The organism is Paenibacillus sp. GM2FR (genome assembly GCF_002803325.1).
Taxonomy (GTDB): Bacteria; Bacillota; Bacilli; order Paenibacillales; family Paenibacillaceae; genus Paenibacillus_AQ; species Paenibacillus_AQ lautus.
The window spans coordinates 519044-634386 of the sequence record NZ_MKZM01000010.1; the positions used below are offsets into that span (position 1 = coordinate 519044).

100 protein-coding genes, 2 pseudogenes and 1 riboswitch (2 of these 103 running past the window's edge) are annotated in these 115343 nt (G+C 50.5%); of the genes and pseudogenes, 73 read left to right on the plus strand and 29 right to left on the minus strand.

Annotation, left to right across the window (positions count from 1 at the left end; genetic code table 11):
- The 10 genes from PAEVO_RS27355 to PAEVO_RS27400 form a co-directional block, all read left to right on the plus strand.
- Nucleotides 1-2640, plus strand: the 3' portion of a protein-coding gene (locus PAEVO_RS27355) for a choice-of-anchor I family protein (RefSeq protein WP_100540645.1). The gene continues 2475 nt to the left of window position 1, outside the view; the window shows 2640 of its 5115 coding nt (coding positions 2476-5115); its start codon lies off the left edge, out of view; the stop codon is at nt 2638-2640.
- A gap of 163 nt (nt 2641-2803) precedes the next feature.
- Nucleotides 2804-3175, plus strand: a complete 372-nt coding sequence (locus tag PAEVO_RS27360; protein ID WP_100540646.1) for a hypothetical protein — start codon at nt 2804-2806, stop codon at nt 3173-3175.
- Nucleotides 3176-3404: 229 nt separating this feature from the next.
- Nucleotides 3405-3571, plus strand: a riboswitch (FMN riboswitch).
- A gap of 135 nt (nt 3572-3706) precedes the next feature.
- Nucleotides 3707-4687 (plus strand): DMT family transporter, encoded by a 981-nt coding sequence (locus PAEVO_RS27365; protein WP_100540647.1) that lies wholly within the window; start codon nt 3707-3709, stop codon nt 4685-4687.
- A gap of 205 nt (nt 4688-4892) precedes the next feature.
- Nucleotides 4893-5435 (plus strand): sigma-70 family RNA polymerase sigma factor, encoded by a 543-nt coding sequence (locus PAEVO_RS27370; protein WP_100540648.1) that lies wholly within the window; start codon nt 4893-4895, stop codon nt 5433-5435.
- Between the two features lie 17 nt (nt 5436-5452).
- On the plus strand, nt 5453-6499 hold the full coding sequence (locus PAEVO_RS27375; protein ID WP_243390953.1) for a hypothetical protein: 1047 nt from the start codon (nt 5453-5455) through the stop codon (nt 6497-6499).
- A 541-nt stretch (nt 6500-7040) separates the two neighbouring features.
- Nucleotides 7041-8006: an ABC transporter permease gene (locus PAEVO_RS27380; protein WP_100540650.1), complete on the plus strand. Its 966-nt coding sequence runs from the start codon at nt 7041-7043 to the stop codon at nt 8004-8006.
- A gap of 13 nt (nt 8007-8019) precedes the next feature.
- Nucleotides 8020-8892, plus strand: a complete 873-nt coding sequence (locus tag PAEVO_RS27385; protein WP_100540651.1) for a carbohydrate ABC transporter permease — start codon at nt 8020-8022, stop codon at nt 8890-8892.
- A 45-nt stretch (nt 8893-8937) separates the two neighbouring features.
- Nucleotides 8938-10563, plus strand: a complete 1626-nt coding sequence (locus PAEVO_RS27390) for an ABC transporter substrate-binding protein (protein WP_100540652.1) — start codon at nt 8938-8940, stop codon at nt 10561-10563.
- A 106-nt stretch (nt 10564-10669) separates the two neighbouring features.
- A complete protein-coding gene (locus tag PAEVO_RS27395; RefSeq protein WP_100540653.1) occupies nt 10670-11470 on the plus strand; it encodes a Nif3-like dinuclear metal center hexameric protein in 801 nt (266 codons plus the stop codon).
- 120 nt (nt 11471-11590) lie between these two features.
- Nucleotides 11591-12265, plus strand: a complete 675-nt coding sequence (locus tag PAEVO_RS27400; protein WP_100540654.1) for a GntR family transcriptional regulator — start codon at nt 11591-11593, stop codon at nt 12263-12265.
- A gap of 82 nt (nt 12266-12347) precedes the next feature.
- Here PAEVO_RS27400 and PAEVO_RS27405 read toward each other — a convergent pair whose 3' ends face one another.
- Nucleotides 12348-13121 (minus strand): sporulation protein, encoded by a 774-nt coding sequence (locus PAEVO_RS27405; protein ID WP_100540655.1) that lies wholly within the window; start codon nt 13119-13121, stop codon nt 12348-12350.
- Between the two features lie 231 nt (nt 13122-13352).
- Here PAEVO_RS27405 and rlmD point away from each other — a divergent pair, with 231 nt between their 5' ends.
- From rlmD to PAEVO_RS27465, 13 genes are all read left to right on the plus strand, one after another.
- Nucleotides 13353-14951: a 23S rRNA (uracil(1939)-C(5))-methyltransferase RlmD gene (gene rlmD, locus PAEVO_RS27410; protein WP_100540852.1), complete on the plus strand. Its 1599-nt coding sequence runs from the start codon at nt 13353-13355 to the stop codon at nt 14949-14951.
- A 161-nt stretch (nt 14952-15112) separates the two neighbouring features.
- Complete coding sequence (locus PAEVO_RS27415; RefSeq protein WP_100540853.1) at nt 15113-15670, plus strand: DUF4256 domain-containing protein; 558 nt, start codon at nt 15113-15115, stop codon at nt 15668-15670.
- A gap of 602 nt (nt 15671-16272) precedes the next feature.
- The gene (locus PAEVO_RS27420) at nt 16273-16848 is read left to right on the plus strand and encodes a 50S ribosomal protein L25 (RefSeq protein WP_100540656.1); all 576 of its coding nucleotides are present in this window, start codon (nt 16273-16275) and stop codon (nt 16846-16848) included.
- Nucleotides 16849-17053: 205 nt separating this feature from the next.
- Nucleotides 17054-17758, plus strand: coding sequence for a DNA alkylation repair protein (locus tag PAEVO_RS27425; RefSeq protein ID WP_100540657.1), 705 nt, complete (start codon nt 17054-17056; stop codon nt 17756-17758).
- Between the two features lie 13 nt (nt 17759-17771).
- Nucleotides 17772-17894 carry a hypothetical protein gene (locus PAEVO_RS34735; RefSeq protein ID WP_279300484.1) on the plus strand — a complete coding sequence of 41 codons (123 nt, stop codon included), beginning with the start codon at nt 17772-17774 and terminating at the stop codon, nt 17892-17894.
- 269 nt (nt 17895-18163) lie between these two features.
- Nucleotides 18164-19030, plus strand: a complete 867-nt coding sequence (gene erm / locus PAEVO_RS27430) for a 23S ribosomal RNA methyltransferase Erm (protein ID WP_100540658.1) — start codon at nt 18164-18166, stop codon at nt 19028-19030.
- A gap of 129 nt (nt 19031-19159) precedes the next feature.
- Complete coding sequence (locus tag PAEVO_RS27435) at nt 19160-19537, plus strand: MerR family transcriptional regulator (RefSeq protein WP_100540659.1); 378 nt, start codon at nt 19160-19162, stop codon at nt 19535-19537.
- Nucleotides 19534-19860, plus strand: a complete 327-nt coding sequence (locus PAEVO_RS27440; RefSeq protein WP_100540660.1) for a thioredoxin family protein — start codon at nt 19534-19536, stop codon at nt 19858-19860. The genes PAEVO_RS27435 and PAEVO_RS27440 overlap by 4 nt, the downstream gene beginning before the upstream one ends.
- A 135-nt stretch (nt 19861-19995) precedes the next feature.
- Nucleotides 19996-20673 (plus strand): CPBP family intramembrane glutamic endopeptidase, encoded by a 678-nt coding sequence (locus PAEVO_RS27445; protein ID WP_100540661.1) that lies wholly within the window; start codon nt 19996-19998, stop codon nt 20671-20673.
- 68 nt (nt 20674-20741) lie between these two features.
- Nucleotides 20742-21713 (plus strand): phosphotransferase family protein, encoded by a 972-nt coding sequence (locus PAEVO_RS27450; protein ID WP_100540662.1) that lies wholly within the window; start codon nt 20742-20744, stop codon nt 21711-21713.
- A gap of 128 nt (nt 21714-21841) precedes the next feature.
- Nucleotides 21842-22228: a MerR family transcriptional regulator gene (locus PAEVO_RS27455; protein WP_100540663.1), complete on the plus strand. Its 387-nt coding sequence runs from the start codon at nt 21842-21844 to the stop codon at nt 22226-22228.
- Nucleotides 22215-22955, plus strand: coding sequence for an SDR family oxidoreductase (locus PAEVO_RS27460; RefSeq protein WP_100540664.1), 741 nt, complete (start codon nt 22215-22217; stop codon nt 22953-22955). Before PAEVO_RS27455 ends, PAEVO_RS27460 begins: the two co-directional genes overlap by 14 nt.
- Nucleotides 22956-23106: 151 nt before the next feature.
- Nucleotides 23107-25035, plus strand: a complete 1929-nt coding sequence (locus PAEVO_RS27465; RefSeq protein WP_100540665.1) for a PAS domain S-box protein — start codon at nt 23107-23109, stop codon at nt 25033-25035.
- Between the two features lie 179 nt (nt 25036-25214).
- Here the strand turns inward: PAEVO_RS27465 and PAEVO_RS27470 are convergent.
- The 4 genes and pseudogenes from PAEVO_RS27470 to PAEVO_RS27485 all read right to left on the minus strand — a co-directional run bounded on the left by PAEVO_RS27470 (nt 25215) and on the right by PAEVO_RS27485 (nt 32801).
- Nucleotides 25215-26928: pseudogene (locus PAEVO_RS27470) on the minus strand (cellulase family glycosylhydrolase).
- Between the two features lie 352 nt (nt 26929-27280).
- The gene (locus PAEVO_RS27475) at nt 27281-30757 is read right to left on the minus strand and encodes a copper amine oxidase N-terminal domain-containing protein (protein ID WP_100540666.1); all 3477 of its coding nucleotides are present in this window, start codon (nt 30755-30757) and stop codon (nt 27281-27283) included.
- A gap of 175 nt (nt 30758-30932) precedes the next feature.
- Complete coding sequence (locus PAEVO_RS27480; RefSeq protein WP_100540667.1) at nt 30933-31898, minus strand: proline dehydrogenase family protein; 966 nt, start codon at nt 31896-31898, stop codon at nt 30933-30935.
- An 84-nt stretch (nt 31899-31982) separates the two neighbouring features.
- A complete protein-coding gene (locus PAEVO_RS27485) occupies nt 31983-32801 on the minus strand; it encodes an AraC family transcriptional regulator (protein WP_100540854.1) in 819 nt (272 codons plus the stop codon).
- Between the two features lie 127 nt (nt 32802-32928).
- Between PAEVO_RS27485 and PAEVO_RS27490 the strand changes: the two genes are divergently transcribed.
- The 8 genes from PAEVO_RS27490 (at nt 32929) to PAEVO_RS27525 (ending at nt 43824) form a co-directional block, all read left to right on the plus strand.
- Nucleotides 32929-33246 carry an ArsR/SmtB family transcription factor gene (locus PAEVO_RS27490; RefSeq protein ID WP_100540668.1) on the plus strand — a complete coding sequence of 106 codons (318 nt, stop codon included), beginning with the start codon at nt 32929-32931 and terminating at the stop codon, nt 33244-33246.
- A 63-nt stretch (nt 33247-33309) separates the two neighbouring features.
- Nucleotides 33310-33792: an SRPBCC family protein gene (locus PAEVO_RS27495; RefSeq protein ID WP_100540669.1), complete on the plus strand. Its 483-nt coding sequence runs from the start codon at nt 33310-33312 to the stop codon at nt 33790-33792.
- A 129-nt stretch (nt 33793-33921) separates the two neighbouring features.
- Nucleotides 33922-34929, plus strand: a complete 1008-nt coding sequence (locus PAEVO_RS27500; protein WP_100540670.1) for a C45 family autoproteolytic acyltransferase/hydrolase — start codon at nt 33922-33924, stop codon at nt 34927-34929.
- A 2-nt stretch (nt 34930-34931) separates the two neighbouring features.
- Complete coding sequence (locus PAEVO_RS27505; protein WP_243390954.1) at nt 34932-35531, plus strand: hypothetical protein; 600 nt, start codon at nt 34932-34934, stop codon at nt 35529-35531.
- 395 nt (nt 35532-35926) lie between these two features.
- Nucleotides 35927-36628: an ABC transporter ATP-binding protein gene (locus tag PAEVO_RS27510; RefSeq protein ID WP_100540671.1), complete on the plus strand. Its 702-nt coding sequence runs from the start codon at nt 35927-35929 to the stop codon at nt 36626-36628.
- Between the two features lie 13 nt (nt 36629-36641).
- The gene (locus PAEVO_RS27515) at nt 36642-39959 is read left to right on the plus strand and encodes an ABC transporter permease (RefSeq protein ID WP_243390955.1); all 3318 of its coding nucleotides are present in this window, start codon (nt 36642-36644) and stop codon (nt 39957-39959) included.
- A 279-nt stretch (nt 39960-40238) separates the two neighbouring features.
- A complete protein-coding gene (locus PAEVO_RS27520) occupies nt 40239-41981 on the plus strand; it encodes an ABC transporter ATP-binding protein (protein ID WP_100540673.1) in 1743 nt (580 codons plus the stop codon).
- A complete protein-coding gene (locus PAEVO_RS27525) occupies nt 41962-43824 on the plus strand; it encodes an ABC transporter ATP-binding protein (RefSeq protein ID WP_100540674.1) in 1863 nt (620 codons plus the stop codon). The genes PAEVO_RS27520 and PAEVO_RS27525 overlap by 20 nt, the downstream gene beginning before the upstream one ends.
- Before the next feature lie 144 nt (nt 43825-43968).
- Here PAEVO_RS27525 and PAEVO_RS27530 read toward each other — a convergent pair whose 3' ends face one another.
- Nucleotides 43969-45360 (minus strand): MFS transporter, encoded by a 1392-nt coding sequence (locus PAEVO_RS27530; RefSeq protein ID WP_100540675.1) that lies wholly within the window; start codon nt 45358-45360, stop codon nt 43969-43971.
- Between the two features lie 118 nt (nt 45361-45478).
- Between PAEVO_RS27530 and PAEVO_RS27535 the strand changes: the two genes are divergently transcribed.
- From PAEVO_RS27535 to pepT, 10 genes are all read left to right on the plus strand, one after another.
- Nucleotides 45479-46390: a LysR family transcriptional regulator gene (locus PAEVO_RS27535; RefSeq protein WP_100540676.1), complete on the plus strand. Its 912-nt coding sequence runs from the start codon at nt 45479-45481 to the stop codon at nt 46388-46390.
- Nucleotides 46391-46805: 415 nt separating this feature from the next.
- Nucleotides 46806-47582 carry an ABC transporter permease gene (locus PAEVO_RS27540; protein WP_100540677.1) on the plus strand — a complete coding sequence of 259 codons (777 nt, stop codon included), beginning with the start codon at nt 46806-46808 and terminating at the stop codon, nt 47580-47582.
- Nucleotides 47579-48379, plus strand: coding sequence for an ABC transporter permease (locus tag PAEVO_RS27545; RefSeq protein WP_100540678.1), 801 nt, complete (start codon nt 47579-47581; stop codon nt 48377-48379). The genes PAEVO_RS27540 and PAEVO_RS27545 overlap by 4 nt, the downstream gene beginning before the upstream one ends.
- A 15-nt stretch (nt 48380-48394) precedes the next feature.
- Nucleotides 48395-49381 carry an ABC transporter ATP-binding protein gene (locus PAEVO_RS27550; protein ID WP_100540679.1) on the plus strand — a complete coding sequence of 329 codons (987 nt, stop codon included), beginning with the start codon at nt 48395-48397 and terminating at the stop codon, nt 49379-49381.
- Between the two features lie 99 nt (nt 49382-49480).
- Nucleotides 49481-49981: a DUF3995 domain-containing protein gene (locus tag PAEVO_RS27555; RefSeq protein WP_100540680.1), complete on the plus strand. Its 501-nt coding sequence runs from the start codon at nt 49481-49483 to the stop codon at nt 49979-49981.
- A gap of 205 nt (nt 49982-50186) precedes the next feature.
- Nucleotides 50187-52157, plus strand: coding sequence for a tetratricopeptide repeat protein (locus PAEVO_RS27560; RefSeq protein WP_100540681.1), 1971 nt, complete (start codon nt 50187-50189; stop codon nt 52155-52157).
- A 141-nt stretch (nt 52158-52298) separates the two neighbouring features.
- Nucleotides 52299-53048, plus strand: coding sequence for a methionine ABC transporter ATP-binding protein (locus PAEVO_RS27565; protein ID WP_100540682.1), 750 nt, complete (start codon nt 52299-52301; stop codon nt 53046-53048).
- Between the two features lie 4 nt (nt 53049-53052).
- Nucleotides 53053-53751: a methionine ABC transporter permease gene (locus PAEVO_RS27570; protein WP_100540683.1), complete on the plus strand. Its 699-nt coding sequence runs from the start codon at nt 53053-53055 to the stop codon at nt 53749-53751.
- 55 nt (nt 53752-53806) lie between these two features.
- Entirely contained in the window at nt 53807-54643 is an 837-nt protein-coding gene (locus PAEVO_RS27575) for a MetQ/NlpA family ABC transporter substrate-binding protein (protein ID WP_100540684.1), read from the plus strand.
- A 142-nt stretch (nt 54644-54785) separates the two neighbouring features.
- A complete protein-coding gene (gene pepT / locus PAEVO_RS27580) occupies nt 54786-56018 on the plus strand; it encodes a peptidase T (RefSeq protein ID WP_100540685.1) in 1233 nt (410 codons plus the stop codon).
- An 85-nt stretch (nt 56019-56103) separates the two neighbouring features.
- On the opposite strand, the gene PAEVO_RS27585 is transcribed toward pepT, so the two are convergent.
- Complete coding sequence (locus PAEVO_RS27585) at nt 56104-56997, minus strand: helix-turn-helix transcriptional regulator (RefSeq protein WP_100540686.1); 894 nt, start codon at nt 56995-56997, stop codon at nt 56104-56106.
- 194 nt (nt 56998-57191) lie between these two features.
- On the opposite strand from PAEVO_RS27585, the gene melA (PAEVO_RS27590) reads away from it, so the two are divergent.
- Nucleotides 57192-58490: an alpha-glucosidase/alpha-galactosidase gene (gene melA, locus PAEVO_RS27590; RefSeq protein ID WP_100540687.1), complete on the plus strand. Its 1299-nt coding sequence runs from the start codon at nt 57192-57194 to the stop codon at nt 58488-58490.
- A 197-nt stretch (nt 58491-58687) separates the two neighbouring features.
- Nucleotides 58688-59035 (plus strand): hypothetical protein, encoded by a 348-nt coding sequence (locus PAEVO_RS27595; RefSeq protein WP_100540688.1) that lies wholly within the window; start codon nt 58688-58690, stop codon nt 59033-59035.
- Nucleotides 59036-59103: 68 nt separating this feature from the next.
- On the opposite strand, the gene PAEVO_RS27600 is transcribed toward PAEVO_RS27595, so the two are convergent.
- Nucleotides 59104-60411, minus strand: a complete 1308-nt coding sequence (locus PAEVO_RS27600; RefSeq protein ID WP_100540856.1) for a sensor histidine kinase — start codon at nt 60409-60411, stop codon at nt 59104-59106.
- A gap of 195 nt (nt 60412-60606) precedes the next feature.
- Between PAEVO_RS27600 and PAEVO_RS27605 the strand changes: the two genes are divergently transcribed.
- The 12 genes from PAEVO_RS27605 (at nt 60607) to ald (ending at nt 76174) form a co-directional block, all read left to right on the plus strand.
- Complete coding sequence (locus PAEVO_RS27605) at nt 60607-62424, plus strand: ABC transporter substrate-binding protein (protein ID WP_100540689.1); 1818 nt, start codon at nt 60607-60609, stop codon at nt 62422-62424.
- Nucleotides 62425-62528: 104 nt separating this feature from the next.
- Nucleotides 62529-63539, plus strand: a complete 1011-nt coding sequence (locus PAEVO_RS27610; protein WP_100540690.1) for an ABC transporter permease subunit — start codon at nt 62529-62531, stop codon at nt 63537-63539.
- 1 nt (nt 63540) lies between these two features.
- Nucleotides 63541-64377, plus strand: a complete 837-nt coding sequence (locus tag PAEVO_RS27615; protein WP_071223543.1) for an ABC transporter permease — start codon at nt 63541-63543, stop codon at nt 64375-64377.
- 7 nt (nt 64378-64384) lie between these two features.
- Nucleotides 64385-65395: an ABC transporter ATP-binding protein gene (locus PAEVO_RS27620; protein ID WP_100540691.1), complete on the plus strand. Its 1011-nt coding sequence runs from the start codon at nt 64385-64387 to the stop codon at nt 65393-65395.
- A complete protein-coding gene (locus tag PAEVO_RS27625) occupies nt 65382-66182 on the plus strand; it encodes an ABC transporter ATP-binding protein (RefSeq protein WP_100540692.1) in 801 nt (266 codons plus the stop codon). The genes PAEVO_RS27620 and PAEVO_RS27625 overlap by 14 nt, the downstream gene beginning before the upstream one ends.
- Before the next feature lie 386 nt (nt 66183-66568).
- Entirely contained in the window at nt 66569-68974 is a 2406-nt protein-coding gene (locus tag PAEVO_RS27630) for a sensor histidine kinase (protein WP_243390957.1), read from the plus strand.
- 55 nt (nt 68975-69029) lie between these two features.
- Nucleotides 69030-69695 carry a response regulator transcription factor gene (locus tag PAEVO_RS27635; protein WP_100540694.1) on the plus strand — a complete coding sequence of 222 codons (666 nt, stop codon included), beginning with the start codon at nt 69030-69032 and terminating at the stop codon, nt 69693-69695.
- Between the two features lie 216 nt (nt 69696-69911).
- Nucleotides 69912-70034: a hypothetical protein gene (locus tag PAEVO_RS34740; RefSeq protein ID WP_279300485.1), complete on the plus strand. Its 123-nt coding sequence runs from the start codon at nt 69912-69914 to the stop codon at nt 70032-70034.
- 6 nt (nt 70035-70040) lie between these two features.
- Nucleotides 70041-72038 (plus strand): methyl-accepting chemotaxis protein, encoded by a 1998-nt coding sequence (locus tag PAEVO_RS27640; RefSeq protein WP_100540695.1) that lies wholly within the window; start codon nt 70041-70043, stop codon nt 72036-72038.
- A gap of 200 nt (nt 72039-72238) precedes the next feature.
- On the plus strand, nt 72239-73159 hold the full coding sequence (locus tag PAEVO_RS27645) for an AraC family transcriptional regulator (protein ID WP_100540696.1): 921 nt from the start codon (nt 72239-72241) through the stop codon (nt 73157-73159).
- 107 nt (nt 73160-73266) lie between these two features.
- A complete protein-coding gene (melA, locus tag PAEVO_RS27650; protein WP_100540697.1) occupies nt 73267-74781 on the plus strand; it encodes an alpha-glucosidase/alpha-galactosidase in 1515 nt (504 codons plus the stop codon).
- A gap of 274 nt (nt 74782-75055) precedes the next feature.
- Nucleotides 75056-76174: an alanine dehydrogenase gene (ald, locus tag PAEVO_RS27655; protein WP_100540698.1), complete on the plus strand. Its 1119-nt coding sequence runs from the start codon at nt 75056-75058 to the stop codon at nt 76172-76174.
- A 162-nt stretch (nt 76175-76336) separates the two neighbouring features.
- Here ald and PAEVO_RS27660 read toward each other — a convergent pair whose 3' ends face one another.
- Entirely contained in the window at nt 76337-77029 is a 693-nt protein-coding gene (locus PAEVO_RS27660) for a pseudouridine synthase (RefSeq protein WP_100540699.1), read from the minus strand.
- A 105-nt stretch (nt 77030-77134) separates the two neighbouring features.
- Nucleotides 77135-77695: an SLOG family protein gene (locus tag PAEVO_RS27665; RefSeq protein ID WP_100540700.1), complete on the minus strand. Its 561-nt coding sequence runs from the start codon at nt 77693-77695 to the stop codon at nt 77135-77137.
- A gap of 125 nt (nt 77696-77820) precedes the next feature.
- Between PAEVO_RS27665 and PAEVO_RS27670 the strand changes: the two genes are divergently transcribed.
- A complete protein-coding gene (locus PAEVO_RS27670) occupies nt 77821-78699 on the plus strand; it encodes a DUF6612 family protein (RefSeq protein WP_100540701.1) in 879 nt (292 codons plus the stop codon).
- Nucleotides 78700-78934: 235 nt separating this feature from the next.
- Here PAEVO_RS27670 and PAEVO_RS27675 read toward each other — a convergent pair whose 3' ends face one another.
- Together PAEVO_RS27675 and PAEVO_RS27680 are read right to left on the minus strand one after the other, a co-directional pair.
- Nucleotides 78935-79957 carry a DUF4871 domain-containing protein gene (locus tag PAEVO_RS27675; RefSeq protein WP_100540702.1) on the minus strand — a complete coding sequence of 341 codons (1023 nt, stop codon included), beginning with the start codon at nt 79955-79957 and terminating at the stop codon, nt 78935-78937.
- A complete protein-coding gene (locus tag PAEVO_RS27680) occupies nt 79954-80472 on the minus strand; it encodes an RNA polymerase sigma factor (protein ID WP_100540703.1) in 519 nt (172 codons plus the stop codon). The genes PAEVO_RS27675 and PAEVO_RS27680 overlap by 4 nt, the downstream gene beginning before the upstream one ends.
- A gap of 154 nt (nt 80473-80626) precedes the next feature.
- On the opposite strand from PAEVO_RS27680, the gene PAEVO_RS27685 reads away from it, so the two are divergent.
- Both PAEVO_RS27685 and PAEVO_RS27690 read left to right on the plus strand, forming a co-directional pair.
- Complete coding sequence (locus tag PAEVO_RS27685) at nt 80627-81130, plus strand: LURP-one-related family protein (protein WP_100540704.1); 504 nt, start codon at nt 80627-80629, stop codon at nt 81128-81130.
- A 43-nt stretch (nt 81131-81173) separates the two neighbouring features.
- On the plus strand, nt 81174-81689 hold the full coding sequence (locus tag PAEVO_RS27690; protein WP_100540705.1) for a mismatch-specific DNA-glycosylase: 516 nt from the start codon (nt 81174-81176) through the stop codon (nt 81687-81689).
- 218 nt (nt 81690-81907) lie between these two features.
- Here PAEVO_RS27690 and PAEVO_RS27695 read toward each other — a convergent pair whose 3' ends face one another.
- Nucleotides 81908-82762 carry a 1,4-dihydroxy-6-naphtoate synthase gene (locus tag PAEVO_RS27695; RefSeq protein ID WP_100540706.1) on the minus strand — a complete coding sequence of 285 codons (855 nt, stop codon included), beginning with the start codon at nt 82760-82762 and terminating at the stop codon, nt 81908-81910.
- A complete protein-coding gene (locus PAEVO_RS27700; RefSeq protein WP_100540857.1) occupies nt 82759-83469 on the minus strand; it encodes a futalosine hydrolase in 711 nt (236 codons plus the stop codon). The genes PAEVO_RS27695 and PAEVO_RS27700 overlap by 4 nt, the downstream gene beginning before the upstream one ends.
- Before the next feature lie 187 nt (nt 83470-83656).
- Between PAEVO_RS27700 and PAEVO_RS27705 the strand changes: the two genes are divergently transcribed.
- The 4 genes from PAEVO_RS27705 (at nt 83657) to PAEVO_RS27720 (ending at nt 88626) form a co-directional block, all read left to right on the plus strand.
- A complete protein-coding gene (locus PAEVO_RS27705) occupies nt 83657-84256 on the plus strand; it encodes a TetR/AcrR family transcriptional regulator (protein WP_100540707.1) in 600 nt (199 codons plus the stop codon).
- A 227-nt stretch (nt 84257-84483) separates the two neighbouring features.
- On the plus strand, nt 84484-85491 hold the full coding sequence (locus PAEVO_RS27710; protein ID WP_100540708.1) for a substrate-binding domain-containing protein: 1008 nt from the start codon (nt 84484-84486) through the stop codon (nt 85489-85491).
- Nucleotides 85472-87415 (plus strand): cache domain-containing sensor histidine kinase, encoded by a 1944-nt coding sequence (locus tag PAEVO_RS27715; RefSeq protein ID WP_411830458.1) that lies wholly within the window; start codon nt 85472-85474, stop codon nt 87413-87415. Before PAEVO_RS27710 ends, PAEVO_RS27715 begins: the two co-directional genes overlap by 20 nt.
- Entirely contained in the window at nt 87412-88626 is a 1215-nt protein-coding gene (locus PAEVO_RS27720; protein WP_100540709.1) for a response regulator transcription factor, read from the plus strand. The genes PAEVO_RS27715 and PAEVO_RS27720 overlap by 4 nt, the downstream gene beginning before the upstream one ends.
- 35 nt (nt 88627-88661) lie before the next feature.
- Here the strand turns inward: PAEVO_RS27720 and PAEVO_RS34955 are convergent.
- Nucleotides 88662-89084, minus strand: a pseudogene (locus tag PAEVO_RS34955) (transposase); the annotation flags it as partial.
- Between the two features lie 550 nt (nt 89085-89634).
- On the opposite strand from PAEVO_RS34955, the gene chvE reads away from it, so the two are divergent.
- Genes chvE through mmsB form a run of 3 tightly spaced genes read left to right on the plus strand, consistent with a single transcriptional unit; the run spans nt 89635 to nt 93463 of the window.
- Nucleotides 89635-90720: a multiple monosaccharide ABC transporter substrate-binding protein gene (gene chvE, locus PAEVO_RS27730; RefSeq protein WP_100540710.1), complete on the plus strand. Its 1086-nt coding sequence runs from the start codon at nt 89635-89637 to the stop codon at nt 90718-90720.
- A 41-nt stretch (nt 90721-90761) separates the two neighbouring features.
- A complete protein-coding gene (mmsA, locus tag PAEVO_RS27735; RefSeq protein ID WP_100540711.1) occupies nt 90762-92294 on the plus strand; it encodes a multiple monosaccharide ABC transporter ATP-binding protein in 1533 nt (510 codons plus the stop codon).
- Nucleotides 92295-92296: 2 nt separating this feature from the next.
- Complete coding sequence (mmsB, locus tag PAEVO_RS27740; protein ID WP_100540712.1) at nt 92297-93463, plus strand: multiple monosaccharide ABC transporter permease; 1167 nt, start codon at nt 92297-92299, stop codon at nt 93461-93463.
- Nucleotides 93464-93549: 86 nt separating this feature from the next.
- On the opposite strand, the gene PAEVO_RS27745 is transcribed toward mmsB, so the two are convergent.
- The 4 genes from PAEVO_RS27745 to PAEVO_RS27760 all read right to left on the minus strand — a co-directional run bounded on the left by PAEVO_RS27745 (nt 93550) and on the right by PAEVO_RS27760 (nt 96668).
- Complete coding sequence (locus tag PAEVO_RS27745; protein ID WP_100540713.1) at nt 93550-94278, minus strand: Tat pathway signal protein; 729 nt, start codon at nt 94276-94278, stop codon at nt 93550-93552.
- Nucleotides 94275-95153 (minus strand): ATP-binding cassette domain-containing protein, encoded by an 879-nt coding sequence (locus tag PAEVO_RS27750; protein WP_100540714.1) that lies wholly within the window; start codon nt 95151-95153, stop codon nt 94275-94277. The genes PAEVO_RS27745 and PAEVO_RS27750 overlap by 4 nt, the downstream gene beginning before the upstream one ends.
- Complete coding sequence (locus tag PAEVO_RS27755) at nt 95143-95529, minus strand: GntR family transcriptional regulator (protein WP_100540715.1); 387 nt, start codon at nt 95527-95529, stop codon at nt 95143-95145. The genes PAEVO_RS27750 and PAEVO_RS27755 overlap by 11 nt, the downstream gene beginning before the upstream one ends.
- 545 nt (nt 95530-96074) lie before the next feature.
- Nucleotides 96075-96668 carry a M15 family metallopeptidase gene (locus tag PAEVO_RS27760; RefSeq protein ID WP_100540716.1) on the minus strand — a complete coding sequence of 198 codons (594 nt, stop codon included), beginning with the start codon at nt 96666-96668 and terminating at the stop codon, nt 96075-96077.
- A gap of 173 nt (nt 96669-96841) precedes the next feature.
- Here PAEVO_RS27760 and PAEVO_RS27765 point away from each other — a divergent pair, with 173 nt between their 5' ends.
- A complete protein-coding gene (locus PAEVO_RS27765) occupies nt 96842-97369 on the plus strand; it encodes a hypothetical protein (protein ID WP_100540717.1) in 528 nt (175 codons plus the stop codon).
- A 189-nt stretch (nt 97370-97558) separates the two neighbouring features.
- Here the strand turns inward: PAEVO_RS27765 and PAEVO_RS27770 are convergent, their stop codons facing one another.
- The 3 genes from PAEVO_RS27770 to PAEVO_RS27780 form a co-directional block, all read right to left on the minus strand.
- Nucleotides 97559-98740: a MalY/PatB family protein gene (locus PAEVO_RS27770; protein ID WP_100540718.1), complete on the minus strand. Its 1182-nt coding sequence runs from the start codon at nt 98738-98740 to the stop codon at nt 97559-97561.
- A gap of 33 nt (nt 98741-98773) precedes the next feature.
- Nucleotides 98774-99697: an AEC family transporter gene (locus tag PAEVO_RS27775; protein ID WP_100540719.1), complete on the minus strand. Its 924-nt coding sequence runs from the start codon at nt 99695-99697 to the stop codon at nt 98774-98776.
- 237 nt (nt 99698-99934) lie between these two features.
- A complete protein-coding gene (locus PAEVO_RS27780; protein WP_100540720.1) occupies nt 99935-100654 on the minus strand; it encodes a 3-ketoacyl-ACP reductase in 720 nt (239 codons plus the stop codon).
- A gap of 175 nt (nt 100655-100829) precedes the next feature.
- Here PAEVO_RS27780 and PAEVO_RS27785 point away from each other — a divergent pair, with 175 nt between their 5' ends.
- A complete protein-coding gene (locus PAEVO_RS27785) occupies nt 100830-102962 on the plus strand; it encodes a class I SAM-dependent methyltransferase (RefSeq protein ID WP_100540721.1) in 2133 nt (710 codons plus the stop codon).
- Nucleotides 102963-103132: 170 nt separating this feature from the next.
- Here the strand turns inward: PAEVO_RS27785 and PAEVO_RS27790 are convergent, their stop codons facing one another.
- The 4 genes from PAEVO_RS27790 to PAEVO_RS27800 form a co-directional block, all read right to left on the minus strand.
- Nucleotides 103133-103855, minus strand: coding sequence for a peptidylprolyl isomerase (locus PAEVO_RS27790; RefSeq protein ID WP_100540722.1), 723 nt, complete (start codon nt 103853-103855; stop codon nt 103133-103135).
- A 304-nt stretch (nt 103856-104159) separates the two neighbouring features.
- Nucleotides 104160-104552: a hypothetical protein gene (locus PAEVO_RS27795; RefSeq protein WP_100540723.1), complete on the minus strand. Its 393-nt coding sequence runs from the start codon at nt 104550-104552 to the stop codon at nt 104160-104162.
- 94 nt (nt 104553-104646) lie between these two features.
- Nucleotides 104647-104823, minus strand: a complete 177-nt coding sequence (locus PAEVO_RS34005) for a hypothetical protein (RefSeq protein WP_164817244.1) — start codon at nt 104821-104823, stop codon at nt 104647-104649.
- A gap of 282 nt (nt 104824-105105) precedes the next feature.
- The gene (locus PAEVO_RS27800; protein ID WP_100540724.1) at nt 105106-105810 is read right to left on the minus strand and encodes a hypothetical protein; all 705 of its coding nucleotides are present in this window, start codon (nt 105808-105810) and stop codon (nt 105106-105108) included.
- A gap of 343 nt (nt 105811-106153) precedes the next feature.
- Here PAEVO_RS27800 and PAEVO_RS27805 point away from each other — a divergent pair, with 343 nt between their 5' ends.
- The 3 genes from PAEVO_RS27805 (at nt 106154) to PAEVO_RS27815 (ending at nt 111754) form a co-directional block, all read left to right on the plus strand.
- Entirely contained in the window at nt 106154-107605 is a 1452-nt protein-coding gene (locus PAEVO_RS27805) for a SulP family inorganic anion transporter (RefSeq protein ID WP_100540725.1), read from the plus strand.
- Nucleotides 107606-107801: 196 nt separating this feature from the next.
- A complete protein-coding gene (locus PAEVO_RS27810) occupies nt 107802-109715 on the plus strand; it encodes a sensor histidine kinase (protein WP_100540726.1) in 1914 nt (637 codons plus the stop codon).
- A gap of 149 nt (nt 109716-109864) precedes the next feature.
- Nucleotides 109865-111754, plus strand: coding sequence for a sensor histidine kinase (locus PAEVO_RS27815; protein ID WP_207797540.1), 1890 nt, complete (start codon nt 109865-109867; stop codon nt 111752-111754).
- A gap of 92 nt (nt 111755-111846) precedes the next feature.
- Here PAEVO_RS27815 and PAEVO_RS27820 read toward each other — a convergent pair whose 3' ends face one another.
- Both PAEVO_RS27820 and PAEVO_RS27825 read right to left on the minus strand, forming a co-directional pair.
- On the minus strand, nt 111847-112086 hold the full coding sequence (locus PAEVO_RS27820; protein ID WP_098742453.1) for an NHLP leader peptide family RiPP precursor: 240 nt from the start codon (nt 112084-112086) through the stop codon (nt 111847-111849).
- A 72-nt stretch (nt 112087-112158) separates the two neighbouring features.
- A complete protein-coding gene (locus PAEVO_RS27825; protein WP_100540727.1) occupies nt 112159-113112 on the minus strand; it encodes a hypothetical protein in 954 nt (317 codons plus the stop codon).
- A gap of 55 nt (nt 113113-113167) precedes the next feature.
- Between PAEVO_RS27825 and PAEVO_RS34745 the strand changes: the two genes are divergently transcribed.
- The 3 genes from PAEVO_RS34745 to PAEVO_RS34010 all read left to right on the plus strand — a co-directional run bounded on the left by PAEVO_RS34745 (nt 113168) and on the right by PAEVO_RS34010 (nt 114390).
- Nucleotides 113168-113302: a hypothetical protein gene (locus PAEVO_RS34745; protein WP_279300486.1), complete on the plus strand. Its 135-nt coding sequence runs from the start codon at nt 113168-113170 to the stop codon at nt 113300-113302.
- A gap of 46 nt (nt 113303-113348) precedes the next feature.
- Nucleotides 113349-114011: a general stress protein gene (locus PAEVO_RS27830; RefSeq protein WP_100540728.1), complete on the plus strand. Its 663-nt coding sequence runs from the start codon at nt 113349-113351 to the stop codon at nt 114009-114011.
- A 79-nt stretch (nt 114012-114090) separates the two neighbouring features.
- On the plus strand, nt 114091-114390 hold the full coding sequence (locus PAEVO_RS34010) for a hypothetical protein (RefSeq protein ID WP_165789768.1): 300 nt from the start codon (nt 114091-114093) through the stop codon (nt 114388-114390).
- Nucleotides 114391-114633: 243 nt separating this feature from the next.
- Here PAEVO_RS34010 and PAEVO_RS27840 read toward each other — a convergent pair whose 3' ends face one another.
- Nucleotides 114634-115343: the 3' portion of a GNAT family N-acetyltransferase gene (locus PAEVO_RS27840; protein ID WP_100540729.1), read on the minus strand. It continues 400 nt past the right edge of the window; only the last 710 of its 1110 coding nucleotides appear in the window; its start codon lies off the right edge, out of view; it ends in the stop codon at nt 114634-114636.

Consider the following 115343-nt stretch of genomic DNA (forward strand, 5'->3'; position numbering starts at 1 on the left):
ACGCTTGCAAATTTTGTGAGCAAGGCGCAATTCCCGCTTGTCAGCGCGAATGTGGATCTGAGTCAGGATGCTAACATTTCGCACCTGATTCGTAAGCCGGAGTTGATCGATACCGATCAGCCAAAGACGACGGCAAATAACGGGGTTTATCCTTACGTCACGCTTCTGGTGGACGGTCAAAAGGTCGGGGTATTCGGATTAACGACCGAGGATACGGCAGAGACGTCGAGCCCGGGTAAAGATGTGGTATTCCGTGAAGCGGTGACCTCAGCTCGTGCAACCGTAAAGGCGATGGAGCAGGAAGGGCTAAACATCATCATCGGTCTGTCGCATCTTGGGTACGCCAAAGATCAGGCGCTTGCCGAAGCAGTTGAAGGCATCGACTTCATTGTTGGAGGCCATACCCACACAACGCTCAATGCACCGGAAGTGGTGACGGACAATGAACACGGTACACCAACCGTCATCGTGCAAGCGAATGAATGGGGGAAATATCTCGGCCGGGTCGACTTGCAGTTTGACAAGGAAGGCAATGTTCTCGTCGGAGACGGCGAACTCGGCGGCAAGCTGATTCCGGTAGACCATACGGTCGCGGAAGACACGCAGGCTAAAAATATGCTGGCTCCTTATAAAGCGGAATTGGAAGAGCTAATGAAGCAGGTTATCGGTACTGCAGGAGTGGCGCTTGATGGAAAACGCGAGAATGTCCGCTCCACGGAGACAAACCTGGGCAATCTGATTGCGGATGGCATGCTGGCAAAAGCCAAAGAGCTCAAAAACGCCGATATTGCTCTCACCAATGGAGGAGGTATTCGCGCAGCCATTGATGAAGGTGAAATCACGATGGGCGAGCTGCGTACGGTGATGCCTTTTGGAAATACGCTCTTTGTCATGGACGTCACAGGACAGCAGCTGAAAGACGGACTGGAAAACGGAATTAGCGGTGCCAAATTGGCGGATCTGCCAGGAAAATTCCCGCAAATCGCCGGGATGAAATTTAAATGGGATCCAAACGCCCCGGCTGGTGATAAAGTGTTCGATGTACAGATTATGAAGGATGGAAGCTACAAACCTTTGGTATTGACCGAATCGTACCGGATGGCAACAAACAGCTTTGTGGCCAAGGGCGGAGACGGATATAAATCCTTTGCCGAAGCGATTGCCGAAGGGAAATATAACGAGGATCTGGGTTATCCGGATTATGAAATCTTCATGGAATATGTGACCAAGCTGGGCGGAAAGGTTTCGCCGAAGGTGGAGGGAAGAATTACGGAGCAGAAGAAACCGGCGAATCCTGGCGACGGCTCCTCACCGGGATCAGGTTCAGGATCAGGTGGTTCGGGAGGCGGTTCTGTAACACCGCCGGTATCTCAGCCTAACCCTCCTTCCTCGGGCGGAGACACATCATTGCCAAACGTAATGACAGGCAAGGATCTGATGATAGGCGCTGCAAGCGGAGCTGTGGACCACATTACGGTGAAGGAAGAGGCATGGCAGAAGGCAGTTGCCGGATTGTCTGCGAACGGGCAGCAGGAACTGATTATTCGGGCTCCGGAGTTGAACCGTGCCGCCGAGCTATCCCTTTCGGCAGCAGGTCTGAAGCAGGCCATGGAGCGGAATTCGAATGCGACCCTGGTGCTGGAGACTGCAATTGGTGCCTTCCGTCTTCCGATAACGGCTCTACATTTGGATGAGGCTTTGGAGCCGGCGCAGGGCTCCGGCAGCATCCAAGTGAAAATATCCATGACCCCGGTTGGCAGCAGGGTGGTGGATGCTATGACAAGCAAGGCAGCTTCCATGGGTGCCTCGATGGCAGCGAATGGAGCGCTTCAGTTTGGCGTAGCGGTTGGAGCACCAGGCGCAGAGCAAGAACTGAAGGATTTCGGGAAGCGTGTCATCAGCCGTATCCTGCCGCTGCCGGCAGGGAAAGCTCCGAATTCGGTCACTGCTGTAATCTATGACGCAGAAGCGGGAACCTTCCGATTTGTACCGGCTGCCGCGACGACATGGAACGGTAAACCGGCCATCGAAGTGAAGCATGCCGGAAACGCCATTTATGCACTCCTGCAGTACAAGAAAACCTTTACGGATCTGAACGGCCACTGGGCGAAAGCGGAAATTGAATCCATGGCCTCCAAGCTGCTCGTGAACGGAGTCAACGCTAACTCGTATGCACCGGGCAAGGTGATCACACGCGCCGAGTTTACGGCTATGCTGGTCCGCGCAATGGGACTTAGTCCAATCATCGAGAGCGGAGCATTCAAGGATGTCCAGGATGACGCCGCGTATGCCGGCGAGATCGGCGCAGCGTCGCGTTACGGCTTGGTCGAGGGTGGCACCGGCGGTGACTTCTCGCCAAATGCAGGCATGACGCGGGCAGAAATGGCTGTGATGATCACCCGTGCTATGGAGGCGGTAAGTCCGACAGACCTGCCGAATCAGGGTGCAAATGCCGCTACCGGATTCAAGGATCAGGCATCCATCCCTGCCTGGGCGGCTCCCCATGTAGCCGGTCTTACGGAGCAAGGCATCGTGCAGGGCGACAATCATGGTCATTTCGGAGCACTCGATTCGGTTACCCGCGCCCAAGCGGCACTTGTTCTGAAACGTACTTTGGCTGCATTGAAGTTTATGAACTAAGCGAAACAGGAATCCATTAGAAGTAAAAGACCGTCCTTAAGGTTGCTAAAACCTTAAGGGCGTTTTTTATACCAATGTAAATGGCGAGCGATTAAAGCGAAGTGCTCTGGTACCCGATAATATCTGTAAGTGATAGAATAACGATTGAGAAGGATGTGAGTTCATGCGCATTGAGTCTGCATATACATACTGGAGTCCTGTAAAACGGTTGAACGCTGAATCAGCCCAAGGAGGATTTGAACAGCTGCTCCAGAAGAGCACGAAGGAAGAAGAGGGCAAGGGAAAGCTGATAACCGTAAGGGAAGGCGGTTATTTGCGTCAGTATATGGTTCGGCCGGATGGAAGCAAAATGTTATTAAGCGAGACGAAGCAGTACGAGAGTGAATCTGCCGCCAGTTCATCAAACCTATCGTTGTCGTTGCCTCGGGCAGGCGGAGGAATGGGCCGTAACACCAAGGACGCCCTTGATCTGCTCTGCCTTCAAGCTGGGGTGGTCGGTACCCGTTCTAACTACAAGGTATTTGATATAACCTAAAATGAAAATGGCAGAAAAACATACTGGTAACAAATTGATACTTGCTGTATAATTCTCAGTAAGTCTTGGTTGAACGTGAGATTTTTCATTGTATTCCAGTCTAATTTCAATTATTTTGAAAATAGATGTATTTACATGAAAGGATTCATGCTATAATTTCAATACATCAACTAAGCTTATAGGAATTATCGGTCAATCAGAATATTGCATGAGAAAATAAAACATGAATATGGATCTTCGGGGTAAGGTGAAATTCCTAACCGGCGGTGATGGTTCGTTCCGGCGTGAACGAAACTCAGCCCGCGACTCGCTGCATGCTGGCACGAACAAGTATGCAGCGACTGACTTGGTGCAAATCCAAGGCCGACGGTAAAGTCCGGATGGGAGAAGATCAAAGATGAGTTTGCCGTGGATGCGAAATTTTCCATTCGGGCGCAGGCTTATTTGATCAGCCCCCGTAACGTCGACATATGTCGATGACGGGGGCTTTCTGCTAGTAAGACCTCCGTATTCAAGACAGGAGAGGGCAAGATGAGTAATATGAATACTGGAGTCAAGGTGAAACCCTTTGGTTCCGACGCACAGGCAAGTCGACGTTTTAAAGGAGGGTTTTGGCTCGTCGTATTGGGAGCCGCCCTGTGGGGCGTGGACCCGTTATTCCGGGTCATTCTGCTTAAAAATCTGACTTCGGCTCAGATCGTTTTGCTGGAACATATCATCATTTCTCTGATCGCAATCCCTGTATTGTGGAAGAACCGCGAGGAACTAAAAGGCCTTGGCTGGAATCATGTCGGCGCGCTGCTGTTTATATCCTGGGGCGGCTCGGCATTGGCTACCGTATTGTTTACGATGGGGCTGTCGAGCGGCAATCTGAATGCCGTCCTGCTGCTTCAGAAGCTGCAGCCGCTGTTTGCCATCATTCTGGCCAGCTTGCTTCTGAAAGAGAAGCTTCCGCGCCATTTCGGGATTCTGCTCAGCATCGCTTTGGCGGGCACGTATTTACTGACCTTCGGTTTAACCTTGCCGATTGGGCATTGGAACGAGTTTATTCAAGTTGGCAGCCTCTTGTCCTTAGGCGCAGCAGCGCTGTGGGGCGGTTCAACCGTCATGGGGCGCCTGATGGTAGGCAAACTGAAATACGAGACGGTAACCTCACTGCGTTTCGTGCTGGCACTGCCGCTCCTGACCGTCATTACATGGAGCGAGGGGGCAACATGGAATATGCCAGCCTGGAATACCGGGGCATTTGCCTTGGTATCGCTGAACCTGATCGGCCAGGCATTGCTGCCCGGTCTCCTGAGCCTGCTGGTTTATTATAAAGGATTAACCACGACCAAAGCCTCTGTGGCAACACTTGCGGAATTGAGTTTTCCTATGGTTGGCGTGCTCATCAACTGGATTGTATTCCAGCAAATCGTGACAGGTCCTCAGCTTCTGGGATTCCTGCTGATCTGGATCGTGCTGTTTATCATATCCAGACAGCAATCGGAAGCTTCTCCACAATTACAGTAATTTCATTAGTGCTTGCAGAAAAGCCGATCCGAATTGGATCGGTTTTTTTTGTCGTTACAAAGTTATTCCAATGGGCCTGCCTGGCGAAAGGATCATTTTTTCGAAAGATGTGTAGGGTTTTCGAAATTATAGGTGTCTTATATAGTAGCGCCTGATCTATGGCTTGGTTCAACCAGAGGAGACGGTTATTAAGGGGGGAGGATCCATGGAGGATCGAACGTTGCTGGATGGGCTTGCGAAGAAAGATCCGCGATGTTTTGAAGCATTGGTTGACCGCTATTCACGCTACATAGCCGCGGTGGTCGCTAAGGTGGCAGGCGGGCGGTTTAATTCCTACGATGTGGAGGAAATAGCCGGTGATGTCCTCGTTAAGCTGTGGACAGACGGGCACAAAATCATCCTGCGCGGAGATAGTCTTAAGCCTTATCTGGCCATATCCGCGCGTAATCATACCTTGAATGCCTTGCGCAAAAGACAGCGGGTCATTGAATCCGAATTGGAGGATGATGCCGTATTTTGTCCCTCTGCGGAGGCATTGGCTATTCTCCGTCAGGAGAAGGAAACGATAAGCGGCATGGTGCAGGGGATGGGCGAACCGGATCGTGAAATCTTCATCCGCAGGTACTTCTATTTGGAGAAAGTCCGCGATATTGCAAGCAGGCTGAATATGCAGGAGAAAGCCGTCACCGCCCGGATCCGCCGGGCAAGGGACAGACTGCGCATTCATTATGAAACCGAGAGCCCGTAGGATTTTCTATATGGACCGTGTCTATAGAAATGAAGCTTCAAATCGATAGCGAAAGGGGATGGATGCAAGTGAAGCGGCGAATTGTAGATATTATGGCCAATATCGACAATCAGGAGCTGGAGGATCTCCTCCTTACGGAGGAAGAGGAACGCGAGTTGACGCAGAGGATCGATATGGAACGAATCAAGAGCAATGCGATGAGCAAGATTCAAGAGGAGGAACCTAAGGTGTATAAAAACAGGAAAGTAAAAAAATATAAAGCCAGTATCGTTATCGCTGCCGCGATGATCATGATACTTAGCACGACGGCTTTTGCGAGCCAATATATGGATAGCTTGAAGCAGTTCTTCGGTCAATCTGCGTCCATCGCGGAAGATGAACGATCACCTATACAAGGAACGGATACTGTATCCGGGGTGACCATGAATGTTGAAGAAGGAGTTTATGTCGGCAACAGCGGTTATTTGGTGGTCAGCTTTACGAAAGAGGATGGTACGCCATTCCCCGCGGGTGTTTCGATACCCGGACTTGAGTTGAAAATGGAACATGATGTGAGTTATATGGTGGGACAGCAGCTTCTTGACGATAACAAAAAGCTTGTCGGCGTATTTGAGATGGATGCGGCGAATGATCTCGACGGGCTAAAAGCACGGATCACAGCCGATCAAATCACAGCGGCGGACGACACCCAAGCTGTTGAAGGGCCATGGGATGTTCAATTCACCATTTCTCCTGGCAAGCAAAGAGAGCAAAGCCTGAATCTGGCGATTAATGAGAATGAGGAGGCACTATCTCTCAGCACCATTAGTGTTTCTTCCATCGGTGTGGCTATCGAAGGCAAGCGTACCGACGGTGAGCTGGATAAACTACCGGAATATACGCCGGAGGTTAAGGTGATCGCTGCGGACGGATCCGAAATGATGCTTCGTGTTAGTTCGACCAGTACGACAAAGAGCGGGTTTCAGTGGCTGTATAATTTGGACAGCAAGAATAACCTCGTTTTTCTGGGAGATATGGACATCAAAAGCATCAGCATTGACGGCAACGTGACGGAGCTGAAGTAAATATAGAGGTGGCAGGGGGAAACCTCAAGGGGCAGAAGCGAAGACTTCTGCCCTTTATGCATGATGAAATACCTCAGTAGGAAAGGAATCCGAAAGCCGTGAGAGCAGTAGGCCAAAGCCTGAATGCCCTCTCGGCTTTTTTTTGAGGCTTGGGATGGGAATTTTATAAATGAGAGAAAAATGTATTGAAATTGTGGAAAACGTCCATTAAAATAAAACCAACTACCATACTAGTTATACTAGTATGGTGAAATATGACTCTCTACATAGGTGAGAGAAGCAGCTGGATCACTTTGTTAGTCTAACGTTCAAGATACGGGAGTCTATTTTTTAAACGAACATTGTAAGCGCTTAATATTGGAGGGGGGATTAATAAAGGCGGGACATTACCCTGCCGTAACGGTTACAGCCTGCCTATAGCCACAATAAATGAAAGCGATTTCCTGGGTTTATTGAATGAAAGTGGATCATGAAACACGGCCGTATTCCAAGAATGAAGAGGTGTGAGAAGAGGTCGTACGGATTGGAGTGAATAACGTTGATGGAGCCAAAAGTTGCAAATCATTCCTTGCCAGCCGTGAAAGCGGCCAAGAAACCACCCAGACTTAAAACCGTTGCTGTCCTCGTCCGGAAGGATTGGCAGTTGTATTCCCTATTGATATTACCGGTGATGTACCTGCTCATTTTTAAATACGGACCGATGATTGGCAATGTGATTGCTTTCCGGCGATTTATGCCCGGAGGCAGTATCTATGGGGAGAAATGGGTAGGAGTGCATTATTTCAACATGTTTATCCATGACCCTGCGTTCTGGAATGTGTTCAAGAACACCCTGCTGCTCGGTGCGTTATCCCTGCTCTTTACGTTCCCGGTCCCCATCATCTTTGCACTGCTGCTGAATGAGGTGAAGAGCAAGCGATTCAAGAAATTCGTCCAGACGGCTTCTTATCTCCCGCACTTTCTGTCCATCGTTATCGTTGCCGGGATGATCCTGCAATTAACGTCGGTCAATGGCTCCGTTAACTCGCTGCTGGAGCTTTTTAACGGAGAGCGAATCAATTTCATGCAGCGGGCCGAGTGGTTCCGGACGATTTATATCTCTTCGGAAATCTGGCAGGGCATGGGCTGGGGCGCGATTCTGTATCTGGCCGCGTTAACGACGATTGATGAATCCCTGTACGAGGCGGCCAGGATTGACGGGGCCAACCGATGGAAGCAAACGCTGTTTGTCACGATTCCGGGCATCCTCCCGACAATTGTGACGCTGCTGATTCTGAATATGGGAGCGTTCCTGGCGGTAGGGTTCGAGAAAATATTGCTGCTGTACAATCCGGTCATCTATGAGACGGCCGACGTTATCTCGACTTACTTGTACCGGGTCGGTCTTGTATCCAACAACTTCAGTTATGCCACAGCCATCGGACTGTTCGAGTCCGTGATCGGACTTATATTGGTCTTCTCCGTGAATGCGATCTCGCGAAGACTGACGGATCGAAGCTTATGGTAAGGAGGGAGCGTATATGAAGGAGTCAAGATCCTATAAGGTGTTCAAAGTGTGTAATGCCATCATCCTGCTGTTCGTTGTCTTTATCACGCTGTACCCCTTCCTGAACGTAGTCGCTCAATCCTTCAGCAGCGAGTCGTATATCAACTCAGGGAAGGTCAACCTGATTCCCAGGGGCTTTAATATCGATACCTACAAAACCGTGACCAAAGACGCCATGTTCTGGACGAATTACAAAAACACCGTCGTTTACAGCGTGGTCGGCACCGCGATCTCCATGTTCTTAACGACGATTTTTGCTTATGCCTTATCCAAGAAAAGGCTGGTCGGCCGCAAGTTTCTAACGATGTTTGCCGTATTCACGATGTTCTTCAACGGTGGGCTGATCCCGAACTATGTACTCATTAACAGCTTAGGCTTCAGCAACTCGATCTGGGCCATCGTAATCCCGGGAGCCATCAGCATCTACAACATGCTCATCATGAAATCCTTTTTTGAAAATATGCCGGAAGAGCTGGAGGAAGCCGCGGCCATTGACGGCCTGAACACCTACGGCATGCTGTTCCGGATCGTGCTGCCCTTAAGCAAAGCGGTCATCGCGACCATGGTCCTCTTCTATGCCGTCGGGCACTGGAACTCCTGGTTTCCAGCCTTTCTGTACCTGGATCAGAAGGAGCTCTTCCCGGTCACGATCTATTTGCGGAACATGATAGCGGGCGCGACAGGCGTGACTTCCGCCGGTGCCACCTCGGCCGATAATCTGACGCAGATATCCGCCAATATCAAATCGGTGACCATGGTGCTGACCATTTTGCCGATATTGACGATTTACCCGTTCGTGCAGCGTTATTTCGTAACCGGCATCATGCTGGGCTCCGTCAAGCAATAGGATCATCCGATTGGCCATTATTGAAATTTTGGGGGGAATAGGAACATGAAAAAAAGTCCTCGTTCGTTTGCTGGCAAAGCTTTATTGATATCATTGATTGTTGCGGTATTGGCGGCGTGTACCGATAAAACAGGCGGCAAAGAGGCCGAGATTCAGGATAAGGGCGCCATGGAAACTTACGCGGTAGGCGATACGTTCAAGGCAACGGAGCCGTTCGATCTGTCCATCCTCTACAGTGACCAGCCGGCTTATCCTTACAAGCAGGACTGGATGCTTTTTGCTAAACTAAAAGAAATGACAAACGTGACCTTGAAGCCGACGATCGTGCCGATGAGCGATTACAGTCAAAAGCGCAGCCTGCTGATCAGCTCCGGCGATGCGCCGCTGGTCATTCCGAAGACTTACCCCGGGGAAGAATCCGCGTTCGTGGCTTCCGGCGCGATTCTGCCGATTAGCGATTATATTGATCTGATGCCGAATTTCAAGGACAAGATCGAAAAATGGGATATGGAAAGCGAACTGGAGGGACTTCGCCAGGAGGACAAGAAATATTATGTGCTTCCAGGCCTGCATGAAGCGGTATGGCCGGACTATACGCTGATCGTGCGCACGGATATTTTTGAGAAGCATAACATCGCGATTCCGACTACCTGGGATGAGCTGTACACGGCCATGAAGCAGTTGAAGCAGGAGTACCCGGACGTTACGCCGTTCTCCGATCGCTTCAAATTCAACAGTACGCTGAACATCGCGGCTACGGGTTTTGGCACCAAAGGCGGATGGGGCTTCGGCAGCGGGCTTACGTATAAGGAAGATTCGGACGAATTTGTGTATACAGCGGCAACGGATGAATATAAAGACATGCTGGCTTACTTCCATAAGCTGGTGGACGAAGGACTGCTGGACAAAGAGAGCTTTACCCAAGATGACGACCAGGCCGTGCAAAAGTTCGTGACCGGCAAATCCTTCATCATTAACGGCAACTCCCAGACCGTGGTCCAGCACCGCAATGATATGGACAAAACGCTGGGCGAAGGAAAGTATGCGATCAGCAAAATCACGGTTCCCGGCGGCCCGGCCGGCCAGTTGATGTCCGGCAGCCGACTTGAGAACGGGGTCATGATCTCTTCCAAAGTGAAAGAGAGCGAGCACTTTAAAGCTATCCTGCAGTTTATCGACTGGCTCTATTACAGCGACGAGGGACAGGAATTCGCGAAGTGGGGCGTCGAAGGCGTGACGTATACCAAGGAAGGCGGCGTACGCAAGCTGATGGACGACATTAACTACAACGGACTGAATCCGAAGGGTACAAAGGATCTGCGGATCGAGCATGGATTCTCGGGCGGGGTGTTCGCTTACGGCGGTACGACCGAGCTGCTTCAATCCATGTTCAGCGAGGAAGAGCAGCAGTTCCAGAAGAGCATGAGCGAAACAAAAACGGTCGTGAAGCCGGAGCCGCCGATTCCGTATTCGGTTGAAGAACGCGAGCGAGTCACGCTTTTGAGCACGCCGCTGAAGGACTACACGGATCAGAACACGCTGAAGTTCATTCTGGGCGACCGGGATCTCGCAGAGTATGACAAGTTCGTGAAAGAGCTGGATAGCCAGGGCGTGGGACAATACCTGGAGATTGCAAATAAAACGTATAAAAATTATAAAGAGCAACAATAACCAACGGATCGACAGGCTGCCGTTTCTTTATGGAAAGGCAGCCTGTTTGTAGATTCGGACGGTCGCGATGATCCAGCCATGTTGACGACAAGGAGGTTGTTCTAAATTGAGCGTGATCGTTCAAGACGTAATCAACCGATTAACAGAACCAGCGGGACGCCTTGAATCCACGGTGGACAGGATTGTAGCCGGAAGCGCCGATGCCGTCGTTCACGGCATTGCTGTCACGTTCGCCGCTTCACATTCGGTTTTGCAGAGAGCCATACAAGCGGGAGCAAATCTTGTGATCACCCATGAGGGGGTCTTTTACAGCCATCATGAGGATGGGGTGGAAGGAATACAGGCGAGCCCTGTATACCAGGATAAAATAGGCCTGATCGAATCCGGCCATCTGACGATTTACCGGTTTCATGATGGGCCTCACAGGTATGTTCCCGATATGATTACACAGGGATTGGTTCAGGCGCTGGACTGGGAACCATATATCGATAAGTACCTTCCGACAGCGGCTATTGCCACGCTGCCCGGAGAAATGACGGTTCAGGATATTGCAGAAGATATAAAAAGAAAGCTGAATCTTCCGTATCTTCGTTATGTCGGGAATCGAAGCGGAACATGCTCCAAAGTCGGCATTGCCGTCGGCTACCGGGGCGGCGGGTCGCATGCCATTCCCCTCTGCGTGAATGAGCGGCTGGATCTTCTTATCGCCGGCGAAGGCCCGGAATGGGAGACGCCCGAATACATCGGCGATGCAGCGACCCAAGGCCGGAACCCGTCCATGCTCCTGATTGGCCATGCCGCCAGCGAGGAGCCCGGCATGACCTGCACGGCCGAGCTGCTCCGCAAGCTTTTTCCGAGGATTCCCGTACATTATATACCGCCCGTGCCATTGATTCAGGTAATATAGAGTGAGGAATCACTTCAACAGTGATCGGAAGAGCCATCCGCATATGAAGCGGTGATATCAGCCGATGCTTATAACGTAAGCAAAGAGAACATAGAGCATAGGAGAAAGAGGTAACGATATATGTCAACAGAGCAAAAGATTAAAGGCTCTACCAGGGAGTATTCATATCAGCTGCTGAAAGACCGGATATTCCATCTGGAGCTGGAACCGGGTACGAAAATCTCGGAAAAGGAAATTGCGGATGAATTAAACGTCAGCCGAACGCCGGTCCGGGAAGCGTTCATGAAGCTTGCCGAGGAGGAACTGCTCGACATCATTCCGCAAAGCGGGACAATCGTATCCCGTATTAATCTCAGGCATGTTGAGGAAGGCCGATTTATCAGGGAGAAGATCGAGAAGGAAATTGTGGCGCTTGCCTGCGAAATTTTCCCCGAAGAGTTCCGTTTCCGTCTGGAAACCAATATTGCGCTCCAGGACGTATGCGCGGGAAACCATAATTTCTATAAGCTGTTTGAGCTGGATGAGGAGTTCCATCAAATTCTGTTTGAGGGTACGGGCAAAGAACGGACCTGGAAGATGCTGCAGCAATTGAACATTCATTTCAACCGTCTGCGGCTGCTTCGCCTGTCCAAGGATTCAAACTGGGAGCATATCATCTCGCAGCATAAGGAAATGTATCAGCTGATCGTCAATAAACAAGCGGAGCAGGCCATGAAAGTGATGGAGCGTCATCTGCGTCTTGTCGTTGTGGAGCAGGATATTTTACGCGAGAAGTACCCGCATTATTTTATTTGACAAGCGATATCATGTATCTAAAACAATGACCCGCAGGAGAGTCACTTGGGATCAAGCGACCTGCCTTGCGGGCCATTTTTCATTAGATCGATCTGCGGATGACACGGTCAATAATTTGGGCCACATGGGATGGACCTTGCTCCAGATCCTGCTGATCCAGGGTAACCCAGGAGTGTTGTTCATCCATATCAAGGGATCGCTGGAGCCAGCCTGATACCCCTCTGCCTCTGCGGTCGACTTCGACCAGAATCGAAATCCCGTCCTGCTCCGGATAGAGGATCAATTCAAGCTCTTTGATATGGCCGGCATAAGAGGAGCCAGGATAAAATTCGATTTCTTGCACAAAAGGAACGCCCTGGCCTAATCTCGGGTGATATTCGCATGTTGCCATTTTGAAGCTGAAGCCAAGTCCTTCCACGGCGTCAAAGACAACGGATGCGCCTGCATTCGGTTCAACGTCGATAAAATCACGGTCCTTCGGATCGATGGCATTATCGATATCGAGGCCGGTATGGATCCATACCGGCTGCCGCGAAATGGTGAGCGGTGTTTCCAGCGGCAGAGGAAAAGAGAAGGGGATTTCCTGATGATCGCCAGGCTTTAACGTGAGGCGGCTGGAGACATTGATTTTGGCAAGGGTATAGGATTCTATGTACTTCTTGTCGTCGCTTTCCCTGGTATATTCCGTCATCAATTTCAAGTAAATGCGGTCAACCGTCTGTTCTACGTTCCCTCCCTTAATGTGAATGACGCCGCGTACTTCTTCACCCGGATAATAGGAGGATTTTTCGAGATGCGTATCGATCTGGGCAGCTCCAATTCCTACACTGGCTAGCATTTTGTTAAAAAACGACATAAAAGATACCTCCATATGTGAATGTATGATAATGGAATTATACGCTGGAAGATCACCTCTGGTTTCCGAATTGCAAAAATATTTTTTTGCGGTTTTACGCTGCGAAGATATTGACGTCAAGGAAGCAGAGGATCACCGATGACATCGGGAAAAAGAACACGGCTCGTTAGCATTCGCAGGTTCGGCATGGTATATTGGACACGATACCATGAAGGATGGAGAAATCAAGGCATGAGTGAACAACGACGTTCCGGACAAGGAACCAAAAACAACAAATCAACTGCATACGGAAAGAAGCCGGGTGAACGGGCGGCAGCCAGCCAAGCTGGGGCCAAGCCGGCGTTTAAGCGTGAACATAGGAAGAACAGGGATCCATTATCGGCTTCATCGTATTCTAAGTCGAAACCGTCTGATAAATATAAGCGAGAAGTGCATGGGCCAAGGCCAACATCCGGACGTGAGCACGCGGATGAACTGCAAGCCGGCGACATGATTGTCGTTACAATCAAACGGCTTGGGATTAACGGAGAGGGAGTCGGTTATTACCGCCGTAAGGCGGTGTTTATTGACGGAGCGATCACGAATGAAGTGGTCAAAGCCGAGGTAAAAGAGGTTCAGCCTAAATTTATCAAGGCACAGCTTCTGGAAGTGGAGAAGCGTTCGCCTAACCGGATTGAACCCCCTTGCCCGGTATTCGGCATTTGCGGCGGCTGCCAAATTCAGCATATCTCCTATGAGGGACAACTGGAGGCCAAGACGGATATTGTGCGTGAGGCATTCAGCCGGTATGCGGGACGTGATGATGTGAAGTTTAAGCCGATCCTCGGGATGGAGCACCCATGGGATTACCGGAATAAAGCGCAGCTGCAGCTGAAACGGAAGGGCCATGAAGTAATCGCAGGGCTCTATGAAGCGGACAGCCATACGATCGTGGACATTAGCGGCTGCCCGATTCAGCATCCGAAGGTAAATGAAGCCGTGGAGAAGGTCAAATCCGTCCTCGAAGAATTACGGATTCCGCTTCACAAAGAGAATGGAAACAAGGACGGCGTACGGACAATTGTGGTCCGTCACGGCTTTCAATCCGGGGAACTTCAGGTGACGCTGGTCACGGCCGGAAGCAAGCTGCCGAGGCAGGACGATCTCGTTCGCATGCTGCGCCTTACCATTCCGGAGGTGAGCGGGATTTCACTCAATATCAATCCGAAGAAAACCTCGCTCATCTTCGGAGACCGGACGATCTCGCTGTGGGGAGCCGAGAGCATGCAGGAATCGCTGAGCGACCTGCAATTCTCGCTGTCGCCAAGAGCCTTCTTCCAACTGAATCCGCAGCAGACGGTCAAGCTGTACGAGTCGGTCCGGGCGGCAGCCGGATTGACGGGGAAGGAAACCGTCATCGACGCCTACTGCGGAACCGGCACGATCGGGCTGTGGCTCGCTCCTTATGCCCAAGAAGTGCGTGGGATCGAGACGATCCCTGAAGCCGTCGAGGATGCCAAGGCCAATGCGCAGCGAAACGGACGGGCTAACGCAAGCTTTCACGTCGGCCAGGCAGAGGAACTGCTGCCGCGCTGGGTCAAGGAAGGCATGAAGCCGGACGTCATCATTGCCGACCCGCCGCGTACCGGCCTGGACTCGCGCTTCCTGGAGACGGTGCTCCGCACCAAACCGAAGCGGTTTGTGTACGTATCCTGCAACCCTTCGACCTTGGCGAAAGATTGCAAGGTGCTGCTTGACGGCGGTTATGAGCTCGATTGGGTGCAGCCGGTCGACATGTTTCCCCAGACAAGCCATGTGGAGGCGGTAACGTTGTTGGTGAGGAAAGAATAGATGAGATGTGACAGTGTTGCTAAAGCGAAAAGCAGAGTTACACAGAATCATTAGTATTAAATGAAATGCACCCGTAGACGTAAAGTGCTGTGTGTTGATGATAAAGAAGGGAACGTGCGGTGCTGTTCAAGGCTCAGAATTGGTATGAGGGGGAATCTAACTTGGCTAAAGAATTGTCAACAGAACAACGTGAAGGGCTGCTCCATACATTGAAAGCTCGTTTTGAGAAAAATATGAACCGCCATCAAGGTCTGGAATGGGCTGACGTACAAGCAAAGCTTGAAGCAAATCCTGAAAAACTATGGTCACTTCATGAAATGGAGATAACTGGTGGGGAGCCGGATGTTATTGGCCATGGCAACCAGACGGGCGAATACATTTTTTATGATTGTTCAGCTGAGAGTCCAAAAGGCCGCAGAAGTATTTGTTACGACCGTGAAGCGCTGGAATCAAGGAAAGAACATAAACCGAAGAATAGTGCTGTTGAAATGGCAGCCGCCATGGGCATTGAGCTTCTAACGGAAGAACAATACCGGGACCTGCAGAAGTTTGGAAATTTCGATGTGAAAACATCGAGCTGGGTGGTAACACCTGCCAGTATTAGAAACCTCGGCGGGGCAATCTTCTGTGATCGCCGCTACGACACTGTCTTTGTGTACCACAATGGAGCGGAATCATACTATGCTGCGAGGGGATTCCGTGGCTCGCTAAGGGTCTGAATTTTATAGGGGTTTAGATAGTGTACGGAAGGACAAATAGATGAGAAGTTTTGAAGGAAATATCAAAGAGGAGCGGAAAGCTCCTCTTTTTCGTATAAAAACAAAATAACCTACCTGACGGGAGGTTTTCTGTAATATCCTTGTTTAAGCAATTGTAACACGGTTCGATCGAAATTGCCTCCAAGTTACAGATCGCGATGCCAATACCACCTACGTACGAGTATTTGAAGCAATTTACTATTAAGCCTGAACAAGAAGGAGTAGTCTCAGATGCATCGGATGTAAAGTTCAGATGGCATCGAGGGTGCAAGTTTGATGGATAAAGCCAAACTGGTCGATCGAGCAACGGGATAGGTGATCTAGACAACTCGGTCGACAACACCCCTTTTCTATGATATGGTAGCAAGTAATTAGGCATTTCGTTCCCCATGGGACGAGGTGCCTTCTCGCATATATAAAAGCTTTTTACATTAAATGTCTGTCTGGAGGTGATGCAATGGTGCTCCTGATTTCCCCGCTGCGGGGGGAGAAATCCGTAGTTCGTAATGGACGATCGATGGAGAGTGCACCCAAATAACGATAATCTGAGGAGTGTTGTTGAGATGAGAGTAAATTTACGAGTAGAAACGCGCGCTGCCATGAATAAAACCGGACTGAAGCAGCTCCGTCTTTCGGGACGAATTCCGGCAATTGTATTTGGCACAGGGGAAGATAATATGATGATTCAACTGTCCGCCAAAGAGTTCGGCAAATGGGCAAGGAACGGCAAAGGCGGAATCCTTGAGCTTCGTTTTGACGATCGGGAACCGCTTCCGGTTTTGCTGGAGTCCGTTCAGCGTGATCCAATCACTCGTGAATACATTCATATCGACTTTTTACGCATCAATATAAATGAAGTTGTACGCACGAGAGTGAATCTCGATTACATCGGCACCGCCAAGGGAGCCAAACTTGGAGGCGTCGTCCAAATCCAAAGCACGTTCATCGAAATTGAGTCCTTTCCGGACCGTATTCCCGCCACCATTCCCGTCGAAATCAGCGAACTGGAGATCGGGAATTCTTTACATGTTGGGGATCTTAAACTGCCAGAAGGGGTCGTGCCGATCTCTTCGGCAAACGAACTGCTCGTGTCGGTGGTGACACCGAAAGTCCAGTCGGAACAACCAGAGGCTATGTAACTTCTGCTGCCGGCGATTGCCTACCCGATATTCATCGGGACGCGATCGCCGGCTTTTGGCGTATAACCTTGAACAGAATCCGGAACTTTCCATCAAGAGAGACTAGGCTTGGCCGTCATTGTTATTGTACACTCAAGTCATATGAAGTGCGGCCTGCCGATTATCCGGCAGTTATATACTAAGCCAATGAAGGAAGTGTCGAACCATGAATCTAGAATCCGTTATGTCGGAGCTTGAAGTACTCGGCAAGGAACGGCTCAAGAAAATGTACCTGTCCAATGGGGCGCATGAACCGCTCTTTGGCGTGGCGACAGGCGCCATGAAGCCGATGGCCAAGAAAATTAAAATCAATCAGCCTCTGGCTGAGCAGCTTTACGCCACCGGGAACTACGACGCCATGTACTTTGCCGGCATCATTGCAGACCCTAAAGCGATGACGGCAGCGGATTTTGATCGTTGGATGGATGCGGCCTATTTTTATATGCTGTCCGATTATGTGGTTGCCGTAACCTTGGCAGAGGCGGATATTGCGCAGCAGGTTGCCGATCAATGGATCGCAAGCGGCGAGGAGCTTAGAATGTCGGCGGGGTGGAGCTGTTACTGCTGGCTGCTCGGCAGCAGACCGGATCGGGAGTTCCCGGAAAGCAAAATCTCGGCCATGCTCGAACTGGTGGAAAAGACCATTCACGAGTCTCCGGACCGAACGAAATCCGCGATGAATAATTTCATGTACACCGCAGCCGTATCCTATTTACCGCTCCATGATAAGGCGGTTGAGACCGCAAATGCCGTAGGGCCGGTAGAAATGAAACGGGACAAAAAGAGCAAGTTCCTCAACGCTTCCGAAAATATTAGAAAAGAAGTCGAGAGAGGGAAGCTTGGTTTCAAACGTAAGTATGTAAGGTGTTAAACCATTCGTTAGTTTGAATTATCGAGCCCATCCCGACGAAGACGTGGACGAATTGGTTCGATCCGAGCTTGCATCCGAAGAGGATCGGAATGTTTCGATTGGGGCGCTGATAGGGAAGAGAGAAGGCGGTTTTTAACTGCCTTCTTTTAAAGTTCCTTTTTTGGTAAAGAACCCTTTAACGAGAACGCTCCCGTGAACCAGACAGGCGCCCATGTTATACTGTGGTTGTTATTTTATCCGTTTCATTTAAGGGAGGATTGTCTTAACATGTGTTGCATCGCATTCATACGTATTCGTTAATGAGGGTACAGAACATCTAAATCCATCCATTTTCATGTAAAAATGCGAAGGATTATTTGTGCTGTGCCTTTTTCATTACTATACGAATGAATGAGGTGCTTTTTTGTGTTTAAATATAATAAAAATGATCGGGAAAAGTGGAAGAAAGTATCTAACTTTTCCGCTCAGCATCTATTAATCAGCAAAAGGCTGATTCATGATATGATCGATTTGGCCCAGATCCGCTCCACCGATACCGTTCTCGATATCGGAGCGGGGACAGGGGCATTAACCTTTCCGCTCGCAGAGAAAGCGGCACATGTGCTCGCGATTGAGACAGATCCGGGGTTTGTGGATAAACTGTTCAGCAAGATGAGAGATGGAAGCAACATTCGCGTCAAGCAATCTGATTTCCTGGAGGTTCCTCTTCCGAGAAGTCCGTTTGCCGTCGTGGCGAACATTCCGTATTCGATCACCACGCCGATCATGGCGAAGCTGCTGGATCATCCCGGCGTACCGCTGGAGCGAGCCGTGCTGCTTGTGGAAAAGGGTGCAGCCAAACGTTTTACGGCAGCGCCTGTTCAGGATTCGCGTATCTTAAGCTGGAGGATGCATTATGAAATTCGGCTCGTGCGGACCGTATCGCCTCAACATTTTGCGCCGCCTCCGCAAGTGGATTCCGCTATTCTAGCCATCAACCGGAGGAAAAAGCCGCTCATTGCCACGCAGCATCAGCCGAAGTTTACAGCGCTGGCAGCCTACGGATTGCGCGACTCGCGGCTGCCGTTATTCGCGGCTTTATTGGGCGTGTTCACGCCTCCCCAGATTACGAAGCTGGTCCGAGTGCTGGGGGTGGATCGAGAGCTCCCTATCGGCAGGCTGAACGAAGAGCAGTGGGGAACCGTCTTCCATACGATTCTCCAGCATGTGCCGTCGAATCGTTGGCCCAAATTTTCTGCAAGCTCTAAAGGCAAATCCAAGAAAAGAAAATAACACTTGATGGAGATCTCTATCGTTTCCAACACGTTCACTTTTAAAATATTCGCAAAAATCCGCTTGACCCTGACACTAGTGTCAGGGTTTACAATGAAATCGAATCGTTCATCTAGGAGGCGTAAAAGCATGAAAATCGGAGAACTTGCAGCCCGTACCGGCGTCAGCATCCGTTCGCTTCGATACTACGAACAGCAAGGATTGCTTACGCCGGTTCGCAACGAGAACGGATACCGGGAGTATTCGATGCTAGCAGAAGAACAGGTGCGCACCATCCAGTTATATTTGAATCTGGGATTGTCCACCGAGCAGATCGCCGGTTTCCTGCATTGCGTCTTGAAAAATAAAGAGGCGTTTTGCGCGGAGGTGTTCCCGATTTTTCGTCAAAAAATTGCTGAGATTGAGGCACAAATCCACCAGCTGAATCATATCAAAATGAATCTGGAGGAACGCATGCAATCGATTCTGGATGAACGAGAATCGGAAGAAGCGGAGGAATGCAAATGAGTTTACCACGAATAGATGCAGCCAGCTTTCAAAGCGCGATTAAACAGAATGGAGTCACGCTGGTTGAGTTTGGAGCCAAATGGTGCCCGCCGTGCAAGGTGCTGCTTCCCATTCTGGAAGAGCTGAGTCAGGAAGAAGCGGGTCGCCTGGAAGTCTATCAGGTGGATTGTGACGAATCCCCGGAGCTTGCCGCTCAATTCGGTATTATGTCCATGCCGACGGTGATCGTGTTTCATAACGGAGAACCGGCAGACAAATTGATCGGACTTCGGCCTAAGAGTGTGTATCAAGCGGCGCTAGGCCGCTATGTATCACAGAATTGAATATAGATGAATGAGCAAAAACGCCTCTGATGTTTCATGACACAGGGGCGTTTTCTATTGATGTAGAGGGCATTATGCGCCGTATATCGAATTCTTATACAGCAACCGTAATAAGCAGCCGAAGGAGATATTTTCATGAGATCAAGAAGGAAAATCGTTTCTCTTCTGACCATCATCGTACTAAGCTGTCTTGCCATGAGTTTGGTAGACGCGGTGATCCGTCCGGATTATGCCGTCAAATCCGCCATCAAAATCATTCTCTTTCTGACATTGCCGATTGGCTACGCCCTGATCGCCGGCGGGGTACCGTTTCGCAGGCTGTTCACCTTCGAGAAAAAGGGCCTCCTGATGTCCCTTCTTCTGGGATTCGGCGTATTCACTCTCATACTCGGCGGATATTTTTTGTTGAGTCCTTTATTGAATTTCACCAACGTAACAGGGGCTTTGCAGGACAATATGGGAGTGAATGCGGGGAACTTTGTGTTTGTAGCCCTTTACATATCGATTGCGAATTCACTGCTGGAGGAGTTCTTTTTCCGTGGCTTTGCCTTTTTCACGCTGAAGGAGCAGGTCGGACGACGGTTTGCTTATCTATTCAGTGCCGGGGCCTTTGCTGTGTACCATATAGCGATGATGTCCAGCTGGTTCTCCGTAGGACTATTCCTGTTGTTAATCGCGGGTCTGGTTGTCGCGGGACTGCTGTTTAACTGGTTGAATGAGCGCAGCGGCAATATTTATGCGTCCTGGATGGTCCATATGTTTGCTAATCTTGCTATCAACACGATCGGATTTATGCTGTTCGGGATCATCTGATCATAGGATTTGTTTGCGGATAAATATATGCTTGGCAACGCGATGGAATTTTGAAGGAGGCGTTTTAATTGACAACAGAGATCTTTTTCTCAACCAAGCCCATCGGCCATGTAACGGATGAACAGCTTCAAACCATGCTGAACAGGCACCATCTAGGGAACCTCGTTTCTGCTGAGAAAACGTCTAAGGGAGTAGGAAATCAGACGTTGTTCATTCACTCGAGCAAAGGAAGCTATGTATTGAAGGGAAATCCCATTTATGAAGGGCAGTTCGCAGAAGAGAAATTTTATACGGACTCTTTGCAGGAATATACATCACTGCCTTTATCGACCCCATATCTGCTGGATGAATCCGGCGATATTTTCGGCTGGAGCTACGCGATCATGCCCCGTCTTCATGGCGTACATATGAATGATTCACCATTTAGAAAAGGGCTTGGTGCAGCGGATCGAATCGATATTGCCTCTTCAGCAGCCAACATGTTAAATGAAATGCACGGCTGGAAAGTGGAGCAGTATGGCGAGCTCGACCCGAAAACGCAAAGGATTCGCCCGTTTGAGGGATCTTATAAAGCGTGGCTCTACCATCGAATTCGGTTTTGGTTGCAGGATGCCAAACAATATTCCCAGATCACTCCAGCCGATACGGAATGGGTTGAAGGGGTGCTGCGTGACTCGGCGGATGCGTTCGATAAGCTTTGCTCACCCACTTTTGTTATGGGGGATTTCAAGGCAGACAATATGCTGGTAGCGTATGATACGGTTTGTCAGGAGTGGCGAATCAGCGGCATTTTTGATTTTACGACCGGATATTTTGGGGATGGAGTAGCGGATTTGCCCAAGATGGTGATTATGTATTGGGATTTTGAGGAACAGGAAGTAGCTCGGCATTTTATACAGATGTACTTACAGGGCTCTGCAATTAAGGAAGGCTTTGTTGATCGATTTAGGGTGCATATGCTCCATCAGCGTATATTGGATTGGGGATGTGCCAAAGCGATGGGTGCAGTCACTTGGGATCCGCAGCTTGCCTTTTCCTAATGGGCAAAAGATTATGTTTATGCAATGGACTACTTGAAATAATATATGCTTGTGGAATTCCGGATTGACCTTCACATGATGTGATGGTTTACAATGCGGTTAACCGAGTGAAAAAGGAGCTGCTTCGTGTGCATATTAGTGAATTGTCACGTACAACGGGCGTAAGTTTGCGTTCCTTGCGTTATTACGAGGAGAAGGAACTATTGTCTCCGGTTCGTCAGGATAACGGCTATCGTGAATATAGGGAGACGGATATTGAGCGGGTTCGGCTGATCCAGATGTATTTTAGCCTGGGATTGACGGTGAAGGAGATTATGAGTTTTTTCCAATGCGCATTTGATGAGCAGCTCAAAATCGAATGTCTCCCGAATGCGGTTGAGGTGGGTAAGCGGAAGCTGGATGAAATCCAGCTGCAGATCGAGCTGCTGAAACAGGCGGAAATCCATTTGCAGGAGAACATTACGGCATGGGAAGCTATTTTAGACAAGGGGGATCGGGATCATGAACAAGGCTGACGGACAGGCAGTGAAGCGAGTTGCTATCGTGACGGGGGGCAACCGCGGAATTGGAAAAGAGATTGCAAGGCAGCTTGCTGCCAAAGGACTTCAAGTGATCATTACATCCCGGGACGAGGGGAAGGGGGGGTTAGCTGTCCAAGAATTGCTTGCGGACGGGCTCCATGTAAAGTTGCACGTGGCGGATGTCCATGAAATCAACGATGTGGCGCGGATGATGGAGCGAATACAGTCAGACTACGGCCGCCTTGATGTTCTGGTGAACAATGCCGGGATTATTTTGGACCGGGGGGTTTCTGTGCTGGAGGTAGAGGAGTCGGTGGTGCGCGCAACGCTGGAGACGAATTTTTTTGGTGCTTTGCGAATGACGCAGGCGTCGATTCCTCTGATGAAGCTGCATCATTACGGGCGTATCGTAAACATCTCTTCCGGTCTGGGAGCCTTCGAATTGATGCAGGCGGGTTACGGTTTAAAAGAGTCATCCTCGGCTTATCGCATCTCCAAAACGATGCTGAATGCGTTAACCTGCCTCGTTTCACAGGATGCAGCCGGTACCGGCATAAAGGTAAACGCGGTATGCCCGGGCCGGGTTCAGACCGATATGGGCGGGGCGGATGCTCCGTTAACCGTTGCCGAAGGGGCTGATACAGCTGTTTGGCTGGCGACGATGGAGGATGATGGACCGAGCGGGGAGTATTTTCGAGAGCGGCAGCGAATCGCTTGGTGATGTCGGGAAGTTTTCGCCATGCAGGGGATGGCGCTTATTGTTTAATTTACCGATGATGACGCTGCTAATGATTAGCAGTATAAAAATACTCTGAAAAAGCCCCTTTTCGAAGATGCTGATGTATAATAATCGGTATCAGGAGGTGCAGAGTATGAGTGATATCAACATTTTTGGCCATCAGGCTTTGTTTGAACATGTCTACAAAAGTGCTCCAATTGGCATTGCCCTGGTTACGATAGATGGAAATTGGATCAGCGTAAATCCTGCGGCTTGCAAAATGTTTGGCTTCACGGCAGAAGAATTGATGGCACAGCCGGCAACCGATTATATTTATTCTGATTGCATTCACAATAAAGATAAGCTGTTTCAGTCTTTGGACGGGACGTCCTCAACCATTGCGGTGGAAAAACAATTCGTACATAGAGACGGCCATGGCATCTGGGCATCGATGCATGTTTCTCTAGTTCGTGACGAAAAGGATCAAACCCCTTTATTTTTCATTTCGCAAATTGTTGATATTACCAAAAGCAAGGTAGCCGAGCAAAAGCTCCAAGAGAGCATTGAACGCTACACTTCGCTGAAGAAGTATAACCATGATGCGATCATCTCCTTCAATCTGGAGGGAGGGATCATTAACGGGAACCAGATGGCAGAGCAGCTGACTGGTTTTAAGATTCCGGAGTTAATTGGAACCAAGATTTCGAATTTGATCGGTAAAGGTAATCTTGCCCGTATACTCTCTCCTACAGCCGATTTCGTTGCTGTCGAGAAAGCTATAAACGTTATCCATCACAAAGACGGACATACGGTTGAAGTACTCGCTACACTGGCACCCATTGTCATTCATAACAAGAATGTGGGTTTCTACATTATTGCCAAGGACATGACAGAGCAGAAGAGGCTCATCATCGAGAAGGAAGCAGCCGAGAAAACGAATAATGCCAAAAGCGAGTTTCTGGCGATGATGAGCCATGAGATCCGTACGCCGATGAATGGTGTGATCGGGATGACGGACCTGATACTTGAGACAGAGCTTGATGAGGAGCAGCGGGACTATGTACAGATCATTAAGAAAAGTGGGACAACCCTTCTGAACATCATCAATGATATTTTGGATTTTTCAAAAATCGAATCGGGCAGAACGGAGCTGATGGAGGAAACATTTAACTTAAGGACAGCTTTGTCCGAGACATTAAATCTGATTCTTCCGAAGGCGCTGGAGAAAAATATTGAGGTAACCACATCCGTTGCTTCGGACGTTCCGAATCAGGTTTACGGAGATGTGACGAAGCTGAGGCAGATCTTAATGAACCTGCTTAGTAATGCGATTAAATTTACGCCTAATGGAGCCGTCTCCATCTCTGTGCAGTGTGTCGAGAACGAGGGAAACTCGGCCCTTATCCAATTCTCCGTTACGGATACGGGCATAGGCGTGCCGAGTGAGAAGGTTGCGCAGCTATTTGAACCTTTTTATCAAGTGGACCACTATATGACCCGCCAGGTTGAAGGAACGGGGCTGGGGCTGGCGATCTGCAAAAAACTCGTTCAGTTGATGGGCGGAGATATCTGGTATGAGAAGAATCCGAACCAGTCGGGGTCTGTCTTTACGTTTACGGTTGATTTTTCGTTTAAGTCGAATGATGGCAATCAACAGGAGAATGGGGCCGTTCACGAGATTCACTCCTCAGGGAACGATCTGAAAATTTTGATTGCCGAGGATAATGAGGTGAACCAGTTAGTCCTCAAGAAAATGATTGAGAAGCTGGGATACAATTCGACCACCGTCCAGAATGGACTCGAGGCGGTTGAAGCCTTCGAGCGTAATTCGTATGACATCGTGTTCATGGACATTTCGATGCCCTTCATGGATGGAACGGAAGCGGCCCGGCTCATTAAAGAATCGGCATCGTCCGAAAAACAGCCCTATATCGTGGCGGTCACGGCCCATGCGATCAAGGGCGATCGCGAGAAATATTTAGGGATGGGCATGGATGAGTATGTAAGCAAGCCTGTCAGCATGAATGTGATCTCGGACATTATCGATAAGTATCTGGCTGAGCGAGATAGGTCTCAAGCCTAAACAGATGAAAGCTCAGGTGATGTCACTTGAGCTTTTGTTCATTCTAATTATAGGAACCACATCGCATCCAGTTTGCAGCTGCTCATCTGCCGTCGCGTATATGAGGGTTGCAGCCGTAGTGAATGCAAAACGGCCTGCGGGAAGAATCCCGACAGGCCGTTAATGTTATAAAGGGTTTCCTAAGAAGCGCTACCGGTTACACTGCTTCCGCTTTTCGTAAGATTGTAGGTGATAACCTCACCGCTCCAGAAATGGAACTTGAGGATCACTTCCCCGTCTCTGACCTCATTGAAAAAGGTAGGCTTGAGCTTGATTTCACCGGTCGAGTAGGAAGGGGAAAACGTATATTCAAACTCTTTGAAGGAGGTCCAGTCCTGCGGTCCCGCATTGCCTCCCGTCGCGTATACCGCCTCCATCGTGGCTAGCTGATCTCCGTTGAATGTCGTTGGAATACTGAACGAATCGGTTGTACCCTGCGTGTCACGCAGCTCAGGCTTATCATGGAAAATGACCCTGAAATTCCAGTCCGCACCGCGGTTGAATTTGGCCGTCAATACAGCATTCACGCCGAATTGGCCGGATGAAGTCAGTCTGGACAGCAGGCTGGATGTAAACGTGATCGCATTTCCGTTAAGCGTATAATCCTGCCCGGCAACTAGCCGTTGTCCGTTTGTACGGACTTCGGTTAACGTGTTGCCGTTTAAGTTCAAAGAGATGCTTTTATCCTGGACGGCAGCTCCTTTCTTCACAAAAACCAGATCGGTGTCAGCCGTGGAAGAGCGCCCGCTCCAGCCTGCCTTCATGATGTTGTACATCTCCGGGTCGGCCCAGGTAAAAGCGGTTCGCTTAAAGTGCTGACCGTTGTCCCATAACATATGGGTAATGTTCTTCTGTTTCAGATAATAGGTTAGATATTCGAAGAATTTCAGTTTCTCCCCCTGCTCAATGACTCCGGTGCTCTGATCGAAGCCGAGCAATCCGTATTCGCCCAGGATGACGGGAATTCCTTTGGCGATAAAGGTGTTATACACATTGTTAAACGTTTGATCGATATCGTTCCGGGTATCCGTCTCAAAACGGGTATAACCCGCGATGTTCACACTGAACGGCCAAAATCCATAATAGTGGACTGTGGCAATAAGATTGGTGTCATTCAGCTTAGTCATGGTGTTGTACAGCTCATTCATTCTGGTTTGAGTCGGTGATGCTTCCAAGGTAGATAGCACCAACGGTCGAGTTGCGTTACGCGCTCCAGAGCCGCGGACGATCCGATGGAACGACGTATGAAGTTCATCCAGCAACTGAAAGGCTTTGGACTCGTCGGTGGTCCCGCCATCCGAGAAGCGGGGTTCATTAACGCTTTCAAACATCAATTTGTTGGAATGCTTCCGGAAGCGTTGGGCAACTTGAGTCCACACGGCGTTGTACTTGGCAACGACCTCGCTGCGGTTGTTCTCCATATGGCTGATCCACAGCCAGGAATCGTGATGGGCATTGATCATGACGTACAGATCGGCGTCCAGCGCCCAATCGACAACCTCTTCGACCCGGTCCATGTAAGCAGCGTCGATGGTATAGTTCGGCCCGCTTCCGATATGGTTGCTCCAGGTTACCGGAATGCGGATGCTTTTATAACCCTGTGCCGCGATTTGTTCGATCAGGGCTTTGGTGATGCGCGGATTTCCCCATGCTGTTTCGTCAGCCCCAACGGCATCCAGCGAATTGCCAAGGTTCCAGCCGGGCTGCATATCATTGACGTAGGCTTGGGGACCACTGCTAAAAGGTCTTGCATGTTCTTTTTTTTGCTGCGGATGCGGAAGATGGGAATAGCGAGATGACCACAGCAGCGATGAGGGCCAAGAAACATAGGGATCGCTTATTCAGATTTATCATTAGCATCTCCTTTGTCATGAAATTATAAAGTGATGGTTTAACTAGAGTGACTCCGTGTGAGGTATCTATCGGTTGTTGAGGTTCTAGCTGTCATGAGCGGATTTTAAGGGTAGACATTCACCTCCAATCGTTTATTGAAAGCGCTTTCTAATTTATAAATTATCATATTTTTCCATATATAAGTACCCGGATAATTCATCCTAAAATCATGTGAAAATTAGTTATAAGGGTACAGGTAGTTCCAGAATGGGGCTTGATGGAGGAAGGGATAAAAAAAGAGCTGTGCCTCATGGTCAAAATTGACCGGAGGAACAGCTCTTTATGTTAGAGATGATTGATATGTTACCTTCGACTAAGGTTTTTTAATTAAAACAAGTGTTTTGGATGCTTCGGATAAAGGTGTTGCGGATGGAGCACTCGAAGCGATTTTCTTATCTTTGGACAGTACGGACAGGACATATACGGCGTAATCCGTATTGTCTTTAATGTCTTTACCGAAGGCATCTTTAGTAGGGATATCAATCAGGGTCGAGATATCTTTGCCATCGGGTTTTATTGTTGCGTTCTTATCCTCTTTGGCAGCGGCGTCCGCTGCTGCTTTAAGATTGAAGGTCTTGATGTTATCTTTCTCTACAAATAATAGGCGGTAAGCCGTAATGCTGCGCTCATCGATTGCCCTCTTGAAATCGACTTGAAGCTTCCCGCTTGCATCCAGCTTGGCTGCAACGCCCGTTGCTCGGGTCGGGTTCGGGATTTCGAACTCCGAAGAAGAATTGGAGATGTTGTTGTTGGTAGAAACGGTGCCATCAGCTACAGCAAGGATGTAAACTCTATATTTCGTACCAGTTACGATAGCTGCACCGTTGACATCTGCTAAACCTGCGGACAATTTGTGCTCGATTCTGTTAGGAGATGGACCTACCTTCGTATACAAATGTTCTTTGGTGATTTTGTTGGCATCGTCTAATCCAAAACTCTGGTTAGCCGGTACCACCATGATTCGGTATTCTTTAACACTTCCTGATGAAGGATTGAATTTGACAACAATGTCGCTGCTGTTACCGTTGGTGCTTTCAATCCCGGCATACACATCCGAAGGAACCGTTACAGCGGTACCTGTAAGCTTAATCGGCGCAGATGGTGCCGACAGGGCACTGTTTATTGAACCATTGTTGCTTACGGACAATACGAATACTTGATAGTCCACCAAATTACGAATCGGCTGACCTTCGACGTCGTTTATTCCAGATCTCAGAACGTTATCGAAAATGCTGCCGACCGGTACACTATCGTAGTTGCCAGAACGTACACTATTAGCTTGATTTAAATTAAAGTTAGCAGCGTTGCCTTGTTTCACGACCATGATCCGATACTCTCTAATGTTGGTTTCATTGGCAGCCTTGGTAAACGATACTTTCAAGTCGCTTGCGTTATTATTGTCGCCTGCATCAGCAGCCGTAACGCCCTTTACCGCTTCTACCTGGGTCACGCCTTGAATGGTAACGGCATTAGAAACCGATGAAAGAGCATTGCTGTAATTCGAATAGCTGTTGCCTCTAGATAAGACGTACACGCGGTAGCTTGAACCTCTTTGAATGAGATCCCCATCGCTATCCCGGGTTGTGTTGGCCAAATCCCGAGTGATGGCGCCGCCGGTTTTGTTAACCGTGGTGTAATACGCGTTGTTGTAAGCTTGCGACACGTTCAGGCTTTTGTTTGATTTCACGACGAGAATCCGGTAATGATCGATGTAGCTTTCGCCATAAGCGGGACTGAAGGCGACTCTCAGATCGCTTCCGTTTCCGTTGTTGCCGTTCAGTGTCAAAGTTGGCGTAGAAACAGGGTTTACGTTCTGATTGTTGTTCCCAAGCGTAATGGATGCATAATCGGACAATGCACTGTTATTGCCCGAATATCCTACCGATAGGACATATACGCGATAGCTGACGCCATTGCGAATCAGCTGTCCGTCGATATCGCGGCTGCCGGAATTCAGTACTTGCGTCATGTAATTGCTGCTGCTGTTGTTTTTGCTGATTTGCGTATAATAATAGCTGTTTAAGTTGGTTGCTCTGTACAGGTCAAAATAACTATCGGATGATTTTACGACGAATACCTGGTAATGGCTAATATTCGATTGATCGGACGGACGATAGAATGACACCTGCAGGTCACGTCCGTCATTGTAGTTGTTCACGTCGGTAACGGACAGACTGGTAACCGCGCCAACATTGTAGCTGGAACTCAAGATAATGGAGCTCGAAGGAGCAGACAGCACGTTGTTATTGGAGTTGTTGCTGTCCACGGCCATGACGAATACGCGATAGTATACGCCGTTGCGAATCGTTGCTCCATCCACGTCTCTAGCGCCCGATGACAGCGTCAGGTTAGTGATGTTATTGCCGGTTTTGTTGACATGGGTATAGTAATTATAGCTGGAAGCTGTATTGGCTTTGCTTAAGTTGAAGCTGTTATAATTGCTGTCCTTTACGACAAAGACACGATAAGAGTGGATGTTGGATTCGTTGGAAACCTTGTTAAAGCTTACGCGAAGATCGCGGCCATCACCAGCATCACCGATATCCGTCACCTGCGTAATGAAAGGAACCGTTGAATTACCCGTGCTGAGGGTGATGGAAGACGAACCTGAAGACAGGTTGCTTGCAAGCACGCTCTCATTGCTGCTCACAGACTGGACGAACACGGTGTAAGCGACTCCGCTCCGGATGAGCTCGCCTGACGTATCGCGAGCGGAAGAACTCAGCGTCGTGGACAGCGTTGTATTCGTCGTACTGGTTTTGCTCACCGTCGTGTAATTTTGGCTTTGAACAGATTTGGCAGCCGCCAGATTAAACTTGGCAGCATCCTTCGTTTTTACCGCAAACACGCGATAGTTGGTTACATTGCTCTCATTCTGAGCACGCGTGAAGCTGACCTGCAGATCACGGCCATCGCCGTAGTCGCTCACATCGCTCGCTTTCACGTTGGTTGCTCCGTTCACCGAATTGGTGTTGGTCAGCGTCAATGACGGCGAAGCCGAGGAAAGGGCATATGTGCCACCTGTTTTGCTGACTGCCAATACGTAGGCTTTATAAGCCTGGTTATCGCGGATCGGGTCGTTATCAACATCTCTTGAGCCCGACGTGAGGGTCAGCGTCGGATCCGAGCCGGACGGGTACACCGATGTGTAAGCTGCGGAGGACACGCGCTGTGCCTCTGATTGGTTTAACGTCTTGGACTGCTTCACAATCAGCACGCGGTAATGTGAAATTAAAGATTCGGTCGACGATTTGGAGAAGCTGACCTGCAGATCGCGGCCGTCGCCGGCATTGCCGATGTCCCGAAGGGTCACATAATTCACCGGTACGATCCCGGTATTATTTCCGCCGCCGCCTGAATTGTTCGTTGTTTTGACGGTGACCGTTTTTGTTTTGGAATTCCAGCCGATTTTTTGGCCGAGGGCTTCACTTACAAAGCGTACCGGCACCATGGTATTGCCTTTTAAGTTTTTCGCTGGAACATCCAGCGCTACCGTCTTGTTATTGATGGTGGCCGTCTTGGAGTTGATTTTTAGAATGACGGTTGTGCCATCCTTGGTCGCTGTGACGGTTTTCGTTTTTTGATTCCATTTGACCGATGCATCCAAGGCTTCGAAAATGGATCTCATCGGAAGCATGACCCGTCCTTGAATCATGACAGGTGCTTGAGGCGTATACAGCTTGACGCCGTCAATCAAGACGCTGATGTTCACTGCCGCCTGTGCCTGCGATTGGAATGTCATGGGGATTAACAGTATAGCTGCTAGCAAGGCAGTCCATATTCTTTTCACACACTCAACCTCCTGGAATTTAGCTTTGTTATTATTTTCCTCTACAATATGACGCATTGGCATGGAATAAAGTTTCAACTATAACATCGGCAATCCGAAAATATTTTTTAGTACCTGATCATAAATAAGGGAAGAAACAGCGAGTATTCGCCGTCTCTTCCCTAACTGATGTTGATCAATATTGTTTAATTGTGTCGGTGCCGCCTAGGATCGACCGGGTCACTGCATCATATATATTCGGCGGGTACTCGGCGATGCGGTGGCATAAGTAAAGGAACCATTCTTCACCATAAGTTAGATAAATTCGAGTAGGAAAGCCGTCATCTTTTAATTGTCTGGACAGGTCCGGACGTATGCCGTACAGCATTTCAATCTCGACAGCCGATTCGCGATACGTTTCGTTGCTTGTGATATGCCGCAGGATCGTTTCATCATGGGTGGCGACCGATACTTGCCTGCCTGCTTGAATGCATAAATCGACCAGTTGAATATACCTTGAAGTCAGGGCCTCGGAACGGGGAATATAGTCCCCCTCTTGTTCTTGATAGGCGCCTTTTACGATGCGGATCGTGCCGGAGCGGTAGGTAAGAATCCTTTCGAGATCTTCCAGGGTCCGGGGAAGCTGGGCTTGCAGCGTGATGCCGACATTCGTGAATCGGACCGATATTTTTCTGTGAAGTGCAAGGATGGCATCCGTTTTGGCCGATTCCTCCATGCTGATGACCAGCTCCAATCCAGCTTTCTCGGCTTCGCCAGCCAGCCCATGAAGATGCCGATATGCCAAATCCTCGTCTACCGATAATCCGATATGGGAAAGATCGAGCGAAACTCGGGTTCCCGGCCTGCCATTCGAACTGGCCTCAATTAACCGGGAGAACTCCAGGAAGGCCCGTGTACATTCCGTTTCGGTCAAGGTGTTCTCCCCGATATATTCCAGCGAAGTCCGGTAACCTTTTGTATTTAGTAAATCTCGGCATAACAAACCTTGTTCCAGCACGTCACCTGTGACAAAACGCTGAGCTGCACGCAGCAGTATGGGGTACAATTCGGCGGATTGCTGGACATATTGTTTGAGTTGGATATGACGTGCGACAGACTTTAAAGCATCGGCAAAAGCCAGTTCCGATAATGAATCGTTCATGTTTAAAACACCTCGCATAATTTTGATCTTCCGTGATTCTATCAACGTTTAAGCGAGGCGGTCTTGTATAAAATTGCGGTTTGTTTACGATGACGCTGCTTTTGCATACCGAAGAGGCGTTGTGCCAACGCAGCCGGAAAAAGCTCTAGTGAAATGGCTTTGATCGTAAAACCCGGAATCCGAAGCAACGTCGGCGATGGCTTTTCCTTGTAGCAGCTGCTCTTTCGCGTAATTGATGCGCAATAAATTCTGGTAGGCGTGGGGTGCAAGATGATAGGTTTCCGCAAACAAACGGATCAGATGGAATTTGCTGATTCCGGAGATGTCCTGCAGAATATTTAGTGTAATGCGATCTTTGAAATGATCGTCCAAATACTGCTTCACTCGCAGAATAGCCGGGGATGTATGAACGTTGCCACTTGATGCCCAAGCGGCTTCCTCTTGAAGGAGGCCCGTCTCCCTCATTAATGCCATAAGCATGGACTCCACTTCCAGGGGAGTGGCATTTTGCTGAAGCAGTGTCCTGCAGGAACGGATCAGATGCCGGGACCGTTCGTTTTGATATTTCGGATGCAGGATGGGCATATGGGGTTGATGGGAATCATGATCCGAAGGGGTTTGACCAAGCCAACGGGGATGGATAAAAATCATCGTATACTTCCAGTCGGCGGGATTCTCGGGATGGCAAGCGTGAGGGAGCAGCGGCGGAAAATAAACCATTTGCCCCTGTGCAGCCTCGAACCGTTTCCCAGCCGACCATATGCGGGTGGCTCCCTTTTCAATGAGGCCAATGGAAATTTCTTCGTGAAAATGCTTTTTATATGAAAGATTGTCTACAGTATCGCATTGTTTGATTTCGAGAAACGGCAGGTCAGGGTCACGCAAAAAAATAATACCGGTCATTTCCGTCATTCCTTTCCTTCAACCATCCATAGATTCATTATAAGGAAGGCGTTATGTTTGTTCAAAGATCGCGTCTGCCTTTGTATATAACTTTACAGAAATATAACTGTACAGTAATATAATAAACATGTTGAACGATAACCTTTTTGAAGTATTGGCAGAACCGAACCGCAGGACGATATTGGACTACCTGCGCGTGAAAGAATGCACGGTGGGCGAGATGGTGGATCTCATGCAGCTCAGTCAACCAGGCGTGTCCAAACATTTACGCATCTTGAGGGAGGCTGGTCTGGTCTCGCTGCGGAAAGAAGCACAAAGGCATGTGTACAGCCTGAATGCCAAGCCTCTGGAGGAGATCCACGACTGGCTGATGCCCTACCGGCAGTTCTGGACGAACAAGCTGGATCATCTGGAGAGGCTGCTGGATGAGGATGAAACTCCTTAAGCATCGTTTTGTAGTTTGATTTGGAAGATCCATTGAGTAAAACAATTCTAAGGAGTGGGAAAAATGCTGGCTGTTGTACAGCAAGACGAGTTTGGAACGACCGTTCGATTTGAACGCCGTCTGAAGCATTCGGTTGAGAAGGTATGGTCCTATCTGACGGATAACGACAAGCTGACGCAGTGGTTCTCGGAGCTTAAGGTGGAAGATTTGCGCCAAGGCGGGAGAATGACATTTGACATGCAGGACGGAACGTTCGAAGAATTTGAAATTACGGATTATCGAGAGTTATCGGTATTGGAATACACGTGGGGAGAGGACCGGGTGCGTTTTGAGCTGCATCCAGAGGCCGAAGGGTGTCGTCTTGTGCTGATCGAGACGATAACCAACATTACGGATCATACACCGAAGGATATTGCCGGTTGGGACGTATGTCTGGACGTCATTGAAGCACTGCTGGAGGGCAGGACGCTGGAATCGCGCAAGGATGCCTGGTTCGAAAAATACGAGCAATACGTTCAAGTATTTGAACACTTGCCCCGCGCATAACAATCTGCTTCGACCCAGTATGTAAACATGCCGGATCGGAGCTTTTTTATTGGAAGATGGATGAAATGCATCTATAATCGGGTTAGGGATATATTCCCATATGGAAACCGCTTGGGTGGAGGGGTTAAAATGCCGGATTACACGGTACACATCTTGCAGCTTAGGGAAGATAACTATCATAACGGGCTAAAACTGGGTCGCTGTCTGCGAAATCAACCGATATTAAAAGCATTCGAAGCGATCACCAAGTCGGAGATCGACACGGAACAACTGAAGAGCATTTATAATGAGTTTGCCCCGCAGCTGCTATCGGAGCTTGAAGGACTGGCGGAAGGCTTGGAAATGCCGATTCCCAAAGCGGCGGCTCTCCTAGGGGGATACGACGTTCCGAAGATTGCGGCCATGGGCTGTTCGGCGATGATTACCCCTTCGTATTACGTAAGAAATTACGATTTTACGCCTGCGTTTTACGATGGTTATTTTACTATGGCTCAAGCCGATCAAGGCTTAGCGAGCGCAGGCTATAATTTGCAGGCGCTGGGCCGGCACGACGGGGTAAATGAAAAAGGGCTCGCTGCCGGGCTGCATTTTGTTAGCTTTGACGGATACCAGACGGGTCTGTCACCATGGATCAGCGTTCGGATGATATTGGAATCATGTGCTACCGTAGAAGAAGCGTCTTACATGCTGCGCCATATACCCCATGCGGCTTGTTATAACTTTTCAATCGGGGATGCAGGGGGGAACACGGGCGTTGTGGAAGCAAGCCCGGATCAAGTGATCACCCGTGCTGGTGAGGAGGCGGCAATCGCCTGCGTTAACCATTATGAAGCGTTGACGGGTAAAAACAGGCCTTCCATCGAGCATTCCCTTCGGCGTAAACGTTACATCGATAGCCTGGATGCTGAACAGTTAACCCAAACCGAGGCTTTCGGTTTATTTAAGGAGCATAAGTCCCCGTTATTTTTTACGGATTACGACGATTTGTTCGGAACGCTGCATACCTTTTCGTACTCCTTCGAAGAAGGAAGAGTCATGACTTCGCTTGCTCAAGGCAGCGTGCTTGATTTCTCGTTCAGGGATTGGGCCCGGGGCCATGATATCCAGGAAGCGGCGTTGACAGGGCATATCGATTGAGGATGAACGGGGTATTTAAAGCCCGTAAAGCAGGGCTAACGATGGGCGTAGTCGCGTTATTGTTATGTATCATGCTGCCTGGCGCAGGGAAAGTCCATGAGGAAATAACGCTCCATAACGAGATCAATTCCCCTTTTTTGTACCGGATCATCATGTCATTTGGCATGTCCAAAGACGATGTTGACAGCCAATTCGGCAAACCGGACATCGTAAGAAAAGAACAGGATTATACGTATGAAATACGCGAAATGGCGGATGGCAGCAAACTGGTTTCGTTCTTTCATCCCCAAGGAGGTTATCTCCTGGATCAGTGGCGGCTTAGCCGCCTGCCGGAACGGAGCGAGTTTGAAGCATTGGTTCCAGGAGAAACGCATGCTCTTGACGTCAAACGGATTGACCCCTATTTTAAGCTTATGACCGATCAGACTCAAGAAACAGCAACAAGCGAACATCGTCTCCGGGATTCCGGATTAGCCACGATTCAATACAAGAAGTCGAGAGACAGATGGATCGTGGATTCGATCCAGTACATGGACCAGGACCCTTCGGGATTTGTATCCAAGTTGCGTGCGGAGGACCGGGCAGCCTTCTGGACTTCGTAAGCTGCTCGACAATTTGAATAAAACCATCAGTGAAGCGCTTCTTCCCAGATGAAGAAGTGCTTTTTTTGTGCTGCTTGGCTATTTCGAATTTGGAACATTCTGTGACATCGTCATCGCTGGGAATGCAACGTTTTCTTTAGCCGATTTGTTTATGCTACACTTGTTCACAGGACGATTTCGTTGAATGAACGTAAGAAAATAAGGAGTCTAACAACGGAGAATGCACAAATGCATGCGAGACATAGCCTCATGGCTACGACAGATGCCGAAGGGTATCCATATAAGCGGTGAACAGCCCTACGGCTATAGCGCAGGATAAGCCGCTTTGGGGCTACAAAAAGATTACAAACCGATTCAAGCCGAAATTGCAACCATGAGTTGGGAGTGGAGTAAACATGGCTTTTGTGAGCATGAAGGATGAATATAAGCGCTACCGGATGGGAGAGACCACCATTGTAGCCAATGATGGAATCAACCTGGAGATCGAACAAGGCGAGTTTGCGATCATTGTCGGTCCTAGCGGCGCAGGCAAATCCACGGTGCTGAATATATTGGGCGGCATGGATACCGCGGATGAGGGACAAGTGCTGGTGGATGGAACGGATATTGCCAGGTTTAACAGCAAGGAGTTGACCGGCTATCGGCGCAATGACGTCGGCTTTGTGTTTCAATTCTATAATCTGGTTCCCAATCTGACGACAAAAGAGAATGTGGAACTGGCTTCGCAGATTTCTCCCCGGGCTTTGGACGCGGAGCAAGTGTTGCGGGATGTCGGCCTGGGTAATCGTCTGAACAATTTTCCTGCACAGCTCTCCGGCGGGGAACAGCAGCGGGTAGCGATTGCCAGGGCGCTCGCCAAGCAGCCGAAGCTGCTTCTCTGCGATGAACCTACGGGTGCGCTTGATTACCATACGGGGAAACAGGTGCTGAAGCTGCTCCAAGACACCTGCCGCCATACCGGAACGACGGTTATCGTCATTACGCATAATTCTGCCCTGACGCCGATGGCGAATCGGGTCATTGAGATCAACAATGCCAAGGTTCGGAATACGGTTTTGAATCCGAACCCCGTTTCTGTGGACAACATCGAGTGGTAGGGAGATACATATCATGAAGAAAAGAGCGTTGTGGACTGATATTTTCCGGGAAATATCGCGGACAAAAGCGCGGTTTCTGTCCATTTTTGCCATCATTATGCTCGGCGTCGGTTTTTTTGCTGGGATCAAAGCCACAGGTCCTGATATGCTGGATACAGCGGATCATTACTATAGCGACTTAAAGCTGATGGATCTTAAGGTTCAGTCCACCTTGGGTCTCGAACAAAGCGATATAGAAAAGCTGAAGCAGGTTGCCGACGTGGATGTGGTCCAGCCCGGCTACAGCTCGGACGTTTTCCTCGGTGACAGCGGCCGGATCGCGAAGATACTCTCCTATGACCCAGGAAATAATCTGAATCAATATGTGCTCACAGAAGGCCGAATGCCGGAAGCCGCGGGTGAAATCGTCATCGACGCGGGAGACCGCGGAAACGAATTTAAACTGGGGGATCAGATTACCTTCACCAATCCGGACCACGGAGTCAACCTCAAGACAACATTTGATCACCTCACATACACGGTCGTGGGGAGGGCGAAGAGCCCGCTGTTCATCAGCAGCATGAGTCGGGGAACGAGCGGCATCGGCAAAGGGACGGCGGATGTGTTCGCCGTTATACCGGAGAAGGATTTTAAACTATCTGTATATACGGAAGCCTACCTGACCTTCCAAGACACCGCTGGATTAGCTCCTTATACGTCTGAGTATGACGAGAAGATCCAACGGCATAAGGAAGCGTTAGAACTGGCACTGGAGACTATGCCGCAGGAGCGGCTGGCTGAGATTCGTGCCGACGGTCAGAAGAAGCTGGATGAGGCCGTGGACAAGATCGAGGATGCCAAGAAACAGCTGGCCGATGCGGAGCAAGAGTTAATGGAAGCGAAGATCAAGCTGAATGAAGGCGAGCAATCCTACCGCGATGGCGTGAATAAACTTCAAACCGAACTGGCACAGGGACAAGCCAAGCTGGATTCCGCGGCAAAAAAACTTGCGCAAGGCAGAGCGGAGCTGAAGCGGAATCAGCAGCAGTTGGAGCAAGGACGGTCCCAGCTTAAGACGGGTCAAAGTCAACTGGATCAACAGAAGTCGGAGCTTGCGCCAAAGCTGGCACAAGGGGAGCAATTGGCGAAGGCGCTGCAGCAAATCTCCGGTTTAGATCCGGAGAGCATACCGGAAGAGCAGAGGCAAGAGCTGCTCTCGGCAGCTCAGGCGGCAGATCCGAAACTAGGAGCAGCCACTGCGGGTTTCATGGAAGGCGCACTGGACGGCACGGCTCTGCAACAGGCTGCTTCTGCGTTCCAAAGCGGTATAAACGAAGCTTCGCTGCAGCTGGATCACGCTCAGCAGAAGCTGGATGCAAGCCGAGCAGAGCTGAAAGAAGGACGGGCCAAGCTTCGGGAAGCCGAGCGTCAGCTTGTGCAGGGGGAAGCTTCGTTGAAGCAAGGAACAGAAGAGCTTGCAACTGCCATACAGGCAGGGGAAGCCAAGCTCGCGGATGCCAAAGCGGAACTTAGCCAAGGGCGGGAGGAATACCAGGAAGGTCTAAAGAAATTTAATGAAGAAAAAGTAAAGGCTGAGCGGGAGATCGCCGATGGCGAGAAGGAAGTGGCAGAGGGACAGAAGGAGCTGGATCAGCTTGAGCTGCCCAAAGTCTACGTCATGGACCGCAGCGTCAATCCAGGGTATACCGAGTACAGCGATAATGCCGACCGCTTATCTTCCATTGCAACGGCATTCCCGGTATTCTTTTTCCTGATCGCCGCCCTCGTCAGCCTGACAACGATGACCCGGATGGTCGAGGAGCAGCGGCTGCAGATCGGAACCTTGAAAGCCCTCGGATACAGCAACCGGGATGTGATGAAAAAATTCCTGGTCTATTCGACGCTGGCCAGTGTTGCGGCTTCAGCAGCCGGGCTGGCTATCGGTTTCACCTTGTTTCCCGCCATTATCTATGATGCTTACGGCGCTTTATATAATCTACCGGATGTGAGAACCCGCTTTTATCTCAGCTACAGCATCATCTCGATTGTTGTGGCTGTGCTCTGTACGACCATGACGGCTTATGTGGCCACGCGGGTGGAGCTTCGAAGCAATGCTTCGGTGCTGATGCGTCCCAGGGCGCCCAAGAACGGATCGCGCATATGGCTGGAGCGGGTTCCTTGGGTGTGGAACCGGCTCGGCTTTATTGGAAAAGTAACCGCCCGCAATCTGTTCCGCTACAAGCAGCGGATGTTTATGACCGTCTGCGGCGTTGCCGGTTGCACGGCCCTGATTCTGACCGGTTTCGGTCTCAAGGATTCCATCGGGGATATCGCGCCGCTGCAATACGGAAAGATTATGCAGCATCAGGCGACGGTTGTATTTCAAGATGATAACGGCGATAGCGGCATGCTGGAGGATTATAACAAGCGCATTGCGGATACGCCGGAGATTACGGGGATTATGAATGTGACCCAAGAGGCGATGACTGCGGCCGCCCCAGGGGTGAACGCCCAGGATGTAAGTTTGTTCGTGCCCCGATCACCGAAGGAGATCGATTCGTTCATCGTCCTGAAATCCCGTGAGCAGGAGCAGAAGCTGTCACTGACGGATGACGGCGCGATCATTACCGAGAAGCTGGCCAAGCTGTTTGATCTCGAGATTGGCAGCACATTCACCGTTCAGAACAGCGACAATGAACCCTTTGAAATGCGCGTAGCCGGGATAACGGAGAACTACGCCATGCACTACGTCTATATGACGCCGGTATATTACGAAGAGATTTTTGATGCAGCGCCGGAAGTGAACAGCCAATTGCTGGCGTATGACCACAACGGTCACGATCCGGAGTGGGAGGACCGGCTTGGAGAATCGTTAACCGCAAGCGAACGAGTGGCGATGGTCAGCTTCACGAGCGGAGTAAGTGATGCCTTCAGTGATACGATGGACAGCATGAACGTCGTGGTCGTTGTCCTGATTATATCTGCTGCGGCACTTGCGTTTGTCGTGCTGTACAATCTGACGAATATTAACGTATCCGAGCGGATACGGGAGCTGTCAACGATCAAGGTGCTTGGCTTCTATGATAAGGAAGTAACCATGTACATTTATCGCGAAAATATGATTCTGACCGTGCTGGGGATCATAGCGGGCTGTTTGGGAGGCGTGTTCCTGCACCGGTTCGTGCTCCTGACCGCGGAAGTGGATGCGATGATGTTCAGTCCCACCATCCATGGAATCAGTTACGGCTATGCGGCACTGCTGACGCTGCTGTTCTCGGCCATTGTCATGACCTCCATGCATTACAAACTGAAGCGGATTGATATGATTGAAGCGCTGAAATCGGTAGAATAGCTATATGTTTCAACGAGAGAGCCCTATTCGAGAGGAAACGATCCTGAAGAGTAGGCTCTCTTTGTCATTTCCGTTGTACAGCTCCCGATACAGGCCAGAAGCTGCGGTTTGGAATGTGATTTCCCGTGATATTTTTAATCAGCCGGTAAGTTCTAGGAGAAAATATATTATAATAGACATATCCAGCTCTTGTACGAACCAATATTGCTACTACATGAAGATCAGTGGGTAATTGATGTTTAGAACATGAAAAAGGTCTTCAGCCTCGGAGGAATGCATATGGGAATGGTCTTCTCGATTTTGAAAAAGTACCGCGTGGCAGCGATTGCGGCACTGGTCATGATGCTGATTGAGCTCACAGTCGAGCTGATTCAGCCGCTGCTTATCTCTAAAATCATTGACGACGGCATTCAGAAACAGGATTTGTCCGTCGTATGGATGTGGGGCGCCGTTTTAACTGGAAGCGCTATTATTGCCTTTATAGCCGGGATATCCAGCTCTTTTTTTGCGGCGCATACGAGTCAGGGACTCGGCTATGATCTGCGTGATCAGCTGTATGAAAAGGTGCAGTCCTTCTCCTATTCGATATTTAACCGGTTTGCTACCTCATCATTGATTACTAGACTTACGGGTGACGTCACCCAGATTCAGGATACGGTGTTCATGGGCTTGCGGTTTATGACGCGCGTTCCGCTAGTCGTGCTAGGAAGCATTATCATGGCATTGGTAGTGAATGTGAAGCTGGGCTTGCTGCTTGTCCTTACCGTGCCGTTATTGTTTATTTTTATCGCTTGGATTATGAAGCGGGCAGCGGATGCATTCCGCCATGTACAGCAGCGATTGGATGCGGTGAACGGTGTCATTCAGGAGAATTTGACCGGGATCCGGTTGATTCGCGTATTCGTTCGCATGGGTCACGAGATTGAGCGCTTTGGCCGTACCTCGGGCAAGCTGATGAGCACCACCGTCTCGACCTTGCGATTAACGGAGACAACGATGCCGTTTATTCTCCTCATCATGAATGCCGGGATCATGGCGGTCCTGTGGTTTGGCCGCAAAGACATCGCGTCCGGCAGTGCCAGCGTCGGCGAAGTGGTTGCCGTAGTCAATTATTCCCTGCGCTGTATTGGTGCCATGTCCGCCCTGTCCTGGGTTGTCGTTGCCTTCTCCCGGGGACGCGCTTCCGCCCAGCGGACGCAGGAGGTGCTAAAGACCGAAGAGGAGGCAGCAAGCGCGGGCAAGGATAAAAATAAAAAGGTTGACATTCAAGGGGGCGTGAAGTTCGAGCAAGTGAGCTTCAGTTACCCGGGCAGCGACATCGACGTGCTGACGGATATTTCCTTTGAAGCGAGGCCCGGAGAGCGGATCGCGATTATGGGAGCGACAGGTTCCGGCAAATCTTCGTTAGTACAGCTGATTCCACGGCTTTACGAGGAAGAGAAGGGGACAGTACGCATAGACGGAATGGATGCCGGATCGATTGATGAGGTGAATCTGCGCAGCAGCATCGGCTATGTGCCTCAGGAAGTGCTGCTCTTCTCCGGTTCGGTCCGTGAGAACATTGCCTGGGGACGCGAGGATGCTTCCATGGAAGAAATTAAAGAAGCGGCGCGCAGAGCCCAAATCCATGATACCATCGAGCATTTGCCTAACGGCTATGACACGATGCTGGGTCAGCGCGGGGTCAACTTATCCGGCGGACAGAAGCAGCGCTTGTCCATTGCAAGAGCGCTCGTGCGAAAGCCCGCCATCCTCATTCTGGACGACAGCACCAGTGCTCTTGACGTCCGAACGGAGGGCGCTCTGCTGGATGCCCTGAAGGATTTGTCCTGCACGACGTTTTTGATCACGCAGAAGATCAGCTCGACCACTTCGGCCGATTTGATTCTGCTGCTGGACGATGGGCGTTTGATTGGAAAAGGGAACCATGATGCTTTGATGGAAAACTCCGCTCTGTATCGACGCATCTATGAATCCCAGTACGGAGAGGAGGCGCAGCAGCATGCTCAAGGCATTCACTGAACCGTTTCGTCACCCAAGACCGAAGCTCGATCTTGACAAGAACAAGGATGGCGGCGGCCGTGGCGGCAAGCCGAAAGCCAAGGCCAAAAACTGGTCGGGCACCCTCTCCAGAATATGGGCTTATCTCGCCCGCCGCAAAGGGAAGCTCGCACTCGTGCTGCTGATGGTGATGATCAGCTCGGGCCTGGCGCTGCTCGGTCCCTATCTGCTCGGCGTCGGGGTGGACAGATTTCTGGATGATGTAAGAAATCCCGACAGCTCCATCGACTCGGCCTGGCTGTACTTTCTGGTTGGACTGGCCGTCGTCTATGTCCTTCAGGCCGTGACCACCTGGCTGCACAACGTCTGGATGATCGGCATCGCGCAAGAGACCGTGTACCGGATGCGGATGGATCTGTTCACGCATCTGCACCGGCTCCCGATTCCGTTCTACGGCAAGCGCCAGCAGGGCGAAATCATGAGCCGCCTGACGAATGATATCGAGAACGTGAGCTCAACGCTGAACAGCTCGGCTATCCAAATCTTCTCGAGCGTGCTGACTTTAATCGGCACGTTAACCGTCATGTTATGGCTTAGTCCGCTGCTTACGCTGCTGACGTTCCTGGTCGTGCCTCTAATGATGATGGGGATGCGCTGGATTACCCGGCGGACCGGTCCTTTGTTCAAAGAGCGGCAACGCAACCTTGGGGATCTGAACGGTTATATTGAAGAAACGCTGTCGGGGCAGCGGATTATTAAGGCTTTTTCCCAGGAGGAACGGGTGGTCCGCGAATTCGATGAGCGCAATCAACGGATTCGTCTGTCAGGCTTCTGGGCGCAGAGCATATCGGGCTTCATTCCGAAGCTGATGAACGGGCTCAATAATTTGAGCTTTGCGATCGTAGCGGGCATTGGCGGCATTATGGCGATCCAGGGACATATTACGATCGGCGTCATCATTATCTTCGAGAGTTATGCACGACAGTTTACGAGGCCGCTGAACGATCTGGCCAACCAGTGGAATACGCTGCTGTCTGCCATTGCGGGTGCGGAACGCGTATTCGAAGTGCTGGATGAAGAGGTTGAAGCGAAGGATGAAGGAGCCGCCGTCACGCTGAACAGCGTGGAGGGTGCGGTGAAGTTCGACAACGTCTCGTTTTCTTATGAGAAAGACGGGGACACGCTGGAAGGAATCAGCTTTGAAGCGAAACCCGGCGAGATGATTGCGCTGGTCGGTCCGACCGGTGCAGGGAAGACCACCTTAATTCAGCTGCTCTCCCGGTTTTACGATCCGGACAGTGGAAGCATTACCCTCGACGGGCGGGATATTTCTTCGATTCGCAGGGAGAGCCTTCGCTCACAGATGGCTTTCGTGCTGCAGGATTCCTTCCTCTTCCAGGGCACGATCCGTGAGAATATCCGCTTCGGACGGCTGGATGCCACCGATGAGGAAGTGGAAGAAGCCGCAAAATTGGCTAATGCCCACTCGTTCATCGTGCGGATGAAGGACGGTTACGACAAGCTGCTCAAGCCTGACGGCAGCGGCATTAGCCAAGGCCAGAAACAGCTGCTTGCGATCGCGAGGGCGATTCTGGCGAACCCTTCCATGCTGGTGCTGGATGAAGCGACAAGCAGCATCGATACCGTAACGGAAATCAAAATCCAGGAAGGATTGCAGCGGTTGATGAAAGGGCGGACGAGCTTCGTCATTGCCCACCGTCTAAACACGATCCGCTCGGCGGATTGCATCCTTGTGCTGAAGGATGGGCGCCTGCTGGAGCAAGGCTCCCATGATGAACTGCTGAAGCAGGGAGGATTCTATAGCGACTTGTATAACAGCCAGCTGAAACGGGCGGCTATGTAACATAACATGTCATTGGAATTGGATTATGCATTAAAATAGAATCAAAACCACCGGAGAGGCTTGAAGAAGCCGATTGTTACTCCGGTGGTTTTTCTATTGATGTTGTTAACATTAGATTTTGTGTGACAACCTGTTGTTTACACCTCACTTCGAGCCTGTTGTTTGAACCTGCAGCTTACGCTGCCCTGCTCTGCCAAATTGCAGCATGAACAGCAGAAGAACTCCACCTTGTAAGGCACACAGGATGATATAAATGTTGCTGTAGGTGGAGGCTCCCTGGAACAAGTTCAGCGGATTCCAGGAGCTGCCGGTGCCGAGATCGACGGCTTTGCCGTATACCCCTGTCGCGATCGCGCCGGACAGGAAGTTAAGGAGAGAGAATAATCCCATGCCGACGCCGGTTTGCTCTTTGGGCAGCGACAAGGAAATCGTTTTGGAGAGTGAGATTTGCATAAACATTTGCCCAACATTGCCGAAGATCAGAAACAGTGCAATGAAGAATGGCGATATGCCCGCGAAGGTGGACAACAGGGCGAAACAGAGCAGAAGCAGGGTAGAAGCCATATAGAATAGATAACGGGTTCCCTTGGTATCCGCAAGCTTGCCGCCTCTACCGCCAAGCATGGCCGTAACGACGGCTCCCGGCACCATAACAAATCCGATCCATCCCGGAGCTAAACCGTTAATATCCGCCAACAGCTGCGGAGTCAGAAAGGGCAAGGCGTAACCGACACTCACGATGAATATGCCGAGCACAAGTCCGACCGAGTAGCTTTTGTTGCTGAATATACGAGGCTGAACAAAAGGTTCTTTAGCCGATCGAATGCGCAGGAGGAATAATAGGAACAGTATGAAGCTGCCTAAGCCATATATCCAGCCTCCCTGCGTCACCGCAAGGAGCAGCAGCGCGACCGTCCCTGCCAGAAGACCGCCGCCGAGCCAATCGATCCGTCCGCCCTGGCCTTGCTCATTGCCCAAATATTTACGGTACAGAGGCAAGGTGACGAGGATCAACAGCGGGATGCAGAAGAGCCATCTCCAGTGGAACACGCTGACGATCAAAGCCGAGACCACCGGTCCAATGGCGCTTCCGATAGCGAGTCCGGTTGCGGTTATGCCGAGCGCGCGGCCCCGGCTTTCCGCAGGGAAGTAACGGACCGGAATGATCATGGCAGTTGCCGGAATGACGGCAGCCCCCGCAGCCTGGAGGATCCGGCCCAGCAGGACCATCCAGTAGGTTTGTGCCGATAACCCTGTAATGGAACCGACAAAGAAGAGAAGCAAACCGAAAGTGAGCAGATTTTTGAGCTTATAGGTGTCAGCCAATTTTCCATATATGACAGAGCCTATGGCATATATCAGCATGTAGACCGAAGATACCCAACTGACCTGGGCAAAGGAAAGCTGGAATTGCTTGCTGATTTCCGGAAGCACGATATTAAACATCGTTGCGCTCATTGATGAGAGAATCATCGTAAAAGCCAGAATGCGTATTAATTTTTCAGCCGATGGCGGTTGTTGCTGATGTTCGTTCATGATATTTCCCCCTTTCCTTTGGTTACGATTTATTCTACAATCGATAGTTAATAAATAAAAATATATATTATGACATGCATTCATATACTTTAGGTTATCAATAAAGGAGGAAGTTACCGTGGAACTGCTTCAGCTGCATTATTTTCAGACGGTGGCCAGAATGGAGCACATGACCAAAGCTGCAAAGGAGCTTCGAATCGCTCAGCCTGCGCTCAGCAAGACGATTGCCCGGCTGGAGGAAGATTTGGGCGTCCAGCTGTTTGATCGGCAGAATCGGCAAATCAAACTCAATTCATTCGGGAAAGCTTTTTTGAAAAGCGTAGATACGGCATTATCGGCCATTGAGGAAGGCAAGAGAGAGGTGTCGGATCTGGCAGGGATGGAGCGGGGGAGCATTCGCGTTGCAACGACGGCGTTAAGCCGGTTGTCCAAGGCGCTGGGTGCCTTCCGCACACGGTATCCTGATGTGAATTTCCGCATTGTCCAGATTGCGCCCGACTCGATGATGGAGATGGTTCAAATGTTGGAAAACGGTGAGGTCGATCTATGCTTTACCGCAGCGGCATTGGACGAAGACAACATTCAGGAGATCCCGGTTCTCCAGGCCGAGGTGTTCCTGGCGGTGCCTCACGAACATCCATTGGCGGGACGGACCAGCATATCCCTTCAAGAAGTGGCGGGAGAAGCGTTCATCGAATACAAAGCAGGCCATCCTTTTCGAAAAATGAACGAGGAGTTCTGCCGATTGGCGGGAATTAACCGTGACGTCGTCTGTGAAGTGGATGAACCGGCAGCTTTGGGGAGTCTCGTATCGGCCGGACTTGGAGCCGCATTTGTACCCGGGTGCAAAGGGGACGAAAAGCCGCCCTACGCGATGGTGCGCATCGAGAAGCCTTCCTGTTACCGCACCTTTACCGTAGCTTGGCTGGAGCGGCGATATTTGTCCAGGGCCGCGAAGGAATTCCAGTCCTTCCTGATAGAGTATTTCGGCGAGTTTCAGGAGCCGATGAAGCATAGGGACGTGATCTGACAAGTCACGTCTTTTTCCTGTCCGGGCCCATCCCCTTTTACATAAGCCGAGCTTCCCATACATACAGATTTACGATAATCCCTTCACGCAGAAACTGATGACCTACAAGCTGAAGCCGGGATAGGTGCTTTCGAAGAGCCGGTTTCACTGGATTTTGACGCTGAGCAACAAAGTCATGATGATGCCTGAGAATTTCATTTCGCGACAACGAAGTCTTCAAACCCCTAGGCGGTTTGTTTCGAAACCGGAAAGGTGGAGAAGACTTCTTTTTGTATGCCGGCTGGCCGCACGATTTACCTTCCGAAAAAATCCTTGCCTGAAATGGAACGTTCTGGTATGCTATTGTCCTTCTCTCATTTTCGCCTTGTCTGAAGTGGATGGGTCCGCCATCTAAAATGCTTATCGGAGGTGCTTCATGCTTTATTTCACACTGGCTTCCAAAGCCTATGCCCGCAATTTGCAGTACCGCGGCGCCCACATGGTGCACAATATCGCCAGCGCGATGTTCGGCTTCATGTATGCCTGTATCTGGATCGGTCTCGGTGCAGACTACGCGCTCGGAGAATACGGAACGCAGGGAATGGTCGGTTATATCGCCTTTACGCAAGCTGCGCTCTGGGTTTCCAGTTTCGTCACGAATGGCCTCGGCATTCCCCAAGCCGTGCGAACCGGCCATATCTCTCTGGATTTGATGCGTCCCGTTCACTTGTTCAGTCATTTGATGGCCAAGGAATGGGGGCAAATCGCCTACCAATTCGTTTACAAATCGATCCCGATCTACTTGGTGTATTACTTTGCCTTCTCGCTGAATGTACCCGGAAAAGCATCTACCTTCCTCTATGTTGCCATGGCGCTCGCAGGTGCCGCCTATTTATCGATCTGCATCAACTATCTCATCGGCGCATCCGCATTATGGACAACGGAATCGTCTTGGTTGTATTGGGGCAACCACGCGATGATCAATCTTCTTGCCGGCTTCTTTATTCCGATAGAATGGCTGCCGGGTTGGCTTCAGACGATGGCTTGGTGGTCGCCGTATCCTTATCTGCTCTATGTGCCGACCCGAATCTATCTGGGTTTTGATGACATTTCCTATCTATGGGGCACACTCCTATGGTGCGTGCTGCTCACGCTGGCCAGCCTGCTGGCTACAGGCTTCCTAAGACGGAAAGTGGAGGTGCAGGGAGGATGACCACAAGATCCTGGCTATCTCTGTACGCGCTGCTGATCCGAACCAGCATCAAAAGCCGCATGCAGTACAAATTCAATTTCATATTGGCTTCGTTCCTCGCCGCATTGATTCAAATTTCCGAATTTCTGATGGTTGCTATCGTGCTCTACAAGTTTGGGGCCATACAGGGATGGTCCATGCATGAAATCGGGTATTTGTTTGCCGTTATGACCTTATCGAAGACGCTCTACCGGACGTTTGCGGATGAAGTGCATCATCTTGAACACTACTTGGTTAACGGTGAGCTTGATCAGCTGCTGACCCGTCCCATGCCGGTACTGCTGGCACTCATGCCGCAGAAATTCCGGATTATGCTGGGGGAAGTGCTGCAGGGCGGTTTTCTGCTCGGGTGGTCGCTGCATGGCATGATGGCGGCAGGTCAGGTGGGATGGAGCGCGATACCGCAATCGCTGTACATTATCGTCACGGGGGCGGTCATCCTGTTCTCGATCGGCCTCGCGACGGCAACGTTCGGTTTTTGGACGACCCGGATCACCGAGCTTCAAAACATTACGGAGGACGCGGCCCGGACGGCAGCCCAGTACCCGCTCACGCTCTATCCCAAATGGATGTCATCGATCCTGCTGATCGTGGTCCCGGTCGGTTTAGTCAATTACATCCCGTCATTATACATACTGCGGGGCGAGCTCGGAGCCTGGGTGCTGCCTGCATTGGCTGGAGCGGCTCTGTTATGCCTTTTCTTAAGTCTGAAATTCTGGCAATTTGGTTTAACCAAGTATCAAAGTACAGGGAGCTAAAGGAGGAACGCGTCAATGATTGAAGTCCACAACATTCGCAAGGAGTTCAAAACGCCGGTTGTGAAGGAGGGGCGCTTCTCCGGGCTGCGAACCCTGTTTACGCGAGAATACCGGACGAAGGAAGCCGTGAAGGGAATCAGCTTTCAAGTGGGGCAGGGGGAATTTGTCGGTTACATCGGACCGAACGGGGCGGGCAAATCCACCACCATCAAAATGCTGACCGGCATTCTCCACCCGACCTCGGGTCACGTATCGATCGGAGGCATGAATCCGCACAAGGAACGGCGCAGCGTCGTGAACAACCTGGGCGTCGTTTTCGGTCAACGGAGCCAGCTGTGGTGGGATTTGCCGGTGAAGGATTCCTACGATATTTTGGCTAAAATGTACTGTGTGGATCAGGCGGACAAGGAGCGCAGACTCGAACAGTTTGCCGAGTTGCTGGATTTACAGGCGTTCTGGGAAACGCCTGTGCGCAAGCTGTCGCTCGGACAGCGCATGCGCGCCGACCTCGCGGCCGCGATGCTGCATGACCCGGACGTGCTGTTCCTGGATGAGCCGACGATCGGCCTGGACGTGAACGCCAAACGGAACATCCGTCATTTTCTCAAGCTAATCAATGAGCAATTCGGCAAGACCATACTGCTCACGACGCATGACATGGATGATATCGAACAGCTGTGCAACCGCGTGATGGTCATTAACAACGGCGAGCTGTCTTATGATGGAACGGTAAAGTCTTTACGGGACACCATTGGGCTGCCCACCGTAATTACGGTCACTTTCCGCGGTCCTTTTGTCATTCCCGATCAATCTTTACGCGAAGACGGTCTTTCCGTCCCGATCCGGGTGACAAGCGCGCTGGACAACACCGTCACTATAGAGGTGAACCGCCGCGAGATGAACACGCTTGATATTTTTAAAGAGCTGGGCCGCTGGGGCGAGCTGGATGATATCGATATGGAAGATCCCGATTTTGAGGATGTGATTCATAAGGTCTATTGAACACAGTCAAAAGTGAGTTTCGCATATTTAATCTAAACTTAAACTTCAAGTCACCTTAATGCTCTTTTCGTTAAGTATGATGAGCTTGAGGTGAATGATATGAATAATTCAAGAATGAAGAAAGCCGGGTATGCGGCTTGCATTGCCGCCGTTCTGTATGGCCTCCCCCATTACTGGTGGGGACTTGGCATCGGGTTTGCATTCCCGGGGGATTTCCAGGAAGCACCTGATGAATTTTGGACGCATGTGATCGGTTACTGGGGGATGGGTACCCTGGCCTTATTGGCAGCTGTATTCGCGCTTGCGTTCGCCAGGCCGTGGGGGTTACGCTTACCGAAATGGATGTTAACGATTCCAGCTGCAATTGGCTCTGTTTTGTTGTCATTATGGGGATTTATCTACTTCGTTCTGCAGTATTTGTTAGCGGTTGGCCGCGTTCAGTCTGCCCCCATGTATGCCACTCAAGATGCAAGTCCTATGGCGGTGTGGGGATACTTCTGGTACGCACTCTTTCTGATCTGGGGAATTTCACTGGGGATTGCAGCATACGATGCTGGAAAAGTACGTAAGCAGAATAAATCAAATGATTTCACTAAATAACGCATGTAAACTTTTTGATTGGACATTTTTGGTAACCTTGTACAATATAATAGGATACACACCTAAAGAGGAGCCAGCAGGGTTCCTCTTTAATTTGGGTGCAAATGGACATAGAGGAAGTGTAATATAGAGATGAGAGGATGGAGTCCTCTGCTCTAATCATACGAGCCCAAGAATAACATCTACATACAAAGGATGAGCCACCATGAAGTTGATGAAGCGGATCTGGTTCCGTATCGGTAACCATTACAGGAAGAAGCGGGATTTTGCACAAGCCCTTAAATATATGAGAAAAGGCGAAAGTGCCATTACCAGTTTCAATGATAAGCTGCACTATGCGGAACTGCTGCACAACAGCGGCCATTCGGAAGAGGCCGTAGCTTATTTGGGGCGCGTGATCGATACGAGCGGAAGCCATCGCGCTTATGAGCGGCGCGCTCATATTTTGCGTGAGCTGAACCGGGAGCGCGAGGCCATTGAGGATCTGAATGAAGCGATTCGGTTGAATGCCGACAATTATATGAATTGGTATACCCGGGGGATTGCCCACAAAGATTTGAACCAATATGATGAGGCGATCCGGGATTTGAAGGAAAGCATTAAAAGAGAGGACGACAGCACGGTTATTTCGACATACTATGAGCTGGGCATGACCTTTTACGAGAGCGGCAACCCCGCGGAAGCGGCGCATTATTTTCGCCTAAGCATCCGGCGGCCGGAACGCGCCATTCCGATGTATTATTACATGCTGTCCGTATCCCTGGATTTGATGGATCATGTGCAGGAAGCCGTGGGTGTTCTGCAGGAGGGAATCCAGCTGGCCGATCGGTATGAGGCGGAAGCGGATGGCGGATATGCGCTGTTCGCAGGCAGCACCAATTACAGTTATGGGGCATTCCAGACGTTTCAGCGGCAAGTGCGGGAGGCGTATTCCTTTCGGAAAGCCATGGCGGACCTGTACGTGCAGCTTGGGGACATGGGACAGGCCGAGCACTATCTGTCGGAGGCCATTGAGCGGTATCCGGATTCATACGAGCTTTACTTAAAGAGAGCGGAGGTCTTCAACCGGTCCGGTAACAAAAATGCGGCCAAAGCGGATTTGGAGTGGGCGATTGAAACAGCGCCGGACGATTACCGGGCGTATTTCGATTTGGCCCGGATCTATCGCGAGGATGGTTTGGAAGAGCAAGCCTACGAGCTGATTTCGAAATTGTATGCAAGACAGCCGGAATCCCCGCTGGCCTGCTATTGGATGGCCGACTGCTACTACCGGCTGGGGCGTCAGGAGGAGGCGCTGGCGATCAATGACAAGCTGCTTAAGCTTGAAAATGATGATGCCCCCAACTATGTGCAGCGCGCCGATATTTATATGGAGATGAATGATCTGCCGTCTGCGGAGCAGGCTCTGAAGGAAGCGGCTGCGCTCCAGGACGGGACCGAGATCCGCAACAAGCTCAGTTACGTGCTCTATCTTCAAGGGCGCAATGAGGAAGCGCTGCTTGAGCTGCAGGAAGCGGTTAAGCAGGAGGAGTCCTTCTCCGAGCATCCGACATACCTGGCGGCCAGCGGTCATATTTACAAGGAGATGGGCATGTGGGATCTCGCCATCGATGCTTATTCCCAGGCGATTCAGGCGCATCCGTCGAATCCGAGATTTTATGAGTTTCGTGCCGTTTGCTTTGTGGAGACCGGACAGCTTGAACGTGGACTAGCGGACTGCGCTCAAGGTCTCAGCTTGAACCCGGGACAAGGAAGCCTGTACAGCCTGCGAAGCGGAATCTATTATACGATGGCGGATTACGCGCGGGCGAAGGAAGATACGCTGCAAGTGCTGGAGCTTTCGCCGGGACATCCGGGCGCTTATTTCAGACTGGGACAGATTTATTACAAGGATCAGGACGAGGATGCGGCATTGGCTGCTTTTGACGAGGTACTGAAGCTGGTTCCCGAGCATGCCGACAGCTATCTGTACAAAGCCCATATCTATTACGGCCAGTTCGAGCATGAGGATGCCATACAGGCGATCGTGAACTGGAGCTTGCATCTTCAGAAGGAGATGTCCCCGGCGGACAAAATCCAAGCCATCGAAGGTTTGGAGGGCTTTGAGGAAGGTGTGCTGGATAAGGCGGTAGAACGGTTAACGGGCATGTATGGGCATCAGCTTTATTTGTCCTGAGGACTTGCACTTTCTGGCAGCGATGAAGTGGTGTCACATTTTGTTTAAAATTATGGTATGATTCAATAGTTGTTGCAGCATAACATGCTCGCAGGCTGTATAGCCAAGCGGGCTTTCTTCATGTGCAAGGAGGGGATTATGATGATCTCACTGCAAGAGGTCAGTAAAAGCTTTGGCAGCGGCAGTGACCGTTATCAGGCGATAGACGCTGTCTCTCTCGATATTGAGGAGGGAAGCATACACGGCATCATCGGCACGAGCGGAGCCGGGAAATCGACGCTGCTGCGCCTCATGAACGTACTGGAGAGACCGGATTCCGGCCGAGTCGTGGTGAATGGTCAGGAGCTGACTTCACTTGGAGGCAGGGAGCTTCGGGAGGCCAGAAGATCGATTGGCATGATCTTTCAGCTGTTCCAGCTGGTCAGCAACCGGACGGTATGGGGCAATGTGTCCATGCCGCTTGAGCTGGCGAAGGTACCGAAGGCCCAGCGGGCGAATCGTGTCCAGGAGGTTCTGCGATTTGTCGGGCTTGAGGATAAAGCGAAGTCGTATCCGGCTCAGCTAAGCGGCGGGCAGAAGCAGCGGGTAGCGATTGCCAGAGCGTTAGCCAATTCGCCGACCGTCTTGTTGTGCGATGAGCCGACCTCTTCTTTGGATCCGCAGACAACTGCAGATATTCTGGAGGTGCTCCGGCATATCAACCGGACGCTGGGGGTAACCATCGTGATCGTTTCCCACGAGATGGACGTGGTGAACGGCATTTGCGACCATGTGTCCGTGATGGAGAACGGGCGTCTGAACAGAACGTACCGTAATCAGCTAAGCGATGGAGAAGCTTCTCGGGGTTCTGGATCTTCAACGGACGGTGCAGGGAAAGTGGGGGATTTTTGATTCCATGAATGATATCATTCCATATTTGAGCGATTATTTCGCCTATGTCCTGCAGTATCAGAATGAAATATGGCGGGCGATTGGCGAGACATTCATCATGGTGGGCATATCGATTGCTGCCGCTATAATACTGGGTCTTCCGGTCGGAACACTTCTCTTTTTGTGCCGAAAAGGCCAGCAGTATGAGAATCGCTTGTTATTCTCCATTCTGAATGCCTTGGTTAACGTCATACGGTCCTTCCCGTTCCTGCTTCTGGTTGTCATGATGATTCCGGTCACGAGGTGGATCGTCGGCACATCCCTTGGGACGCTGGCAGCTGCCGTACCTTTATCCGTCGTTGCGGTGGCTTACTATTCAAGATTGGTAGAGCAATCCTTGCTGGAGGTGCCGAAGGAAGTGATGGAGGCTGCCGCTTCCATGGGGGCATCCACACTCCAGATGATATACAAATTCCTGTATGTGGAGGCCCGTTCGGGTCTTGTGCTTGGGCTGACAACATCCACGATCAGCTTTATCTCGTACTCCACGGTAATGGGCATCGTGGGTGGCGGCGGCGTTGGGGATTTCGCAATCCGCTATGGGTACCAGCGATTTGAGGGAGAGCTTATGTCATTTACGATCATCATTATGATCATTCTGGTACAGTCCATCCAGTTCGGCGGGAACCTGGCATCCAGGCTGTTGGATAAGAGAAAAGTTTAATTATTCTTCTGAAACGTATTTACACAAATTATATTTTACCGGGAGGTAACCAACGATGAATAAGAAATTAATGCTGCTGATGCTGACCCTCTTGCTGGTGCTGGCAGGCTGCGGACAGCAACCTGCCAAGGACAAAGCTCCGGAGAGCGCTGCATCCGATACCACGAAAGAAGTTACATTAAAAGTCGCAACGCTCATTCCGCCAATGACCGAGGTGCTTGACCTGGTGAAGCCGATGCTGAAGGAAGAAGGCATCAATCTGGATATCCAGATTCTGTCCGATAATGTGCAGCCGAACAATGCGCTGGCCCATAAAGAGGTGGATGCAAACTTCTTCCAGCATGTGCCGTACATGGAAGAATACAATGCGAACAACGGGTCGGAGCTGGTTCCGGTCACGCCGATCTATAATGCCGTTTTTGGGGCTTACTCCAAAAAATATAAAAACATTGAAGAGCTTCCGGATGGTGCGACGATAGCGATTCCTAACGACCCTTCCAACATCGGTCGTTCCCTGGTGATGTTCGAGAAGAACGGTCTGCTCAAGCTGAAGGAAGGGGTCGGCATCCATGCGACGCAGGCCGATATTGTGGAGAATCCGCACCAATACAAGTTCACCGAGGTCGATCTGCTGATGCTGGCCCGTACCCTCGACGACGTCGATATGGTTGCCATGACGCCGGCGTATGCGAAACCGCTGGGACTTACCCCTAAGAAAGATGCCCTGGTAACCGAAGGCAACGACTCCGATTTCACCATTACGCTGGTGGCCCGTAAAGATAATGTGGATTCCGAGCCGATTCAGAAGCTTGCCAAGGCGATGACCAGCCCGGAAGTGAAGAAGTTCTTCGAGGAGAACTATTCCGAGATTGCGCTGCCGGCTTTTGAATAAAGCGCGAATTTTATGGTTCGCATAAACCGTTCTCCGAGGTTTTGGGGGAACGGTTTTTTTTGAGCGCGGCCAAATATGGTATACTCTTGATGGATTTGAGAGGTGCATCTTACATACCCATACGTATTGGAGTTGAGAATTTATGAAAAAAGAAGTAATCGACAGACTCATTACCTATGCACAAGTGGATACGCAGTCAGACGAGAATAGTAATACCTGCCCTTCGACACCGGGACAGCTGACGCTGGGTCAGCTGCTGGTGGACGAGCTGAAGGAAATCGGCATGCAGGACGTAACGATGGATGAGAACGGTTATGTGATGGCTACACTTCCGGCAAACTCGGATAAACCAATCCCGACCATCGGCTTTTTGGCACATATCGATACGGCGACCGATTTTACGGGTGCCGGTGTCAAGCCGCAGATTGTCGAACAATATGACGGACAAGACATCATTTTGAACAGAGCACAGAATGTGGTGCTCTCCCCGCGGGATTTTCCGGAGCTGAACGGCTACAAGGGACATACACTCATTACAACGGACGGCACCACCTTGCTTGGAGCTGATGACAAAGCAGGAATTGCCGAGATTATGACAGCTATGAATTACCTGATCCAGCATCCGGAGCTGAAGCACGGTAAAATCCGGGTTGCTTTTACGCCGGACGAGGAGATCGGAAGAGGACCGCACAAGTTCGACGTGGAGGCCTTTGGGGCTAAATACGCGTATACGATGGACGGGGGGCCGCTGGGAGAGCTGCAGTACGAAAGCTTTAATGCGGCAGCGGCGCTTGTAACTTGCAAAGGCAAGAATGTCCATCCCGGAACGGCCAAAGGCAAAATGGTCAACGCGGCGAAAATCGCCATGGAGCTGAACGGTATGCTTCCTGCGGAAGAAGCGCCTGAACATACCGAAGGTTATGAAGGCTTCTATCATCTTACTTCCATCGAGGGCGATGTGGAGCTGACCGAGCTCCGTTATATTATCCGCGATCATGACCGGGAGCTGTTTGAAGGAAGAAAGGCCAAGCTGGCCTCCATTGTAGAGGAGCTTCAAAACAAATATGGAGCCGAGCGAATCATCCTTCAGATGAAAGATCAATACTACAATATGCGCGAAAAAATCGAGCCGGTCAAGGAAGTGGTCGACATCGCCCAGACAGCAATGGAGAAGCTGGGAATCAACCCGATCATCGAACCGATCCGCGGTGGCACCGACGGTTCTCAACTGTCGTACATGGGCCTGCCGACACCCAATATTTTCACGGGCGGGGAGAACTACCACGGGCGGTATGAGTATGTATCGGCCGACAATATGGTATTGGCCGTTCAAACGATTGTTGAGATCGTGCAGCTGTATGAGGCGCAGGCATAAGTTATATCGTTTCAAAAAGAGCTGCCGGCAGGAGTGCCGGCGGCTTTTTCGTCTGCTCTTGTTTGACCCGCATTAGTACCTAGGCCTATATAGATGATGCTTTAGGAGAGCTTTTCTCCAGGCTGTATTTATATTCGCTTGGGGTCATGCCCGTCCATTTGCGGAACTGCTTGGAGAAATAGAGGGCATCATTGAAACCGACGGAGGAGGCAATTTCATGGATGGAGAAGGACGATTTCATGAGCGATTTGGCCTTTTCGATGCGTACCTTCATGAGGTACTGCATGGGGGAGAGGCCCGTATGCTGTTTGAACATCTTGGATAAGTGCGCCCGGTGATAGCCAAGCGCCTTCGCCATCTGATCGATGGAGAGCTGTTGGTGATACTGGGTCGAGATCCATCTCTCGGTCTGCCTTACGCCCCGCTCGATATCAGGCACGTCATTGGAGTTCGACGGAAGATGGTCGCGGTTTAACATCGCCAGCTTATGGAGCAGCAATCGGAGCCACCCGGATGCCTGAAGATCCTCAAGCCAGGGGTGATCCGATTGGTTAAAGCCGATGCGCAGATGACGATACATCTCGGCCAGGGAGCGTAGCTCGGCTTCATCCGTGCAGCGGATAATCGGTCTAGCGGGTGTGATGCCCATATCAGCCAGCAGCAAGTTGGTCCCCTTCTCCTGTAGAGCTACCCAGTTGTAATGCCAGGGATTCCGGTCGTCCGCTTCATAGCTGAAAAGAACGCCGGGAAGGATCACGAAGGTATCGCCTGCCTGGCAATGATGTACGATGCCGGCACACTCAAATATGCCTTGACCTGTCAAGACGGTGTGAATGAGGCAGTAATCATGGATGATGGGCCCGATTTTGTGGCGCGGTACGGGAGTTCCCTCCCCGCTGAACAGGATGTTCAGGTCGTGACCGCCCGGCGAAGGATTCATACCAATCGTGTAGAGTGTATGGTCCGGCAAAATGGACATGCGTTTGGCCCCCCCTTTAAACGTGTGGGATATCAATTGATGAAGTGGATGCTGTGTTAGGGTTAGCTTACCTAATGAAACAACAAATGTCCATATCACACTTGTTTTGCTCCATATTCAAAAAAGACCGATTATCATATAGTTAGTCTTGTGAAATCGTATTAATTCATGGAGTTTAGGGAGGGAATTTATTGATGTCTAAGATTACATTTATCGGAGCAGGAAGTACCGTGTTTGCCAAGAACGTTCTGGGGGATTGCATGCAGACACCGGCTTTGCAGGGGTTTGAACTTGCTTTGTATGATATTGACCCGATCCGTTTGAAAGACTCGGAGAACATGCTGAATAATATAAAGAAAACCAGCGGCAGCACCTGTGTCGTCAAATCATACAGTGACCGCAAGGAGGCTCTTCGCGGAGCACAATATGTCATTAACGCGATTCAGGTTGGGGGCTACGATCCGTGTACGATCACGGACTTCGAGATTCCGAAGAAGTATGGACTCAGACAGACGATTGCCGACACCGTGGGAATCGGCGGGATTTTCCGTAACCTCCGTACCATCCCGGTCATGCTGGATTTCGCAGCTGATATGCGGGAGGTTTGTCCGAACGCATTGTTCCTGAACTATACGAATCCAATGGCCGTGCTGACCAATGCCATGAACACGCTGGGCGGCGTGCAAACCGTAGGTTTGTGCCACAGCGTCCAAGCATGCATTCCGCATTTGTTCGATAATTTGGGAATGGAAAAGGAAGGCGTGCAGGCCAAAATCGCCGGCATCAACCATATGGCATGGCTGCTTGAGGTAACGAAGGACGGCGTGGACCTCTATCCGGAAATTAAGAAGCGTGCGGCCGAGAAGCAGAAGGAGAAGCATCATGATATGGTCCGTCTCGAGATGATGCTAAACTTCGGTTACTACATCACGGAGTCGTCCGAGCATAACGCCGAATACCATCCGTATTTCATCAAGCGTAACTATCCGGAGCTGATTGAGCGCTTTAACATCCCGCTGGATGAATATCCACGTCGCTGCGTGAACCAAATCGAGGGATGGAAGGCAATGCGCGAGGATCTGGTAAACAACCAGGATCTGACGCACAACCGCTCCCATGAATACGCATCCTACATTTTAGAAGCGATCGAGACCAATGTTCCGTTCAAAATCGGCGGCAACGTGATGAATACGGGACTGATCACGAACCTTCCGAAGGAAGCCTGCGTCGAGGTTCCGTGCCTGGTCGATGCCAGCGGCGTAACGCCGACCTATGTCGGCGATCTGCCACCGCAATGTGCTGCGCTGAACCGCACCAACATTAATACCCAGCTGCTGACGCTGGAAGCGGCGGCAACCGGCAAGAAGGAGCATATCTATCATGCAGCGATGCTCGACCCGCATACAGCTGCCGAGTTGTCCATCGATGACATTAAGAGCCTGTGCGACGATCTGATCGAAGCACATGGTGATTGGCTCCCTAAATACCAATAAGTTAAATAGATGGAATAAACGCAAACTCAAGGTGCGAGTAGATTCTCGCTCCTTGAGTTTTTTGTTCGATTTATTCTATCGTTGGTCGCCATGATATAATAAATAAAAATTCGAGGATTAGCCTTATGTTTTAACGACAAAGGCATGGGATCGGAGTTCCTGGATCCCATATGAAACTAGCCGTAAGGGGGCCCGGAATGAAGCTGAGGTTACTCATCAGTCTGCTGTTGCTGCTGTTCTCGGCAGGATGTACCCGGGATGTGTCCGTGTTTGAATCTACAATTTATACACTTGGAGACGACATGATCAACGTTGATTGTTCCGACGAAGTGAACCGTAACCGGAAGAACCACACGGATGAGGGGTATCACTGTGAGGTGCTAGTTACCGAAGCCACTTCCCTGAAGGAAAGTGGGGGAGAAACTATCAAGCTGGAAGAACTAAAGAACGGCGATCTTATCCGGATCACATTAAAAAAGCCGTTGAATATAAGCAAAAACAACAGAAGTTTTGCAGCAAAAGAAATTGTATTACTGCATCAATAAAAGAGAGACGCTCTGGTAACTACAGAAGCGTCTCTCTTTTTTGTTAACGGATGGCATGCGGAAATCATCTATGGATTTATATTGGCATGCGGGAGTGTGATGAGAAACTCGGTCCCTGATCTTGGCGAACTCCGTACCGATACGCTTCCATTCATGGCACGGATGGCTTGATAGGAGAAGGTGAGTCCAAGCCCGGTGCCGCTCATTTTGGTGGAATAGTAGATCGAACCGAGACGGCTCAATTGCTCAGGGGTCATACCGACCCCGTTATCCTTGATTTCGATGGCCACCTGCTCCGCTTCTTCATAGATGGTGATGTGGACCGTACCTCTGTCGACGTCTTTACTGGCCTCAATCGCATTCTTAATAAAGTTGACCAACAGCTGCTTGAGCTCCGCCGGACTGCCTAAAATGTAGATGGGGAGCTGAGGGTAGTCAGCGCTAAGGGTTACGTTGCTCATATTAGCATATGACGTCATGAGCTCAACGACAGACTTGATCTGGGCGGAGAGCTCGATTCTTTGCTGAAACGGCAAGTGAGGTTTGCTGATCGAGAGGTATTCGGACAAGATTTGCTCGGTCCGGCGAATTTCCTCCATGCTGATCTCCAGAAAACGTTCGGTTTTTTCCTGAGGGAACGTACCGCTCTTAATCAATTGCAGGAATCCAAGCACGGTGGTCAGCGGATTGCGGACCTCATGGGCAAGGGATGCGGCGACATGATTGACGGCTTCGGCTTTCTCATTTTGGATATACCGCAGATAAAGTTCTTTGTCGGATACGGATTTGTTAAACAGGGTCACGAGAAGCCATATCCCGAGCGAGTTATGAACAGGCATAGCTAAAATATTAAATATGATGTAATTCGTGATGTAGTCGGGTTTGGTTATATAGAGTACCAGTAGCGGAAGGAAAGAGAAGCTGATACCGGCTATAAAAATGATCCAAAATTTGTGTTTGCTTCGGTGATACAGGAATGACAGCAGAATAGACAGCGGAAAAGTGAAGATCAATATAATGATGGCGTCGATCATGCCGGCTCCGCCAATGTACAGCCGATAAATTAGAAATTCCACAAGCAGAATTACTCCTGTCGTGAACCCTCCAAATAACATGCCGAAGAACATAATGACATACCGTACGTCAAAAATCACCCCGCTTTGAACACTCGAAGCAAAGGTCATGGACAACAGCATGCACAGCGAACAAATAACAATAATAAAATTACGGGAATAGTTGACTGTCAGTTTTCTGTAATAGATGTTGTATGCGACAAAAGGCATCAACGCAAACAAAAGCTGCAGTAAAACATCTTTAATCACAGGCAGTAGGCCCACCCCTTTAAAGGATATCGAATCGTCCGCTAGATTAACCATGTCCATTCAAGTTCGACGTCAAAAACGAAAAATCCTTGAACGTTGAATAAAAATAACAAAATTTATTCGTACTCAGATTGAAACGAGGAACATATAAATCCATCAAGAAAACGCTTGCAGACAATCGATGCACACATGATCCAGACACTCAGCATTTAAGAGACGAACACATTTCCATGAATGGAGGGTTCACAAGTGAAGCTGAAAACCGTTCTGAGACCCATGTTCATTCTTTTGTTGGTCGCGTCTTTTTTTGCTGCCGGATGCCAGAGTGTAACGCCACCGACAGCATCAGATCCGCCGCCTAAAGAAGAGGTAAAGACACCCGGAGGCAGTGATGAGCCTGCACCGCAGGGCGATGCGAAAGCGACGCCGAGAAATGAAACGCTTTACGTGAACGGTTTGCAATGGGGGGCACCTACGAATTTTAACCTGCTTAGCGGAAACCCGGCGTTTCCGATTAACTACGGAAACTCCAGGGAACTCGTCTATGAAACCTTGTTTATGGTCAATCAGCTGACAGGCGAGTTAGAGCCGCAGCTGGGTACCAAGTATGAATGGACCGACGATCTGACCTTGAAGATCGAATTGAACAAGGATGCCAAATGGAGCGACGGCAAGCCGTTCACTTCCGATGACGTCGTCTATACCTACCAGCTCGGCAAAAAGTATGACATCAACTGGAGCAGCTTCTGGACCTACATCGAGGACGTAACGGCAGATGGACCGCAAACGGTGAACATCAAGCTGAATAAGGACAATCCGAACAAATTGACGGTGCTCGACAGCATCGAGGTTATGCCGATGCTGCCCAAGCATGTATGGGAAGAGGTCGAGAAGAAAGCTAATAACGACCTTGCCACCATTCGTAAAGAAGTCAACGAGGACCCGATCGGAACAGGGCCTTACAAAATGTATTTTTACAATGATCAGAAGATCACGATTGTCCGGGACGATAACTATTGGGGTCAGGCGCTCTTTGGCAAGCTGCCGGCTCCCAAATACATTACCCATGTCATCTATAAAGACAATGCAGCGGGCGACCTGGCATTCAAGAGCGGTCAAGTCGACGTATCGCAGCAGTTTATTCCGCAGGTATGGAAAATGTGGGAGGGCGGGGCTCCGGTTAAAACCTATATCAAAGACGCTCCATACTATGTGCCCGGCTCCATGCCATCGATCTTCTTCAACATGTCGAAGGAAGGACTCAACCATCCGGATGTCAGAAGAGCGATTGCCATGGCGATTGATTACGGCAAAATTTCGGAGCTGGCCATCAGCGGCTACTCGGCACCAATGGAGCCGTCGTTGACGCTGAATACGGAGGCCGAAGCGAAATATGTAGACCAGGCGGCCATCAAACCGCTACAGTGGACAACGGACGTAGATGCGGCCAATGCACTCCTTGATTCGATCGGCGCCGCGAAGGGAAAAGACGGAATTCGCGTCCTGAACGGAACCCGCCTCGGCCCGTTTGAAATCGAATGTCCATACGGCTGGTCGGATTGGAATGCGGCGCTTGAGATTGTCGCTCAGAACGCGAAGGCCATCGGTATTGAGATTCGAACCAAATTCCCGGAAGCGCCCGTATGGACCAATGATTTACAGACCGGCAAGTTCGATATCATCATGAACACGCCTGCCGGCGGGGTCAGCCCGAGCCAGCCGTGGAACCGTGCCATGACCATCATGTACTCCAAGGGCGTTGCGCCGATGGGCGAAATGGCATTCTACAACTGGGGCCGGTATAAGAACGATCAAGCAGATGCCATCATCGAGAAGATTCCTACAATCACGGACGAAGATGAATTGAAAGCGCTCTACACCGAATTGACCCAAATCTGGTTGAAGGAGATTCCATCGATTCCGCTCATGTATCGTCCATGGGTATTCGACACCGTCAATGAGTCGGTATGGAAAGGGTTCCCGACCGAAGGAGACGGCAGCAACATCCCGCCTCAAATTTCGATGGATGGAGCCGGCATCAAGTCGCTGTATCAGATTCATAACTGATGCATATAACTCAATGAACCAAGACCTATATTAGCGGATTTACACCCCTGATATAGGTCTCTTTTCCACCAAATTCGAAGGTGTGATCCATGGGGGTGAGCTGCTTGAGCGTTTACGGAAAATATATCGTCAAGAAGTTCTTCTGGTACTTTCTAACGCTGGTGATTGCGGTCACGCTGAATTTCCTGTTGCCCCGGATGATTGAGGGGAATCCGGTAAGCATGATTGTGTCCGAGATGACGCAGGGGATGACCGACAGCGATACGATCAAACGGGTCTATGAGACGTTTCTCATTGAGTTCGGAATCGACAAGCCTTTATGGGAGCAGTTCTTCATCTATCTGAAAAATTTGGCGACAGGCAACCTGGGCACTTCATTCGGGCTGTATCCGAAACCGGTAACGGAAATTCTGGCCTCGGCGGTTCCCTGGACGATCGGGCTTCAGCTTCCGGCCATTCTGGTTGGCTGGCTGATCGGGAACGTGCTGGGCGCCGTTGCGGCTTACCGCAAAGGCGTGTTTGATAAAGTGATATTCCCGGTGGCCTTGTTCGTGAATTCCATTCCGTTCTTCACCCTGGCCATTATTATGCTGTATGTGTTCGCCCTGTCCCTGAACTGGTTTCCGCTGCACGGGGGCTACGATTATCAAATGGTGCCGTCACTCAGCTTTGAATTTTTCGCTTCCGTACTTAGGCATCACACGCTTCCATTTCTATCGATCGTGCTGGTTACGATTGGCGGCCAAGCCATTGGCATGCGGGAGATGTCCATCTATGAACTGAATTCGGATTATGTGCTGTACAGCAAACTTCTCGGGATACGGGATTCCAAGATCGCGAGGTATGTATTCCGGAATGCGATGCTGCCCCAGATCACGGGCTTGGCATTATCCATCGGTACGATGGTGGGCGGTTCGCTGATCTGTGAGATCGTATTCAGTTATCCGGGAATCGGAACCTGGATGTTCACGGCGATCCGTCAGCTGGATTATCCGTTAATTTCGGGTTGCACTCTCTTGATCGCCCTGGCTGTGCTGCTGGCCAACTTTACGATTGACCTAATCTACGGCTGGATCGATCCAAGAATCAAGGCCGCTCAGATGGAGGATCAATAATATGAATAGTTCCTTTCGCATATTGATCAAATCGCCAAAGTTTATGTTCGGAGCCTGCATGCTGCTGGCTATGATCGGCATGGTGCTGATCTACCCGCTCTTTAACCGCAATGACCCGCTGGAGATGATCGCACTGGCGTACCAGCCGCCGGATTCGAAGCTGCTGCTGGGGTCGGATAACTTCGGCAGGGATTTATTCCTTGAATTGATCTATGGTATCCGGACCTCCTTGCAGGTCGGGCTGATTGCCGGCGTATTTGCTACCGTGATCGGTCTTGTGATCGGTTTAGCCTCAGGGTACATCGGAGGCATGATCGATAATCTGCTGACCGCGATCACCAACATCTTCATCGTGATACCTTCCTTTGTCATCCTGATTCTGATCTCGGTCAGTATCGATTCGCGCAGCTCGTTTGTTACGGCCGTCATTATCGGCATTACCAGCTGGCCCTGGACGGCCAGGGCCGTACGTGCACAGACATCCTCGCTCCGCAACCGGGATCATGTGAATATCGCGAAAATATCCGGGTACAGCACGCCGCGCATTATCATCTCGGAGATTTTGCCGTACATCGCTTCCTACGTTGTCATGGCCTTCGTGCTGCAGACGGCATCGGGCATTCTGTCCGAGGCTTCCATCTCGATGCTGGGGCTGGGACCGTACAACACGATTTCCCTTGGCATTATCATGAACTGGGCACTCGTATTTGAAGCCCCCGTTGCCGGCGCGTGGTGGGCCTTCATCCCGGCGGCGATCTCCATCGCCATCATCACCTTCTCCTTGTACATGATGAACACCGGCATGGATGAAATATTCAATCCGAAGATTAGGAGCTGATGGGGCCTTGAGCACAAATATACTGGAAGTTAACGAATTGAAAACCTATTACCGTACCCGGTTGAAGGAGCATGTATATGCCGTAGACGGCGTGAGTTTCTCACTCGAGAAGGGGAAGACGCTTGGCATTGCCGGTGAATCCGGCTGCGGCAAATCGACCCTTGCGCTCAGCCTGATGGGATTCTATTTTCCACCGCTGCATTTTGGCAGCGGCTCCATTGTCATCAACGGTACGGACATTATGAAGCTTGGCAAGGAACAGCTCCGTTCCCAGGTGTCGGGAAGAGAGATATCGTATATCCCGCAAGCAGCTATGAATGCCCTGAATCCTACGCTCAAAATCATTCATTTTGTCGAGGATATTATGAAGGAGCATCGCCCTGAGCTGAACAAGAAGCAGGTGTGGGATATGGCGGCGGAACGGTTCGAAACCTTGAATTTGTCGACCAAGGTACTGAACTCCTATCCGAACGAGCTGTCAGGCGGCATGAAGCAGCGGACGGTTATCGCAATCTCCACCATTCTGAATCCCAAAGTGCTGATAGCGGACGAACCGACCTCGGCGCTGGACGTAACCTCGCAGAAAGCGGTGATCAAGCTGCTGAAGAGTCTGCTGGATCGGGGCTATATTCAGTCTCTGGTATTCATCACGCACGAGCTGCCGCTGCTTTATCACGTAACGGATGACATCATTGTCATGTATGCAGGGGAGATCGTGGAGCGCGGAACCGCAGAGCAAATGATTTTTGACCCGATACACCCGTATACGAAAAAACTGATGGGTTCCATCATTGTGCCGGAGGAAGGCATGAAAGGACATAAGCTGGCCGCCATCCCGGGAACCCCGCCTAATCTGAAGAACGTGCCGGAGGGGTGCCGGTTCGCGGATCGCTGTTCCTATGTGCAGGACGCCTGCCGGAAGGGAAAGATTACGAGCCAGACCGTGGAGGATCGAATATATCGCTGCATCGTGGAACCGGGTGTGCTTAAGGAGTGGTATGCGAATGAAGAGGAATGATGTCCTGATTCGGGGAGAGCATCTTACAAAGGTATTCGGTTACGGCAAACAGAAGACAACCGCCGTAGAGGATGTTAGCTTTACCTTCCATGAAGGCGAAATCATATCGATTGTCGGCGAGAGCGGAAGCGGCAAAACGACACTGGCCAAAATGATCATGGGCCTGCTGAAGGAGAGCAGCGGTACGATTGAATATATGGGCAAGCCAAGGCAGTTGAAGCGGCACAGAGACCGGAAGCGCTATTGGAAAAACATTCAGGCGATCTTCCAGGACCCGTTCTCTTCGTTCAATCTGTTCTACAAAGTCGAGAAACTGCTGCTCGATTGCATCAAGCTGCAGGGTGATAAACTGACGAAGGAGGAGCAATTCCGCAAAATGAAGGAAGCGTGCTCCTTCGTCAATCTGAAGTTTGAAGAGCTGCACAATAAATACCCGTTCGAACTGTCCGGCGGGCAAATGCAGCGCCTGATGATCGCCCGGATCTTCATGCTTCATCCGAAACTGCTGATTGCGGATGAACCGACCTCCATGGTCGACGCATGCTCAAGGTCTACGATACTGGATATGCTCTTGAAGCTGCGGGATGAGAACAACATGACGATTATTTTCATTACCCATGACGTAGGGCTCGCTTATTATGTAAGCGATACGCTGTATATTATGGAGCAGGGGAAAGTCGTGGAGCGGGGACCGGCGGAAGAGGTTATCTTAAATCCGCAGCATCCTTATACCCAGCAGTTGATTTCAGATGTGCCCAAGATCCACTCCGAGTGGGATTTGGCATGAGCGACGTGAATGGTGGAAATCTCATGATGGAAAAGCCCGAAGCGTAACGCAGCTTCGGACTTTATTTTGTTAAAAAATTCAACTATAGGCGATCTGTCCTCTGAGAAAGTACGTCGATAGACATTTTTGTTATAGCGCGCACAGAATAGAGTCCCTATTCCCTTCGTTTATTTTCGTGAATATGACACTCCGAGTGGTTACGGTAAAATTTCTCTATTCTTGATCTTCGCATTTGTGAAGGATCTGCCGATAAATGATATGGCTGCCATTTGAGTTATCCCGCAGCTCGCATTCGGTATACCGCAAAGCATCAGACGTGACTGCGTGTATGCTTCATAAGGAGACCATCAAACATCATGTGTACTTACATCTTGGGGGCAACGATCTTGGCATTAGTCGCCCTCACCATCATTTTCTGGATTTTCTTGTACAGGAGCGGTTATCAGCGGAAGTTAAGCCATCAGGCCTTGGACATGGCCGAGGACAGATTCCGCCTGCTAGATGATATGCTGCTTACACTTGATGTTGGCATTTGGTCGTACGATTTCGGCATAAGGAGGATCCAAAATACTTCTTTGGCTTTTCATAAAATCACAGGTTATTCACAACGTGATTTCGCGGACGGTCTTCCCTGGGAAACGCTGATCCACCCAGAGGATATGACGCTGTTCCGATCGTTGATAGACAAACTTCGACAAGGCGACGCCGTTCATACCGAATACCGCATCATCCATGCGGAGGGCGAAGTACGCTGGGTTCAGGTGAAGATGATTCCGACGATGAATGAAACCGGTCAAATCGTTCGGACCGATGGCATTGCCATTGACATTACCACCCGCTTTCGCATGGAAGAGGCGCTGTATGATATTACGGAATGCAAGAAGATGGAACAGGCGCTCAAGGAAAGCATGAACCGGTATCGCAGGCTGGTGGAGGTATCTCCTATTGCCATTGCAGTCTGCAAGGACCGCAAGCTCATGTACGTGAATCCCGCCGGACTTCGGATCCTTGGAGCGCCGGGTCCTGAGAACATCCTGGATACAGATCCTTGGGACTGGGTGCTTGATCCCTATGAGGAGTGGGCACGCAGACGGCTCACACGGCTTATTCGAACAGGGGAGGTTGTGCCAGAGGAATTAGCCATAAAACGAGTAGACGGAGAGCGGGTCGATGTCGTGGCAACGGCACTGTATGATGCGGAATCGGACACGATTGAAGTTTTTTTTGAGGATATAACCGCCCGTAAATCAGCGGAACGAGCCCTTATGGAGAGTGATCGAATCAACCGCCATATCCTCGATATCGCTCCGGTCGCGATGTTCCTGCACTCCGATTTTTCTTATATTTATGCGAATCCCGCGGGCTTTTCCTTATTGGGCATTACGGATATCGAACAATTGGCGAGTACTTCGCTCCAGGACATCATTCCCTCGGATCAGGTTGAGTTCGTGATTTCGGAGGTTGAGCATGTGTACGAAAGCGGGAACACCTCGGAGCTCGCCGGGAACAAACTGGTCCGGCTGGATGGAACGATTATTGATATTGAAGCCATTACCACGCCGATCCCATATATAGGACGCAATACAGCACTGACCATTATTCGGGATGTCACAGAGCAGAAGAGGGCGGAACGGGAACGGATTGCGGCCGAAAGGCTTGTCCGGGAGAGCGAGGACCTGTATTTCAGGCTGCAGATGAGTCTGGATCAATTCTCCTCCGATCTTTTCGGGATGGTGAAGATAAGCGAATTGAATGCCCGTATTGTGCGGGAAATCAAAAAGGTGCTGGGGACGGATCGGGTGAGCCTCATACAGATCAACCACCACAGCCTGCATATCAAGATCCAAGGGGGCCATAAAGATCCGCCACAAGGGGTGCTGCATGCGATCCATACATGCGGTCCCGAGCATATTCCATTCTGTAAACTGTTTGAGATGTCTGACGGATATTTTGTCAAGATTGGAGAAATGAACGGGGACAGCAGTATTGTTTGCATTGGCGGAGAGGTGGTTCCTCAGCCTATGATACAGGCCCAAAAAATATGGCTGGAGACCATTACGCGTTATGCAAGTGTTCTGTACGATAACTTCCGCGTCATTGAGGATTTGACGAGGGAACTGGAGAAGCTGGGTTCATCCCAGCAGATCATGCCCCTATGGCTGCTGCGACTGATGCTGCATTTATCCGAGAATGAACGAAAGCGATTGTCCCAGGATCTTCATGATGCCGCGCTCCAGGAACAGATTATATGGTACAGGAAATTAAATCAGATTACATCGGATCATGAGCTGCCAGAGCATCTGCGTCCACAGCTGGAGGAAATCGAGCAGGGGCTTCTGGATGTGATTTATCAGATTCGAATTACGTGCAACGAGCTTCGTCCCCCACTGCTGAAGGAGGAGGGGTTGGAACGTTCGCTCGAGGCATTGTTTGAATTTACCCAGCTGCGCACCAATTATTCGATACAGTTCGACTGTTCGAACTTCGATGATGATATCAGTGACGATCATTTGATTGGACTGTACAGAATTGTCCAGGAGCTGCTGGCCAATGCAACGAAGCATTCGAACGCGACGGAGGTAAAGCTCCGTTTGTCCACCCAGTCGGATGAAGTCAATCTGAGTTATGAAGACAACGGGATTGGAATCGACCCCAGCCAGCAATCGGACCAATTCAACAGCATGGGGATCGGCGGCATGAAGGAACGGGTGAGAAGCATGAACGGCAAAATCCAGTTCGACTCATCGGATAGCGGGGGGTTGGCTGTCTATATATCCATAACGGCAAGGTAAATTCCGCCGGCAGCAAAGCAAGCAAGATATCAGACTGAAGGAGTCATGAGTGACGATGATCGAAATTTTATTGGTGGATGACCATCCCTCGGTGATGGAGGGAACCAAGGTGCTGCTTGAGCAGGAAAAGGATATGTTCGTGAAGCTGGCGAATACGCCGGAGCGGGCGCTGGAGCTGGTGAGCACGCTGCATTTTGACGTGATGCTGATTGATATGCACATGCCGGGCATGAACGGAATTGATTTGGCCAAGCAGATCCTCCGGATTGCTCCGGACGCGGTGATGCTGATTTATACGGGCTTTGAAGTCAGCAATCATTTTAATTTGATTATGGAGGCCGGACTGGCTGGTTTTGTCTCGAAAACGTCGGGCAAAGAGCAGTTGGTAACGGCTGTTCGGTGTGCGCTGCGAGGAGAAGTCGTTCTGCCGTTGACACTCGTGAAGCAGCTTCGTCGTGTGACCGCAAATGGTCCGGAACGGACGGCAGGGGCGCCGGCAGCCCCGTCTATAACCGATAAAGAATATAGTATTCTCAAGGAAATCGCTCGCGGAAAGAGCAACAAAGAGATTGCGGGAACGGTGATCATGAGCCAGCGTTCACTCGAGTACTGCTTAACCAATCTCTTTCAAAAGTTGAATGTAAAGTCACGCATAGAAGCTGCACTGAAGGCAAAGCAAATGGGAATCCTCTCGGATTCGGATTTTGTCCAGATGGGCTGATAGGCTAGCTCTTCTTCCGATTCAGATCATGAAGCATTGCATCCCTTGACATGTTCAAAGGTGATTTCGCTACCATTCGACAACAATCGCAGGGAAGCCCGCAAAATTCTTGCGTGAGCACGCAAGAGAATTTCGGTTACGAAAGGTATGTAAGTGTATATGCTTATGTTACTGGATGGATATAGTCTGTAAGTAGGAAGGATGGTTGCTTGCGGCATGACAAAGGACCTATTTGAATATGGTGTCGATGACCTCTTGTCACTGGAAGAGATTGAGGAAGTGTTGGCGCAGCTCGAAGAAGAGTGGAATGAATTTAACAGCCGGAAGAAGCGAGGGTGACTTATAATGAAACGATGGAAATCTTTGAGAGCTCTGTTTGCAATGAAACTCCAGAGCCGTATGCTGCTTATCATTTTGGGGTCGATCACGATTTTTCTAGCTGTCATGATGGCTTATATCAGTATGACTACAACGGAGGAAGCGCTGGATTCGGCCAAGACGCTTGCGGTGACAACGAGTGAGAAGATCGGCGCGATTGTACAAGCAGAGCTCGACGATGTAATGAACTCCGCGCGTACATTGGCTGTAAGCTTTGTTGGAATGAAAGAGAGCGATACCACGAATCGCGCAGCCGTTACTGAGATACTGAGAAGAAATCTGGAAGACAATCCGTCCTGGAAAGGGATCTGGACGTTGTGGGAGCCGGATGCTTTTGACGGACAGGATAGCGAATATAAAAACAAACTCGGCAGTGACCAATCGGGACGAATGATGTCCTACTGGGCAAGAACGGAGTCCGGCCTGGAACATTCCGTAATCGAGGATTATGAGCACGAAGGGGAAGGCGATTTCTATCTCCTGGCGAAGAACAGCGGCAAAGAAATCATTATGGATCCGTACGTCTTCAAAGTAGGCAACGAAGATGTCATGATGACATCGCTCGTTGTTCCGATTATCGATAACGGAAAGACCGTCGGCGTGGTTGGCGTCGATATTTCCCTGGCACATTTGCAAAGCGTAATGGAGCAATTCCGATTGTTCGATACGGGGTATGCTCATATTTATTCGAATACCGGCGTGATCGTAACGTCGCCGGAGGACGGATTGATGGGGCAGACGCTGGAAAAGGCCTATCCCGGCAAGACGGTTCCTCTCATACTGGATGCGATTCGGGAAGGAGATGTCTATACCGAGGAAGATTCAGAGCTGTACAAGCTGTATACGCCGATCAAGACCGGATTAACCGAAACGCCATGGTCTGCCGCTATCATTATCCCGATGGATGAGATTACGGCGAAGTCGGATGCACTGATCATCTCCATTATCGTTGCCGGTGCAGCCACCCTGGTGGCCATGGCGGCTGTAGTGGTCCTGTTAACGAGATCCATTGTGAAGCCGCTGGGCGTTTCCGTTGCTATCGGCGAGTTCATGTCGAAGGGAGACTTCACGCAGAAGGTTCCTGCGGTTTATCTTCGCAGAGCCGACGAGATCGGCACGTTGTCCAGAGTATTCGCTCAGCTGCTGGAGAGCATGAAGGAAATGATCGGCAAAGTGAACATGAACGCATCATCGGTAGCCGCGGCTTCACAGCAGCTGTCGGCTGGTGCCGAGGAACTGGCCGTTGGAAGCAGCAGTCAGGCTGAATCCGTGCAAACCGTTAGCGAATTGTTCCATGAATGGTCGAATGCCATCAATTCCGTGGCGAGCGATGCCTCGGCTGCATCCGAGCTTGTAAATCAAACCTCCGGCATTGCAGCGGAAGGCAGCGGCATCGTCCAGCAGTCGGTGGAAGGCATGAATCGGGTACGGGAGCAGGTTGCCAAACTCGAAGCTGACTCCCAGCGGATCGGCGAGATCATCGAGGTCATCGACGACATCGCCAAGCAGACCAATCTGCTTGCCCTCAATGCCACGATCGAGGCTGCCCGTGCCGGCGATCAAGGAAGAGGTTTCGCTGTGGTGGCGGATGAAGTGCGTAAGCTAGCCGAACGTAGCGGAGGTGCCACGAAGCAGATCGCCGATATCATCAAGGGCATGCAGAAGAATACGACCGATAGCGTGGAGGCGGTGAATCAAGGCGTCATCCACACGGAAAAAGCCGGTGAAGCCTTTGCCTACATTACAAGCATGGTGAACGAATCGGCGGGCAAGGTGATGGATATTGCAGCCGCCAGCGAGGAGCAGGCAGCCCAGGCTGCCGAGGTGGCAACCGCGATTGAAACGATATCTTCGTCGACGGAGGAAACGGCGGCTACAAGCGAGGAATCGGCTGCAACAGCACAATCGCTTGCCGAGCTTGCCGAAGAATTGAACCATACCGTATCGGCCTTCAAAATCTCGTAGCACCACTGGCATATTGATGATAAGCTTGGCCAAAGGGCCGGGCTTTTTTTATATATAAAGTGACGATTTATGTACACTGTGAGATTTTAATACACCTTTAAATACTCTTAAACGCGGTCTGTCTTCTGTGAATTACGTCGATAGAAGTTTTTGTCCATAAATCATGGTGGACTGCTCGGACGAAGGGAGGAACACGTGTTGTGAATGGCAGCTTGTTTCAGCAGATGTTAGAAGAGGGAGATTATGTCCCCCGCTTTTACGCCTATTACTATAAGCAGTGGATGGATTATGAAATGCCTTACCACCAGCATGATTCAACCGAGATTATGTATATGATTTCAGGGGTATGCCGGATTGACGTGAAGGTAGGCGATACGGAAAAGAGCGTCACGCTCAAAAAAGGGGAGTTTATGGTGCTGGATGCCGATGTCCCGCATCGGTTAATCGTTGAGCAGGCGGTCTCCTGCCGAATGCTGAATGTGGAGTTCGGGTTTATGGAATGTGAAGGGAGGACGCTTTCTCTTAGGCAGATTGCCGGTGAGGAGCAAGAGGTGTCCTTTCTCCTGAATCGGCCGTTTCCCTACTTGGTGCTAGCGGATCAGGAGGAGGTATATCCGGTGCTCAAGAGCCTCGTGCTTGAACTCGATCAGAGAGGGACCGAGGGCAGAATGATGACGCATATGCTGTTTATTCAGTTGCTTGTATGCATTGCCCGTCTGTATGAAGAAAGGGAACGCAGCGAAGTGCAGCAGAGCGAGTTCTATATTAAACGAAGTGTCGATTTCTTGCATCAGAACTATGACCGCAATATTCAGGTGAAGGACGTTGCCGCCGAGGTGAATCTGCATCCCGGTTACTTGCATCGGGTATTTCGCAGAGGAACGGGCAGGACAATCACCGAGTATCTGACCATGATTCGCATGGAAAAGGCCAAAATGCTGCTGGAGCAGACCGATATCCCCATACATGAAATATCGGATTATGTAGGTGTTGGCAGCCGGCAGTATTTCCATATGTTATTCAAGAAGTATACGGGAACCACGCCGGTGGAATATCGGCTGCGGAAGGACCGGAATGCCTGGAAATATGGTGATCCGGATGCCGCAGCAGATAAGAAGTGAGGATTTTTGACTCGGAAGAGTTCAAGAGGTCATGATTTTGATAACGCTTTCTACCGCTCGATTGCTACAATAACTACAATCTAATTTGCAGCTAGGGAGTGGATAGAATGTCATTTAAGGTTGCTTTTATCGGAGCGGGAAGCATCGGCTTTACCCGGGGAATTCTGCGTGACTTGTTGACTGTACCGGAGTTCAGGGATATCGAGGTTGCTTTCACCGACATCAGCCAGCATAACCTGGATATGGTCACGGAATTGTGTCAGCGGGACATTACCGAGAATGGACTGTCGATTGCAATCCAGTCCACCACGGATCGAAGACAAGCCCTGCAGGATGCCAAATATGTCATCTGCACCATTCGCGTGGGCGGACTGGAGGCATTCCGTACGGATGTGGACATTCCGCTGAAATATGGCATCGATCAATGCGTGGGCGACACGCTCTGTGCAGGCGGCATTATGTATGGCCAGCGGGGAATCCCCGAGATGCTGAGCATTTGCCGGGATATTCGCGAGGTGTGCGCACCTGACGTTCTGCTATTGAACTATTCGAATCCGATGGCCATGCTGACATGGGCATGCAATCAGTATGGCGGCGTGCGGACGATTGGTTTATGCCATGGCGTGCAGCATGGGCATCATCAGATCGCCGAGGTGTATGGCTTGAAAAAACAAGAGGTCGATATTGTCTGTGCCGGGATTAATCATCAGACTTGGTATATTCGAGCCTCACATCAAGGCAAGGACTTGACGGCTGGGCTGCTGGAGGCATTTGAACGACATCCGGAGTACAGCAGGACAGAGAAGGTTCGCATCGATATGCTGAGGCGTTTCGGATATTACAGCACCGAATCCAACGGCCATCTAAGCGAATATGTTCCTTGGTACCGTAAACGGCCGGAGGAAATTACGGAGTGGATTGACCTCAGCAGCTGGATCAACGGAGAGACGGGCGGATATTTGCGAGTCTGTACCGAGGGACGCAACTGGTTCGAGACCGATTTCCCGAACTGGATGAAAGATCCGGCTATGGAGTACACGCCGGAGCAACGGGGAGAGGAGCACGGCTCCTACATTATTGAAGGTTTGGAGACCGGCCGGGTATACCGGGGCCATTTTAATGTGGTGAATGAGGGCATTATCTCCAATCTGCCGGATGATGCCATCATTGAGGCGCCGGGTTACGTGGACCGGAACGGCATATCCATGCCGCATGTAGGGAGCTTGCCGTTAGGGCCGGCTGCGGTGTGTAGCGTAAGCATATCCGTTCAACGGCTGGCGGTTGAAGCGGCGGTTCATGGAGATGACAAGCTGCTTCGTCAGGCATTTATGATGGATCCGCTGGTCGGAGCGGTATGTAATCCGAAGGAAATCTGGCAGCTGGTCGATGAAATGCTGGTAGCCGGTGAAGCATGGCTTCCTCAGTATGCGGCTTCGATCGCCGAAGCGAAGGCACGTCTAACAGCGGGCAATCTGATCCCTACCCGTCCGTATGAAGGAGCCGCCAGACTCAAGGTGAAGACGGTGGAGGAGATGCAGCTCGATCGGGAGAAGGCAAACAAAAACGCAGGTGAATCCGACAAAGGGAAGGATCGCGAAAAAGGTAATCCGGTTGCACATTAACGAAGGTATCAACAATAGAAATACTTAGAGTTTCATAAATGCGTATTAAACAAACACTTTGGGCGTGGATGGTATAACGGACAAAAATCCGCTATAATCCCTCTGCCAGAAGTGTTTTTTTCTGGATTCCGTTCATCTTTCACCTGCATATACTACGAATACCTAGATACAAATTCGGACGGACAATCCCTGACCTTAGACAGGTACACAGTTTGGGTAAAAATGGTTACAATTCAATTAGATAGGCAAAGTTCACCATTAAGGAGGCATGGGGATGATTATTGGGGTTCCCAAAGAAATCAAAAATAACGAAAGCCGCGTAGGCATGACGCCGGGTACGGTCGTCAGCTTCAGAAATGCCGGGCACGAAGTTCTCGTACAATCCGGGGCCGGCCTTGGGATCGGTTTTACGGATGAAGCATATAGAGCGGCTGGAGCCAAGGTGGTTGCAACGGCTGCCGAAGCGTGGAATGCCGAGATGGTTGTGAAGGTGAAGGAACCCCTGCAAGAGGAATATGAATACTTTCAAGAGGAAATGATCCTATACACGTATCTGCACCTGGCCCCCGAGCCGGAACTGACCAAAGCGCTTGTTGACCGTAAGGTGAGTGCCGTTGCTTATGAAACGATACAATTGACGGATGGCAGCTTGCCGCTGCTGACACCGATGAGTGAAGTGGCAGGTAGAATGTCCATTCAAATCGGGGCGCATTTCCTGGAAAAAGCGCACGGCGGCAAGGGTGTCCTTCTAAGCGGCGTACCGGGCGTCGCACCGGGTAAGGTTGCCGTTATCGGCGGCGGCATCGTTGGCACCAATGCGGCAAGGATTGCGCTGGGGCTCGGTGCGGACGTCAGCATCCTCGATATTAATCCCGGCCGACTTCGTCAACTGGATGATCTTTTCCAGGGGCGGGTCAAAACGATCATGTCCGATCCGTATCACATTGCGGAAACGGTGAAGGCCGCCGACCTTGTTGTGGGTGCGGTATTGATCCCCGGTGCACGGGCCCCGCGCCTCGTAACGGAAGAGATGGTAAAAGAGATGAGTCCGGGATCGGTCATCGTGGATGTGGCGATTGATCAAGGAGGCTCCATTGAGACGATCGACCGGATCACCACGCATGACAACCCGACCTATGAAAAGCATGGTGTTATCCATTATGCTGTAGCCAACATGCCGGGCGCCGTAGCCAGAACCTCCACCATGGCACTGACCAATGTAACGGCACCCTATGGGTTGAGAATAGCAAGTAAAGGACTACGGACTGCCGCACGTCATGATAAAGCGCTTGCCAAGGGCATTAATGTCATCGACGGCAAGGTAACCTATGAAGCGGTTGCGGCGGCTCATGGTTATGCGTACACCAGCATTGACGATTATTTGCTGGCATAGAGATAACAAGTTTAAAGCATGTAGAGCCATTTTTCAAAAATTTGACATGATACCGGGGGTTATGACGTAAACCTTGGGGGCTTTCGTTGGCCAGTGTGGACAAAGTTGAAAAATGGCTTTTTTATGTTCCTGGATGGCATCTTGCAACGAGGTCATCTTCGCCTAGGTCAACATAAACAGGAGCTTATGCAGTTCCGTTTCCTCCAAATGCCTCCACTCACCCCGTTCCAGTTGATCCAGCGTAATATTCATAATTCGGACGCGCTCCAGCTTCAGCACGCTGTACCCCAAGGCTTTGCACATTCTGCGGATTTGCAGATTAAGGCCCTGTGTCAAAATGATACGAAATACATCTTCGCTTTGCCTGTAAACCGTGCATGGTTTGGTTACTACGTTCAGGATTTCAACACCTTGAGACATCGCTTGAATAAATGCGTCCGTAACGGGTTTGTCCACGGTCACCACATATTCTTTCTCATGATTATGTTCCGAACGCATCATTTTGTTCACAATATCTCCGTCATTCGTAAGCAAAATCAAACCTTCAGAGGCTTTATCCAGCCTCCCAATGGCAAATATGCGCGATGGATAGTTAACAAACTGAATAATGTTTCCCGCCACATGTTCTGCTGCCGTACAGACAATACCGATGGGTTTATTGAGAGCCAGGTAAACCGCCTCGCTATCATTATGAGGAATTTCCTTCCCATCTATCAATACGAGATCGTGCAGTTCAACATCCGCCCCTTTTTCACACACCTTGCCATTGATCGTAATCCGTCCGGCCGCAATCAATCGGTTGGTTTCTCTGCGCGAGCAAAATCCCGTTTCACTTATATATTTGTTAATTCGCATGCTCCACCGCTTCTCATGTGTAATATTGCCACAGGTTCATTTAGTTAGCTCCTCTCTCATTTCCTCCTCTGGCGGATCGAAGCGGTAACCGGGGAGCAAGCGAGCCTAGTAAAAATCCTGCGACATGTTCTCTTCGTCTGCAACAGCCTGTATCTCCTCCGAACCGATGCTGATGAAGCGGTAGCCGTCCGCTGCCTGCTTCTTCAGCGCTCGTTCTTTGATGAACTTGGGGCTGGCTTCGCCGCCGTCTTCGTCATACACGAGCAGAATGCCATCGGTTTTGCGGAGAAGCAAATCGTCTCTGGCCGTAAATTGCCACGGCCCCTGATAAGGGCTCTTGCTGACCGGTGCATAGAAGTCTACCCCTTTCATCACTTCCTGAAAATAAGCCTTTTTATCCTCATTCCATTGCTCCTCGGGATTCTGGTAGGCCGTCAGAATGGAGCATTTCAGGTCGGGGTATTGGGACTTTAGTTCGATAGCCGCTTCAATGGCCCACAGGTCCACGCCATATTGGCCGGGAGTGATGACCCACTGAAGGCCTTCCTCAAGCAGCGGAACCAAGCGGTTGGCAATTGCTTTGCGTATATAAGGTATGCCTTGGTGTTTGTTGTTGTAAATACCGAGCTCGTGGGCCCGATATCCGGTAATCAGAAGATTTTCCAATCGAGCACGCTCCCTGACAAGAATTAGGTCTAGTGTACCTTTTTCGGAAATTTTGATCAATCGATGTTACAAATCGTATAGAATGGGTAAGTAAACCGGAATACATATTTTAGGAGGAAATTCGATTGAAGAAGTGGACAGCAGTATTACTAGGGGCAATTTTGGTTATGAGCATGACAGCATGCGGCAAGGACAACAAAGCAGCGGAGGACGCCGCAACGCCGCCGGCAACGGAACAAGGGACGACTCCTTCGACAGAGACGCCGCCAGCTAAAGAAGAACCGAAGGAGGATGCTCTTCCAACTGCTGACGAGCTTCTTCAGAAATCGGCTGAAGCTTCCCAGAATTTGAAGAGCTTTGCGATGAAAGCCGATGTTAAACAGCATATCGTGGTTGAAGGCGAAGAGAAGCAGGAGCAAGACGTCAATATGTCGCTTGATTCGGAACTTACGCTCGAGCCGGTGGAGATGATGCAGAACGTTGTGATGGATTCTCCGGAAGGCAAGGTCGAGATGAAGCAGTATATAACGGAAGACGGCATTTACATGCTTATGGATGGTCAATGGATGCAGGTTCCGAAGGAATCGGAGCAGGAGATCCGCGACAGCCTGGATATGAGCAGTGCGAGTCCAGAGCAGCAGGTAGAGCAGTTCAAGTCCCTCGCTAAGGACTTCAAAGTAACGGAGGACGGAGACACATACGTCCTGACGGCGGATGTTTCCGGCGACAACCTGAAGGAGCTTGCCAAGTCCATGATGAGCCAAGCGGGCAACGATCCGCAGATGGAAGCCATGATGGATCAAATGGATATCAAGAGCATTCATATTATCTATGGCGTACAGAAGGAGTCTTACCTGCCGGTAACAACCGATTTGGACATGGTAATGGCAATGGATGCCGAAGGTCAGAAGGTATCCTTGGATATGAAAATGAAGAGCGCTTACTCCAAGCATAACGAAATCAGCAAGATTGAAGTGCCGAAGGAAGCTTTGAACGCGGAGTAATGCTGTTTGGCTGATGAAATAAGCGGAATATGAAATGATTGATATTCCTCATGAAGAGGCTGCCTCGGTTCTGTAGATGTTCTACAGACCGAGGCAGCCTTATTTGATGGAATCCATTTCATTTCAACGGTAGGGTCAAGGCAACGGCTTCCTCCGTTGTTTGACTAGGAGGCTTGCCGTGAGGCGTGCTTATGTTAACGGCCAGCGGCTCATGGATCTTTGGGCATCGCCAAATTTATGGTTTAGCAACTTCGACAATGACGCTGCCGAACAATTGACCGTTGATCGAGACCATAATGCGCCACAGTCCAGGCGAAGGAAGTGACATCGTTGTCGGCAATGAGGCATCGGCACCATTATGAGGATAAGGAGTGACGCGAGATTTAAATACATCGATGAGCTTTGACGAATTTTGTTTCACGGCAGTGATGACCAGATCCCCCGTTAATTCCTCTTTGCTTCCCCAAAAGTGCCACATATATTTATTGGGGTGACCTGCGATAAACCCCGGATCAATAAAGCCGAGATGTCCCTTAATGCCGGTCATTTCAGTGGGAGGAAACTGGGAGGACAGCATCGACTCCACCGGGTCTTCAGAAGCAGCCGAAACGAAGCTCGGGCTCGGCTCCCAGCTGCTGTCCGGCACATCAATCACGATATCGCCGTATTTCTCCTGATCCACCATCACGTCGAATCGCCATAACCCGGAGAGCGGCAGGGCAAAGCGGGAAGAGACCCGGGTGAAGTTATCGTAAGCCATATCGGAGGTAATCATCGTCTCGGCAAGCTCTTCAAGGGTAGTTCCCGTATCCCGGTGTACGGCGGTTATGCGGATCGTTTTCCCTTCAAGCGCTTGAATTGGGGTTAACAGATTCCACCAGGCACCGGCCGGAGAGCCCGCGGCAGCATCCCCGCCCGGAAATGCCTGAAGTTTATCCACGCCATCATCCGTATATACGCTCCGGGGAGTCCACTTGGCTGCGTATCCCCAGCCCTGGATGGGGATCATCCGTTGAAGCGCAGGAGACTCACGCCATCCCCATACCGCTACTAGAAGAAGAATCATGAATGCACATGCGCTTATAACACGCAGACGCGTTGGAGACCTCCGTTTGTTTCGGCCCTTCTTTACAGAGCCGTTAGCGGCACTGTTCAATACACGGGATTTCATCTTCTCGGTAAACATCGGCTCATTGAATGGAGAAGAAGCGAGTTCCTGTATCCAATCCGGCGGCTGCGGCTCTTGTTCGGTCTTCACTGGACATCCTCTCCTTTCAACATCTTTTCCATTCGGGCGCGAGCCCGGTGCAGTCTGGATTTGATTGTTCCTTCGGATATGCCGAGCAGTTCCGCCATTTCTTTTCGCGGCAGCTGATAATGGGATTCCAGGATAAGCACCTCCCGGTATTTGGGCGGCAGCTCCATCACGTACTTCCAAATCTGCGAGACGGCAGCAGCATCCATAAACTCTGTTTCGGCGGAGGGTTCAGTCTGTTTGGAGGTGATCCAGCCGGTTAGAGACACCCTCGTCATAAAGGGAGATTTGAGATAGTTCAGGGACAGGTTGCGGGTGATGGTGAACAGCCATGTTTTGACAGAGCTCCGGCCCTGAAAATCATTCCAGTGCTTAAATGCTCTCAAGAACACGTCCTGACTGATATCATCAGCCGCATCTTTGCGTTTTGTTAGGAAGAACGCATAGTTCCACACGTCCTGGCCGAAGGACTCCATTAAATCGCTCAGCACCGTGCTTGCTTCATTTACGGCCACCATTTGTTTCAGGTACTCCAATCGCATCACCTCGAATATTAGACAATTGAACAAAGGATCGGTTCCCGGATTCCCCCGAAAATTTGAAACAATTTAACGTGCAAATCGTTGTAATGAATAACAGGTATGCAGGGAATCGAGGAAGGGGAGAAGGCGTATGCATTTATATTTCAAGGATAACTTTTTTAGCTCGGGTATAACAGATATTATGGATAGGGAAGGCAGTGTAATAGGAAGCCTGGATTTGAAGAGCGCTTTCGGCTCCTCGCTGGACGTGTATAACGTTTCGGGAGATCCGGTATGCAGCGGCTCGTTTCGTTTCTTCTCCAACAAGTGGCATATCGCGAGCGGCAGCGGGGAAGAGCTGGGCGTGCTGCGTATGCGAATGAGCTTCTTCACGAAAAAATTCGAATACAACGCGGGATCGCGGGGCGTATATGAGATCACTTCGCCTGCCTTTTCCAATGAATATGAAATAACGGATGATGCCGGAAGGGGAATCGCCCATTTTTCCCGCATTAGCGGCTGGCTCCAGGCCGGGGCCTATCTGCTGCAGAATGAGAGCAACGTTCTCGGAGACTGGGAGCTCGTTACCGTGGTGATGGGCATTCACCAAATACGCAAACGCAACAACAGCGCTGCCGCATCGAGCTCTCACTAAATTCAGGATAACCCAGAATAAGACGATGATAGGAGGAGTCAGAATGAACGAAGTCAGCGATCATCTCGATTATGGATTGACTCTTGTATTTATCGGATTTAATCCCAGTTTGCGGTCGGGGGAAGTCGGACATCATTATGCGAACCCTCGCAACAATTTTTGGAGGATTCTGCATAAATCCGGTTTGACCCCTCGCTTATATGATGCCTCGGAGGATGGGGAATTGCTTAAACTGGGGTATGGGTTTACCAATATTGTGGCCAGGCCTACACGGGGGGCCGAAGACATTACCCGCGAAGAGTACAGACTCGGAAGAGAGACGCTGCGGGAGAAGCTGGCGGAGTACAGACCGGAGGTTGCTTGTTTTGTCGGCAAGGGCGTGTATACCGAATTCAGCGGTAAAGCCAAGGTGGATTGGGGAATTCAGCCGGACTCCGTCGTGGACGGCGTCCACGAGTTTGTAGCTCCTTCTTCCAGTGGATTGGTACGAATGCCAATGGATGAGATTATCGGAATTTATCGGCGATTGAATGATTTTATATCGAAGAATGAATTCTAAACAAGGAAGCTGGACGAGAAGCATTCATAGGGATAATGAAAAAGAGGAACATCCAGAAGACCCGGTTTGTCGGATTCTTGGTGCTCCTCTTTTGAACATAAAATATATAAGCTTTCCGTGAAGCTAAATCTTCCGATCACGCAAGAAAACACTATACGCGGTTTGTTTTATGAGATCGTACCTCCATTGAGATTTTTCATAAGAGGTAGGTTGCCGTATCATGGACGCTTCAGCAGCTCGGGATCGATTCGCGGCACAAGTCCTTCATCGGCTGCACGGTTCAGCAGGGCTGAAATCGCGGCATAGCCGTCTTCGCCCAGCTCTGCGGTAAACGGATTGACGTACAGGTCGATGTGGGCATCGGCGACATCCGGGTCCATTTCCTGAGCGTGCTGGAGGACATAGGCCCGAGAGTCCTCGGGATGTTCCCAGGCATATTCGACAGAGGAGCGGATCCAGTTTGAGATGCTTGCCAAATCCAGCGACCTGCGGGCCACAATCGCACCCAGAGGAATAGGCAGATTCGTATCGGATTCCCACCAACTGCCCAGATCCGTCATCAGTTTCAATCCATAGGACGGATAGGTAAATCGTGCCTCGTGGATGACAAGCCCGGCATCGATCGCTCCATCCCGGACAGCCGGCATTATTTGATCGAACGGCATCACCACGATTTCGCCGAGTCCTCCAGGTACGTTCTGTGCAGCCCACAGACGGAACAACAGATAAGCCGTGGAGCGCTCACTCGGAACGGCTACCCGCCGGCCGGACAGCGCAGCCGGACTGTCCGGGGCCTTCCCGTCTGTCAGCTTGTCCGCCGTCAGAACGAGAGGCCCGCATCCGCGGCCAAGTGCTCCTCCGCAGGGCAGGAGGGCATATTCATCCAGCACCCAGGGCAGCGCGGCGTAGGATATTTTTAAGATATCATGTTCTCGATCCTCGGCCGCCCAGTGATTGGTGATATCGATATCCGCGTAGGATACATCAAGCTCGGGGGCGCCCGGAATCCGTCCGTGAACCCAGGCATGAAATACAAATGTGTCGTTAGGGCAAGGGGAAAAAGCGATTTTCATCGTAGCACCTCCGGTAGTAATGAACTTGCGGTCTCAAGCGCCAGCAGCGCCTCCTTAATCTTCCATGCGCTGCGGTCTCGCGGTCCAACCTGATTGGATATGGAACGGATTTCGAGCACGGGCACACCGGCTGCAGCGGCAGCGGTGGCCACGCCGAATCCCTCCATCGCCTCGGCTGCGGCGTCCGGCACCCGATGGAGGAGACGTGCAGCCGTAGCTGCTGTTCCCGTCGTGGTGGAGACCGTCAGCACAGGCCCGAGGGTTACGGACGCGCCGGCAATCTTTAAGGCCTCCGCAAATTTTCTGGCAGAGGCTGGATCTGCCTGTACCCGATCCATTCCGAAGCCGAGCTCCTGGACGCTGCTGAAGCCGTCTTCGGTTTCCGAACCGAGATCAGCGGCAATGATGGTGTCCGCAATGACGATGGAACTAACCTCAGCCTGGCCGGCAAATCCTCCGGCGATACCTGCGCTGACAACAAAGTCATAGGTGCCTTGAATCAGCTGGCGGGCAGTCGCAGCAGCGGTAGCCGCGGGACCAACTCCACCCGCGATCACATCAAATCCGTGTGCACCCTTAAGCCCGCGTAGTACGGCTTCTTTTTCGGCATCGACTGCCGTAACAATAAGCACGCGCTTGGAAGACGGGTCTGGCGAGTTATGTGACTCGGTCATATCCACCGAGTTGGATTGGGTTTGTTTCTGCATGGTATTAATCTCCTTCTTGGCTGTAACGATAAACATCGCTATCCTTTTACGTTATAACGTTCTTGTGGCGATGTAAAGTCTCGTGCATGTTAAGCTTGGACTTTATGTGTAGCAGCATCTTTCCGATATAGAGTATAATGGACGGTAACTTACCTACATCATGACTAGATTCGGAGGTTGGATAGCTTTGCGTAAGAAGGGTGCGAATGGACAAGAAAGCCGGGCTAGACTACTGATTGTCGCTGCCAATGAATTTGCAAAGTCAGGATACCATCAGACAAAGATCAGCACCATCGTTTCCCGGGCTGGATTGACGCAGCCGTCATTCTATTTGTATTTTGAGAGCAAAGAAGCTGTTTTCAAGGAGCTGGTGGAGAAATTTCGTTCTGAGCTCAAGATTCTGCTCGAGGGTAGCAGATTGGAAAGCGGAATCGATGAGGATCATGTGACCGGTCGTTTGCAGAGTGTGCTGACGGGATTGTTCGCGTTTCTTGGCAAAGACCCGGATCTGACGCAAATCGGTTTTTTCATTGGGGATGACTCTGTCATCATAAAATCTGAAATGGCAGCCATGATTGAGCAAAATCTGAAAGCTGAGCAGCGGGACGGGTACTTTGACGGTGATTCCGATATGCACATTGTTGCGGAGTGCTTAGTCGGTGTCATTGAAAGACTGACCTCCCAGCAGCTTCTGACAGGCAAGCGTACTCCTGAGGATCTCGCGCGTCATGTGGTGAGTTTATTTATGCACGGCATCAGCATTTATCCGGCTAAGCGGACTACATAAGGCTGTGAAATTTATTGTATAAAAAGTAAGATCATTAAAGTATCGGAAAACAGGCTGTGACACGGGTAGGGATAATCGTGGACGGCCTGTTTTTACTGCTGACCAGAGCCCAATCCCAGCAAGCGTTTGATCTTTTTCAAAGAATTGCAGTATATTCATTATACGTTTATGTAACCGATTGCAACTGCAGATGACGAACGAAGGATCAAGGATCGGGGGACTTATTCATGAAGAAGATGATGCTGGTATACGGTGCGCTTCTATTGGCTTTTCTCACCTATGTGTTCATGTACAGGCTGGAGGACAAGCGTTCTTCGGCTTGGGAGGAGGGCGGCCTGCACGGCAGCATTGGGGAGAATTATGTCATGGTGACTTTTCAATCCGGCATGGAATATTGGAAGAATATTTTAAAGGGCTTCGAGGATGGAGGGGATGCTCTGGGCGTATCGGTTGATTACCGCGGCTCTACACAATATGACGTGGAGGAACAGATCACCGTTCTGGAACAAGTGATTGCCAAAAAGCCCGCCGGTATCGCCTTATCGGCCATCGATTCCAAAGCGCTGACGTCAACGATTAATAAAGCCGTGGAAGCCGGGATCCCCGTTGTGCTGTTCGATGCGGATGCACCTGACAGTAAGGCTTATTCTTTCCTGGCGACCAACAATTACAACGCTGGCGTTGCGGCCGCGGATAAAATGGCGCAGCTTCTCGGCCGGGAAGGGGAGATCGGGATTGTTACCCAGCCTGGGCAGCAGAATCATGATGACCGTTCCGAAGGCTTCAGAGACACCTTAGCGCAGCGATATCCGGGCATGTCCGTGGTGGAGATCAGGGAAGGCAAAGGGGATACCCTTGTTGCCAAAGAGGCTGCTGCCGACATGCTGGACAAACACCCGGATCTCAAAGGGATCTTCGTAACGGAGGCCAGTGGCGGAATGGGCGTGGCAGATGCCGTTATCGGCGCAAATAAAGCGAACCGGATTACCATTATCGGATTCGATACGAATAAAGGGACGCTGGACCGGATCTCTGATGGAACCATCGCGGCAACGATCGCCCAGGGAACGTGGAATATGGGCTATTGGTCGCTGCAGTATTTATTTCATCTGCATCATGGTCTTACCGTACCGGCCCCGACGCTCGGCAACGATGTGTCTCCGCTTCCTGTTAGGGTGGACACCGGGATCTCGATCGTGACCCGAGAGAATGTGAATGATTATTATGCAAAATAGAAACAGAGCGGAATCCTGGCGCGAAGGCATCTGGCGGTGGCTGCGGTTCGGGGATTTGCCGCTGAGATACAAGCTGGTCATCTTGTTCCTCATGGTTGGCATCCTGCCCTCGATCGCACTGGGCGTCCTCGTTAATTGGACGGTTAACCGCATTGTGGATCAGCAGGTAACCTCAAACACCATTCAATTAATCGGTAAGGTCAATCAGACCTTGGACAATGATATGGAGAATCTCCAGAATATTACGTATTTGATCGGATTTGACCCACGCACGGAGCGGTTTCTGCAGGGGGAAATCCAAGGGGATAAGCCGGCCGCAGGGACCGAAGATACGGGGAATTCCGGCCCGCAGTCGTTCTCGGTGAAGCAGGACAATGAGGAAAATTACGAAATTAAGCGATATCTTCAAGGCTTCACGACGCTGTACCCGGAAATCGCCTCCATTCTTCTGGTCAATCGTGATGGGGAATACATCAGTAACGAAATGTATGCACGCGGTCCTGCCACCTTGACGGAGGAAGCTTGGTACCATGAGGCTGTTTTAAATGAAGGTATCTTTACAGTGCTGGGCCATCCGGCAGACCGTAAGGTCACCACCCATGTTCATTACGGCAACGAAGAGCTGGTGTCGGTCGTTCGCTCGTTTGTGGATCCGGACACGAGGGAAGTAACCGGAGCGGTATTGATCGATTTGAAGCTGCGGGCAGTCGCGAGAGCGGTCCGGGATGTCACGCTTGGAAAAAGCGGGTATTTGATGGTGGCCGAGGCCGGCGGCTCGAGCATTTACACGCCGGAGGATGCCATCATCCCGTCCATCCCCCCTTCGTGGTTTCCGGACGAGGACAGCGGAGCCTTGATCCGTGAGGTGAATGGAGAGCGGCTGCAATTGATATACGGCACCTCCTCCTTTACCGGCTGGCGGACGATCGGGGTGTTTCCAACCAGCGAATCGGTGTATGAGGTTCGGGAGATTCGGTTTTATATGATTTGTTTCTTGTTTGTGGTGTGCTTGTTTGGCGTAGCTGCATCCTACACGCTTTCACAGTCGATATCCAGACCGATCTGGCAGCTCATGTCCTTCATGCAAAAAGCCGAATCCGGGGATTTGACGACCCGTTATTGGGGAAACCGGCAGGATGAGGTGGGCATGCTTGGACGCAGCTTTAACCGCATGCTTCTGCAGATCCGCAAGTTGATGAAGCTGAGCGAGCTGCGGGAGAAGCAGAAGCGCGAAGCGGAGCTGCGCAGCCTGCAGGCGCATATTAAGCCGCATTTTCTGTATAACACGCTGGATACGATCCATTGGATGGCCCGCAAGAAAGGAGCGGACGATGTATCGGATCTGGTAGAATCCTTGTCGCGGCTGTTTCGAATCGGGCTCAGCAAAGGGGATGATATCATTCCCATGTCCGACGAATGGATGCATATCAGCAGTTACCTGCAGATACAGAAGACGCGTTACCGGGACAGGCTGCAGGTTGAGATGGAGCTTTCGCCTGAGGCTGAGAAATTGTACGTGCTGAAGCTCCTTCTGCAGCCGGTGGTGGAAAACGCGATATACCACGGCATTAAGGCCCGCAGGGGGCCTGGGCGCATTGTCATCAAAGCCCAGGTGAACGGAGATGTTCTTCTCCTAGGCGTCCAGGATAATGGGGCCGGCATGTCTACTGAGCGGCTGGAAGCGCTTCGCAAACAGCTTGCCGACCCGGTAGCGGCCATGGAGACGACTCCGGGAGAAAGGGTAGGCGAAAGCCGCAGCTACGGCATGCTGAATGTACAGGCTCGTATCAAGCTAACGTTTGGCGATGAGTACGGAATCGCAATTGACAGTATAGAGAACGAGGGAACCACGGTAATGATTACGCATCCGCTGCTGCATACCGGCCCTTCGTCCTCCGATGATGATAGGAGAGACAGGCTATGAATAAAACGTATCAAGTCCTGATTGCTGACGATGAACCGATTATCCGCGAAGGTATTCGGGATGCGGTGGATTGGGAGGCACTTGGCATGGAGGTGGCTGACGAAGCGGAGGATGGCGAGGAAGCGCTGGAGCTTGCGCTCAGCCGGCCGATCGACATTATGCTGGTCGATATGAATATGCCGTTCCTGGATGGCATCGGGCTCATGAAGCGGATGAAGGAAGAACGTCCCGAATGCCGGTTTGTCATTATTACTGGCCATGACGAATTTGCTTATGCGCAGGAAGCGATCCGGCTCGGGGTTAAGGATTATATATTAAAGCCGGTGAATGCGGATCACCTGATTCGAGTGCTTGGAAGCGTAAGGGATGAACTGAATGACCGGCAAATCCAGGAGAGTTATCTGAAGAAGGCCTCCGAGCAAATCGAGAAGAATATTCCGCTGCTGCGGGAACGATTCTGCCTGGAATGGATGCATGGCCTGCTGGATGAGGAGGAGGCGCTGGAGCAGCTGGAGTTTCTCGGGCTTCCTCCTAGTGAGCCTACCCAGGTCGGCATCGCCAGATGGCCGGAGATGACGGCTCCGCAGCCGTTGATGAAGGAAAGCGACCGGCAGCTGTATCTGTTCGCGATGGAGAATATCATTTCCGAGCTGATCCATCCCGCTCCTTGTGTTTTGTTCCGTGATCATACAGGATGGATTGGCATCTGTTTATGGGGTGAGACGGATGTGGAAATCGCAGCCGATGCCGAGCAATCCATTCAGAAGTACTTGAAGCTGACTGTCAACGTTCATATGGAGTTTGTATCGGAAGGAGCGGGGGCGGTTGCGGCAGCCTATGAAGCCTGCCGGGACGGGGTGTTCAAGGATGCGCAGCTGTCTCCGTTAGTACGGAGGGCCCGGCAGCTCATCCAGGAGCAGTATGCCGTTCGGGAGCTGACGCTGGAATCGTTTGCCCAGGCGCTGCAGGTTTCGCCAGTCTATCTGAGCCGAACGCTAAAGAAAGAACTGGGCACGTCCTTTATTACACTTATGACCCAGACGCGGATTCAAAAGGCGATCCAGCTGCTTAATTCCACCGATCTGAGTATCCTGGACATCGCGGAGCGGGTGGGATATGACAGCCAGCATTATTTCAGCACGGCTTTTAAGAAGGTGATGGGGGTATCGCCGAACCGGTACCGCAAAGGGGCGACGGTTCAGGAAGAGTAGGTGGTTGAGCGAGGATCTTGAAGTGGGGGCGATGGTGAAAACAATGTCTGGACCTTCTCCTGGAGCTTCGCTTTGTGCTTGACGACCGCTTTGCCCCAGACGAACGTATAGCGGTTGGCATTCGCTTTGATCTTGGTGCCGTCCACAAAATAATGTTCCAATTGACGTAATTCTCCTGGGCGAGAAACTGAAGCACGCTCGTGAAGATTCTTCTCAGTACGTCTTTCATACGCTCGGAACGAAAGCGATTGATGGTGCGGAAATCTGGACGCTGTCTCCCGGCAATCCATATGAACATGACATTCTCGCGCACGCGGACGGCATTGGCGATCTGACAAGAAGAGTAAATTCGTTGTGTGTAAGCGTAGACGATAAACTTTGGTCAGCATCTTGGGATGGTAGTAGTCTCGACCGCCGCCGGGATAGGCACTTACAAAGATTCGGTCGTCTGGTGAATTGGTCCATGGTATATTGATTGTACAAAAGAAACCGTTCTTTACGTAAATGGTGGTTTGGGTGACACCTCCATTTACCAAGGAACGGTTTCTTTGCGTCTAAAAAAGTAAGCAATCTGCACGGCGTAGCGGAGAGGACGAATCGATTCCGGACAAGCGTCAGCGCTCGCCTTTGCCTCCATATTTCGTCCTTGCTCAGAACCATTCCAAGAAATGTGGGGGCAACAAGCGATGGTAGGAACGATTCGTACATGGAGCGTCTTCTAACAGCAACCAAGGGGGCCTCCCGCAAGATCTAAGATCTTTTGGGACTCCCCCTTTTGGATGTCGGCAACCGCTTGGGGCATGGTGTGAACGGAGCCGGAAAGTTATGCAGCCCTGTACATACCGCGTGAATCCCAGAACAACAAAAGTATGAAAATTATAAAAAAGGTTGTTTTCGTGGAAAGACCCCTCCACCCTAGCGGAGGTATCCTTTTTAGTACAGAGAGGCTTTTCGAACCCTTCGGTTGTAAGCGCTCTCGATTCCATTTTTCGGAAAGGGGAACTACCGATGAAGAGAGGATTGCCAGGATTGCTGATCGCGGTGCTGCTCTTGGCCCTGACGGCCTGCAACCTCGCCGAAAGCCAAACCGGCGATGCTGAGAAGGGATACGTCGGCCTTGCGATGCCAACGAAATCATCCGAACGCTGGGTGGCTGACGGGAAGAATATGGAGCGGCTGTTTCAGGAAAAAGGGTACAAAACCGACCTTCAATTCGCCGAGGACGTGATTGAAAACCAGATTTCCCAAATCGAGAACATGATTACGAAAGGGGTCGACGTAATCGTCATCGCTTCGATCGACGGCAATACGCTGACCGACGTGATCAAGAAGGCTCATGATCAGGGAATCAAGGTTATCGCTTACGACCGGTTGATTCGCAACACCGAGCATTTGAGTTATTATGCCACCTTCGACAACTTCCAGGTCGGCGTTCAACAAGCCTCTTATATTGAAGAGAAGCTTGGCCTGAAGGAAGGGAAGGGGCCGTTCAATATCGAGCTGTTCGGCGGATCGCCGGACGATAACAATGCTTACTTCTTCTATGACGGCGCGATGTCCGTGCTGAAGCCTTATATGGATTCGGGCAAGCTTGTGGTTCGGAGCAAGCAGACTACGATGGCCCAGATTGCAACCCTGCGCTGGGACGGCGCCTTGGCCCAGTCGCGGATGGATAACCTGATCAGCGCCAACTACTCCAGCGAAAATCTGGATGCGGTGCTGTCTCCCTACGACGGGATCAGCATCGGCATCATTTCCTCGCTCAAAGGCGTAGGTTACGGGACGGCAGGCAAGCCGCTGCCGATCATCACGGGGCAGGATGCGGAGCTTGCATCCATCAAATCGATCGTGGCCGGTGAGCAAACCCAGACGGTGTTTAAGGACACGCGCCAGCTCGCCGAGCAGGCAGTGAAGATGGCGGAGAGCGTGCTGAAGGGAGAAAAGGCCGAGGTGAACGATACCGAATCGTACGACAACGGCATCAAGGTCGTGCCTGCCTATTTGCTCCCTCCGGTATCCGTTGATGCTTCCAACGTGGAGAAAGAGGTTGTGGAGACGGGCTATTATTCCAAGGAAGAAATCGGATTGAAATAGTCTTAAGCAGCGAACACGAAACGATAGGAAGGTGAAGCCAGATGTCAGAGTACATTCTTGAAATGCGAAACATTACGAAAGCGTTTCCCGGGGTGAAGGCGCTGGACCATGTGAATCTGAAGGTTCGCGAAGGCGAAATCCACTCCCTGTGCGGGGAGAACGGAGCGGGCAAATCCACGCTGATGAAAGTACTGAGCGGCGTGTATCCACACGGCTCGTATGAGGGAGATATTTTGTTTAAAGGCAGCGTCTGCGAATTTAAAAATATCAAGCAAAGCGAAGATCTGGGCATCGTTATCATCCATCAGGAGCTTGCGTTGATCCCTTATCTGTCGATTGCCGAGAACATTTATTTGGGGAACGAGCGTGCCGAGAAGGGCATCATGAACTGGAATGAGACAATGCTGGGAGCCAAAGAGCTGCTGGATAAGGTGGGGCTCAGCGAGAACCCGAACACGCAGGTCGGCAGCATCGGCGTCGGCAAGCAGCAGTTGGTCGAAATTGCGAAGGCCTTATCCAAGAAGGTGAAGCTGCTTATTCTGGACGAACCGACGGCGGCGCTCAATGAGGACGACAGCGAGAATTTGCTGGAGCTGATGCTGGAGTTCAAGAAGCAGGGAATTTCCTGCATCCTGATCTCCCATAAATTGAACGAGGTGTCGAAGGTATCGGATTCCATTACGATTCTGCGCGACGGCCAGACCATTGAAACGCTGGATATGAGAGGCGGCGAGGTGAACGAGGACCGGATCATCCGCGGCATGGTCGGCCGGGATTTGACGAACCGCTACCCGGAGCGGACCCCGAAGATCGGGGAGGTTATCCTGGAGGTTAAGGATTGGACGGTGTATCACGAGCTGCAAGCAGGCCGAAAAGTCATTGACAGCGTGAGCATGAATATCCGCCGGGGGGAAGTTGTGGGCATTGCCGGACTGATGGGTTCCGGTCGGACCGAGCTGGCGATGAGTATGTTCGGCAGGGCTTACGGCCGGAATATTACCGGAACGCTCCGGAAAGACGGGAAGGAAATCCGGAATCAATCCATCACCGAGGCCATTGATAACGGCTTTGCTTACGTGACCGAGGACCGCAAGGAATACGGGCTGATCCTCATGGACGATATCAAGCGCAACATCTCGCTTACCGGACTGTCCAAGCTGGCGAAGAACATGGTCATCAATGATCGGGAAGAAATTCTCGTGGCGGAGGATATGCGGAAGAAGCTTAAGATCAAAACGCCGAACATTCTCCAGAAGACGGGGAACCTCAGCGGGGGGAATCAGCAGAAGGTTGTCCTGAGTAAATGGATTTACGCCGAGCCGGACATTCTGATTCTGGATGAACCGACGCGGGGGATTGACGTGGGGGCCAAATATGAGATATACGCGATCATTAACCAGCTGGCGGATGAGGGGAAGGCTGTGCTTGTCATTTCCTCGGAGCTGCCGGAGATTATAGGGATCTGCGACCGGATTTATGTCATGAGCGCGGGACGGATGACCGGAGAAGTTAGCAGAGAGCAGGCTTCGCAGGAAACCTTGATGAGATACATGACCAAGAATGGAGGGGCTTAAGCATGGAGACACTCAAAAAAATGTTTAAAAACAACATCCGCCAATACGGGATGATCATCGCCCTTGTTGTCATTATGATATTTTTCCAGATCATTACGGGAGGGCTGCTGCTGGAGCCGATCAACATCACGAATCTGATTCTCCAGAACAGCTACATCCTCGTACTAGCCATCGGCATGGTGCTTGTCATCATTACGGGTCATATTGATTTGTCGGTCGGTTCGGTGGCCGCCTTCGTCGGCGCTGTGGCAGCGATCATGATGGTCGATATGCAGCTGCATCCGGTCATTGCCGTTATCGTATCCTTGATTGTCGGCGGTCTGATCGGTGCTTGGCAGGGGTTCTGGGTTGCTTATGTAAGGATACCCGCCTTTATCGTTACCCTTGCGGGAATGCTCTTGTTCCGCGGCCTGACGATGATCGTGCTGGAGGGCCAATCCATTGCGCCGTTTCCAGGCGGCTTCCAGAAGCTGAGCTCCGGCTTCATTCCGGATTTCGGCAACACCGGCACCAATCTGATCGCGATTCTGGCCGGCATCGTCTTTACGGTTATTTTCCTGATCAATGAGCTGCGGGAGCGAAAGTCGCATAAAAAATACAATTTCGACGTTCTGCCAAGCGGCTTATTCCTCCTGAAGCTGGTGCTCATCGCAGCGGTGATCAATGCCTTTACGTTCATGCTGGCCAGTTACGCCGGTCTGCCGAACATTCTGATTCTGCTGCTGGTGCTCATTATCATCTATTCCTTCGTGATGAACAAAACGGTGATGGGCCGTCATATTTATGCGCTTGGCGGCAACGAGAAAGCGGCGGCGCTGTCCGGCGTGAAAACCAAGAAGGTCACGTTCTGGGTATTCGTCAATATGGGTGTCATGGCCGCGATCTCCGGTTTGATTTTTGCCGCCCGCTTGAACGCGGCGACGCCGAGAGCCGGTACGAACTTCGAGCTGGATGCCATCGCGGCGAGCTTCATCGGCGGCGCTTCGGCTACCGGCGGGATCGGTACGGTCTTCGGCGCGATCATCGGCGGTCTCGTCATGGGCGTCCTCAATAACGGGATGTCGCTCGTAGGTCTCGGCATCGACTGGCAGCAAGGCATCAAGGGTTTGGTTCTCCTCGCTGCAGTAGCCTTCGATATTTATAATAAGAAGAAGAGCAGCGCCGCTTAATTTAAACGATGGCGTTAGATAATAAAATGGCTGACTCCGGGGTAGATGCTGTTACCCATGGATCAGCCATTTATTTTGCGTATATATTACATTTTGATCGTGACTTTTCGGGTGATCAGCCGAATCAGAAAAAGTGCAATCAGAATGACGGCCGCGGAGCCTGCAAGAGAGATCGGCAGCGTGACGGAAAGGGCTGTCGTGACCGGCAGCCACTGTTCCCATATGGAAGCCAGCTCGAATTGCCATAATGCATCCATGAAGCCGATCAACACGAGGGCTACGGCGATCCATCCCAAGCCGCGGATCCAGCCAAACCGGTAAAATCCGGATCCAATCATCCATCCCATCAAATAGTAGATAAAGATTTGGACGCCATAGGAGACAAGTATCAGCAGCCAGTTGTTATCGAACTTCTGCAGCAGCAAGGTGCTGCTGGCATCATGGGAGGTAACCATCCCGATGATCCAATTGACCAGACCCACCACGACTGGAAAGGCCAATGATAGATAGACGGCCGCCAATGCGGCTCCCTTAAAGAAATCCCTGCGCGTAATCCCGTGTCTCACATAATAGCTCAGAAAGCCGTAGGCCGAAATGATGCCGATGACGAGCATAAATCCTTTGGTTGAGCGGTAAGTGATAGAGAAGAAATCCTCCTCTGCGATTCCTGCGCGAACATTGACACCCATGCTGGTACCGATGCCGACTCCAATATTGATCAGCAGCACAACAAATAGAAATCCCAAGGCCCAGCTGCCTTGATGAATAAACATGTCCGTCGATACTCTGGTTACGGCAGATGACGTCTTCTTCATGCTGAATATTCCTCCCCCGTCAGATGGATAAACAAGTCCTGGAGCGAGATCGGCCCGATCTCAAGTCCCGCCCGATGTGCGGCCAGCTGAGCTTCCTCACTTAATTCTCCGTAGACCATGACGGCCTTGGTGGAACCGAGCTGCTGCACGTTGAGCACCTTCATGCCTCGGATGAATTCGTCTACCTTTGCCGCGGGGCCTGTAATGGATACTCCCCGGGACGTGAGGCTTTCATAATCGTCTTGCAGCACGAACCGACCCTTGTGAATGATAATGACTTCTTCAAACAGATAATCCATCTCCGATACCAGGTGGGTGGAAAGAATGAACGTACGGGGATGGCGCTCCTGGTCCTCCAGCAGCTCCCGGTAAAAAATCTCGCGTGACGGCGCATCCATGCCGAGATAAACTTCATCCAGAATGGTAACCGGCGACCGGCTGGCGAGACCGATACATACGTTATAAGCGGACTGCATGCCTTTGGAGAGCTCCTTCAGCTGTTTATCCAGGGGCAAATTGAATTTGCGGGCGAGCTCAAGAGCATAACCCGTATCAAAATGAGGCCGGTACCTGGCTACGGATTCAATTGCTGCCTTGACCTTGTCGGTCTCCTCTTTATAGTCGACATCGTAGATGAAGGAGACTTCCCTCATGATGTTGGCATTTTCGAAGGGCTGCTCGCCGCCAATCGTAACCGACCCCGAGGAGGCTTCACGAAATGAAGCAAGAACAGAAAGAAGCGAGGTTTTACCTGCGCCGTTGCGCCCGAGGAGACCGTAAATTTTGCCGGCCGGGAGACGTAAGGAAATATCGCGGACAGCTTCCACGCTTCCGTATGTCACCGATACGCGGTCAAACTGTACATCAAGATTCATGGGGATCACTTCCTTTTAACTGGGTTATGATTTGAAAAAGCTCATCCGTGGACAAACCGAGTTTGTCCGCTTCCTGTACCATAGGCACCACATAATGTTCCGCAAATGCGCTCTTTCGGGTCCGGAGCAGCATTTCCTTGGCCCCCTCAGCAACAAACATGCCGACACCTCGCTTTTTATAGATGAGTCCGGCATCAACCAGCAGGTTGATGCCCTTTAACACCGTGATGTGATTGATTTTGTAAAATTGGGACAGCTGCGTCGTGGAAGGAACCTGTTCACCTTCAAGCAGTAGATCATTGACGATCTGGTCCTCGATCTTCTCCTTGATCTGGATGAACAGGGGCTTATTATCTGGATGCACGGTACCGCTCAATAAGAATCACCACCTTACCTTCATTGTCCTGTTAAGGTTATATGCTTATATATATGACTATATAACCAAAAGGTGAATGGAATGTCAAGCATTTGGTTGTTTGTCACGAATCCATCAAGACGCTTTTGCAGAGAACAACGATAAAAAGGCCAACCAGGCATGATCTGGTTGACCTCATCTACACGCGGATGCGTATAAGTCATATTTTTGAGTTTATAACTAGAGTATGCGAACCTCGATACTCCATAAAACATGACGCGTAATACCAACATTCCAGTAATTCTTACGGACTCAGTATACGTTATTTCGTTAAAAACAGACTCTCTTCTCTCCGTAACGGACAGGGGATCTCTTATTTACGGCTATAAGCGGATATATACTATATTTTTATTAGAATAGCGACTTTGGTGTCCGTTAAATTCTGAGAATATGGCATTAAGTCGTAAATAACGTCGATGGTGTCCGTTAATGTTCTATATATGGGTTCAGGCTGCGTTTAACTGGACATACCATACCTATCGAGTTCTGCAAATTGCTATAGCATCTCACTTTGCTTCCGAATACTCGGAAGCGTCCATGGGAGGGAGCTTTCCTCGTTTCAAATCACGAATCGACAGTCCGAAATCGATCTGCAGATGCGGATAATCCGGGAAGTTGGCCCAATCGCCGCCCCACTGGAAGCCTAAGCCTTTGGCAATCTCCACAACTTCCATCCAATCGGCCTTTCCGTTTCCGTTCCCGTCATATTCCATATCCCAGATGACGCTGCCATCCTTTAGTCTTAGCGCAAAATCAATCGCAAGCCCATAGTTGTGGAGGGATTCTCCAGCCTTGGCATTCGTCACAATGTCGCCCTCGGTGCTGCGGCCCTGATTGTAGATGCGGGTCTGCTCTTCATGGCTGCGGTAACCGTCCGTTATAATGATCGTGATCCCTTTTTTCTTGGTGAGACGGACAAGCTCATTCTTTTGCTGTAATACATACGGGTGGAGCTGGGAGATTTCAGGGGTTTCATTGCTATTAAAATCAAAATCGAGATCATTGATGAATCCCGGTATGGCGGTTTGCAGCTGCATGTAAAATATGGCGAGTAATAAGGCAGCAATTAGGAAAAGTGTCGTTTTTTTGCGTTTGATCATGCGGACTCTTTAATCTACCTACTTTCATATGATGGCTTACTCTATTATATCGGCATCCCGCCCCGTATTCCAACAGACGTGATCTTCTGACCAGATAACGACATGAATAGCAATCCATGGTTTATCACATCCTATTCATAAAATGGACGTTATCCGGAAAAGGGGGAATTGCAATGAGCAATATTCAAAATATGTCGACGAGACTCAACCAGCTATCGGGCCAATTGACTACTGCAGCGCAAAACGGGGGAATGAACGAAGTCGGGATGATCGTAAGCCAGCTCAGCCAGATCCAAGCCGAGCTTCAAAGCGCCCAGGCTGCGGTTACGCCTGAAACTTCTTCTGCCGTCCGGCAGGAATTGGTGAATTGTCGGATGGTCCTGCATGGGATGATGAACGCAGTGCAGGATATCCGAACAGCTACGGCGGATCAGTACCGCCAAGTGCTGGGCGATAACAAAACGGCATTCGAGCAAATGGACGAGACCATGCAGCAGAGTGAGTACGCCGAAGCTTATCAACATCGTCAGCTGTTCCAGCAGATGGACCAAGTCAGCCAACAGCTTCATCAGCTGGATGGCTCGATGCTGGACGCAGGTTATCAGATGGAGCGGGGACAGGCGACTGGTGACAGTCTGAATGGAGCCGTAACGACGGAGGGGCTGACTTCAGGTGCGGACGACAGCGGAAGTATGATGTAAGACTGCCTGATCGGAGGTACGGAACAGGATAACAGTTTAACGAACAATGACCGAAGCTGCAGATCCGATTTACAGTCGTACCTGGATTACATACAGATGTCATCCCGACAGGTCTCTGTCGTCATATAAGAAGCAATACAAAAGGAGCTGCGCATATAGCGCGGCTCCTTTTATGATTGAGCTTATGTCTTACGCTTTCCGCCATACCTCGATGGCTTTGTGCAAGCGGGACAACGCCTCCTGAACGGTGGCGCGCGTGCAGGCCAAGTTCATGCGCATGAAACCTTCGCCTTCCTTGCCGAAGGCCGCCCCGCTGTTTAATCCAAGCTTGGCTTCTTGAACCAGGAAGCGGTTTAACTCTTCGTGGGACATGCCCATTCCCCGGAAATCAATCCACAGCAGGTAAGTAGCTTCCGGAATAACCACCTTCAGCTCGGGCAGATGCTTCTGTGCGTAATTCGAAACCAGCTCCATATTCCCGCGGATGTAAACCAGAAGCTCATCCAGCCATGGTCCGCCTTCGCGGTAAGCGGCCTCGGTAGCGGCGGCACCCATCGGTGTAATGGAGCCGATGGCGTATCGGTTCAATATTTTGCGGAACTTGCTGCGCAGCTGCTCATTCGGGATGATGATGTTTGCCGTGTTCAGACCGGCGATATTAAACGTCTTGCTAGGTGCGGTACAGATGACGGAGCGCTCGGCGGCATCCTCGGACAGCGCGGCGAATGGCGTATGCGCACCGGGTTCAAACAACAGATCCGCATGGATTTCATCGGATACAACAAGCACATCGTATTGCTGGCAGAGGGAGGCCAGACGATCCAATTCTGCTCTGGTCCACACCCGGCCCACCGGGTTGTGCGGACTGCACAGAATGATCATTTTGACTTTGCCCGTAGAAAAACTCTTCTCCAGGTCTTCGAAATCCATCGAGTAATCCCCCTCTTCGCTTAGAAGAAGCGGGTTATGCACCAGCTCACGGCCATGGTCCTGAACGACGCTATAGAACGGCGGATAGACCGGCGTCTGGATGACAACTTGATCGCCCGGCTCGGTGAACGCATCCACGATAAGGCTGAGTGCCGGAACGACACCCGGACAGAATTGAATCCACTCCTGCTGAATGCTCCAGCTGTGGCGTTTCTTCATCCAGTCGCTAATCGCTTCACGGTAAGAGTCGGACGGGAACGTATATCCGAATACGCCATGTTCCACCCGTTGATGGAGCGCCTTGATAACGGCGGGTGGCGCGGCAAAATCCATGTCAGCCACCCACATCGGAAGCGCATCCGGCACGCCGAAGACGGTGGGAACATTATCCCACTTATGACAGTCGGTACAGGTTCGGTTTATCGCAAGATCAAAATTCATATGTAAATTCCTCCTAGCAAAGATGAGTTAGCGTTAAGCTACAAATTTGGCTAATGTGATTAAGCCGGTAATCGTAATTACGTTTAGTATGGTCGATATAAGGACAGTTTGTGCAGCAAAATCAGGCTCATTCTGATATTCTTCCGCCAAAATAGATGAATTTACGCCAACCGGCATGCCTGAAGCAATGATGAGCGCTTGAGCCGGGATACCTTTTAAGCCGAGCAGCAGCACAATCAGAATGCCGATGGCTGGCGCGACCAGGAGACGCAGCAGTACGCTGAGGTAAACATCGAGTCGACGAAGGCGGAGCGGATATTTAATGATCTGTGCGCCGAGCGTCAGCAGAGCAATCGCTACCATGGACTGGTCCGCATACATTAACGGCTGCGAAATAAAGACCGGAAGCGGCAGTGCCAGGGCATGCAGCACAATGCCGATGATTAGGGCATAGGGAACGGGCATTTTTAGGAATCCGATGATGGCCTGTTTGTATAATCCTTCCGTCTTGGCTCCCTGAATGGAAATAACTCCGTACGTGAACGTAAGGAGGCTCTGAAAAGACATGATGAGCGCTTGTACCGAGCCGGCCATCGGATCTCCCTTGAAGGCGAGGTCATTAATCGGAAGGCCGTAGTTTCCCGAATTATCGAGCAGAAGGCTGTTGGTAAAAGCAGCTCTCATCCCCCGATTGAACTTGCGCTGCTTGGCAACCAGCATGCTGATCAGATAGAGGACGCCGATATAGAGCGCATAGAATAAGGCCACCATGCCCAGGAGCTGCGGTGACATCTTGGACTCGTACATACTCATAAATACGGCTGCGGGCGTAATGTAGTAAAAGTTGATTTTGGCGAGTGTGTACAAATCGAGTTTAAAAGCATATTGCATAATAATGCCAAAGCCTATCAGGACAAAGATGGGAAGTACCACTTCAAGTAAAATATCGGCGATCATGCTGTTGTCATCTTCTTTCCATGAGTGTAGCTTAAGGTATATATCTGGCTGTCGTATGACGCCATGTCATTATATCATGACAAAGGATGGTTGACACTTGATTCCGTATGGAAAAAAGAACAATTGTTGCTGGCACGCTTTATACCCGGGCTGTACGCAAAAAGGGTGCTCCCTTGGTCGATGACCAGGGAACACCCTTGAATGGCTACAGCAATAGGAACGTCTGTCGACGCGTCATTATTGCGGGTTGGTCGTCCAAATCCCGGCGGATTTGACAAATACCCGCTGCGGCAGCTTCAGCGCAGCAAGCACAAGCTCAGCCACGTCTTCCGGCTGCATCATCCGATCCTCGTCGCCGATTTTTAAGCCGGCATTGACGGCAAGATCCGTATTAACGGTGCTTGGGGTCAGCGCGGTCACGCGAATGTTGTGTTTGCGCACCTCCTGCAGCACGGCTTCGGTCAGTCCCATAACGGCAAATTTAGATGCGTTATAGGCAGAGCCCGTGGCGAATCCGCGTTCTCCGGCCGTAGAAGAGATATTGATGATATCTCCCTTGTTGTGCTCGATCATGCCGGGCAGTGCTGCGCGCGTCATGTAGTAAGTCCCCATCAGATTCACGTCGACGATACGTTTCCAGGCCTCAGGCTCCATCTCCAGCAGATTGCCGAACTGGGCAATGCCTGCATTGTTAATCAGAATGTCCACCGAGCCCAGCTCCATGTTTACCGCTGCAAAAGCAGCCTCAGCCTCGCTTTGCACGGAAACGTCGGCAACTGCGGCCACGGCTCGGACACCATATTGTTCAACAATCAGGGCGCTCAGCGGCTCGAGATCGGCTGCCGTACGGGCGACAAGCCCAACGTGCACGCCTTCCTTGGCAAGAGCAATCGCCAGAGCACGTCCAATCCCTTTACCTGCACCCGTGATGAGGGCTGTTTTATTTTTCAGGCTCATGTACACTCACTCCTTCACATCAATAAAAAATATGGCTTCGTTGACCAGTATACCCTGTAACATCGGCTGCTACCAAATGCTTGCGATCTATCGACAGGAATTTGTTATAATCGTAGCAGCGAAAAAACATACATAAACGTGTTCATCATTATTTCAGGAAGTGGAGGAACAACCTATGCTGCACGCACTGGACATCATAACCGCTTTTCGGCAGGGGGATGAAGCGGCTGCCAAGGGGCATCCATGGTTAATGAAACTGGTATCGGCCGAAGAACGAATCGTGAATCTGGAACGGATTACGTCCATCGGTCAATTGGCCCATGCAAATCCCGTGCTGGATTATGTAGAACGGACATTGAAGATACTGGATTCGCTGCCTGTTTCCTATTGGATCAAAGAACTGCTGGAAGAAGTACTGGTGTGGGCGGAAACGGCCAAGGGCGGAACCATGCGGGAACGTCTCCGCTGGCAGCAGTCGGGTATCAACTTGTTCCTTCATAATATCGGGTCCGCCCAGCTATACGAGAGACATGTCCGGGACCGTAATGGAACCATGTCTCCGCATGAAGAGATGGTACACACACTCATACTTACCCATGGTCTGCTCGGGCAACACATTCGGGGGGAAGTCGCCTTCGAAGAAAACTTGCCGCTGCATAAGCTTACGGAGGAAGGACGGCTGACCTCAGATGAGTTGATCCGGCTGCTAATCCCCTTGAATCACTGCATCATCGGTGGCGTATCGGAGGAGCTTTGGCATTCCGTTCAGGAAGAAATAACTCAGCTTATCCGCAATCTTGCCCAAGGGACCGTACCGGATCGTTGGACTTACGAGGAACGGCTGCGCCGTCTTCGGTCCGCTTCGATTGCCCGGGGAGAAGACTTCGATAAGCAGCTGCAAAGCATTCGTGAGCAGAGTGATCTGTCAGCTGCCCTGCATGGATTTCAGGATATGACACTCTGGTATGTGGAAGCTGCCCTGCAGGATTTCTCGTTGAATGAGTTCGTGAAGGTTCTTCTGCTTGCTCTCCATACGGAGAAGAGGGATCCGGATCGGCAAGTTGCGGAGGCGCCGCGAGATCAGCTGCTGCCGGGTTCGGTGAGCCACTTAAGCTTTGAGCCGCTGATGAACGATATGTATTACGATTACAAAGGCGTCAAGAAGCTGAACGTATACAAGAAGAGAATGATTGAGCAATATTTGCGCCAAACGGATTGGGAGGCTTGCCTTCATGGGCCGGTGATGGCCAATCCGCATCTGAGCCACCGGATCGAATGGAAGCCGGAGCTGCCGGATACGGTATTCTTTACCTTCGAATTCTCGCAAGCGGCGGAGAAATTAATTGAATTTTGCATCGAGGCGGAGAAGTCGCCGCTCTATGAGAAAGCGGTTCTGCTCCTGTTTGACCTGTTCGGTCTGCGCCGAGATGCTTACGACCGCTTTCATAACGAAGAGAGTTACTTGAGCGATATGAACAGCACGGGAGATTACAAAAAAGTGATTCTGGATTATATCACGGGAACGGCGGTGCTGGATATCGGTCCCGGGGGCGGGGTGCTGCTTGACCTGATCGAGGAACGACTGCCGCATGTGCGTCCCGTCGGGATCGATATCTCCTCGAACGTGATTGAAGCGCTGGAAAAACGCAAACGCCTGGAGCATAAAACATGGGAAGTGATGAAGGGGGACGCGCTGAATCTCAGGGACTACGTGAAGCCGGGAAGTGTCGATACGGTCATCTTCTCCTCGATCTTGCATGAGTTGTATTCGTATATTGAGATGGACGGATCCCGCTTCAATACCGCCACTGTGGAGGCCGCGCTGACCAGTGCCTACGAGGTGCTTGCACCCGGCGGCCGTATCATTATCCGTGACGGGATTATGACCGAGCCCGGGGACATTTGGAGAAGGATTCGTTTCCGGGAGGCGGACGGGCTGGAATGGCTGACCCGGTATGCCTCGGATTTCAAGGGCCGGGTCATAACATACGAGCAGCTGGCCGAGACGGAAGTACTCATGCCCGTAAACGATGCCATGGAGTTCCTGTATACCTATACTTGGGGGGCTGAAGCCTATGTTCATGAGGTGCAGGAGCAGTTCGGCTACTTTACGCCTACGCAGTATGCGGAGTGTATACGCAGGACGCTAGGCCCCGAGGCGATCATCCGTCTGCAGCAGCACTATCTGCAGGAAGGATATGCCGAGGCATTGGCTGATCGCATCGAATTCATGGATGAAGAAGGGAAGCCAGTGACGCTGCCTGACAGCACTTGCTTGTATGTTATCGAGAAGCCGGCTCTTTCCTAGAAGAGACAATAATAGGCTGTATCTTAAAAAAAGAGGACCCGTACGCTCGTTTCCGCGTACAGGTCCTTGTTTTTTTGTGTCGTTAAACCTGCCGATGTCACTGTGTTCACAAGTAATCCGGGATGCGCACCATTGCCAAAACTTCCGATGCGGTGATTATCCGAAAGATGCTATTCCTGCTTCTCGGGGTCCGGATAATCCTTGCCAAGCGTATCGACCGTCACTTTCTTCATGACGGGAACCTCAAGCGGTTTATCCATCTGATCCCGCTCCAAACCCACGATCTCCTCAGCCGTTTCCATCCCCTCGATTACCTTTCCGAAGGATGCGTACTGAGCATCCAGGGAAGGCGCATCCGCCACCATGATGAAGAATTGCGATCCGGCGGAGTTTGGATCCTGTGCCCGGGCCATCGATAATACGCCTGTTGTATGCTTCAGGTCATTCTGAAAGCCGTTGGACGTAAATTCGCCGGGAATCGCATAGCCGGGTCCCCCCGTTCCGTTACCGTCAGGGTCGCCTCCCTGAATCATGAAGCCGGGGATGACGCGGTGAAAGCCCGTCCCATCGTAGAATCCTTGTTCCACCAGGGAGATGAAATTGTTCACCGTATTCGGCGCGACCTCCGGATAAAGCTCAAGCTTTATCGTTTTGCCGTTCTCCATTTCAATCGTGACAATGGGGTGGCTGGCGTTCGGGTCCGGCACATTCTGCTTAACCTCGGTCTCCTTCGGGGGTTCCGCTTCGGGTGCTGTGGCCCCGTTCGTCGAGCCCGTTCCGCCGCCTGCGCCGCTTTCGGCTCCCTTGTCATTCTGACCGCATGCCGTCATGACGAGCAGCAGCGCAAGGATGACGAATAGGGCGGGCATCCAGCGTGTTCTGCGTTTCAACATCATTGATTCCTCCTGTGTAATTCCTTATCAAGCCTTAAGTGTTTCATCTGTTTCATATTTTATCACAGGTTGGACAAGTACTGAAAATCGAAAAAGCGGAGTATACATTAAGAAAACGTTATCGAAGAAATGTCACAGAGGCGAGACTGCGTTTGGAGGATGTTTTCCTTGCGATTATAGAATCGATTCAGCTTCGCTGAAAACGATGATCGAGTTGGGTTCAGCCCGCATCTATAATCAAAAAATAAGCCTCCGGACTTGTCGCAAGTCTGGAAGCTTAAGGGAAAGGGACTTTTAACTGTCTCTACTTCACCGGAAATATGCCCTCCACTTTGTTTAAAGGGAGCAGAATCCGGGAACGGTTCTTATCCTTGGCGAGTAATTCAATAAAATCGGCTCCGATTCTGATCAGACGAATCCGGTTAAAGGCACCGCGGGTAGGGAAGGTGGTCCGCACACCGACCAGCATCGTTTTGACCGGCGGCTTGACATCAAATACCCGAACCGAGTTGAGACTGGACGGCACAAAAAGCTCGCCTTGAACCTTAATGAAATTTTTGGGGAATACCCGCTGCAAACGTCCGGGTTCCAAACCCGTGTTCGGTGCGTTGATTTCTACCAGATGACCGGTTAAAGAGGCCAGTCGCTGCTGCAGCGTGATTTTATGGCCGCAGGGATGGATCGGCAATCCTTTCATATTCAGCATCATCCTTCCAGGGTCGTATGGTGTAGTGTATGTTGGAAGGTATGACATGGGTGAACGTAGAGGTTCGCATATCCGGCGTGAAGGATCAGGAAGATGAAGAGTTTCCGCGGTTGCTCGTTTCACTGCCATCCGGCTTCTCGTGTTTGATGCTGTCGGGAATCGGAATACTGTCCGGATATGAATCCTCAACAAACAGACCGAAATCCTCATCAATGTCGCGTTCGGTCACTAAACGTGGGTTCTCGTCGGAATGCTTCTTCATTGGCTGTTCCTCCTATTAAATCTAGTCTTTGAAATGTAGGGCTAGTATAAGAACTGATAGCTCGACCCATACTGTTTTACTATAAAAGATGTTGTATGGGAGGCGTAGGCATGGAAAGAAAGGGAAACATATTAACAGCACTCATATGGGGTACCTTGATCGGCATCCTGCTGTGGATGTCACTTCTAGGCTGGCTAGATATCCTATTCTGAAAATAGAGGATCGTACCCATATAAGGAAAAGACCCGCCTTCCTATTAGGAGAGGCGGGTTTTGTGCAGGTTTAGTCGTCCTCACCATGGCTGCCGTTCAGTAGATCGGTACCGTGCATCTGTTCCGTTGGCGGGGCGGCGGGGTCCACCGGGCTATTAGCCGCTATAGCGTCCGCATCCGGTACATCCTCCAGCGGCTGGTACTCATCTTCTCCGGACGGGTAATCTTTGAAAATGTCCTGGTTTAAAAACGCAGTCCCGCTGCCGGTTAATGAAGCGTCAGCTGCAAGGCGCCGCTCCGTGTCGCCGGAATATTGGCCTATTATTTCGTCTCCGGGGCGAGAAGGGGGTTCACCTTCGATGGCCCGCCATTCCCGATCCGTTACATCATCTGCGACATCGCGCATGTAGGTTTCATCGACGGGTCGATCCCTTTCTATCCGGTCTGCTTCAGCCTGCCCTGAGGGTGATAAGGAAAAGTTTCTCTCATCGGCAATGGTCCGCTGATCGGGATCGGCGCCGGTAGCTTCCCATGCATCGATGGCGCTGTGATCCGGGTTCAAACGTTCCTCCGGTTTCGCATCCGCAGGTGCCGCTTCATTCTGATCGTACGCGATATGATCCGCGTCTTCGCTGCTAAGGCTTTGCTCCGTGTAGGTGTTGACGTCTCTCAGATCATCTTGCGGAATCATATCCGTATCCTCGACTTTCCGTTTGGCCTCGAATTCCAAATATGTCAAGTCTGCCAGCGTATTCCGATTGTTTTCGTCTCGCATAGGGTCCATCTCCTTCCTTGAGTTCAAACACAATAGGTTTCTATACATCGACTTTACCCGCTGAATCAAGAATGAATCGTGGGTACCTTCAGGTTATGATAAAACCAAACAAGTTCTATCTTTCCCTGTCATTTGCCGTATTATGAAAATTTTCAAATTAGAAAAAGGGACGAAATCCAACACAAACTGGAGAAAATGAATGATTTCGTGGAATAGATCCGCTAAATTAGATAATGATATTTTGAAATGATCCCGTTATAATCGAAAAAGTGACTATCGGACCGGGACAATCCTGAGAGTGGATTGTCAAACAACTACAATAGAACAGGAAGTGATCAGGACTTTGTTTCAATGGATTAAACAAGGCTTCTTTGGCAACACACGCAGGGATATTTTGTCAGGATTGACGGTAGCGTTCGCTCTCATACCGGAAGCAATCGCATTCTCCATCATGGCTGGCGTCGATCCCATGGTAGGACTCTATGCCTCTTTCGTGATTGCTGTCAGTATTTCATTCTTCGGCGGACGTCCCGGCATGATCTCCGCAGCGACAGGGGCTATGGCATCTTTAATGGGACCGCTCGTGGCGATGCACGGCATCGAGTATTTGTATGCGGCAACCATTCTTACAGGAATCTTGCAATTGTTGATGGGGGCGCTCAAATTTGGGCGGTTTATTACGTTTGTTCCCCAGCCGGTCATCACCGGGTTCGTGAATTCCCTGGCCATCATTATTTTTCTGGCCCAGCTTCCGAATTTCAAGGGCGAATCGTGGCCCATGTACTTGATGGTCGTCGGAACACTGCTTATCATCTATTTGCTGCCGCTCGTTACCAAAGCGGTTCCCTCGGCGCTTGTTGCCATCATCGTGATGACGATCATCGCGGTGTGGTTCAAAGCTCCTGTGCAAACGGTGGGGGATATGGGCAACATTACGCAGGCTCTTCCGTTCTTCCACCTTCCGAATGTAACCATCAGCTTGGATATGATCATGACGATATTGCCCATATCGCTGGCTCTTGCCGTCGTCGGGATGACAGAATCGCTGCTGACGGCGTCGCTCGTGGATGAGATGACGGAGACCGGAAGCGACAAGAACCGCGAAATCCGCGGTCAGGGTGTTTCCAACGTGATCACTGGGTTCTTCGGCGGCATGGCCGGCTGCGCCATGATCGGACAGACGGTGATTAATGTGAAATCGGGGGGGCGCACCCGGTTATCAACGCTGGTGTCCGGTGTGTTCCTGCTGTTTCTCATCATTGTGCTCGGCGATGTCGTGAAACAAATTCCGATGGCAGCGCTTGTCGGGGTTATGTTTATGGTTTCGATCGGTACGTTTGAATGGGGATCGCTTCGCACGCTTCACCGTGTTCCGCTAGGTGATGCCATTGTCATGCTGGCAACGGTAATCATCGTGGTGGCAACGCATAATCTGGCCATCGGGGTCATGATTGGTATTATTTTAAGCGCGCTGAATTTCGGCTGGAAAATGGCAAAAATCCATGCGGTACCGCATGTTCAGCCAAACGGTACGAAGATATACGAAATCCGGGGGCAGTTATTTTTCGGAACGATGATGTATTTTATAAACCTGTTTGACGTGAATGAGGACCCTGAGCATGTCGTGATTGATTTCTCCAAATCCCATGTATGGGATCAGTCAGCCACAAATGCCATTTCCAAGGTATTGAATAAGTACAAGGAAGCGGGTAAAGCCGTCACGCTCGTGGGGTTGAACGACGAAAGTCAGCGGATGGTTGATAAAGTCGGCCTTGCTTCAAGCTCCACACACTAGAAACGTAAGGGATTGCTTTTAACCTTAGGGTTAAGGGCAATCCCTTTTCATTTTGCCTTTATGTAATAAAAATTTTACAAACGGAACAGACGTTTCATGTTATATTGATTGTAAATGAACACGAAGTTTGTCGAATCATCTGGATGGAGAAGATGCGTACTTTTATTGACTATAGACGGTTAGAGGTGCTGACAAGATGAAGGATATGCCCAAATACATATTCCTGCTTCTGCTGATGGTGCCGCTGCTGCTGCTTATATCGATCATATCACCGGGAAAATCGGACGCAAAGAATTCTCAAACCGTGATACCTGATTGGCAGTTTATGTGGGATGACGAACAACGGGATGTTGTTTCGCCGGTCAACCTGCAGGGAAGTTGGTTGGCGGGAATATCAGGCAAGAAGGAACCCCCAAAGTCAGATGGGGTGTATTCAGCATGGAATCGTTTTACTTTGCCCGCTCTCCCTTGGAAACATTCGGCCATCATGATTGACCGCTTCAAGGGACAGGATGTTTTGGCTTTTTTGGATGACGAACAGGTGTATGAAGCCAAACGAGACTATATGTATACGGATCATTCTCTTCTGCTTCCGGTCCATCCGGATGATGCTGGTAAGACCGTTTATATATGGACAAACGGCGTCAGGGATATGACGTTAGGTATCGATGGCGATATTATACTTGGCGAATATGAGCATCTGCGTGGAAATTTTATCAAGAATGACCTGGAAGATTTCATATTGGGCAGCTCGTTTATGTTTATCGCGGTGGTCATGTTCTTCTGCTGCTTATTCCTGCCAAAGCATACGGTATCCAGCTGGTTGTCTCTTAGCGTCGTCATTCTGGCAAGCGGGGCTATGCTTATTACGTATTCGCCATTCCTATACACGTTCTATGGAGACTTAGGCAGCGTGTGGGTCTCGGTGTTTGATATTTCACTCTTCGCCGTGCTGCCGGCGCTGTATTACTATTTTGAGAAAATATATGGTCCCGGGCCCTATCGAGTCATTCGCTACTGCCGAAGATTTCAAATAGCTTACTCCGGAATGTGCCTGATATTTCTAGTTGCCCATGTTGTCAGCCATCATTCATTTTACGAGATCTACTATTTTGTTTCGGTAAAGATCCTGGGCATTTTGGTTATCCTGCAAATGCTGCTGCTGGTCGGTACCACGATTCTGTATGCTTCCAAGCGGAACAAGGACGCTTATATCTTTTCTGTTGGCTTCGGGATAATGGCGTTAGCGACGCTCGGAGATCTTGCGGCTTTTTATTACCATGACGGGCAATATCATTTCGTTCTATGGAAATGGGGCATCATCGGACTGATTGTCTCCCTGATTGTCATGCTGGGCCGTAAATTCGTCCGCAGCCATGAGCAAGTGCTGCAGTATTCCAGAAAGCTGGAGATGTTTAATAACGAACTTCAGCGATCGGAGAAGATGGAGATCATCAGCGAGCTGGCCGCCTCGGTTGCACACGAGGTTCGAAACCCGCTGCAAGTGACACGCGGCTTCATGCAGCTTCTGGCACAGAATTCCAAGCAGGCGGAAAAGGAGTATTTTGGCCTGGCGCTGAAGGAGCTGGACCGGGCTTCGGGGATCATCACGGATTTCCTCACGTTTGCTAAGCCAGAATTGGAGAATGAGGTCAAGCTGAATGTGTATGAGGAGCTCAAGCATGTGAAAGGCATCCTGCTGCCGCTTGCCAATCTCAGCGGGGGCTCGATCGAGCTGGATAACGCGAAGGAATTATACATGACCGGTAATTCTTCCAAACTCAAACAAGCGATGATTAATATCGTCAAGAACAGTATAGAAGCACTGGATGGAGAAGGGGTTATTCGCATATGGGCCTATGCCAAGGGTGAAGAAGTGGTCATTCACATCAAAGATGACGGCATCGGGATGGACGCCGGGGATCTTGAGAGACTGGGCGAGGCTTACTTCTCCAATAAGTCCAAAGGGACGGGGCTCGGCCTGATGGTTACCTTTCGAATCATCGAAGCAATGCGTGGCACCATTCATTTTGTTAGTGAAAAAGGAAGCGGGACCGAGGCTATTATCCGCTTTCCGTCCATACCTGCTTCGCAGGAAGGGGAAGTATAAATTCGAGAGAGATGCCATAACGGTATCTCTCTTTGTTCTATCTTTAATAGAAAATTTTATCATTTTTCCGAATATTAGAAGGTGGAAGGTTTTGTTGCATCGAATAACACAATAAGAGTTTTACTCATTATAATGTTTGAGGTGCGTCAATGAGGTCTGGATGGAAGATCGCTGTGTTCCTGATCATCGTTTTTATTTTAAGCCAGGGGTTCCCCAGGCTTGTCTTTGCCACCGAAGAAACGGCAGCTCGTGCAGCGATTAAGGAGTGGAGAATCCTCTGGTCGGAATCCCGGGGGATACCGGAGAATGTGCCCGTCCACATCCATGACTGGATGGAGACTTCGCCCGGTGATTCGAAGCCTTATAAGCCGCATACCAAGGCATCCGCGTGGATTCATATGAGGATTCCCGAGATCGCATCCGCATCCCCTGGCATTTTGATTGATAAGCTCCACGGACAGCAGATTGCGGTTTATGCGGACCACCAGAAGATTTACGAATCTACCCGAACGTACAATTATGAGCTTAATTACATCTTGCTTCCTTTGCACCAGGACATGCTCGGCAAGGATCTTCACATCTGGCTGGAGACCGCTAGGGATCATGTGATGATTGAAGGGAAAATCCTTGTCGGCGATTATCAGGACATGTTTAATCGGTTTGTTAAGTCGAATTTGATGGACATCATTCTCGGAAGCGCCTTTATATTTATCGCATTGGTGATGTTGATCTGCACTATTTTTTTGAACAGAAAATATTTGGTCACGGTTTTATCCCTATCTTTAATTATTTTATCTGTAGGCATACTGGTGTTTACATACTCCCCGTTCCTTTATACGATTTTTAATCAATATGGAAATCTTTACACTCATTTATATGACATCTCATTATTTATCTTACTTCCTTCGTTCAGTCTCTTTTTTGAAAAAATCTTCGGGCCCGGCTGGAAGGGCACGCTGCGGAAACTCCGCAAGTTCCAGATATGCTACTCGCTGTTTTGCGGGTTGTTTCTGATTGTCAATCAATGGGGTTCGAATCAATGGTTCGACCTGTATTATTTCTTCTCCGTTCAGGTCATGGGTGTTGTGATGATCGTTCAATTTGTATTGCTGGTCGGGAGCTCCATGTATTATGCCGTTAAGGGGAATAAGGACGCTGTTATTTTCAATGCAGGCTTTGCGGTATTCGCTGTTGTGGGCTTAAGCGAGCTGCTGCAATTTTTCCTTACCCGGGGCAGCTACAATCTCTTTCTATGGAAATGGGGGATTGTCAGCTTCATCATTGCCCTGATCGTCATTCTCGGGCGGCATTTTGCCAAAAATCACGAACGGATTCTTCAATACTCCAAGGAGCTTGAGATGTTCAACAATGAACTGCAGCGTTCGGAGAAAATGGAGATTATCAGTGAGCTTGCAGCATCGGTTGCCCATGAGGTTCGTAATCCGCTGCAAGTAACGCGGGGATTCCTGCAGCTTCTCACCGGAAAAGCCCAAGCCACGGAACGCGAATATTTGGATTTGGCTCTGGTGGAGCTGGACCGTGCTTCCGGCATTATTACGGATTTCTTAACCTTTGCTAAACCGGAGTTCGGCAAAGACACCGTGCTTCGGGTTTCGGAGGAGTTCAAGCATATCGAAGGCATACTCGGCCCGCTTGCCCACCTCCAAGGAGGCAAGATCACCGTGGATATTCCGGAGGATATTACGATTCGGGGGAATTCCTCGAAATTCAAGCAGGCTTTCATCAACATTGTTAAGAATAGCATCGAGGCGCTGGGCGAAGAGGGATGGGTTCATATCCGCTGCTATCGCCAGCAGGACCAGGTTTTTATTCATGTTGTGGATAATGGCGAAGGGATGGGGCCGGATGTGTTGGCACGGCTGGGAGAGCCTTATTTCTCCAACAAAACCAAGGGGACAGGGCTTGGCCTGATGGTGACCTTTCGAATTATCGAGGCCATGGATGGAAACGTTTATTTTACGAGTAAAAAAGGAGTGGGGACGGATGCCGTCATTACGCTTCCCGCAGCTGGCGAATAATTCGCTAAGCTGCGGCAGCGATGACGGTGATCGTCCCCACTCTTTGTACGGATTACATCTATTTATGAAATGTCCAAGCTGTTATGTAGTCTTTACCAGATGGCTCTTTCTTTGGCTTCTGACTTGATCACGCCTGATGGATTCGGAGGAATGACCAGATACAGCTCGTTAGGGTTCTCTTCAAGTGTTCGAATCTCGATGTGGTCGGGAATCCGTACCCCAAGAACTTCCTTGATGGCGGATTTCGGATCGCTGAGCAATTTTGCCTTAAAGCTAGGATCCTCCCAAGCTTTTTGAATCAATTGTGTTTGAAAGATGGCTTCTGTCGTCATAAGAATCACCCTTTCAAATAAATTGGTTATTTTTTACTCTTAAAGAATACCATGGAACAAATATAAAATCTATTATTTTTTGCTGAGAATAGACAAATAATAGTTTAACCCGCCAAAAGAAAGGGTTTCTTTACTGTTTTCGATATGATTCGCTTCGGCTTGAAGCTCATCCACCATCGTTTGATGAAAGGAGATGAGATGGGGGGCGTCTATATCTACCGATAAGAGCTGGGCGTGGGTCGCTGCAGCAATGTCTGCATAGGGCTTCAACATGTTGTTAACATAGATGGCTTCTTGAACTTCGGACAGCGTCAGGTTCGCTTCGCGTGGTCGACCCAATTCCGATTTAATGAGAGACAGCAGGCAGTTGTAGCTGCCATCTGCAAGATCCTGCTTCCAATCGGTCCAATCGTCCATCATCTGCAAGGTAAGCAGAACATGGTTCATCACATCATTCGTTCGTGGAATGAGGCCTGCTTGATCAGATAAAAGCAATGAGGCAGTGCTTCCCAGCTTTACGGGAGCCGCTTTTTTTGCGATCATGGCTCGGTTGTGCTTGAAGTAATCGTCCCGGGTTTCGTGGAGGACGCCTTCGGACCATTCATGTGTGTAGTTTTTGAAATAAGACCAGAAGTCGGAATTCGCTGAAAAGTAGGGTTGATAGGATGTGAGAAATTCGTAATACAGCAGGTTGGCAAGTGCGAGATGGTGTTTCGGCTCTATGGTAGACTGACTGTCATGGGGCGAGTCCATAATGTCATCTTGAATGAAGTAGTATAACATGCCGATAATGTTGGCCGCTGAGAGGTGACGGTATACATCGGCGGGGAGAGCGGTCAGTTCTTTCATCCAGAAGGGAAGCAGATAACAAATGTAATTTTTGGAACTGTCCTGCTCGAACACGTCAAACTTTCTCAAGTATGAAAGACCAATTTCATTCAAGGGAGCAGGGAGCTCGGATAGCCTTGCTTCGCAGACTGAGAATGCGGCTGCAAGATCGTCCTCGAAAGGTTTGAACCAGTTCATGGAATCACCAACCTATTCTATATATAAGGAACAAGTGCTTACTTGCTATATTAACATGAATATTTATAAAGTTAAATATTACCAGTCCCATAAAATGGCTAAATATGGTTTTTTTGATGCTGCGACGGGTTCTTTTACAGGCGGTACATCGGTTTTATTGTTTGATTATGGCGACTGGCGTTTAAGTTAGGGATGTACAGCGATAAATCGAAAATGACCATTTAGGAGGAATTCATATGACTCAGAAAATTGTAGGAGCTTTTCGGACGGAGCAGGAAGCAACCCGGGCCATTGAGGATCTAAAGCAGCAAGGTTTCAGAGCCGATGAAATCTCTGTCATTGCCAAGGATCGCGGAGAATCTTCTCATATTCAGGACGAGACCGGCACCAAGGCCCCTGAGGGCTTGGCATCCGGTGCCGCCACAGGCGGTGTGTTAGGCGGTGTAACCGGATTGCTGGCCGGCTTAGGTGCATTGGCCATTCCAGGCATTGGTCCGATCATCGCGGCTGGTCCGATCGCGGCAACACTTACGGGAGCAGCCGTAGGCGCTGGCGCGGGCGGATTGGTAGGTGGTTTGATTGGCCTAGGAATTCCGGAAGAACAAGCGGAGGAGTACGGGGGATATGTGGACGAAGGCCATATTCTGGTCATGGTGGATGCAGATGAAACAAATGGTGGCCGGGTATATGATATATTCCGCAGCAATAGCGCCCTCAATGAACATCATTACCGTGAGGAAGGCACCTATAGCGGTACCGGTGCGCCAGTAGATTCACGCTCTGAAGCAGCGGCTGCGACCGAGGATGCGGTCCCGGACCCTAATCTGTATCAAGGTTATGGTGATGGTAATGGCGGTGCCATTAGTCCGGATCGGGATGAGATCTCGAAGAGACGATAAGGGTTAATGTTAAAAATATGAATTGGCAATAACAAACCGCCCGGGATAAATCCGGGCGGTTTATTATTGCGTTTAACGAGTGTTTACCGCTTACTGCGCTGTCTCTGCGCTCCCCTCGGCCCGTAACCGGGACCGCCAGGTCCGTGTCCAGGACCACCAGGACCGCCGGGTCCATGTCCAGGACCCCCAGGATGCCATGGACCATGTCCATGCCCGTGTCCGTGTCCGGGATATCCGTGGCCACCAGGATATCCCGGATAAAACGGAGGGTAAGGATAGAATGGATAATAAGGTGGATAGTATGGATAAGGATAGAACGGGTATCCGGGGAAGAGCCCTGGAATACCAAGGCTTGTTTGGGATTGAAGGCCTCTTTTAGGATGATGATGACTCAAGCCATGCACCTCTTTCTGCCAGATCGTTATCTCATCCTATGTGGAAGCGGAGAAGAAGGGCACATATCCAGTTAAAATTAGGCGGACGTCCATCGTCGGTATGAATATCAGTGCTGTGCTGTCAGGGCAGAATAATTCAGGTATAACACCTGGTGAATAAAAAGGTGCAAATGACCTCCCCGTTAAGGGTAAGGATCAAATGCACCTTCAGTGTCTACCTACTATATTCAAATATATTGAAGACCCGCTGTGTACGGAAGAGGGATGGCTTCAAAGGTTACGCTGCCGTTAGCCCGATAAGATGATTCCGGATCAAACAGGATCGAGAGTAAACCCTCATCATCCAGTTCCAATGCTTCATTATTCAGGGTAAGTCGGTAAGGACCATGCTCGCCATCTGCCTGAATCAACCCCTCAGGCAGCACAGGAGCCAGCTGGCGTAGCAGTTGTGGGCCGCTAACTACATAAACGGTTCCCTCATTTTGAATATATTCAGGCGTAATGCCGGCTGATTGGATTAATGCTGCCAGCTCTTTATCCTGCCAAGGCAGCGGAATCGTTAGCGCTGAAAGGTTGAAGGAAGAGATCGCCTCGGCGATGACCAGTGCAGCCGCTTCAGGACTTCCTCCCCATTCTACAAGGGTAGACTCTCTCGAAGGAGTCATCACGGTCCCAGGCACGGCTATGATGGCAAATGCGGTCAACACGCCGTCTTCTTCGGCGACAAGCACCTGCTGCTCAAGGCGGATCACGTTGGAGTAGGCGCTTGCACCCAGCAGTTTGTTAAGCTCCGAAGCCGTAGTAACATAACCGGCTTCCCGCTGCTCCATCAGCTTTTGAAGGTGGAATAGATCCTGCGGCTGCATTGCCCGAATGCGCACTTGTTTTCCCGTCACCGCTCGCAAGGGCTCAATGGAGCCCGGGTCAAGACGGAAGC

What these genes read in the sequence shown, in the direction of transcription:
- PAEVO_RS27360 (WP_100540646.1), top strand. Translation starts at nt 2,804, where the DNA reads ATGCGCATTGAGTCTGCATATACATACTGGAGTCCTGTAAAACGGTTG.
- PAEVO_RS27365 (WP_100540647.1), top strand. Translation starts at nt 3,707, where the DNA reads ATGAGTAATATGAATACTGGAGTCAAGGTGAAACCCTTTGGTTCCGAC.
- PAEVO_RS27370 (WP_100540648.1), top strand. Translation starts at nt 4,893, where the DNA reads ATGGAGGATCGAACGTTGCTGGATGGGCTTGCGAAGAAAGATCCGCGA.
- PAEVO_RS27380 (WP_100540650.1), top strand. Translation starts at nt 7,041, where the DNA reads ATGGAGCCAAAAGTTGCAAATCATTCCTTGCCAGCCGTGAAAGCGGCC.
- PAEVO_RS27385 (WP_100540651.1), top strand. Translation starts at nt 8,020, where the DNA reads ATGAAGGAGTCAAGATCCTATAAGGTGTTCAAAGTGTGTAATGCCATC.
- PAEVO_RS27390 (WP_100540652.1), top strand. Translation starts at nt 8,938, where the DNA reads ATGAAAAAAAGTCCTCGTTCGTTTGCTGGCAAAGCTTTATTGATATCA.
- PAEVO_RS27400 (WP_100540654.1), top strand. Translation starts at nt 11,591, where the DNA reads ATGTCAACAGAGCAAAAGATTAAAGGCTCTACCAGGGAGTATTCATAT.
- PAEVO_RS27405 (WP_100540655.1), bottom strand. Translation starts at nt 13,121, where the DNA reads ATGTCGTTTTTTAACAAAATGCTAGCCAGTGTAGGAATTGGAGCTGCC.
- rlmD (WP_100540852.1), top strand. Translation starts at nt 13,353, where the DNA reads ATGAGTGAACAACGACGTTCCGGACAAGGAACCAAAAACAACAAATCA.
- PAEVO_RS27420 (WP_100540656.1), top strand. Translation starts at nt 16,273, where the DNA reads ATGAGAGTAAATTTACGAGTAGAAACGCGCGCTGCCATGAATAAAACC.
- PAEVO_RS27425 (WP_100540657.1), top strand. Translation starts at nt 17,054, where the DNA reads ATGAATCTAGAATCCGTTATGTCGGAGCTTGAAGTACTCGGCAAGGAA.
- PAEVO_RS27435 (WP_100540659.1), top strand. Translation starts at nt 19,160, where the DNA reads ATGAAAATCGGAGAACTTGCAGCCCGTACCGGCGTCAGCATCCGTTCG.
- PAEVO_RS27440 (WP_100540660.1), top strand. Translation starts at nt 19,534, where the DNA reads ATGAGTTTACCACGAATAGATGCAGCCAGCTTTCAAAGCGCGATTAAA.
- PAEVO_RS27445 (WP_100540661.1), top strand. Translation starts at nt 19,996, where the DNA reads ATGAGATCAAGAAGGAAAATCGTTTCTCTTCTGACCATCATCGTACTA.
- PAEVO_RS27460 (WP_100540664.1), top strand. Translation starts at nt 22,215, where the DNA reads ATGAACAAGGCTGACGGACAGGCAGTGAAGCGAGTTGCTATCGTGACG.
- PAEVO_RS27465 (WP_100540665.1), top strand. Translation starts at nt 23,107, where the DNA reads ATGAGTGATATCAACATTTTTGGCCATCAGGCTTTGTTTGAACATGTC.
- PAEVO_RS27480 (WP_100540667.1), bottom strand. Translation starts at nt 31,898, where the DNA reads ATGAACGATTCATTATCGGAACTGGCTTTTGCCGATGCTTTAAAGTCT.
- PAEVO_RS27485 (WP_100540854.1), bottom strand. Translation starts at nt 32,801, where the DNA reads ATGACCGGTATTATTTTTTTGCGTGACCCTGACCTGCCGTTTCTCGAA.
- PAEVO_RS27490 (WP_100540668.1), top strand. Translation starts at nt 32,929, where the DNA reads ATGTTGAACGATAACCTTTTTGAAGTATTGGCAGAACCGAACCGCAGG.
- PAEVO_RS27495 (WP_100540669.1), top strand. Translation starts at nt 33,310, where the DNA reads ATGCTGGCTGTTGTACAGCAAGACGAGTTTGGAACGACCGTTCGATTT.
- PAEVO_RS27500 (WP_100540670.1), top strand. Translation starts at nt 33,922, where the DNA reads ATGCCGGATTACACGGTACACATCTTGCAGCTTAGGGAAGATAACTAT.
- PAEVO_RS27505 (WP_243390954.1), top strand. Translation starts at nt 34,932, where the DNA reads ATGAACGGGGTATTTAAAGCCCGTAAAGCAGGGCTAACGATGGGCGTA.
- PAEVO_RS27510 (WP_100540671.1), top strand. Translation starts at nt 35,927, where the DNA reads ATGGCTTTTGTGAGCATGAAGGATGAATATAAGCGCTACCGGATGGGA.
- PAEVO_RS27515 (WP_243390955.1), top strand. Translation starts at nt 36,642, where the DNA reads ATGAAGAAAAGAGCGTTGTGGACTGATATTTTCCGGGAAATATCGCGG.
- PAEVO_RS27520 (WP_100540673.1), top strand. Translation starts at nt 40,239, where the DNA reads ATGGGAATGGTCTTCTCGATTTTGAAAAAGTACCGCGTGGCAGCGATT.
- PAEVO_RS27525 (WP_100540674.1), top strand. Translation starts at nt 41,962, where the DNA reads ATGCTCAAGGCATTCACTGAACCGTTTCGTCACCCAAGACCGAAGCTC.
- PAEVO_RS27530 (WP_100540675.1), bottom strand. Translation starts at nt 45,360, where the DNA reads ATGAACGAACATCAGCAACAACCGCCATCGGCTGAAAAATTAATACGC.
- PAEVO_RS27540 (WP_100540677.1), top strand. Translation starts at nt 46,806, where the DNA reads ATGCTTTATTTCACACTGGCTTCCAAAGCCTATGCCCGCAATTTGCAG.
- PAEVO_RS27545 (WP_100540678.1), top strand. Translation starts at nt 47,579, where the DNA reads ATGACCACAAGATCCTGGCTATCTCTGTACGCGCTGCTGATCCGAACC.
- PAEVO_RS27550 (WP_100540679.1), top strand. Translation starts at nt 48,395, where the DNA reads ATGATTGAAGTCCACAACATTCGCAAGGAGTTCAAAACGCCGGTTGTG.
- PAEVO_RS27555 (WP_100540680.1), top strand. Translation starts at nt 49,481, where the DNA reads ATGAATAATTCAAGAATGAAGAAAGCCGGGTATGCGGCTTGCATTGCC.
- PAEVO_RS27560 (WP_100540681.1), top strand. Translation starts at nt 50,187, where the DNA reads ATGAAGTTGATGAAGCGGATCTGGTTCCGTATCGGTAACCATTACAGG.
- PAEVO_RS27565 (WP_100540682.1), top strand. Translation starts at nt 52,299, where the DNA reads ATGATCTCACTGCAAGAGGTCAGTAAAAGCTTTGGCAGCGGCAGTGAC.
- PAEVO_RS27570 (WP_100540683.1), top strand. Translation starts at nt 53,053, where the DNA reads ATGAATGATATCATTCCATATTTGAGCGATTATTTCGCCTATGTCCTG.
- PAEVO_RS27575 (WP_100540684.1), top strand. Translation starts at nt 53,807, where the DNA reads ATGAATAAGAAATTAATGCTGCTGATGCTGACCCTCTTGCTGGTGCTG.
- pepT (WP_100540685.1), top strand. Translation starts at nt 54,786, where the DNA reads ATGAAAAAAGAAGTAATCGACAGACTCATTACCTATGCACAAGTGGAT.
- PAEVO_RS27585 (WP_100540686.1), bottom strand. Translation starts at nt 56,997, where the DNA reads ATGTCCATTTTGCCGGACCATACACTCTACACGATTGGTATGAATCCT.
- melA (WP_100540687.1), top strand. Translation starts at nt 57,192, where the DNA reads ATGTCTAAGATTACATTTATCGGAGCAGGAAGTACCGTGTTTGCCAAG.
- PAEVO_RS27595 (WP_100540688.1), top strand. Translation starts at nt 58,688, where the DNA reads ATGAAGCTGAGGTTACTCATCAGTCTGCTGTTGCTGCTGTTCTCGGCA.
- PAEVO_RS27600 (WP_100540856.1), bottom strand. Translation starts at nt 60,411, where the DNA reads ATGGTTAATCTAGCGGACGATTCGATATCCTTTAAAGGGGTGGGCCTA.
- PAEVO_RS27615 (WP_071223543.1), top strand. Translation starts at nt 63,541, where the DNA reads ATGAATAGTTCCTTTCGCATATTGATCAAATCGCCAAAGTTTATGTTC.
- PAEVO_RS27625 (WP_100540692.1), top strand. Translation starts at nt 65,382, where the DNA reads ATGAAGAGGAATGATGTCCTGATTCGGGGAGAGCATCTTACAAAGGTA.
- PAEVO_RS27635 (WP_100540694.1), top strand. Translation starts at nt 69,030, where the DNA reads ATGATCGAAATTTTATTGGTGGATGACCATCCCTCGGTGATGGAGGGA.
- PAEVO_RS34740 (WP_279300485.1), top strand. Translation starts at nt 69,912, where the DNA reads ATGACAAAGGACCTATTTGAATATGGTGTCGATGACCTCTTGTCACTG.
- PAEVO_RS27640 (WP_100540695.1), top strand. Translation starts at nt 70,041, where the DNA reads ATGAAACGATGGAAATCTTTGAGAGCTCTGTTTGCAATGAAACTCCAG.
- melA (WP_100540697.1), top strand. Translation starts at nt 73,267, where the DNA reads ATGTCATTTAAGGTTGCTTTTATCGGAGCGGGAAGCATCGGCTTTACC.
- ald (WP_100540698.1), top strand. Translation starts at nt 75,056, where the DNA reads ATGATTATTGGGGTTCCCAAAGAAATCAAAAATAACGAAAGCCGCGTA.
- PAEVO_RS27660 (WP_100540699.1), bottom strand. Translation starts at nt 77,029, where the DNA reads ATGCGAATTAACAAATATATAAGTGAAACGGGATTTTGCTCGCGCAGA.
- PAEVO_RS27680 (WP_100540703.1), bottom strand. Translation starts at nt 80,472, where the DNA reads ATGGTGGCCGTAAATGAAGCAAGCACGGTGCTGAGCGATTTAATGGAG.
- PAEVO_RS27685 (WP_100540704.1), top strand. Translation starts at nt 80,627, where the DNA reads ATGCATTTATATTTCAAGGATAACTTTTTTAGCTCGGGTATAACAGAT.
- PAEVO_RS27690 (WP_100540705.1), top strand. Translation starts at nt 81,174, where the DNA reads ATGAACGAAGTCAGCGATCATCTCGATTATGGATTGACTCTTGTATTT.
- PAEVO_RS27695 (WP_100540706.1), bottom strand. Translation starts at nt 82,762, where the DNA reads ATGAAAATCGCTTTTTCCCCTTGCCCTAACGACACATTTGTATTTCAT.
- PAEVO_RS27700 (WP_100540857.1), bottom strand. Translation starts at nt 83,469, where the DNA reads ATGCAGAAACAAACCCAATCCAACTCGGTGGATATGACCGAGTCACAT.
- PAEVO_RS27710 (WP_100540708.1), top strand. Translation starts at nt 84,484, where the DNA reads ATGAAGAAGATGATGCTGGTATACGGTGCGCTTCTATTGGCTTTTCTC.
- PAEVO_RS27715 (WP_411830458.1), top strand. Translation starts at nt 85,472, where the DNA reads ATGATTATTATGCAAAATAGAAACAGAGCGGAATCCTGGCGCGAAGGC.
- PAEVO_RS27720 (WP_100540709.1), top strand. Translation starts at nt 87,412, where the DNA reads ATGAATAAAACGTATCAAGTCCTGATTGCTGACGATGAACCGATTATC.
- chvE (WP_100540710.1), top strand. Translation starts at nt 89,635, where the DNA reads ATGAAGAGAGGATTGCCAGGATTGCTGATCGCGGTGCTGCTCTTGGCC.
- mmsA (WP_100540711.1), top strand. Translation starts at nt 90,762, where the DNA reads ATGTCAGAGTACATTCTTGAAATGCGAAACATTACGAAAGCGTTTCCC.
- mmsB (WP_100540712.1), top strand. Translation starts at nt 92,297, where the DNA reads ATGGAGACACTCAAAAAAATGTTTAAAAACAACATCCGCCAATACGGG.
- PAEVO_RS27745 (WP_100540713.1), bottom strand. Translation starts at nt 94,278, where the DNA reads ATGAAGAAGACGTCATCTGCCGTAACCAGAGTATCGACGGACATGTTT.
- PAEVO_RS27750 (WP_100540714.1), bottom strand. Translation starts at nt 95,153, where the DNA reads ATGAATCTTGATGTACAGTTTGACCGCGTATCGGTGACATACGGAAGC.
- PAEVO_RS27760 (WP_100540716.1), bottom strand. Translation starts at nt 96,668, where the DNA reads ATGATCAAACGCAAAAAAACGACACTTTTCCTAATTGCTGCCTTATTA.
- PAEVO_RS27765 (WP_100540717.1), top strand. Translation starts at nt 96,842, where the DNA reads ATGAGCAATATTCAAAATATGTCGACGAGACTCAACCAGCTATCGGGC.
- PAEVO_RS27770 (WP_100540718.1), bottom strand. Translation starts at nt 98,740, where the DNA reads ATGAATTTTGATCTTGCGATAAACCGAACCTGTACCGACTGTCATAAG.
- PAEVO_RS27775 (WP_100540719.1), bottom strand. Translation starts at nt 99,697, where the DNA reads ATGATCGCCGATATTTTACTTGAAGTGGTACTTCCCATCTTTGTCCTG.
- PAEVO_RS27780 (WP_100540720.1), bottom strand. Translation starts at nt 100,654, where the DNA reads ATGAGCCTGAAAAATAAAACAGCCCTCATCACGGGTGCAGGTAAAGGG.
- PAEVO_RS27785 (WP_100540721.1), top strand. Translation starts at nt 100,830, where the DNA reads ATGCTGCACGCACTGGACATCATAACCGCTTTTCGGCAGGGGGATGAA.
- PAEVO_RS27790 (WP_100540722.1), bottom strand. Translation starts at nt 103,855, where the DNA reads ATGTTGAAACGCAGAACACGCTGGATGCCCGCCCTATTCGTCATCCTT.
- PAEVO_RS27795 (WP_100540723.1), bottom strand. Translation starts at nt 104,552, where the DNA reads ATGAAAGGATTGCCGATCCATCCCTGCGGCCATAAAATCACGCTGCAG.
- PAEVO_RS34005 (WP_164817244.1), bottom strand. Translation starts at nt 104,823, where the DNA reads ATGAAGAAGCATTCCGACGAGAACCCACGTTTAGTGACCGAACGCGAC.
- PAEVO_RS27800 (WP_100540724.1), bottom strand. Translation starts at nt 105,810, where the DNA reads ATGCGAGACGAAAACAATCGGAATACGCTGGCAGACTTGACATATTTG.
- PAEVO_RS27810 (WP_100540726.1), top strand. Translation starts at nt 107,802, where the DNA reads ATGAAGGATATGCCCAAATACATATTCCTGCTTCTGCTGATGGTGCCG.
- PAEVO_RS27815 (WP_207797540.1), top strand. Translation starts at nt 109,865, where the DNA reads ATGAGGTCTGGATGGAAGATCGCTGTGTTCCTGATCATCGTTTTTATT.
- PAEVO_RS27820 (WP_098742453.1), bottom strand. Translation starts at nt 112,086, where the DNA reads ATGACGACAGAAGCCATCTTTCAAACACAATTGATTCAAAAAGCTTGG.
- PAEVO_RS27825 (WP_100540727.1), bottom strand. Translation starts at nt 113,112, where the DNA reads ATGAACTGGTTCAAACCTTTCGAGGACGATCTTGCAGCCGCATTCTCA.
- PAEVO_RS34745 (WP_279300486.1), top strand. Translation starts at nt 113,168, where the DNA reads ATGAATATTTATAAAGTTAAATATTACCAGTCCCATAAAATGGCTAAA.
- PAEVO_RS27830 (WP_100540728.1), top strand. Translation starts at nt 113,349, where the DNA reads ATGACTCAGAAAATTGTAGGAGCTTTTCGGACGGAGCAGGAAGCAACC.